The sequence below is a fragment of the Streptomyces sp. NPDC002896 genome (genome assembly GCF_040295225.1).
Taxonomy (GTDB): domain Bacteria; phylum Actinomycetota; class Actinomycetes; order Streptomycetales; family Streptomycetaceae; genus Streptomyces.
In genome coordinates, this window is the sequence record NZ_JBEOVA010000006.1 from 400,068 (window position 1) to 500,368 (window position 100,301).

The 100,301-nt window shown below is 70.7% G+C and carries 89 protein-coding genes and 1 pseudogene (1 of these 90 only partly in view); 42 read left to right on the plus strand and 48 right to left on the minus strand.

All coding sequences use genetic code 11. The features are described 5' to 3' along the window. The 4 genes from ABT009_RS13405 to pcaDC form a co-directional block, all read right to left on the minus strand. Positions 1-230, minus strand: partial view of a FecCD family ABC transporter permease gene (locus ABT009_RS13405; protein ID WP_351292807.1) — the 5' end (the start) only. 835 nt of this gene lie to the left of the window's left edge; the window shows 230 of its 1,065 coding nt (coding positions 1-230); it begins with the start codon at positions 228-230; its stop codon lies beyond the left edge, outside the window. Continuing rightward, entirely contained in the window at positions 227-1,231 is a 1,005-nt protein-coding gene (locus ABT009_RS13410; protein ID WP_351292809.1) for a FecCD family ABC transporter permease, read from the minus strand. The genes ABT009_RS13405 and ABT009_RS13410 overlap by 4 nt, the downstream gene beginning before the upstream one ends. A 121-nt stretch (positions 1,232-1,352) precedes the next feature. Next, positions 1,353-1,985, minus strand: a complete 633-nt coding sequence (locus ABT009_RS13415; RefSeq protein ID WP_351292811.1) for an MBL fold metallo-hydrolase — start codon at positions 1,983-1,985, stop codon at positions 1,353-1,355. A gap of 115 nt (positions 1,986-2,100) precedes the next feature. Next, the gene (gene pcaDC, locus ABT009_RS13420; RefSeq protein ID WP_351292813.1) at positions 2,101-3,393 is read right to left on the minus strand and encodes a bifunctional 3-oxoadipate enol-lactonase/4-carboxymuconolactone decarboxylase PcaDC; all 1,293 of its coding nucleotides are present in this window, start codon (positions 3,391-3,393) and stop codon (positions 2,101-2,103) included. A gap of 739 nt (positions 3,394-4,132) precedes the next feature. Between pcaDC and ABT009_RS13425 the strand changes: the two genes are divergently transcribed. Then, positions 4,133-5,353: a metallophosphoesterase gene (locus ABT009_RS13425; RefSeq protein ID WP_351292815.1), complete on the plus strand. Its 1,221-nt coding sequence runs from the start codon at positions 4,133-4,135 to the stop codon at positions 5,351-5,353. A 38-nt stretch (positions 5,354-5,391) separates the two neighbouring features. Continuing rightward, the gene (locus ABT009_RS47450) at positions 5,392-5,877 is read left to right on the plus strand and encodes a hypothetical protein (RefSeq protein WP_502989861.1); all 486 of its coding nucleotides are present in this window, start codon (positions 5,392-5,394) and stop codon (positions 5,875-5,877) included. Between the two features lie 235 nt (positions 5,878-6,112). On the opposite strand, the gene ABT009_RS13435 is transcribed toward ABT009_RS47450, so the two are convergent. Further along, positions 6,113-6,601: a GNAT family N-acetyltransferase gene (locus tag ABT009_RS13435; protein ID WP_351292817.1), complete on the minus strand. Its 489-nt coding sequence runs from the start codon at positions 6,599-6,601 to the stop codon at positions 6,113-6,115. A 601-nt stretch (positions 6,602-7,202) separates the two neighbouring features. Here ABT009_RS13435 and ABT009_RS13440 point away from each other — a divergent pair. After that, entirely contained in the window at positions 7,203-8,324 is a 1,122-nt protein-coding gene (locus ABT009_RS13440) for an asparaginase (protein ID WP_351292819.1), read from the plus strand. A gap of 54 nt (positions 8,325-8,378) precedes the next feature. Here the strand turns inward: ABT009_RS13440 and ABT009_RS13445 are convergent, their stop codons facing one another. From ABT009_RS13445 to ABT009_RS13510, 14 genes and pseudogenes are all read right to left on the minus strand, one after another. Beyond that, a complete protein-coding gene (locus tag ABT009_RS13445; RefSeq protein WP_351292821.1) occupies positions 8,379-9,425 on the minus strand; it encodes a serine hydrolase in 1,047 nt (348 codons plus the stop codon). Positions 9,426-9,600: 175 nt separating this feature from the next. Then, a complete protein-coding gene (locus tag ABT009_RS13450; RefSeq protein ID WP_351292823.1) occupies positions 9,601-11,481 on the minus strand; it encodes an SWIM zinc finger family protein in 1,881 nt (626 codons plus the stop codon). After that, positions 11,478-14,369 carry an SCO1167/SCO6262 family helicase gene (locus tag ABT009_RS13455; protein WP_351292825.1) on the minus strand — a complete coding sequence of 964 codons (2,892 nt, stop codon included), beginning with the start codon at positions 14,367-14,369 and terminating at the stop codon, positions 11,478-11,480. Before ABT009_RS13455 ends, ABT009_RS13450 begins: the two co-directional genes overlap by 4 nt. Positions 14,370-14,559: 190 nt before the next feature. After that, on the minus strand, positions 14,560-15,429 hold the full coding sequence (locus tag ABT009_RS13460) for a pectate lyase (protein WP_502989871.1): 870 nt from the start codon (positions 15,427-15,429) through the stop codon (positions 14,560-14,562). 57 nt (positions 15,430-15,486) lie between these two features. Further along, positions 15,487-15,849: pseudogene (locus ABT009_RS13465) on the minus strand (RICIN domain-containing protein); the annotation flags it as partial. A 267-nt stretch (positions 15,850-16,116) separates the two neighbouring features. Continuing rightward, positions 16,117-16,707 carry a sugar kinase gene (locus ABT009_RS13470; protein WP_351292827.1) on the minus strand — a complete coding sequence of 197 codons (591 nt, stop codon included), beginning with the start codon at positions 16,705-16,707 and terminating at the stop codon, positions 16,117-16,119. An 88-nt stretch (positions 16,708-16,795) separates the two neighbouring features. Continuing rightward, on the minus strand, positions 16,796-17,986 hold the full coding sequence (locus ABT009_RS13475; protein WP_351292829.1) for an ROK family glucokinase: 1,191 nt from the start codon (positions 17,984-17,986) through the stop codon (positions 16,796-16,798). A 91-nt stretch (positions 17,987-18,077) separates the two neighbouring features. Further along, positions 18,078-18,944, minus strand: coding sequence for an ATP-binding cassette domain-containing protein (locus ABT009_RS13480; protein WP_351292831.1), 867 nt, complete (start codon positions 18,942-18,944; stop codon positions 18,078-18,080). Then, on the minus strand, positions 18,941-20,035 hold the full coding sequence (locus ABT009_RS13485; protein ID WP_351292833.1) for an ABC transporter permease: 1,095 nt from the start codon (positions 20,033-20,035) through the stop codon (positions 18,941-18,943). The genes ABT009_RS13480 and ABT009_RS13485 overlap by 4 nt, the downstream gene beginning before the upstream one ends. Beyond that, positions 20,032-21,045, minus strand: coding sequence for a sugar ABC transporter substrate-binding protein (locus ABT009_RS13490; RefSeq protein ID WP_351292835.1), 1,014 nt, complete (start codon positions 21,043-21,045; stop codon positions 20,032-20,034). The genes ABT009_RS13485 and ABT009_RS13490 overlap by 4 nt, the downstream gene beginning before the upstream one ends. 193 nt (positions 21,046-21,238) lie before the next feature. Next, on the minus strand, positions 21,239-21,976 hold the full coding sequence (locus ABT009_RS13495) for a GntR family transcriptional regulator (protein ID WP_351292992.1): 738 nt from the start codon (positions 21,974-21,976) through the stop codon (positions 21,239-21,241). 136 nt (positions 21,977-22,112) lie between these two features. Beyond that, positions 22,113-22,946 (minus strand): carbohydrate ABC transporter permease, encoded by an 834-nt coding sequence (locus ABT009_RS13500; RefSeq protein ID WP_351292837.1) that lies wholly within the window; start codon positions 22,944-22,946, stop codon positions 22,113-22,115. After that, positions 22,943-23,962, minus strand: coding sequence for a carbohydrate ABC transporter permease (locus tag ABT009_RS13505; RefSeq protein ID WP_351292839.1), 1,020 nt, complete (start codon positions 23,960-23,962; stop codon positions 22,943-22,945). Before ABT009_RS13505 ends, ABT009_RS13500 begins: the two co-directional genes overlap by 4 nt. Positions 23,963-23,974: 12 nt before the next feature. Then, positions 23,975-25,351, minus strand: a complete 1,377-nt coding sequence (locus ABT009_RS13510; protein WP_351292841.1) for an extracellular solute-binding protein — start codon at positions 25,349-25,351, stop codon at positions 23,975-23,977. A gap of 291 nt (positions 25,352-25,642) precedes the next feature. Here ABT009_RS13510 and ABT009_RS13515 point away from each other — a divergent pair, with 291 nt between their 5' ends. Together ABT009_RS13515 and ABT009_RS13520 are read left to right on the plus strand one after the other, a co-directional pair. After that, a complete protein-coding gene (locus tag ABT009_RS13515) occupies positions 25,643-26,647 on the plus strand; it encodes a LacI family DNA-binding transcriptional regulator (RefSeq protein WP_351292843.1) in 1,005 nt (334 codons plus the stop codon). Positions 26,648-27,089: 442 nt separating this feature from the next. Continuing rightward, the gene (locus ABT009_RS13520) at positions 27,090-28,100 is read left to right on the plus strand and encodes a Gfo/Idh/MocA family protein (protein WP_351292845.1); all 1,011 of its coding nucleotides are present in this window, start codon (positions 27,090-27,092) and stop codon (positions 28,098-28,100) included. A 114-nt stretch (positions 28,101-28,214) separates the two neighbouring features. Here ABT009_RS13520 and ABT009_RS13525 read toward each other — a convergent pair whose 3' ends face one another. The 6 genes from ABT009_RS13525 to allB all read right to left on the minus strand — a co-directional run bounded on the left by ABT009_RS13525 (position 28,215) and on the right by allB (position 34,810). Continuing rightward, positions 28,215-29,414: a cytochrome P450 family protein gene (locus tag ABT009_RS13525; protein WP_351292846.1), complete on the minus strand. Its 1,200-nt coding sequence runs from the start codon at positions 29,412-29,414 to the stop codon at positions 28,215-28,217. A gap of 276 nt (positions 29,415-29,690) precedes the next feature. Then, positions 29,691-30,113, minus strand: coding sequence for a guanyl-specific ribonuclease (locus ABT009_RS13530; RefSeq protein ID WP_351292848.1), 423 nt, complete (start codon positions 30,111-30,113; stop codon positions 29,691-29,693). A 235-nt stretch (positions 30,114-30,348) separates the two neighbouring features. Further along, positions 30,349-30,984: a dihydrofolate reductase family protein gene (locus tag ABT009_RS13535; protein ID WP_351292850.1), complete on the minus strand. Its 636-nt coding sequence runs from the start codon at positions 30,982-30,984 to the stop codon at positions 30,349-30,351. Between the two features lie 169 nt (positions 30,985-31,153). After that, on the minus strand, positions 31,154-31,978 hold the full coding sequence (locus tag ABT009_RS13540) for an AIM24 family protein (RefSeq protein ID WP_351292852.1): 825 nt from the start codon (positions 31,976-31,978) through the stop codon (positions 31,154-31,156). Positions 31,979-32,224: 246 nt separating this feature from the next. Then, positions 32,225-33,340 (minus strand): allantoicase, encoded by a 1,116-nt coding sequence (gene alc, locus ABT009_RS13545; RefSeq protein ID WP_351292854.1) that lies wholly within the window; start codon positions 33,338-33,340, stop codon positions 32,225-32,227. 132 nt (positions 33,341-33,472) lie between these two features. Next, complete coding sequence (gene allB / locus ABT009_RS13550) at positions 33,473-34,810, minus strand: allantoinase AllB (RefSeq protein WP_351292855.1); 1,338 nt, start codon at positions 34,808-34,810, stop codon at positions 33,473-33,475. Between the two features lie 256 nt (positions 34,811-35,066). On the opposite strand from allB, the gene ABT009_RS13555 reads away from it, so the two are divergent. Continuing rightward, entirely contained in the window at positions 35,067-35,861 is a 795-nt protein-coding gene (locus ABT009_RS13555; RefSeq protein WP_351292857.1) for an IclR family transcriptional regulator, read from the plus strand. 141 nt (positions 35,862-36,002) lie between these two features. Here the strand turns inward: ABT009_RS13555 and ABT009_RS13560 are convergent, their stop codons facing one another. Then, on the minus strand, positions 36,003-36,323 hold the full coding sequence (locus ABT009_RS13560) for a DUF5955 family protein (protein WP_351292859.1): 321 nt from the start codon (positions 36,321-36,323) through the stop codon (positions 36,003-36,005). A gap of 192 nt (positions 36,324-36,515) precedes the next feature. Between ABT009_RS13560 and ABT009_RS13565 the strand changes: the two genes are divergently transcribed. Together ABT009_RS13565 and aceB are read left to right on the plus strand one after the other, a co-directional pair. Then, positions 36,516-37,166: a nucleotidyltransferase family protein gene (locus tag ABT009_RS13565; protein ID WP_351292861.1), complete on the plus strand. Its 651-nt coding sequence runs from the start codon at positions 36,516-36,518 to the stop codon at positions 37,164-37,166. A 172-nt stretch (positions 37,167-37,338) separates the two neighbouring features. After that, positions 37,339-38,964, plus strand: a complete 1,626-nt coding sequence (gene aceB, locus ABT009_RS13570) for a malate synthase A (RefSeq protein WP_351292863.1) — start codon at positions 37,339-37,341, stop codon at positions 38,962-38,964. Between the two features lie 90 nt (positions 38,965-39,054). On the opposite strand, the gene ABT009_RS13575 is transcribed toward aceB, so the two are convergent. The 4 genes from ABT009_RS13575 to ABT009_RS13590 form a co-directional block, all read right to left on the minus strand. Continuing rightward, on the minus strand, positions 39,055-39,306 hold the full coding sequence (locus ABT009_RS13575; protein ID WP_351292994.1) for an Rdx family protein: 252 nt from the start codon (positions 39,304-39,306) through the stop codon (positions 39,055-39,057). A 79-nt stretch (positions 39,307-39,385) separates the two neighbouring features. Beyond that, positions 39,386-40,315 carry a HipA family kinase gene (locus ABT009_RS13580; RefSeq protein WP_351292865.1) on the minus strand — a complete coding sequence of 310 codons (930 nt, stop codon included), beginning with the start codon at positions 40,313-40,315 and terminating at the stop codon, positions 39,386-39,388. 58 nt (positions 40,316-40,373) lie between these two features. Then, positions 40,374-41,123, minus strand: coding sequence for a Clp protease N-terminal domain-containing protein (locus ABT009_RS13585; protein WP_351292867.1), 750 nt, complete (start codon positions 41,121-41,123; stop codon positions 40,374-40,376). Between the two features lie 68 nt (positions 41,124-41,191). Next, positions 41,192-42,922 carry an IucA/IucC family protein gene (locus ABT009_RS13590; RefSeq protein ID WP_502989862.1) on the minus strand — a complete coding sequence of 577 codons (1,731 nt, stop codon included), beginning with the start codon at positions 42,920-42,922 and terminating at the stop codon, positions 41,192-41,194. Between the two features lie 124 nt (positions 42,923-43,046). Here ABT009_RS13590 and ABT009_RS13595 point away from each other — a divergent pair, with 124 nt between their 5' ends. The 6 genes from ABT009_RS13595 to ABT009_RS13620 all read left to right on the plus strand — a co-directional run bounded on the left by ABT009_RS13595 (position 43,047) and on the right by ABT009_RS13620 (position 51,781). After that, a complete protein-coding gene (locus ABT009_RS13595; RefSeq protein ID WP_351292998.1) occupies positions 43,047-44,591 on the plus strand; it encodes an IucA/IucC family protein in 1,545 nt (514 codons plus the stop codon). 738 nt (positions 44,592-45,329) lie between these two features. After that, a complete protein-coding gene (locus tag ABT009_RS13600; RefSeq protein ID WP_351292869.1) occupies positions 45,330-46,076 on the plus strand; it encodes an IPT/TIG domain-containing protein in 747 nt (248 codons plus the stop codon). Between the two features lie 472 nt (positions 46,077-46,548). Next, positions 46,549-47,739 (plus strand): ice-binding family protein, encoded by a 1,191-nt coding sequence (locus tag ABT009_RS13605; RefSeq protein WP_351292871.1) that lies wholly within the window; start codon positions 46,549-46,551, stop codon positions 47,737-47,739. A 481-nt stretch (positions 47,740-48,220) separates the two neighbouring features. Then, on the plus strand, positions 48,221-49,477 hold the full coding sequence (locus tag ABT009_RS13610; RefSeq protein WP_351292873.1) for an IPT/TIG domain-containing protein: 1,257 nt from the start codon (positions 48,221-48,223) through the stop codon (positions 49,475-49,477). A 76-nt stretch (positions 49,478-49,553) separates the two neighbouring features. After that, positions 49,554-50,840 carry a VWA domain-containing protein gene (locus ABT009_RS13615; protein ID WP_351292874.1) on the plus strand — a complete coding sequence of 429 codons (1,287 nt, stop codon included), beginning with the start codon at positions 49,554-49,556 and terminating at the stop codon, positions 50,838-50,840. Positions 50,841-50,911: 71 nt separating this feature from the next. Further along, the gene (locus ABT009_RS13620) at positions 50,912-51,781 is read left to right on the plus strand and encodes a hypothetical protein (protein WP_351293000.1); all 870 of its coding nucleotides are present in this window, start codon (positions 50,912-50,914) and stop codon (positions 51,779-51,781) included. 220 nt (positions 51,782-52,001) lie between these two features. Here the strand turns inward: ABT009_RS13620 and ABT009_RS13625 are convergent, their stop codons facing one another. Continuing rightward, positions 52,002-52,643, minus strand: coding sequence for a winged helix-turn-helix transcriptional regulator (locus ABT009_RS13625; protein WP_351292876.1), 642 nt, complete (start codon positions 52,641-52,643; stop codon positions 52,002-52,004). 86 nt (positions 52,644-52,729) lie between these two features. Here ABT009_RS13625 and ABT009_RS13630 point away from each other — a divergent pair, with 86 nt between their 5' ends. The 4 genes from ABT009_RS13630 to ABT009_RS13645 all read left to right on the plus strand — a co-directional run bounded on the left by ABT009_RS13630 (position 52,730) and on the right by ABT009_RS13645 (position 55,867). Continuing rightward, positions 52,730-53,938: a pyridoxal phosphate-dependent aminotransferase gene (locus tag ABT009_RS13630; RefSeq protein ID WP_351292878.1), complete on the plus strand. Its 1,209-nt coding sequence runs from the start codon at positions 52,730-52,732 to the stop codon at positions 53,936-53,938. 81 nt (positions 53,939-54,019) lie between these two features. Next, positions 54,020-54,619 (plus strand): histidine phosphatase family protein, encoded by a 600-nt coding sequence (locus tag ABT009_RS13635; protein WP_351292880.1) that lies wholly within the window; start codon positions 54,020-54,022, stop codon positions 54,617-54,619. 83 nt (positions 54,620-54,702) lie between these two features. Beyond that, complete coding sequence (locus ABT009_RS13640) at positions 54,703-55,341, plus strand: hypothetical protein (RefSeq protein ID WP_351292882.1); 639 nt, start codon at positions 54,703-54,705, stop codon at positions 55,339-55,341. Positions 55,342-55,444: 103 nt separating this feature from the next. Then, positions 55,445-55,867, plus strand: coding sequence for an acyl-CoA thioesterase (locus ABT009_RS13645; protein WP_351292883.1), 423 nt, complete (start codon positions 55,445-55,447; stop codon positions 55,865-55,867). 11 nt (positions 55,868-55,878) lie between these two features. Here the strand turns inward: ABT009_RS13645 and ABT009_RS13650 are convergent, their stop codons facing one another. Further along, positions 55,879-56,988, minus strand: coding sequence for a DUF4037 domain-containing protein (locus tag ABT009_RS13650; RefSeq protein ID WP_351292885.1), 1,110 nt, complete (start codon positions 56,986-56,988; stop codon positions 55,879-55,881). A gap of 204 nt (positions 56,989-57,192) precedes the next feature. Between ABT009_RS13650 and ABT009_RS13655 the strand changes: the two genes are divergently transcribed. Both ABT009_RS13655 and ABT009_RS13660 read left to right on the plus strand, forming a co-directional pair. Beyond that, positions 57,193-57,459: a DUF1876 domain-containing protein gene (locus tag ABT009_RS13655; RefSeq protein ID WP_351292887.1), complete on the plus strand. Its 267-nt coding sequence runs from the start codon at positions 57,193-57,195 to the stop codon at positions 57,457-57,459. A 132-nt stretch (positions 57,460-57,591) separates the two neighbouring features. Next, positions 57,592-58,311, plus strand: a complete 720-nt coding sequence (locus tag ABT009_RS13660) for a DUF899 domain-containing protein (protein ID WP_351292889.1) — start codon at positions 57,592-57,594, stop codon at positions 58,309-58,311. Between the two features lie 48 nt (positions 58,312-58,359). Here ABT009_RS13660 and ABT009_RS13665 read toward each other — a convergent pair whose 3' ends face one another. The 6 genes from ABT009_RS13665 to ABT009_RS13690 all read right to left on the minus strand — a co-directional run bounded on the left by ABT009_RS13665 (position 58,360) and on the right by ABT009_RS13690 (position 62,362). Continuing rightward, positions 58,360-59,721, minus strand: coding sequence for an 8-oxoguanine deaminase (locus ABT009_RS13665; protein ID WP_351293002.1), 1,362 nt, complete (start codon positions 59,719-59,721; stop codon positions 58,360-58,362). A 74-nt stretch (positions 59,722-59,795) separates the two neighbouring features. Then, positions 59,796-60,689: a factor-independent urate hydroxylase gene (gene pucL / locus ABT009_RS13670; protein WP_351292891.1), complete on the minus strand. Its 894-nt coding sequence runs from the start codon at positions 60,687-60,689 to the stop codon at positions 59,796-59,798. Positions 60,690-60,691: 2 nt separating this feature from the next. Further along, positions 60,692-61,087 carry a hydroxyisourate hydrolase gene (gene uraH / locus ABT009_RS13675; protein WP_351292893.1) on the minus strand — a complete coding sequence of 132 codons (396 nt, stop codon included), beginning with the start codon at positions 61,085-61,087 and terminating at the stop codon, positions 60,692-60,694. Continuing rightward, positions 61,084-61,653: a 2-oxo-4-hydroxy-4-carboxy-5-ureidoimidazoline decarboxylase gene (uraD, locus tag ABT009_RS13680; RefSeq protein WP_502989863.1), complete on the minus strand. Its 570-nt coding sequence runs from the start codon at positions 61,651-61,653 to the stop codon at positions 61,084-61,086. Before uraD ends, uraH begins: the two co-directional genes overlap by 4 nt. A gap of 83 nt (positions 61,654-61,736) precedes the next feature. Continuing rightward, positions 61,737-62,114, minus strand: a complete 378-nt coding sequence (locus ABT009_RS13685) for a helix-turn-helix domain-containing protein (RefSeq protein ID WP_351292897.1) — start codon at positions 62,112-62,114, stop codon at positions 61,737-61,739. After that, positions 62,111-62,362 carry a YkoF family thiamine-binding protein gene (locus ABT009_RS13690; protein ID WP_351292899.1) on the minus strand — a complete coding sequence of 84 codons (252 nt, stop codon included), beginning with the start codon at positions 62,360-62,362 and terminating at the stop codon, positions 62,111-62,113. Before ABT009_RS13690 ends, ABT009_RS13685 begins: the two co-directional genes overlap by 4 nt. Before the next feature lie 545 nt (positions 62,363-62,907). Between ABT009_RS13690 and ABT009_RS13700 the strand changes: the two genes are divergently transcribed. After that, on the plus strand, positions 62,908-64,140 hold the full coding sequence (locus tag ABT009_RS13700; protein WP_351292901.1) for a protein-tyrosine phosphatase family protein: 1,233 nt from the start codon (positions 62,908-62,910) through the stop codon (positions 64,138-64,140). A gap of 271 nt (positions 64,141-64,411) precedes the next feature. On the opposite strand, the gene ABT009_RS13705 is transcribed toward ABT009_RS13700, so the two are convergent. Both ABT009_RS13705 and ABT009_RS13710 read right to left on the minus strand, forming a co-directional pair. Beyond that, positions 64,412-64,645, minus strand: a complete 234-nt coding sequence (locus tag ABT009_RS13705; RefSeq protein ID WP_351292903.1) for a hypothetical protein — start codon at positions 64,643-64,645, stop codon at positions 64,412-64,414. Positions 64,646-65,236: 591 nt separating this feature from the next. Further along, positions 65,237-66,031, minus strand: coding sequence for an SGNH/GDSL hydrolase family protein (locus tag ABT009_RS13710; RefSeq protein WP_351292905.1), 795 nt, complete (start codon positions 66,029-66,031; stop codon positions 65,237-65,239). Positions 66,032-66,380: 349 nt separating this feature from the next. Between ABT009_RS13710 and ABT009_RS13715 the strand changes: the two genes are divergently transcribed. From ABT009_RS13715 to ABT009_RS13785, 15 genes are all read left to right on the plus strand, one after another. Then, positions 66,381-67,511: a lytic transglycosylase domain-containing protein gene (locus ABT009_RS13715; RefSeq protein WP_351292907.1), complete on the plus strand. Its 1,131-nt coding sequence runs from the start codon at positions 66,381-66,383 to the stop codon at positions 67,509-67,511. Between the two features lie 58 nt (positions 67,512-67,569). Continuing rightward, positions 67,570-68,676 carry a sigma-70 family RNA polymerase sigma factor gene (locus ABT009_RS13720; protein WP_351292909.1) on the plus strand — a complete coding sequence of 369 codons (1,107 nt, stop codon included), beginning with the start codon at positions 67,570-67,572 and terminating at the stop codon, positions 68,674-68,676. A gap of 170 nt (positions 68,677-68,846) precedes the next feature. Continuing rightward, positions 68,847-69,812: an ABC transporter ATP-binding protein gene (locus ABT009_RS13725; protein WP_351292911.1), complete on the plus strand. Its 966-nt coding sequence runs from the start codon at positions 68,847-68,849 to the stop codon at positions 69,810-69,812. Further along, positions 69,809-70,579, plus strand: a complete 771-nt coding sequence (locus ABT009_RS13730; protein ID WP_351292913.1) for an MlaE family ABC transporter permease — start codon at positions 69,809-69,811, stop codon at positions 70,577-70,579. Before ABT009_RS13725 ends, ABT009_RS13730 begins: the two co-directional genes overlap by 4 nt. Positions 70,580-70,582: 3 nt before the next feature. Further along, on the plus strand, positions 70,583-71,410 hold the full coding sequence (locus ABT009_RS13735) for an MlaE family ABC transporter permease (protein WP_351292915.1): 828 nt from the start codon (positions 70,583-70,585) through the stop codon (positions 71,408-71,410). Between the two features lie 5 nt (positions 71,411-71,415). Continuing rightward, positions 71,416-72,678, plus strand: a complete 1,263-nt coding sequence (locus ABT009_RS13740; RefSeq protein ID WP_351292917.1) for an MCE family protein — start codon at positions 71,416-71,418, stop codon at positions 72,676-72,678. A gap of 5 nt (positions 72,679-72,683) precedes the next feature. Further along, positions 72,684-73,721, plus strand: a complete 1,038-nt coding sequence (locus ABT009_RS13745; RefSeq protein WP_351293004.1) for an MCE family protein — start codon at positions 72,684-72,686, stop codon at positions 73,719-73,721. 47 nt (positions 73,722-73,768) lie between these two features. Then, positions 73,769-74,749: an MCE family protein gene (locus ABT009_RS13750; protein WP_351293006.1), complete on the plus strand. Its 981-nt coding sequence runs from the start codon at positions 73,769-73,771 to the stop codon at positions 74,747-74,749. Continuing rightward, a complete protein-coding gene (locus ABT009_RS13755) occupies positions 74,746-75,909 on the plus strand; it encodes an MCE family protein (RefSeq protein WP_351292919.1) in 1,164 nt (387 codons plus the stop codon). The genes ABT009_RS13750 and ABT009_RS13755 overlap by 4 nt, the downstream gene beginning before the upstream one ends. Before the next feature lie 80 nt (positions 75,910-75,989). Then, a complete protein-coding gene (locus tag ABT009_RS13760; RefSeq protein WP_351293008.1) occupies positions 75,990-77,288 on the plus strand; it encodes an MCE family protein in 1,299 nt (432 codons plus the stop codon). After that, a complete protein-coding gene (locus ABT009_RS13765) occupies positions 77,285-78,559 on the plus strand; it encodes an MCE family protein (RefSeq protein WP_351292921.1) in 1,275 nt (424 codons plus the stop codon). Before ABT009_RS13760 ends, ABT009_RS13765 begins: the two co-directional genes overlap by 4 nt. Next, complete coding sequence (locus tag ABT009_RS13770; RefSeq protein WP_502989864.1) at positions 78,556-79,107, plus strand: Rv1363c family protein; 552 nt, start codon at positions 78,556-78,558, stop codon at positions 79,105-79,107. The genes ABT009_RS13765 and ABT009_RS13770 overlap by 4 nt, the downstream gene beginning before the upstream one ends. A 57-nt stretch (positions 79,108-79,164) precedes the next feature. Beyond that, the gene (locus tag ABT009_RS13775; RefSeq protein WP_351292923.1) at positions 79,165-79,995 is read left to right on the plus strand and encodes an Rv1363c family protein; all 831 of its coding nucleotides are present in this window, start codon (positions 79,165-79,167) and stop codon (positions 79,993-79,995) included. A 168-nt stretch (positions 79,996-80,163) separates the two neighbouring features. Next, positions 80,164-81,021 carry a TIM barrel protein gene (locus ABT009_RS13780; protein ID WP_351292925.1) on the plus strand — a complete coding sequence of 286 codons (858 nt, stop codon included), beginning with the start codon at positions 80,164-80,166 and terminating at the stop codon, positions 81,019-81,021. Between the two features lie 65 nt (positions 81,022-81,086). After that, a complete protein-coding gene (locus ABT009_RS13785) occupies positions 81,087-81,992 on the plus strand; it encodes a 2-hydroxy-3-oxopropionate reductase (RefSeq protein WP_351292927.1) in 906 nt (301 codons plus the stop codon). Positions 81,993-82,364: 372 nt separating this feature from the next. On the opposite strand, the gene gcl is transcribed toward ABT009_RS13785, so the two are convergent. Next, on the minus strand, positions 82,365-84,134 hold the full coding sequence (gene gcl, locus ABT009_RS13790) for a glyoxylate carboligase (RefSeq protein WP_351292928.1): 1,770 nt from the start codon (positions 84,132-84,134) through the stop codon (positions 82,365-82,367). Positions 84,135-84,442: 308 nt separating this feature from the next. Between gcl and ABT009_RS13795 the strand changes: the two genes are divergently transcribed. Continuing rightward, positions 84,443-85,153: a hypothetical protein gene (locus ABT009_RS13795; RefSeq protein ID WP_351292930.1), complete on the plus strand. Its 711-nt coding sequence runs from the start codon at positions 84,443-84,445 to the stop codon at positions 85,151-85,153. Between the two features lie 122 nt (positions 85,154-85,275). Continuing rightward, entirely contained in the window at positions 85,276-85,788 is a 513-nt protein-coding gene (locus tag ABT009_RS13800; protein WP_351292932.1) for a GNAT family N-acetyltransferase, read from the plus strand. 15 nt (positions 85,789-85,803) lie between these two features. Here the strand turns inward: ABT009_RS13800 and ABT009_RS13805 are convergent, their stop codons facing one another. Both ABT009_RS13805 and ABT009_RS13810 read right to left on the minus strand, forming a co-directional pair. Next, positions 85,804-87,411, minus strand: a complete 1,608-nt coding sequence (locus ABT009_RS13805; protein WP_351292934.1) for an AMP-binding protein — start codon at positions 87,409-87,411, stop codon at positions 85,804-85,806. Further along, positions 87,408-89,111 carry an AMP-binding protein gene (locus tag ABT009_RS13810; protein ID WP_351292936.1) on the minus strand — a complete coding sequence of 568 codons (1,704 nt, stop codon included), beginning with the start codon at positions 89,109-89,111 and terminating at the stop codon, positions 87,408-87,410. Before ABT009_RS13810 ends, ABT009_RS13805 begins: the two co-directional genes overlap by 4 nt. Positions 89,112-89,218: 107 nt before the next feature. Between ABT009_RS13810 and ABT009_RS13815 the strand changes: the two genes are divergently transcribed. From ABT009_RS13815 to ABT009_RS13825, 3 genes are all read left to right on the plus strand, one after another. Beyond that, entirely contained in the window at positions 89,219-90,139 is a 921-nt protein-coding gene (locus ABT009_RS13815) for a helix-turn-helix transcriptional regulator (protein WP_502989865.1), read from the plus strand. 198 nt (positions 90,140-90,337) lie between these two features. Then, positions 90,338-93,301 carry a helix-turn-helix transcriptional regulator gene (locus tag ABT009_RS13820; RefSeq protein WP_351292938.1) on the plus strand — a complete coding sequence of 988 codons (2,964 nt, stop codon included), beginning with the start codon at positions 90,338-90,340 and terminating at the stop codon, positions 93,299-93,301. Positions 93,302-93,584: 283 nt separating this feature from the next. After that, positions 93,585-94,376, plus strand: a complete 792-nt coding sequence (locus ABT009_RS13825) for a S1 family peptidase (protein ID WP_351292940.1) — start codon at positions 93,585-93,587, stop codon at positions 94,374-94,376. 90 nt (positions 94,377-94,466) lie between these two features. Here the strand turns inward: ABT009_RS13825 and add are convergent, their stop codons facing one another. The 5 genes from add to ABT009_RS13850 form a co-directional block, all read right to left on the minus strand. Further along, on the minus strand, positions 94,467-95,567 hold the full coding sequence (gene add, locus ABT009_RS13830) for an adenosine deaminase (protein ID WP_351292942.1): 1,101 nt from the start codon (positions 95,565-95,567) through the stop codon (positions 94,467-94,469). Positions 95,568-95,632: 65 nt separating this feature from the next. After that, the gene (locus ABT009_RS13835) at positions 95,633-96,721 is read right to left on the minus strand and encodes an ABC transporter substrate-binding protein (protein ID WP_351292944.1); all 1,089 of its coding nucleotides are present in this window, start codon (positions 96,719-96,721) and stop codon (positions 95,633-95,635) included. Between the two features lie 50 nt (positions 96,722-96,771). Further along, the gene (locus ABT009_RS13840) at positions 96,772-97,566 is read right to left on the minus strand and encodes an ABC transporter permease (RefSeq protein WP_351292946.1); all 795 of its coding nucleotides are present in this window, start codon (positions 97,564-97,566) and stop codon (positions 96,772-96,774) included. Continuing rightward, the gene (locus ABT009_RS13845) at positions 97,563-98,309 is read right to left on the minus strand and encodes an ABC transporter permease (RefSeq protein ID WP_351292948.1); all 747 of its coding nucleotides are present in this window, start codon (positions 98,307-98,309) and stop codon (positions 97,563-97,565) included. Before ABT009_RS13845 ends, ABT009_RS13840 begins: the two co-directional genes overlap by 4 nt. Beyond that, complete coding sequence (locus tag ABT009_RS13850; RefSeq protein ID WP_351292950.1) at positions 98,306-99,175, minus strand: ABC transporter ATP-binding protein; 870 nt, start codon at positions 99,173-99,175, stop codon at positions 98,306-98,308. Before ABT009_RS13850 ends, ABT009_RS13845 begins: the two co-directional genes overlap by 4 nt. A gap of 187 nt (positions 99,176-99,362) precedes the next feature. Here ABT009_RS13850 and ABT009_RS13855 point away from each other — a divergent pair, with 187 nt between their 5' ends. Then, positions 99,363-99,971: a TetR/AcrR family transcriptional regulator gene (locus ABT009_RS13855; protein WP_351292952.1), complete on the plus strand. Its 609-nt coding sequence runs from the start codon at positions 99,363-99,365 to the stop codon at positions 99,969-99,971. The last annotated feature ends 330 nt before the right edge of the window (positions 99,972-100,301 follow it).

Genomic DNA, 100,301 nt, shown 5'->3' on the forward strand with positions numbered 1-100,301 from the left:
GTGCCCACGACGAGTTCGTCCGGGCTCGGTTGCCCGAGCAGCACGCGGACGACCTCCGCAGGGGAGACGAAGGACTGCCCGACGCACAGATACGCCACCACTGCCGCCGCCAGCAGCACGCCGACCGCAGCCGTGACCACGCTCCCGCGCCGGTGCAGCAGAAAGCTGGCCTGTCCGGCACGCAGCACTGCGTAACCGGCCGGACGGACCGGATCGGCGACCCGCGTCACGCCGCCACCACCGCCTTGCGCCGTACCAGGGCGACCAGGAACGGCACGCCGAGCAGTGCGGTCATGACAGCCACGGGCACCTCCGACGGCGGGAAGACGATACGGCCCAGTACGTCCGCGACCAGGATCATCACCGGTCCGAGCAGCGCGGCCAAGGGCAGCACCCAGCGGTGACCGGTGCCCACCAGCGCCCGTGCGATGTGGGGGACGGCCAGGCCCGTGAAGGCGATGGGCCCGGCGGCGGCGACCGCGACGCCGGTGAGGACCGTCGCCCCGAGGGCTCCGAGAACCCGCAGCAATCCGACATTGTGGCCGAGGCTCTTGGCCACGTCCTCCCCCAGCGCCATCGCGTCCAGGCCGCGCGCCATCGCGGCGACGAGCAGAAGTCCGGCGATGAGGAACGGCAGGACCTGGCCGACGATTTCGGCATCCCGCCCGCTGACCGACCCGACCTGCCAGAAACGGAACTCGTCCAGCGCGCGGGCGTTGGTGGTGACGATGGCCGAAACCAGCGAGGCCAGCAGGGCGTTCATCGCGGCACCGGCCAGCGCGAGCTTCACCGGGGTGGCCCCGCCGCGCCCGCTGCCGGCGATCACATAGGCGGTCACCGCCGCGATTCCGGCGCCCACGAAGGCGAACCACACGTAGCCGCTCAGGGTGTGCACGCCCGCGAAGGCGATCGCGCAGACCACGCCCAGCGACGCGCCCTGACTGACGCCCAGGATTCCGGGCTCGGCGATCGGGTTGCGTGTGATGCCCTGCATCACCGTGCCGGCCACGGCCAGCGCGACCCCGACCAGCACGCCGACAATCGTCCGCGGCACCCGCAGGGCGCGTACGACCTGGGCGCTGTCGTCAGTACCACCGCTCAGCAAGGCGCGCACCACCTCGCCCGGGGCAATGGCACGGCTCCCGACCGCAAGGCTGAGCAGCACGGCGAGGAGCAGCAGCAACGTGCCCACGACCAGCCAGCCGATGCGGCGCGAGGTCGGTCGGGACATGCGCTCGCTCTCTCGAAGTTAGTTAAGGCTCAGCTAAGAATAAGGTGCCCTCCGGGTGGCTTGTGCAGGGGGTGCATCGGGCAGGGAATGCATCGGGCAGGGGTGCATCGGACTTCGGCCGTCAGAGTTCGGCGGAGGCTCCCGGCGCCAGGCGGAGGTGCTCCGCTCCACCCAGCGCACCGATCTGGTTGTCGTAGATGGGCCGCGCAAGATCCGTGAGCAGCGCGTCATGGATGTCGTACGCCCGCTGCGGCTTTACCTCGCGGACGTAGTCGATGACCTCGGAGATCTTGTTCCAGGGGGCCATCACGGGAAGCATCAGCGTCTCGACGGGCCGGTCGGGGACGGTGAGCGCGTCGCCCGGGTGGAAGAGCGATCCGTCGACGAGGTAGCCGACGTTGGTGATGCGCGGGATGTCCGGGTGGATCACGGCGTGCAGTTCGCCGTGCACCTGGACGTCGAACCCGGCGGCCGAGAAAGTGTCGCCGTGCCCAACGGTGTGCACGCGTCCCGGGAAGGCGGCCGCGATCTTGTCCGCGACCGACTTCAGCGTCCAGATCTCGGCGGCCGGGTTGGCCTCGAGACCGGCCCGCAGCCGCTGCTCGTTGAAGTGGTCCGCGTGTTCGTGCGTGACGAGGATCGCGTCGGCGCCGACCGCGGCGTCCTCCTCGCTGAAAGCGCCGGGGTCGATGACGAGGGTCTGTCCGTCCTTCTGGAGCCTGATGCAGGCGTGGGACTTCTTCGTGAGCTTCATGCGTCCCATCCTGCAACGGGGGCACCTGCCACGTGGTGCACCCGGCGGACATCGCGTCAGCCGGTTTGCCCCGGGTGTTCTTCGCGCCGCGGCCGCCCCTCACTCCCGAGGACCCTCACTCGTGAGGAGTCGTCTCCTCCCTTATGACCGCCTGCGCCACCTTGAACGCGCTGTTGGCCGCTGGGACACCGCAGTACACCGCCGCCTGCAGCAGCACTTCCTTGATCTCGGCCGGGGTGAGCCCGTTGCGCAGCGCCGCCCGGGTGTGGAAGGCGAGCTCTTCGAGGTGCCCGCCCGCGACGAGGGCCGTGAGGGTGACGCAGCTGCGGGTGCGCCGGTCGAGCCCGGGTCTGTTCCAGATCTCGCCCCAGGCGTACCGGGTGATGAGCTCCTGGAAGTCCCCGGAGAAGTCGTCGGCCGCTGCCAGGGCCCGGTCGACGTGCGCGTCGCCGAGCACCTCCCGGCGTACCTTCAGACCGGCCTCGTACGGGTCGGGGCGGCCCCCGGCGACGGGCTGCTCCGCCATCGGCGCGATCTCCGCGACGGGCCCGGCGGGCGACGCCGCGAGCACCGGCTTGGCGGGTGCCGCCACGATCGCCATCTGTCCGGTGGTCGTGTCGACTGCGGTCTGCCAGGCGGTGGAGAAGTGACGTATCAGCAGGTCGGTGACGGCGGCGGGCTGCTCGACGGGCGCAAGGTGCGAGGCGCCGGGGACGACGGCGAGCCGGGCGTCGGGGATGCCGGCGACCAGCGTGCGCGCCTCGGCGGGCCCGGTCACCTGGTCCTCCGAGCCGACGAGTACGAGCGTGGGCACGCCGATGCGGCCGAGCTCGGCGCGGATGTCGAAGGCCGCGAGCGCCTCGCAGGAAGCGATGTAGCAGCCGGGATCGGTGGTCCGCACCATCTGCACGGCCCACTCGGTGATCGCGGGCTGGGCGGCGGCGAATCCGGGGGTGAACCAGCGCTCCGGCGAGGTGCGGGCGATCGGGTCGAGGCCGTTCGTGCGGACGATCACGCCGCGCTGCCGGAACTCGTCGGCCGTGCCGAACCGGGGCGAGGCGGCGATCAGTACGAGCGAGGCGAGCCGCTCCGGGTGGCGCAGCGCGAGGTCGGCGCCGACGGCACCGCCCAGTGCGCAGCCCGCGTAGCCGAACCGCTGCACCCCGAGCTGGTCCAGCGTGGCGAGCAGCCGGTCGGTCAGCTCGCCGACCGAAGGAGCTGGGTGGGCGGGGGCGCCGCCGTGTCCCGGCAGGTCGAACCGGAACACCCGCCACTGGCGCGTCAGCTCGGGGACCTGCCGGTCCCACATGTGCCATGTGGTACCCAGTGAGGGACCCAAGATCAGGACAGGAGCGTCTTCTGGCCCGTCAAAGCGGTATTGCAGGGTGTTCGCTGGTGTCTCACTCACCTGCCTGAGCCTCTCATCTGTCACGACAGCCCCTATGAGCGGGGTCCTGACTGTAGATATCTGACCAGGTGGAAGACCTCGCGGGCAGCCTCACGGCTCCCCACTTCCTGGCCTACTTCAGCAGATCGCGGTATCCCGCAGAGCGTCGACGACCAGTCTGCGGGGCAGGCGGCGTACTGGACATGGTCGAACTGGACATGCCCGTCCCCCTTCCGGTCCGATGGCGCGTCACGTTGCCGGTACCGGGCCGCATCGGGCGGTCAGAATCGTGAGGACGCCACAACTGATCGGCAGGCCCCTATCGGGACACGCCCCGCCAGCCCGGCACCGACAACGCACCATCCCCGGCCAACAGCCGACACCGTGAGACCAGGACACTTCGGTCAGGCGTGTCATGAGTCAGACCCCGGACCCGGGACAGCACCCACCCTTCCTCCCGCCCGTCACAGCATCCCCACCCAGAAATACTGAGCATTACAGGCACCGACATGTGGATCTCACCCGGCCCACGACGATGGGCTGTACTCTCCACTGCTTCCGGAGCTTCTACGCCTCACCGTTCGAAGCCGCCGCGGCCCCGGTCAGGAGCAGAGTCACCAACCGCGTGAGCCGGGGGCGAACTCGGAGGCCACCTCGCCACATGGGGCTGCCCACCATGAGCACCCCGTCCGTCCGACCGGCCCGGGACGGCCGGATACAGTGCGCGCGACAGCAGCCTGGTTGCTCAAGGAGGGGAAGCGTGACCGACACCAGCGAAACCCGATCCGCCGACAGTGCAGCGCACGCGACTCAGCAGAGCCGACTGCACCGCCTGATGCGCTACCTCCCCCTGATCGCCCCCGTCCTGCTGTGGACCGTGCCCTGCTGGCTGCTGCTGCACACCGGCCAGCACTGGCCGCTCCCTGTCACGCTCGCCGGCACCGCCCTGTTCGCCCTCGGCCTGATCGGTATGCCGCTCGCGATGGTGCGCGGCCACGGCCGACGCCAGCAGGACTGGGCGGCAATCGTCGGAGACACCCTGCTGGGCACCATCTGGGTCCTGTTCACCTGGTCCGTCGTGCTCGGCGTCCCGCTGCGGCTCGCCCTGACCGTGACCGGTGTCGGCGACGGCCAGGACCGGGCCCGGATCGTCACCTGGGCGGTCCTCGGCGCAGCCACCGTGCTGCTCACCTGGGGGTACGCCGAGGCCCGCCGGGTACCACGGGTACGCCGCCTGGACGTGCAACTTCCGCGCCTGGGAGCCGGGTTGGACGGCACGCGCGTCGTCCTCATCACCGACACCCACTACGGCCCGCTCGACCGCGCCCGCTGGTCGGCACGGGTCTGCGAGACGGTCAACACGCTGAAGGCCGACCTGGTCTGCCACACCGGAGACATCGCGGACGGCACGGCCGAACGCCGCCGCGCCCAGGCCGCCCCACTCGGCACCGTGCAAGCCACCCGGGCCCGGGTCTACGTCACCGGCAACCACGAGTACTACAGCGAGGCACAGGGCTGGGTCGACCTCATGGACGAGCTGGGCTGGGAGCCGCTGCGCAACCGCCATCTGCTGCTCGAACGCGGTGGCGACACCCTCGTGGTCGCCGGCGTGGACGACGTCACCGCCGAGTCCTCCGGCCTCGCCGGCCACCGCGCCCACCTCGCCGGAGCCCTGCACGGCGCCGACCCCGACCACCCCGTCCTGCTCCTGGCCCACCAGCCCAAGTTCGTCGACCGGGCCGCAGCCGGCGGCGTCGACCTCCAGCTCTCCGGCCACACCCACGGCGGCCAGATCTGGCCCTTCCACCACCTCGTCCGCATCGACCAGCCCGCCCTCGCCGGCCTCAGCCGCCACGGCACCCGCACCCTCCTCTACACCAGCCGTGGCACCGGCTTCTGGGGCCCGCCCTTCCGCGTCTTCGCCCCGAGCGAGATCACCCTGCTCGTACTCCGCTCCCCGCAACGACCCCCCACGCCGTAGCGCTGGGCGGGCCGGCGGTTCCGCCTGGAGATGCTGCAGTGCGCCGGCACCCCAAGAAGGGCTACGCATCCTGCAACGCCCTGCGCGTCACCAGCGGCACCACCGCCTTCCAGGAAGAGCAGGCGGCAAAGAAGGGCATCGCACCCCAGACCGTCCGGCCGAACGCCGCCGCGGACTCCCCCACCGCCTACGGCCCCAGCGACCTGCAGTCGGCCCACGGCCTGACCTCCGCCGCCTCCGCCAGCGGCTCCGGCAGGACCATCGCCATCGTCGACGCCTACGACGACCCGAACGCCGAGTCGGACCTGGCCAACACCCACGACGGTCAGGCTCTGATGCCCCTGTCCGGAGCCTCCCGCCGATCCGCTCCACCGCGGCCGCACCGACGCCTGTCGGCCAAGCTCCACGGGGCAAGGGCTGTGACTACTTCCACTTGCGCTGATGGCTGCACTGGCAAGGCATCACCCCCTACAGCGCTGACGGTGGACTGTGGCCACTTCGTCTCGCAGATCAGGGTTGTGTGAACTCCGTATTTACGCGTCCGACCTCGATCGTGTGTGGAGCGAGCCGAGGTGTACGCGATTTCGATGGCCCTGGGAGTGCCGGAGGCGAGGGAGTCGCCGGGAGAGGCCGCTGGCGCAGGCGATCCCCCCGCCAGGGCAGAGACGACGGCACACACGGAGCGCGCGGCGTCCAGCGGCTCCTGCATGCCAGCCACCATGCAGGCGAAGCCGGTGCCCTGCGAACCGGCACACCGCGTCATTCCGAAGGAATGCGAAACTCGAATTCGGGACGGTCCCACGGCACGGCGGGCGGGTTCGCGAGCGCGGTCCCGGTCCGCACTGCACCAACGCGGTGGTAGAAGTCCTCGGCGGGAAGATGCGACACGACCTTGACACGGTCGAGCCCGGCGGCACGGGCCTCGGACTGCATGTGCGCCACGAGCAGCCGTCCAATACCCCGTCCTTGCGCTTCGTCGGCAACGAACAGCAGGTCGAGCTCCGGTGGCGCAAGGACGAGCGAGTAGAACCCGAGGACCCGGCCTCCATGCTCGTCAGCGCCGACGGCCACAAAGGCGCGGTGGGCCTCGATGTAATCAGGACCGACCCGGTAGCCCGCGACTGCGGCTGCGTACTTACCCTCGTAGGCGCCTGAGCCACGCACGAGCCGCGTGAGCCGTTTGGCATCCCGCGCGACTGCCCTCCGTATCGTGATCGGCTGGCTGATCGGGGAAGTGCGTGAACTCATCGGGAGAGTATTTCGCACCGGGGAGTGCCTTCCTGCGGCGGGTCAGCTGCTCGGGCAGGCGTTCCTGCACCGCTCCCGGGAACCACTCGTGCGAGCGCAACCGATCTCACGCCGAAGCCGCGCCGGAGCGCTTCGGTGCGGATTCGGCGTCTCACGGCTCCGCGCGGAGGTCCCCGTCGGACCGGTTTCTGGCGGGCCTCGCCGTATCACCCGCTATCACGCAGCTATCACGAACTGGGCGGACCCTCTCGGACCAGTAGGCCCTGACCTGCGATTTCATGCCCGCGATTGACTGGTGTAGACGCCCCTGGAGGGTCCATACCACCTGTGCCAGGTGGTACCGAGCGAGGGGCCGAGGATGAGGACCGGGGCGTCTTCCGGGCCGTCGAAGCGGTACTGGAGGGCAGGGGTCGTCGTCTCACTCACTCGCTCGCTCCACGCTAGCTTCCGCTGCTGTGGGGATGGACACGGGCCCCTTGTGCCGCACCTTTTGGCTCGTTGACACGTGCACGCTCATTGACATGTGCAGGTAATGCGTTGGTAAAGACCGCTTCATAGCGTCTGGGCGAGTTGTCGCCAACGGACGAAGGATGATGGCGCCTTGAGAATCGCCCACCGGACCACTGCCCTGCTGCTCGCCCTCGCCGCCGCGGTGGGTGCGACCGTCACCGGCGCCAGCGCCGAACCCGGAGCCGGCAAGGACGTCCCCGACGTCGCCGTCATCGGAACCGGCGGCACCATCTCCGGGGTCAGCACCAACAGGGTGTCCTTCCAGGACTACCGCTCCGGCCAGCTGGCCATCTCGAAGATGGTCGACGAGCTGCGGCCGGAGGTCGACGGTCTCGCCGACGTCACCACCGAGCAGTTCGGCAACAAGGGCTCCGGCTCATACACGATCGCCGACTACCGCCGCCTGACCGCCTCCGTCGACGCGGCGCTGAAGAAGAACGACGCGGTGGTGGTCACCACCGGCACCGACACGATGGAGGAGTTCGCGTACTGGCTCGACCTGACCGTGCGCAGCGACAAGCCGGTGGTCCTCACCGGCTCGATGCGCCCGTGGACGGTCATCGGCACCGACGCGCCGGCGAACCTCTACAACGCGATCAAGCTAGCCGCGAGCCGCAAGACCACCTGCTACGGCACCGTCGTCATGCTCAACGACCAGGTCCAGGCCGCCCGCGAGGTCCGCAAGACGAACGCACTGCGGCTGGACACGTTCGAGAGCGGCCCGACGGGCGAACTCGGCGTCATCGACCAGGACAACATCCGCCTCAACCGGGCGCCCGCACGTGTCCAGAAGTGCGGCCGGAGCAGCTGGGACACGCCCTTCGACCTGGACGAGATCGCCGACGGCCCGCTACCGAAGGTCGAGATCGCGTACTCGTACCAGGACGCCGGCGGCGAGGCGGTCACCGCCTTCGCGGACGCCGGCGCGGACGGCATCGTCACCGCGGGCACGGGGGCGGGCGGTATCTCGCCCGCCATGTCGGCCGCCCGCACGGAAGCGGTCAAGAAGGGCGTGCTGTTCGCGTCGACGACCCGCACGGGGTCGGGCGCGGTGTACGGCTCGTCGACGACGACCGGCGTCATCGGCGCGGAGGACCTGACCCCGCAGAAGGCCCGGCTGCTGCTTCTGCTGTCGCTGGCGGCGACGGAGGACGAGAAGCAGATACGGGAGTGGTTCTCGACGTTGGGGACGGCGCAGTTCGTCACTCGGTGACGGGGTGACGGGGTGACGGGGTGACGTTGCGGCGCTACGGGGTCGTGGCTGGCGTCAGGACTGCGTCGGGGGCGCCGTCTCGGCGGCGGTCAGGGCCTCGGCCGCCCTGGCCGCCGCCGCTTCCACCAGCCGTATGCCTGCGGCCATGGAAGGCTGGTCGTCGCTCAGCACGGCGATGAGCAGCCGGTGACCGTCGTGCTGTACGACGCCGATGGTGTTGACCACCCACAGGCCGGTCGCGCTGCGCGGCAGCCAGCCGTTCTTGAGCGCGGCGACGGGGGTGGTGGCCGCCGCGGAGGGAGCGGCGGCGGGTGTTGTGGTGGCGGCCGGTGTGCTTGCGGTGGTGGTCGCCGGGGTCTGGGCGGCCGTGACGCCCCAGTCCTGACCTGGGTGTATGTGGGTCATCAGGTCGTACTGGTACGTCCTGGACGCGCTCGACAGTGCGGAGTCGCCGCGGGTGATCGCCTCCAGCAGGCGCAACTGGTCCGCCGCGGTGGTCTGAGTCAGGCCCCACAGTCCCCCCGGTCCGGGCGTGGTGGCGGTGAGCCCCAGCCGCTCGTTGGCCTCGGCGAGGCCGGCGCCGCCGCCGATCCGCGCCCAGAGGCGGCTGGCGGAGGCGTTGTCGCTGACGCGGATCATCGGCCCGGCGTCGTTCGTCTCCTCCTGCGTCAGGGAACGGCCCTCGCGCTGTGCGCGCAGCAGGAGCGCGGCGAGGATGTCGGCCTTGACGATGCTCGCGGTGGCGAACCGGTGCTCATCCGGGGCGTACACGGCACGGATGCCGGTGTCCGCGTCGGCGATGGCCAGCGAGAAGTGGCCCGGGGCGCCCTCGGCCACGTCCGCCAGGGCGTCGGCGAGCCGAGCGTCGGCGGCTGCATCGGCTGCCGCTTTGGCGGCCGCCACTGCGGCTGCGGAACGGCTCGAGAGAGTGCCGGCGCTCGCCGGTGCGACGATTCCGGCCGATACGGGCCCGGTGGGCGCGGTTCGGGAATGCACGGGAGGCGAGACTGCCACGGGCAGCGGGCCGAAGGCCATGGCCGCGGGCAGCGGACGGGCGGCGCGGCCGACCGTCGCCCGCGCGCCCGTGGGCGGCCCCGTCACGCACGTGTCACCCAGCACCAGAGCCGCAAGCGCGGCGCACCACAAGCCCCACCATGGCGCCCGCGTCCACCAGAACGTTCCTCCGAGTCCCGTCACGGTTCAGAGGAAAGCCCTGTCATGTTTCGCCGGGATGAGGGTTGCGGTGCGGTTCACGAAACAAGCGGGCCGGTCGGGCTCAGTCCGGCTCCGGATCGGTGCCGGCTCCGCCGGTGCCACCGGCTCCCAGGAGGCCCGTCAGGGCACCGACGGGATCCAGATCCGGGGTGCCTCTCGGCCACCAGTCGTCGCGGCCGGGCTCGGACTCGTACGCGTACCAGAGGCCGTCGCGGCCGAGGCGCAGCTGGACATGGCCTTGAGGGTGGGTGAGGTGGTTGTGCCAGGGGCGGAAGGGCGGGAAGTCGGCTGCGAGGAGGGCCGGCCGTGCGCGGTCGAAGCGGCCCGCGGGCGGGTCCCATTGCTCCTCGAGAGCTGCGAGGCCCGCTTCGCCGCCCTGGCGCCAGGCGGCGACCGCACGGGCGAGGTCGGCGGGGGTCCGGCCGGCGGCGGAGGCGAGGGAGGCGTACAGCGCCCGGCCGGTTCCGGTGAGGCCGGAGCCGGGGCGGGCCGCGGCGAGGCGGACCGCGTCCTGCCAGAGGGTCAGCTCCGCGACGGGGTCGCGGCCGGTGGCGAGCAGGGCGTGCGCGCGGGCCGCCGCATCGCTGGCCAGCTGGTCGAGGGCGAAGGGGTCCGGGCCGCCGGGGGCTGCGGGGTAGACCGGCGGATGCTCGGGGTGCGGGGGCGTGGGCAGTGGGGCCGGGAGGGGTGGGAGTGTGCGCGGGGTGAGGGCGTCGCGGGCGCGTACGCCGGGGAAGGGAGGCAGGGTCTGTGCGGGGCGTGCGGCCTGCGCGGCGTTGCGGCGCGACAACTCGTCCAGCAGCTCTCGCTCGCCTCGGCCGCGCATCAGCAGCAGTACGAAGGGGTCCTCGTCGAGCAGGCGGGCGGTCTGGTAGCAGAGGGCGGCGGCGTGTTTGCAGGGGTAGCCGAAGTCGGGGCAGGAGCAGTCGGGTTGGAGATCGCCGGGGCCCGGAAGGAGGTCGACTCCGCAGTCGGCGAGCGAGTGCGGCATGTCCTTCTCCAGCAGCGCGGCGATGCGTCCGGGACGCTCGGCGGCCGCGTCCAGGAAACGGTCCCACTCGTCGTCGGAGAGGACACGCAGTGCGATGCGAGTGCGGTACGGGCGGGCGCGGCTGCCCTGCACGTACGCCAGGACGAGGCCGGGCGTGACGGTGATCGCACCTACGTTGCCCTGCGCGGCATATCGCCGGCCACGCGCGAGCCGGCCCTGGTCCAGCGAGAGTTCCTCCAGGGCCTCGGTCCAGGCATTGCCCCACCACGTGCCGGCGAAGCGGGCGTCGGGGGAGGCAAGGCGGGGCGGAAGAGCACCGAAGGTACGGCGCAGCTCCGGCCCGGTTCCCGTTCCTGTCGCCGGGGCCGGGGCGGCGTCTGCCCGGCCGCGTTCCCCGATGCGGCCGGGGCCACCTTCCCGGTCGCGGCTGCGACGGGGAACGCGCGGCGCCGCACTGCCGCCCGCCACGCCGTCGGCGGGCTCGTCAGGCCCCGGGCCACCGGGCAGACGGGACTCCCCCGCGGACTGGGATTCCATGGGGATGGCGGGTGCTCCGGAGGCGGCGAGTCGCCGCTGCGCGGCGCGTAGCGCTTGCCGTGCGCCGTCGCCAGGACGTGGCGCGGAGGCAGTTTCCCCGACGTCTCCATGCGGTGCTGGTCCGCCCTCATCGTCCAGCCTCGCCGGGAAGGTCGCGCTGCTTCCGGCGCCCGCCTGACGACCGGGGCGATCCACGCCCTCTTCAACGCGATCCACGTCCCCTTCAACGCCGGACCCCGTGCCTCCGCGTCCGTCCCCCTCCTCTCTGCGGGCGGCGCGCAGCGCCCTGCGGACCACGTCCGCAGGGCGCGCCGCGGCCGCGGCGCGCGACCGCGAAGCCCCGCGCGACGCTGAAGCCGCGCTCGACACGTCCGAACGGTCGGGACCGGGCGGCTGCTGGGGACGGGGTGTCATGGCTGCCTCCGAAGGGAGACCAGGTCGGCCAGCTCCCGGTCCGTCAGGTCCGTGAGTGCCGTCTCGCCGGAGGCGAGGACCGCGTCGGCCAGGGCGCGCTTCGCCGCGAGCATCTCGGCGATGCGGTCCTCCACCGTGCCCTCGGTGATCAGGCGGTGGACCTGGACGGGCTGGGTCTGCCCGATGCGGTACGCGCGGTCGGTGGCTTGTTCCTCGACCGCGGGGTTCCACCAGCGGTCGAAGTGGATCACGTGGCCCGCGCGTGTGAGGTTGAGGCCGGTACCGGCGGCCTTGAGGGAGAGGACCAGGACCGGGGTCGAGCCGCTCTGGAAGCGGTCCACCATGCGCTCGCGCTCGACGACACGTGTCCCGCCGTGCAGCAGCTCGGCGGGCACGGCACGCTCGGCGAGGTGCGCCTCGAGCAGCCGCGCCATGCCGACGTACTGCGTGAAGACGAGCGCCGAGCCGTCCTCGGAGAGGATCGTGTCCAACAGCTCGTCGAGCAGGGTGAGTTTGCCGGAGCGGCCGAGGAGACGGGCAGCCGTGCCCTCCTTCAGATACTGCGCGGGGTGGTTGCAGATCTGCTTGAGCGCGGTGAGGAGCTTCAGCACGAGGCCCCGGCGCGCGATCCCCTGCGCCGCCTCGATCACCGTCATGGACTCGCGGACCACCGCCTCGTACAGCGAGGCCTGTTCGCGGGTGAGCGGCACCGGATGGTCCGTCTCGGTCTTGGGCGGCAGTTCGGGCAGGATGCCCGGGTCCGACTTCTTGCGGCGCAGCAGGAAGGGCCGGACGAGCCGGCCCAGGCGCCGGACGGCCTCCTCGTCCTCGCCGCCCTCGACGGCACGCGCGTGCCGTGCGCGGAACGACTTGAGCGGGCCGAGCAGCCCCGGTGTCGTCCAGTCGAGCAGCGCCCACAGCTCGGACAGGTTGTTCTCGACGGGCGTGCCCGTCAGAGCGACCCTTGCCGGGGCGGGGATCGTGCGCAGCGCCACCGCCGTCGCCGAGTACGGGTTCTTGACGTGCTGCGCCTCGTCGGCGACGACCATGCCCCACTTCTCCTGCGCGAGCAGGGGCGCGCTGGACCGCATCGTGCCGTACGTGGTGAGGACGAACCCGCCGCGGTCCGGCTCCTCCAGGGTGCGGTCCGGCCCGTGGTAGCGGCGCACGGGGACACCCGGCGCGAAACGGGCGATCTCCCGCTGCCAGTTGCCGAGCAGCGACGCGGGGCAGATGACGAGGGTCGGCTCGTGCCGCGCCCGGCGCAGGTGCAGCGCGATGACGGTGACGGTCTTGCCGAGGCCCATGTCGTCGGCGAGGCAGCCGCCCAGGCCGAGCGAGGTCATCATCTCCAGCCAGGCCAGACCCCGGAGTTGGTAGTCGCGCAGCCGCGCCTGCAGCGCCGGTGGCGGCTCCACAACGGCCACCCCGGCGGTGAGCCGGTCGCGCAGCGCGGCCAGCGCGCCGACCGGCACCGCCTCCACCGTCTCGCCGTCGACCTCCGCGGCGCCGGTGAGCGCGACGGAGAGCGCGTCCACCGGGTCGAGGAGGCCGAGCTCGCGCTTGCGGGCCTTGCGCACCATGGCCGGATCGGCCGTCACCCACCGGTCGCGCAGCCGTACGACGGGCCGGTGGGCCTCGGCGAGCGCGTCCATCTCGGCCTCCGTGAGCGGATCCCCGCCGAGCGCCAGTTGCCAGCGGAACTGCAGCAGTTCCTCGGCCTCGAAGAAGCCGGTGCCGTCGGTCGCGGAGCCTGGTGCGGGTCGCACCACCGCGGTAGCGGAGAGGTCCCGGGCTAGGTCGCGCGGCCAGTGCACGGCGACCCCCGCGGCGCCCAGCCGGCTGGCGGCGGGGCCGAGCAGGTCGTACAACTCGTCCTCGGACAGCACCAGTACGTCCGGGACGTCCTGGTCGGTGAGGCGGTCGAGCGGGGGCCAGACGCGGGCGGCGCGGCGCAGTGCGAGCGCCGCGTCGACACGCGCGCGTGGCCCGAACGACGCCTCCCCGTCCCCAGCCCACAGCCCCGCCGCGTCGATGACGAGTGTCGGGTCGGCGAGGCTGTGCACCTGCACGACGGCGGCCCCGGCGCTGCGGGCGCCGTCCGTGGCGTCGAAGATGTCGTACGCGGACAGGTCGAGGCGGAGCGAGATCCGTACGCCCGCGTCCATTCCGGCGGCGACCTCGGCCGCCCAGTCCCGCGCCCCGGCCAGCGCCTGCGGCTCGCGCGCGGCGAACGGCGCCCCGGCGGCGTGCGGCGCGGCCGGGGTACGCGGCAGCGTGTCGGCGACCGCGTCGAGGAAGGCCCGGACCAGCGCCTCCGGCTCGGGCAGGTGCAGGGGGCTCCGATCCGGGAGTGGGACGGCATGGCCCTCGTACGGCAGGGCGGCGGCGATGGCGCGCAGATGTGCGATGTCGTCCGCGTCGAGCGGGCCGGCGCGCCAGGCGTCGTACCCGCCGGGGCTGAGGCCGGGCAGCAGGCGGCCGCGCGCGACGAGCCGCAGGGCGTGCAGGGTGGCGGCGCCCCAGCAGGCCGTGGCCGGGTGGGCGACGGGATCGTGCCGGGCGCGTACGAGCAGCGGCAGGGCGTCCGCGAGCGGGAGCAGCAGCGCCGGGACGGGAGCCCTGCGGACGCCGGTGCCGCCGTGGCGCCGGACGACGGTGAGCTCCGTGAGCTCGCCCGGATCGGGCCGGTCACCCGACTCCGTACGGTCACCAGGCTCTGGAGGGTCACCGCCTCCCGTAACGTCACCCGCCGGCAGCGGCCCGCCGCCATCCGGGTCCCAGAAGGCCACCCGGCCCTCGCGCGGCAGCTGCGACGGCAGGAAGATCGCGGCGAGCCGCACGGACACCGCCTCGTCCGCAGTGCGCGCACCCACGCTCTCCGCCACGCTTTCCTCCCTCCGTCGCACAAGTCGGATCAGACTCGAGTCGGATCAGAGCCGGATCAGACTCGGATCAGACGTCTTCGACTCTAACGACGGGCACTGACAGCAGCGGAACGGGCGGTCACACAGGCCGGCCCGTCCTCGCCCCGGCGGAATACCGAGGGGCGAGGACGGGCCGCGCGCGTCACCTACGTCACTTGTAGGTGATGTCCGACGTGCTGTACCGGCAGTACGTGCCGTCCGGGCCGGTGCCGAGGGAGGTCGGTTCGGCGCCGGAGTTGTTGCCCTTGAAGCGCTCGCAGACGGTGATCTTCCTGCTGCCGTCGCCCACGATGGTCACGCCCGAGATGGTGGCCGTGTCCCCGTAGTTGGCGTTGACGCCGACCAGGACCTTGCCGGGGCTGGTCGCCCTGACGTTGCTGATCACGATGTGGCGCTGGTACTGGGTCTTGCAGTTGCCGCACGAACGGGCCAGCTTGCCGAAGTCCTCGACCTGGAAGTTCTTGATCGTGAGCGTTCCGGCGCCGTTGAACTGGAAGACCTTGTCGTCCGCCTTCCTCGCTCCGCCGCCGTCGATGACATACGCGGCCGACGAGGACTTGCCCTTGAAGGTGGCCGCGTCCTCGCCGACGTCCTCCCACCAGACGTTCTGCAGCGTGCAGCTGCCCAGGCAGTGCACGCCGTCGGCGGCCGGGGAGCCGATGACGACGTTCTTCAGGGTGGCTCCGTCGGCGAGCTCGAAGATCGGGCCCTGGTCCTCGTCCTGGCTGCCGCTGCCGAGGGCACCGGAGCCGTAGAAGCGCTTCAGGCCGCCGTCGTAGGTGCCGGACACCTCGATGGTGGCGGTCACCGCCTTACCGGCGGTCGGGGTGGGCCATGCGCCGAGCGTCGTGCCGGAGGTCGTCGTGGCCGTCGGCGTCTTGGACGCCGTGGCCGATGCGGACGCAGAAGCGGTGCGACTCGCCGAGGCCGAGGCGGACGCAGAGGCGGATGCCGAGGAGGAAGGAGACGAGGAAGCCGAAGCCGAGGCGGAGGGCGAGGCCGACGGGGCGCTCCCCTTCACCGCCACCAGCGTCCAGCTCTTACTGGTCGCGCTGGAGCAGGAGTTCTGCTTCGCAAGCCCGTCCGCCACGTTCAGGCACTTGTCGCTGCCCGCGTTGACCAGGTGGTAAGCGTCGCCGGCCTGGGTCAGCTTCCAGACCTGCGAGGCGCTGCCGTCGCAGGTCTGCTGCTGGACCGCCTTGCCCGCGGACGTCGACGCGCCCTTCACTCCGGCGCACAGCCCGCTGTCTGCGGCCCTCACCGTGAACCCGTCCCCGGAAGTGGTCAGCTTCCAGGTCTGCTCGACGGCGCCGTCGCACGCCGCGGTACCCAGCTGGGTGCCGCTCGCCGTGGCGGCGGACGGCACCTCGAGGCACCCGTGGTCGGCGGCGTTCACCAGCTTGTACGTGCCCGCACCCGGCCCGGTGGCCGATGCCGACATCAGTACGCCGCCGGCTATCGCGCCCCCGGTCAGGGCGGTCGCCAGCGCGCCGATCAGCACGGTCCGGCGGCGGTTGGTCTTTCTGCGCCGAGCAGTGCGCAGGGCTGCTCTTGTACTCAAGGGGGTGACTTTCGTTAAGAGGGTCGGGAAGTCATCTCGGCCCTCTGTCGTCACGACCCGGGTGAAGGTTGCCGCTCCCCCGAAAATTTTTCGGCGCGCAGCCTCATGCGTCCAGCCTCACGCGCGAAGCCTCACGTCAGAGCGCCGTCACGGCGTCGCCCTGGAGACCACGTAGACCATCGGGTGCTCCGGGTCCGACCGGTCGACCACGACGTCCAGGGTCGGCTGCGGGCCCTTCTGCTCATGGGTGAGCCCCGACCAGGAGCCCGGCAGGGAGAAGTCCCAGCCGACGATCCTGCGGTCCCGTGGGCTGATGGCGATGTCCTCGTTCACGAGGGTGTCGCCGCTGGTGCCGATCTTGTCGAGGAACTTGTCCAGGCCCTTGTTGCTCGTGACGAACTGGACGTAGAGACGGCTGGTCTTCCAGTTGTTCGTCTCGTAGTAGGCGACGTCCTCCGAGTACGCCGGTATCGGCACGTCGTAGAGGCGGCGCTGCACCTTGGAGGGCCAGCCCGCCGTGAGGCCGGTGGCGGAGTACTTCGCCTCTTTGTCTTTGCCGCTGTCGCGGCTCTGGTTGGCCGAGATCACGAGGTAGCCGGCGGGGATGCCGATGAGCAGCACGATGATGAGCGCCGTGAGGAAGCGGCGGCGGACCACGTGCGGGCGGTCCTCGGGGCGGCGTCCCGGCACTCGGCTCTCGTCCGGCGGCGGCGACTGGCGGGGCACGACGGGCGTCACTGGGTTCCCTGGGTGGTGCGGGTGCGGGCTGGGTACGGTTCTGGCCGGCCGCGGTCGGTACGGACCGCGGTCGGGAGGGCGTGCGTCACTACTGCTCCTCCGCCGTGCCCGCACCGCCTCGCGCCTGCGCGTACCGCTCGTACCGTTCGTAGCGCTCGACGCGCCGCCGCTTCGCGCGCCGGAAGCGGCGGGCGACCAGGCGGGCCAGGTCGGCGGCGCCGACCATGCCGGCCTCCGGGCCGAGCTGGGCGCGCACGATGCGGGCCTCGGGACGGTAGCCCCGGCCTGTCAAGGTCCTCCGGAACGCGTCGCGGGCCGGGCCGATCAACAGGTCGTCGGCCGCGCTGACGCCGCCGCCGATGACGAAGCAGGACGGGTCGAGGGCGGCGGCGAGGTTGGCGATGCCGACGCCGAGCCACTGGCCGATGTCCTGGAGGAGCTCGACGCACATGGCGTCGCCCTCGCGGGCCAGCTCGGTGATGAGCGGTCCCGTGATGTCCGGGATGTTGCCCTTGACGTGCTCGATGATGTTGAACGCCACCGGGGAGTCGGCGGCGGCGAGCTCGCGGGCCTCGCGGACGAGCGCGTTGCCCGAGCTGTACTGCTCCCAGCAGCCGCGGTTGCCGCACGGGCAGCGGTGTCCGCCGGGCACGACCTGCATATGGCCGAACTCGCCGGCGACGCCGTACTTGCCGCGCTTGACCTGCCCGTCCTCGAGGATCGCGCCGCCGATGCCGGTGCCGAGCGTGATCATGACGAGGTGGTCCTCGCCGCGTCCTGCGCCGAAGCGCCACTCGGCCCAGGCGGCGGTGTTCGCGTCGTTGTCGACGAGTACGGGCACGGAGAGCCGCTCGGAGAGGCGGTCCCGGAGGGGCTCGTTGCGCCAGGACAGGTGGGGGGCGAACAGGACGCGGGCGCGGTCGGCGTCGACCCAGCCGGCCGCGCCGATGCCGACGGCGTGCACGTCGTGCCGGTCGGAGAGGTCCAGGACCAGCTCGACGATGGTGTCCTCGACGACCCTGGGGCTCTTGGACTTGTCCGGGGTCTCCGTGCGGAGCTTCTCCAGGATGTTGCCGTCCGCGTCGACGACGCCCGCCATCACCTTCGTACCGCCGATGTCGATGCCGACGGTGGGTACGCGGGGCGCCGTGAGGTGGGAACGGCGCTCGCGCGTTCCCACGGTCCGCAGGACGGTTGCGCGGCGGGAGCCTATCGGGGCGCCCGCTGCTCGGGAGGAGCTGAGAGCCCGGGGCAGTGCGAGGTCGCGGTAGGTGCTCATCGCGCCGATTCTGCCTCACGCCCGCATGGGGCTGCATGACGACGCCCGGCCTCCGGGGAGGCGAAGGCCGTTCCGGTCAAGAACATTTCGGTCATTTCACCCGATTCGATGCCGCTTCTTTCGAGTACCCAGTCGCGTCGGCGGACACCGTTGCCCGCTCCAGTTCATGGCGGAGGGCCTCCAGCTCCGAACCGCCCGCCATCTGCCGGGTGAGCTCGTCGAGGGTGATGCCGTCCTTGACGTGGCTGCCCGCCATGGTGCCGCGCTTCAGAAGGACGAAACGGTCGCCCACGAGGTAGGCGTGGTGCGGGTTGTGTGTGATGAGGACGACACCGAGCCCCGCGTCCCGGGCGGCGGCCACGTATTTGAGGACCACACCGGACTGCTTGACGCCCAGGGCCGCCGTCGGCTCGTCGAGTACGAGGACCTTGGCCCCGAAGTGGACGGCGCGGGCGATCGCCACGCACTGCCGCTCGCCGCCCGACAGCGTGCCGATCGGCTGGTCGACGTTGCGCAGGTCGATGCCCATGCGCAGCAGTGCGGAGCGGGTGGTCTCACGCATGTACGCAGTGTCGAGGCGCTTGAAGGGACCGGTTCCCTTCCTGGGTTCGGAGCCCAGGAAGAAGTTCCGCCAGACCGGCATCAGCGGGACGACGGCGAGGTCCTGGTAGACCGTGGCGATGCCGCGGTCCAGGGCTTCACGCGGGTTGCCGAGGCGGACATCGCCGCCATCGATACGGAAGGTCCCCGCATCGTGCTGGTGCAGCCCCGCGATGATCTTGATGAGAGTGGACTTGCCTGCGCCGTTGTCGCCGAGTACGCAGGTGATCTCCCCCGCGTGGACCTCCAGCGAGACGCCCTCCAGGGCACGGACCGTGCCGTAGTGCTTGCTGACGTCGTCGAGCTCGACGAGTGCGGGACGTGCCTCGGCGTCCACTGTCGTGGTTCCGGTGGTCATGAGGTGGCCTCCGCGCGCTTGCGGACCCAGGCGTTGAGCAGGGTCGCGAGGAGCAGCATCGCTCCGAGGAAGAACTTGAACCAGTCGGGGTTCCATTCGGCGAAGACGATGCCCTTGCTCGTCATGCCGAAGATCAGCGCGCCGACCGCGGACCCCACCGCGGAGCCGTACCCACCGGTGATCAGACAGCCGCCGATGACGGCCGCGATGATGTAGATCAGCTCGTTGCCGACACCCTCGCCGGACTGCACGACGTCGTACGAGAGGAGCAGGTGCTGGCCGGAGACCCAGGCGGCGAAGGCGACGCCCATGTACAGGCCGATCTTGGTCTTGGCGACCGGGACGCCGACCGCGCGGGCCGCGTCCTCGCTGCCGCCGACGGCGAAGATCCAGTTGCCCGCGCGCGTCCGCAGCAGGATCCAGGTGGCGACGGCGACCAGCGCCAGCCACCACAGGATGGTCACCTTGACGGTGACGCCGCCGAGGGTGAACTGGGAGGCGAACAGGGCGCGGGCGGAGGGGAATCCCTCCATGTCGGAGATCGACTTCGTGGAGACCGTGCCGCTGATCAGCTTGGTGAAGCCGAGGTTCATGCCGGTCAGCATCAGGAAGGTGCCGAGCGTGATGATGAAGCTCGGCAGCTTGGTGCGGGTCAGCAGTACGCCGTTGAAGAGCCCGAAGGCGAGCGTCACCAGCAGCGAGACGCCGACGCCGACCCAGACGTTCGCGGTCATCTGGTAGCTGAACATCGAGGAGATCAGCGCCGAGCTGGTCACCATGACGCCCGCGGACAGGTCGAACTCGCCGCCGATCATGAGCAGTGCGACCGGTACGGCCATGATGCCGATCGTCGACGCCGCGTACAGAACGGTGCTGAGGCTGGAGGCGCGCAGGAAACTGTCCGCGACGACGGCGAAGAAGAGGAAGACCGCGACGGCGCCGACGACCGAGCCGAGTTCGGGGCGGCCGAGCAGCCGGCGCAACGGCGAGGTTCTGAGCAGCCGTTCGTCCGGGCCGGTGCGGTCCGGCGCCGGGCCGGGCTTCCGGTCAGGCTCCGCGTCGGGGGCCTGGGCGGGGGTGGTGCCGGTCATCGGGTCCCCCGCTCCGTGTACTCGGCGAGCGCGGCGGCCTCGTTCTTCGTGATGATCTGCGGTCCGGTGAGGACCGGCTTGCCGCCGCCCAGCACGTCGGAGTTGTACTTGTACAGCCACAGCAGGTCGACGGCCTGGTAGCCCTGGAGGTACGGCTGCTGGTCGACGGCGAAGCCGAGCGTGCCGGCCTTGAGCGCCGAGGCGACCTTGGCGTTGAGGTCGAAGGTGTCGACCTCGGCCTTGCTGCCCGCGGTCTGCTTGGCCTTGACGGCTGCGTCCGCGTAGGGCGCGCCGAGCGTGACGACGGAGTCGATGGACGGGTCGGCCTGCAGCTTGGCCTCGATGGAGGACTGGACGTCGGGCATGCTCGTGCCGTCGACGTAGAGGTTCTGCATCTCGCCGTCGAATGTGTCGTCGGCGCCGGCGCAGCGCTGTTCGTGGCCGACGTTGCCCTGCTCGTGCAGGACGCAGAGCGCCTTCTTCTTGCCGCGCTTGTTCAGCTCCTCGCCCACGGCCTCGCCCGCGACGGTCTCGTCCTGGCCGATGTGGGTGAGCGCGCCGAACTCCTTGGACTCGGCGGAGCCGGAGTTGACGGTCACCACCGGGATCCCGGCCTTGACGGCGCGGGCCACGGCCGCCTTCATGGCGTCGGGCTTGGCCAGCGTCACGATGATGCCGTCGACCTTCTTGTCGATGGCGGCGTCGACGAGCTGGGCCTGCTGCTGGGCCTCGTCGCTGTGCGAGTACAGGAATTTGATGTTGTCCTTCACGGCGGCCTGCTTGGCACCGTTCTGGACGATGTCCCAGAAGGTGTCGCCGTCGCCGGAGTGGGTGACCATCGCGATGGTCCAGCGGGGGGTGTTCACCGCGGCCTTCCCCTCGGCGGCCGCGGCCTTGCGGGCGTCCTCCGCGCGCTTGCCGCCGGTGCTGCTGCATCCCGCCAGGGACAGCCCGAGCGCCGCCACCAGCACGGCGCCCACCGCACGTACCCCTGTCCGAACCCTTGCCACGACGCCGCGCCCTTCCTGAACTCTGCTCGATCGTCGGGGCCGGATGTTCTCCGGCCCCGAACGACTCATTATCGAGGACAGAAATCCGCTATACGGACACCGGGTGCTGTGCACAAGGTCACGTACGGGCGGCTCCCCGGGCCTTGGGAAGGCGTGCGAACAGCAGGAATCAGGGCCGTACGAGCAGCTGGAATCAGGGCCGTACGAGCAGCTGGAACTCGAAGGAGTAGCGCGAGGCCCGATAGGTGTGCGAGCCGAACTCGACGGCGCGGCCCGTGTCGTCGAAGGTCGTGCGCTGCATCGTGAGCAGCGGGGCACCCTCGGGCTCGGTCAGCCGCTCGCCCTCCTCGGCGGTGGCGGAGCGGGCGCCGATGGTCTGGCGGGCGCTGTGCAGCGTGATTCCGGCGGCGCGCATCAGCCGGTAGAGGCCGGTGGCCTCCAGTTGTGCGGTGTCCAGGGCGAGCAGGCCGCGGGGCAGCCAGTTGCAGAGGTACGCCATGGGCTCGCCGTGGGCCAGCCGCAGCCGCTCCACGCGGTGCACGTCACTGCCCTCCGCCACCCCGAGGGCGGCGGCGACCTCGGCGGACGCGGGCTCGAGGACGTTGCCCAGGACACGGGTGGCCGGGCGCTGCCCGGCCGACTCGAGGTCGTCGTAGAGGCTGCTGAGCTCCAGCGGCCGCTTGACCTGGCTGTGCACCACCTGGGTGCCGACGCCACGGCGGCGTACGAGCAGGCCCTTGTCGACGAGCGACTGGATGGCCTGGCGGACGGTCGGCCGGGACAGGCCGAGCCGCGCGGCGAGTTCGATCTCGTTGCCGAGGAGGCTGCCCGGGGTGAGCGTCCCGTGCTCGATCGCCGCTTCCAGCTGCTGGGACAGCTGGAAGTACAGCGGGACCGGGCTGTTGCGGTCGACGCTCAGTTGGAGCGACACGGTGGCATCGACTTCTGGTTTGGGCACGGAGCGAGCGTAGTCGTAGGTAAATGATGACGGGAAGTTGAGAGGTTCTGTTGTCCGGACAACCGCACGATGCGCGCGTGACATCCCTCACAGCCCACGGCGGCCTGGGTCATCGCGTCGCCCCTCTGGTGAACCCGTTGTAGATGTACCGCTGCAGGAAGAGGAAGGCGATCAACGTGGGAAGGATCACCAGCACCGCGCCCGCAGAGATGGTCTCCCAGTGCGCCCCGAAGGGCCCCTTGAAGCGGAAGAGCGAGGTCGAGATCGTGCCCAGTTCCTCCGACGGCATATAGAGGAACGGGATGTAGAAGTCGTTGTAGACCGTGATGCCCTTGATGATCACGACGGTCGCGATGGCCGGCTTGAGCAGCGGGAAGATGATCTTCCGGTAGACGGTGAAGGCGTTCGCGCCGTCCAGTCGCGCCGACTCGTCCAGCGAGACCGGGATGCCTCGGATGAACTGCAGGAAGATGTAGATCGACACGATGTCCGTGCCCATGTAGAGCAGGATCGGTGCCCACCGGCTGTCGAAGAGGCCGAAGCTGTCGACGATCTGGAAGGTCGCCACCTGGGTGGTCACGCCGGGCACCAGCGTCGCGATCAGGAACAGCGCCACCACGAGCTTCTTGAGGCGGAAGTCGAACCGGTCGATGGCGTACGCGGTCATGGACCCGATCACGACTGTTCCGGTGATCGCGAACACCAGGATGAAGGCGGTGTTCCCGAACGCCGCCAGCATGTGACCGTCCTGGAACGCCGTCGCGTAGTTCGACAGGTTCAGCCAGTCGTCCGGCACTGCGAGCGCGCCGCTGCCGTCCGCCATCTCGTTCGATGACTTGAGCGAGGTCAGGAAGACGACACCGAGCGGCAGCAGCACGATGACGGCGGCCAGGACCAGCGAGGCGTACTTCAGTGTGGCGGCCGTGGCCGCGCGGGGCGTCATACGAGATCCACCTTGTCGTCCGGGACGAGACGGCGCTGCACCCAGGTCACCAGCAGGATGATCAGCAGCAGGACGACGGCCGCCGCTGAGGCGAGGCCCGTCTTGTTGAACTGGAAGGCGAGCTTCACGGTCTGGATCACAAAGGTCTCGGTGCCGGTCGCACCCCCGGTCATGATGTACGGGACTTCGAACGCCGACAGCGAGCCCGAGATGGCCAGGATGGCGCTCAGGGTGATGATGGGCCGGATCCCGGGCGCGATGATGTGCCGGAACTGCTGCCAGCGGTTTGCGCCGTCGAGTTCCGCGGCTTCGTACAGCTCACTCGGGATGGACTGGATCGCGCCGAGGAACAGCACGAAGTTCAGGCCCATGTAGCGCCAGACGGACACCCCGGCCAGCGAGACGTTGGCCGATGTCGAAGTGCCCAGCCAGGCGCGGTCGGGGTCGGCGCCGAAGAGGGCGAGCACCGAGTCGAGCGTGCCGCCGTCCTGGAAGAAGTACAGGAACACGAATCCGATCGCGACCCCGTTGATCAGGTACGGGAAGAACAGCACGCCTTTGAAGAAGTTCCGGCAGCGGGTGTTGAAGCTGAGGATCGTGGCGAAGTAGAGCGCGGCTGCGATCTGCGCGACCGAGCCGGCCAGGTAGAAGAGGCTGACGAAGAACACCTGGAACAGCTCGGGCCGCGTGAAGATGTCCACGTAGTTCCCGACACCGGTGTACGCCAGGTCGGGACTCACGCCGTCCCAGTCGGTGAAGCTGTACGCGACCATGTTGGCGACGGGGGCGTAGGTGAACGTCACCAGCAAGGCCAGTGCGGCGGCCATGAACAGCCAGGGCGTCGCCCCCCGCAGCAGGCGCGCGCGCCAGGGGCGGGGGGCGGGACCGGGCAGGGCCACCGGAGCCGCCGCCCTGCCCGGCCGGTCCCTCCTCCCCCAGGCTCGCGACTTCGCCCGAGCAGGGGGTTCCCCCACGGAGGCCGCTTTGGATGTGGCCTCGGATGCGGTGTCGGTCATCGGGTGCGCCCCTTAGGAGCCGGCCGTCTTCGCGGCGTCCGTCCAGCGCTTCGACAGGTCCGCGAAGAAGTCGTCCACGCTGCCCTTGCGGGCGCCGCGGGCGAGGTCGACGAGGTCCTGGCGGTAGTCGGGCTGGTAGATGCCGACCTCCGACGCCTTGTCGATCTCCTTGACGACCCCGCCCTTGGTGTCGTCGATCTCGAGGAACTTCACGCCCGCGTCCTCGTACGGCTTCAGCACCTCGGGCAGGGGCGCGCCCTTGACCGGGGACAGGGTCAGGTTGTCGGCCGGGAACCCGGACTTCTCGGTGAACCAGTCGATCCAGGCGCGGGCCGCCTCCTTGTGCTTGGAGTGGATGCTGACGGCCTGGTTGTAGTCGGGCGAGAGCGTCGCGCAGAACTTGCCGTCCACCTGGGCGGGGAACGGCATGAAGCTGATGTCGTCCGGGTCGGTGCCAGCCTGCTCGGCCGCGGCCCGCATCTGGGTGATCGCCCAGGAGCCCAGCCACATGGTGGCGATCTCGCCCTTCGCCAACTTGGGCTTGGAGCCCTCCCAGTTGGTGGTGGTCGGGTCCTTCTCGATCAGCTTGTCGTGGACGATGTTGTAGAGCAGCGTGTCGCCGGTGCGCAGGTCGGCGCCCTCGGCCCAGGGGTCGGAGTCCGTGAGCCGGGCGGTCGCCTGGACGTCGCAGCTGACCGAGCCGTTGACGTTCGTCCACTGGGTCAGCGGCCACATGTCCTTGAAGTTCGTGTAGTACGGGACCGAGTCCGTCTTGGCCTTGATGGCCTTCAGATCGGCCAGGAACTCGTCCGGCGTGGTGGGCCAGTCGGTGACACCGGCCTTCTCCCACACCCTCTTGTTGTAGACGAACCCGGGGACCACACCGTTCGGGCTCTGCCCGTAGACCTTGCCGTCGACCGTGGTGAAGTCGGTGAAGTGGTACTTCTTGCTCCGCTCGGCCTGACTGCCCAGCGAGGCGAAGAACTTGGGGTAGTCGTTCTTCTTGATCACGGCCGGGATCATTAGCACGTCGCCGTAGTTGTCCGTGTTCATACGGATCTTGACCTCGCCCTCGTAGTCCGTGAGGGCCTCGAACTCGACCTTGACGTTCGGGTAGGTCTTGTTGAACTCGGCGGCGTACTTCTTCATCGTGCCGTCCTGCACCAGGTCCGTGCGGTGGGTCAGGACCTTGATGCTCCCGGAGACCTTCTTCGGGTCGTCGGGCGCCTTCGCCTCCTCGCCCTTCGACGAGGCGCCGCTCCCGGTACAGCCCGCAGCCAGCAGTGCGGCGGCAAGGAGAGCCCCGGTGAGCGCGGTCCTGGCGCCGGCGGACCTTCTTGCGGTACGGAGTCTGCCGGCGTCGGCGAACCTGTTCCTGGCGGTGGTCATGGCGGCCCTTCGCTCGGCGGGGGAACCTCCCAGGCCCTCAGGGCACTGCGGGAGGCACGGATGACGGCACGGCAGCGGTCCGCACACTGCCGGTGCCCGTGAAATTAAGGGTGTGCAAAATGAAGTGTCAATCCCGTTGCAGGGATTGGGTGTTGAACGCCCGAGCGTGATTACGGAATCCCGCGAGGGATCTTCGCTGAACCGGTTCAGTCGAATATCGTCGAATCCCCCAGGTCCCCGGGCAACCGACGCCCCCGTCGCATTGCGAGGCAGTACGTGAAAAGACCCACCATGGCGGACATCGCCCGGCGCGCCGGCGTCACCAAGGCCGCGGTCTCCTTCGCCCTGAACAACCGGCCGGGCGTCTCCGAGCCGACGCGGCGCCGCATCCTTGCGATCGCCGAGGAGCTCGGCTGGCAGCCCAACAGCGCGGCGAGAGCGCTCTCGGACGGCAGGGCGGGCGCGTTCGGGCTGGTCATCGACCGTCCGGCGAGAACGCTCGGCATCGAGCCGTTCTTCATGCAGCTGATCTCCGGCATCCAGGGGGAGTTGATCCGCGACGCCACTCCCCTGGTCCTGACGATGGCCGAGGACCAGGCCGCGGAGATCGCTCTCTACCGGTCGTGGTGGGCCCAGCGACGGGTGGACGGCGTCTTCCTGGTCGACCTTCAGGCGGACGACGCGCGCGTGCCCGTCCTCGAGGAACTGGGGATGCCCGCGGTCGTCATCGGGGCACCGGTCGGCACGGGCCGGCTGCCCGCCGTGTGGAGCGACGAAGCCGCGGCCGTCCGGGCGGTCCTTGAGCATCTCGCCGGGCTCGGACACCGCCGCGTCGCCCGGGTCGGCGGCCCCGGGCGCCTGCGCCACACCGTGATCCGCACGGCCGCCTTCGAGGCGTGCGCACGGGAGTTGGGGCTCACGGGCCGGATCGTGGAGGCCGACTACAGCGGCGAGGAGGGCGCGGCGGCGACCCGGGCGCTTCTTGCGGACCCGGAGCCGCCGACGGCGATCGTGTACGACAACGACGTGATGGCCGTCTCCGGACTGACGGCCGCGCAGGCGCTCGGGCTACGCGTGCCGGCGGACGTGTCGGTGGTGGCTTGGGACGACTCGGCGCTATGCGAGCTGGTGCATCCGTCGCTCACCGCGCTGAGCAGGGACATTGCGGCCTACGGGGCCCGGGCCGCACGGCGGTTGCGGGAGGCCGCGGGCGGGCTTGGCCTGGGGGACGTACAGGACGCGGCGCCGACGCTCACGGTGCGCGGCAGCGTCGGCCCGCCGGGGGCCGTGAAGTAAACCGGTTTAAGTCATGCGGGGTCTCTTGACACTAAACCGGTTCAGCGCTTCACTGGCGAACCAGCACGGCACGCCCGTCCACAACGGGCCGCACTCACCATGTCACCCGTTCTCAGGGAGAGTTCGCCGACGCCGCGTCCTGCTGCCCGGATTTCCGGGGCCGCGAGAACTCCGCCTCGTACTACCGGCAGGCCCCGCGCACCTCGGCGGTGCGGAGTCCTCGGCGATGCGGAGTGAGGTGTCGCGGAGCCCCTGTCCGACGACTGAGCAAAACCTGGCCGTGAAACGTATGTGACTGACGTGATTGGTGTGAGCGCCGCAACGGACGTGCCTTGTGTGGCCTACGCGACACAAAACGACTATGGGTGTGTACCTGGAGAAGTGCCACGCATTTATCAGGACAAATATTGACAGCCTCGGACCCGGACGCCACGTTTGGGTCATGCGCATCGGACTCATCGGCGCCGGCCGCATCGGCACCTTCCACGCGGCCTCGCTCAGTCGGCACCGCGAAGTGGGCTCGCTGGTCATCACCGACGCCGACAGGCAGCGGGCGACCGGACTCGCGGACCGGCTCGGCGCGACGGCGGCACCCGGCATCGACGAGGTCTTCACCTGGGGCGTCGACGCTGTGGTGATCACCGCCGCGACGTCGGCGCACGCCGAGCTGATCGGCCGGGCGGCGCGCGCGGGGCTCCCGGTGTTCTGCGAAAAGCCCATCGCGCTGGACCTCGCCGGGACACTGGCCGCGCTCACCGAGGTGGACGCCGCCGGGACGGTGCTCCAACTGGGCTTTCAGCGGCGCTTCGACGCCGGGTACACGGCCGCGCGCGAAGCCGTACGCGGCGGACGGCTCGGGCGCCTGCACACGGTCCGTGCGATGACCTCCGACCCGGCACCGCCCCCGCCCGAGTACGTGCCGCTGTCGGGCGGCCTCTACCGGGACTGCCTCATCCACGACTTCGACATCCTGCGCTGGGTGACGGGCCACGAGGTCACCGAGGTGTACGCGACGGGGTCCGACGCGGGTCCACCCGTGTTCCGCGAGTGGGGTGACGTGGACACGGCCGCCGCGGTCCTCACCCTGGACGACGGCACGCTCGCCACCGCGACCGCCACACGCTGCAACGGCGCCGGATACGACGTACGCATGGAGCTCGCCGGCGAGCTCGACCAGATCGCGGTCGGCCTCGACGACCGCACACCGATCGCCTCCACGGAACCCATGGGCCCCCCGGCCGCGGACAAACCGTGGACGGGTTTCCTGGACCGCTTCGCCCCCGCGTACGAGGCCGAGCTCTCGGCCTTCGTCGACGTGGTACTCGACGAACGCCCCAACCCGTGCGACGGCCGCGAGGCCCTGCACGCGCTCCGCATCGCGGAGGCGTGCGAACTCTCGCGTCGCGAGCGGCGGTTGGTGTACCTGGAGGAGATCCCGGGCGCCGGGGCCTGAGCGGTCGTCACGGGCGCCGGGGGTATGAGGCCGTCCCCCGGCGCCGGTCCCACGACCGCTACCAGCGCATGACGTACAACCGGCTGCTACCAGCACACGACGTACGACCGACCACTACCAGCGCACCGGAAGCCTGCGCATGCCGCGGATCAGCATGCCCGGTATCCAGGGGCCGGGCGGCTCGCGGTCCACGTCCAGGACCAGGTCCGGGCAGCGGTCCAGCAGCGAGCGCAGCGCGACACGCGCCTCGATACGGGCGAGCGGGGCGCCCAGGCAGAAGTGGATCCCGTGGCCGAAGGCCAGGTGCCCCTGCGGGGCCCGGCGGATGTCGAACCGATCGGGCTCGGGGAACCGCTTCCCGTCACGGTCGGCGGCGGAGAGGCCGACCAGGACCGCCTCACCCGGCGCGATGGACGAACCCGCGATGTCGAGGGGTTCGGCCGCGAACCGGAACGTCGCGTTCTCCACTGGCCCCTCGTAGCGCAGCATCTCCTCCACGGCGCCGTCGAGAAGGCCCATGTCGGCACGCAGGGCGGCGAGTTGATCCGGGTGGGTGAGCAGGGCGTGCACACCGTTCGCGATGAGGTTGACCGTCGTCTCATGGCCCGCGACCAGCAGGAGATAGCCCATGCCGCGCAGCTCCTCGCGGGACAGCCGGTCGCCGTCATCCGCGGTCGTGCGGATGAGCGCGCTCAGCAGGTCGTCGCTTGGCGCGGTACAGCGCTTGTCCTCGATCAGATCGTCCAGATACGCGGCGAGCTCCACGATCGCCGCGTACTCGGCCTCGCCGCTGGTGGGCGCCACCACCTCGTTCGACATACGGCGGAACGCATCCCGGTCTATGTCGGGCACGCCGAGAAGCTCGCAGATGACGGTCATCGGCAGCGGGAACGCCAGCGACTCCACAAGGTCGGCGTTACCCAGCGGCACCATCCGGTCGAGCAGCTCATCGGTGATCTGCTGGACCCGCGGCCGCAGCCCCTCGACCCGGCGGGCGGTGAACTCCCGGGCCACCAGCCGGCGCAGCCGGGTGTGCTGGGGCGGGTCCGACATCAGCATGTGCGGCCCGATGTGCTCCACATCGAGCCCGATGTATCCGAGCTTGCTCAGGTCCTTCGTCAGGCGTGGATCGGCAAGGGCGGCGCGCGCCTCCTCGTACCCGACGACGAGCCATGCTTCCTGGCCCTCTGACGGCGACGGTGGCCCCAGCCTCACGCGGTGCACGGGCCCGAGCTCCCGCAGCTCCGCGTACACCGCATGCGGGTCGGCTGTGAACGCCTCGCCGTACTCGCTGAGATCGATCGGACCTGCCATGAGCTTCCCCCTCCAGCTCTTGCGACGTCGTCCCGCTCCTTCGACGGACTGAGATCGAATGTAGCCCGCAGTACTGACAACGCCCCGCAGGGCGACATCGTGCCCACGCCGCCGGCCCGGCCGCTTGGGCCGGTCGCCGTCCGCCTGCCTGGCCACTCGGTTAGGCAGGCGGCCGACAGCCCCGGCGGCCTCGGCCGGTGCATACCTCGCCCCGCGGCCGTTGGCGTGGGGGGTACCGCGGGGCGAGGATCCTGTGCGTCTCGGAAGGCCCGAGGGCTAGCAGCCGTAGTCGATCAGGTCGAAGGACGCGTAGTGGTCGGCGGTGTAGTAGTCCTCCTGGTACTCCTCACCGGTCACGATGCGACGGGCGCCGCGGGTGCTCGAGCCCGGGGTGATGACGGTGTACTCGTGGTAGTAGCCGGTGGTCTGCGAGGGCAGGATGCCTTCCCTGTTCTGGAAGACGCTGCCGTCCTGCGAGTACGGGAACGGGCCGCCCTGCTCGATGAGTTCGAGCGTGTCGTAGGCCTGGGACGGCAGGTCGGAGTAGCAGATGTCGCCGACCGCGGCGGCCGAGAACCCCGCCGAGACGGAGGCCGTCGACGGGGCGGGCGCCGCGGTGGCGGAGACGGTGGCCGGGCCGCCGATGAGCAGTGCGGCGGCGAGCGCGGTGACGCTGAGGATTCGTGGGGGGATTCGCATGGCAACAGTGTGACGCGCGTAGAGGATGACGTGTCAACGTCAAGTCGCGGGATTTTCCCGGGAGTTAACCCGGCGCGAGGGCCCAGCAATGCAGTTTCGGCCAACATCGTCAACCGGCGGAGCGCCGCCCCCGCGACGGCCCCGCGAGCACCGGAGCCGCCCCCGCCAGCCCTGCCGCGACCGGGCGTTCAGGGCCTTCGGGAGCGGCGACATCTCCGGTGCGGCTGTGTGGCGGCTACGCATTGCCTTCCAGCTCATAGGTGCCGTAGGTCGGCCGGCCCGCGAGATCGTACGAGTGGATGGCCACGCCCTTGCCCGTGGTGCGGGACTCGGTGAGGCGGAAAGCCGTCGGCACCGCTCCGTCCGCGAAGAGGCGGCGGCCCGTGCCCAGGACGACGGGGAAGGTGAGCAGGTGGACGGTGTCGATCAGTTCGTGGGCCATGAGCGACTGGGCGAGGGTGGCGCTGCCGTGAATCTGCAGCTCGCGGCCAGGTTGTTGCTTCAGCGCGGTGACCTGCTTGACGAGGTCGTCGCCGATGACGGTGGTGCCCTGCCAGTCCGCCTTGTCGAGGGTCGTGGAGGCGACGTACTTGGGCAGGGTGTTCAGCCGGGAGGCGATCGGATCGGCGGGGTCGGTGACCTTGGGCCAGTAGGCGGCGAAGATGTCGTACGTACGGCGCCCCAGGAGGAAGGCGTCCACCCGTTCGAAGACTTCGTCGATGAACGCGCCGGAGTCCTCGTCCCAGTACGGGACGGTCCATCCGCCGTGCTCGAAGCCGCCGCTGCGGTCCTCGTCGGGGCCGCCCGGGGCCTGGACGACGCCGTCGAGCGTGAGGAACTGGGTGAGGGTGATCTTCATGTCGGGTGCCATGCCTCTCTGGTCCGCGGGGCGCTTCTGGGGGCGCCACGCGCGCGTGCACTGTCACCTTTTCTGACTCCACGCTCACGCAGAACTCATCGGCGCGCGCGGCGGGCCCGGCGCCCCGGGTGGGCGGCCGAGGTTCGGCGGCCGTCGGGAGCCTTGGGGAGGCGTCGGCGGCCTATCCCACGTTCGTGGAGAAGAGCCCGCCCGTCGGCCCCTGCTTGTCGCCGCCCTGTGCCTTCTTCAGGGCGTTGGCGAGGCCCTCGATCGAGAGGGACTGCAGGATCACGCGGCCGTTGCCCTCCAGGGTGGCCAGGGAGAGGCCCTCACCGCCGAAGACGGCGTTCATCAGGCCCTGGCGGTTGAGGCCGCCGACGCGCTGGACGCCGTACTGGATGCCCTCCTCGAAGGCCACGACGCAGCCCGTGTCGACCTCGATGCGGCCACCGAAGTCGGCGGGGTTGAGGTCGATGAAGTTGCCCGCGCCGCAGATGATGACCGTGCCGCGGCCGGTGAACTTCTCGAGGATGAACCCCTCGCCGCCGCTGCGGCCCGTCTTTCCGCCCTGGAAGGCGATGCCGAAGTCGACGGTGGACTCGGCGGCGACGAAGGCGTCCTTCTCGGCGAACCACGCGCGCGTGCCGTCCAGTTCGAGGGCGCGCATCTCGCCCGGCAGCACGCCCGCGAAGCCGACCGTGCCTTCGCCGCCGGTCGACGTGAAGTACTGGAAGGCGATCGACTCACCGGCGAGCACGCGCTGGCCGACCTGCATTGCGGTGCCCATGGCCTGGCGGAGCATGCCGCCCATGCCGCCTCCGCCCGCGCCGGCGCCGCCGCCCTGGCCGCCGCCGTTGCCCGAAGGGCCCGACAGGCGGGTCTCCATCGTGACGTTCGTCGTCTTGAAGAGGAACTTGCCTGCCTCGCAGTAGACGGTCTGGCCGGGCTGAAGGCTGACGACCGCCATCTGCATGGCGTTGCCGACGATCTCTTGCTGCAGGGTCACGGTGGGTCTCCTGGACGGACGTGCTGGGTTCTGCTTCCGGCTGGTCAACGAATGTGGCGGACGGAACGGTTCCGCTTGCAGGAAGCGGTTTTGTCCCCACCCCGCCCCTCCCCGTAACCAGGGGCCAGCCCCTGGTTACGGGGGGCTTCGCCCCCAGACCCCCTGTCGCCCTGACGGGCTCGTCCTCAAGCGCCGGACGGGCTGAAATTCAGCCTGTCCGGCGCTTGAGGACGAGGCGGCGCAGCCTCAGCCCCCGAGCTCCCGATGCCGGGCCCCCAGCCACGCCGCCCCCTCCTCCGTCGGCGCCCCGAACAACCGCAGTCGCGAGATCCCGCCGTCCGGAAAGATGTCCACGCGCGCGTGCGTGCCCACGGCCGGTGCGTCCAGGACGAAGCGGTGGTTCGTGTCGGGCTGGAGGCGAGTACGCGGCAGGACCTCCGTCCAGTCGCCCTCCTCGCCGTCGCGGACCGACACCGAGGCCCAGCCCGCCGCGTTCCCCTTGAGATACGCCGTGTCGATCTCGATGGCGCGGATCTCCGACTGGGCGGCCAGCCGGTAGCGGATCCAGTCGTGCCCCTGGTCGCGGCGGCGACGGGTCTCCCAGCACTCGTGCATCGCCCGCGAGCGGCCGGGCTGGATGGTGTTGGTGGCGGGCGAGTAGAAGAGGTTGGAGGCGTCCTCGACCTGGCCGCCGTTCTCCAGCGCGACGACGTCGAACGTGCCGAGGGCCGCCAGCCACCGCGGGTCGGGCACGACCTCGCCGTACACGCGCAGGCGGGCGATGCCGCCGTCGGGGTGCTGGTTGATTCGCAGATGCGTGAAGACCTGCTCCACGTCCACGGCGAAACCGTTCGCCGCATGGCCGCCGACGGCCGTACGCGGCACGAGCGGCGTCCACTTCACATCGCCGGAGAGGAGGTCCTCGGGCGACGGGGAGCCGGGCACGGAGGTGGCCTCCACCGAGACGGCCGCCGGGTAGTTGCCGCGGAAATGCGCGGTGTCGACGACGATGCCGCGGATGACGCCGGGCGCTCCCAGGCGCACCAGGGCCCAGTCGTGGTCGTCGGCGGTCGGCCAGGGGTGCTCGGCGGAGGCGCCGCGGCGGCGGCGGGTCTCCCAGCCGTCCATGATCTTGCCCTTGTGGCCGAAGTGCTCGGGGTCGAACTCGGCACGCTCGGGCACCAGCAGGTTCTCGCGCTGGGCGAAGAACTCGTCGTTGGCGGCGATGACTCCGGCGCCGAGCCGGCGGTCCGCGAGATCGGCGTACCGCGCGAACGGGAACTCGGCGGTGCGGTAGTCGGCATACGGGTCGCCGCCGCCGTAGGGGCTGGCGTCGCCGGTGAAGCGAGGATTCGCCGTCACGGTAATCAGTTGTCCTTTCCAGGTGGCGGCCGGTGGGAGAGCCGTACCGTCGGCTGCGGGTGCTGGCGGCCGATCCGGCCTGAGGCGCGAATCACCGGGCTCGGGCCCGAGCGCGTGTCGGCGGCCGGCGGGTTACGGGTGCCGGGTCAGGAGCTGTCCTCTCGGCTCGGTGAACTCGCCGCCTGCCAGGATCCGTTCGCCCCGCAGCCAGGTCGACTTGACGACACCGTGCAGGGTCCTGCCCGCGTACGCCGTGACCTGGTTGCGATGGTGGAGCTCGGCGGGGTCGACGGTGAAGGTCTCGTCAGGTGCGATGACCGCGAAGTCCGCGTCGCGGCCCGCTTCGATGGCGCCCTTCTGGGAGAGCCCGGCCAGCTCCGCCGGACCCGCGGCCATCCAGCGGACGACGTCCTCGAGCGTGTGCCCGCGCCGGCGCGCCTCCGTCCAGATCGCCGGCAGGCCCAGCTGGAGCGAGGAGATGCCGCCCCAGGCGGTGGAGAAGTCGTCCGTCTTGAGGTCCTTGGTGGACGGGGAGTGGTCGGAGACGATGCAGTCGATGGTGCCGTCGGCGAGGCCCGCCCAGAGAGCGTCCTGGTTGGACGCCTCGCGTATGGGAGGGCAGCACTTGAACTCGGTGGCGCCGTCCGGGACTTCCTCTGCGGTGAGGGTGAGGAAGTGCGGACAGGACTCTACGGTGACGCGTACGCCCTCACGCCTGGCGGCGGCGATCAGCGGCAGGGCGTCGCCGGACGACAGGTGCAGGACGTGCACGCGCGCGTGCAGCCGTTTCGCCTGTGCGATGAGGTTGTCGATCGCGGTGTTCTCGGCGTCCTTCGGCCGGGAGGCGAGGAAGTCGGCGTACTTGCCGCCGCCCTGTTGCGGGGCGGCGGCGAGCCGGTGCGGGTCCTCGGCGTGCACGATCAGCAAGCCGCCGAACCCCGCGATCTCGGCGAGCGACCGGCCGAGTTGCTCCTGGTCGAGCTCGGGGAACTCGTCGACGCCGGAGGGTGAGAGGAAGGCCTTGAAGCCGAAGACACCGGCGTCGTGCAGCGACCGCAGGTCCTTGACGTTGTCGGGCAGCGCACCGCCCCAGAAACCGACGTCGATGTGCGCCTTGGTCCGGGCGACCTCCTGCTTCGTACGGAGGTTCTCGGCCGTCGTGGTCGGCGGCAGGGAGTTGAGGGGCATGTCGACGATCGTGGTGATGCCGCCGGCGGCCGCGGCGCGGGTGGCGGTCCAGAAGCCCTCCCACTCGGTGCGGCCGGGGTCGTTGACGTGGACGTGGGTGTCGACGAGGCCGGGGAGCAGCACGTCGTCCCCGAGGTCCTCGAGCCGGGCGCCGGGCGGCACATCGGCGTCGTGCGCCAGGACCGCCGTGATCCGCCCGCCGCCGACGGCGACCGAGGCGGCGCGCGTCCCTTCGGGAGTGATGACGCGCGTCGAGCGCAACACCAGTTCGACGTCGGACACCCGAAGCCCCTCTCACCCACCCACCCGATTCAACATTCCGTTGAAGTGGGAGTCTTCACTTTCGGTACCAGCACGTCAAGACCGCATTGTCCGACTCCGGGCTTCCATGATCCGGCGCCGGACTTCATGAAACCACCCTCGACGTTTCCACCAAGTGAAATTAGACTTCCATCTATCAAAAAATGGACGAGTTCCAGGCGGACCATCGAGGCCCTTCGGGCCGCCCCTCTCGATTCTGACCCGAAAGGACCGCGCCGTGCCGACGTCCAGCACCAATGACGCCTCCAAAGCCCAAGCCTCCGGCGGCGTCCAGTCCCTCGAGCGCGCCTTCGACCTGCTCGAGCGGATGGCGGACGCGGGCGGCGAGGTCGGGTTGAGCGAGCTGTCCGCCAGCAGCGGGCTGCCGCTCCCGACCATCCACCGTCTCGTGCGCACGCTGGTCGCCTGCGGGTACGTGCGCCAGCAGGCCAACCGCCGCTATGCGCTCGGCCCGCGGCTGATCCGCCTCGGCGAGTCCGCGTCTCGCCTGCTCGGCACCTGGGCCCGCCCCTATCTTGCGCGCCTGGTCGAGGCGACCGGCGAGACGGCGAACATGGCGCTGCTCGACGGCGACGAGATCGTGTACGTGGCCCAGGTGCCGTCGAAGCACTCGATGCGGATGTTCACCGAGGTCGGCCGGCGGGTGCTGCCGCACTCTACGGGTGTCGGCAAGGCCCTGCTCGCCGACATCCCGGCGGACGAGGTGCGTGCGCTGCTCGGCCGCACCGGCATGCCTGCCGCGACCGAGAAGACGATCACCACGCCGGAGGAGTTCCTCGACGCGCTCGAAGAGGTGCGCCGCCTCGGCTACGCCGTCGACGACAACGAACAGGAGATCGGCGTCCGTTGCCTCGCGGTCTCCGTACCCGACTCGCCCACGGCGGCGGCCATCTCCATCTCGGGCCCGGCGGGGCGGGTCACGGACGCGGCGACGGAGAAGATCGTGCCGGTCCTTCAGCAGGTGGCGGCGGAACTGTCCGCTGCGCTGGCGACTTCGGGGCCGACGAGCTGAGGGGTGGGCCCATTGGTGGCCCACCCCCTTGCACAGGCGGTACGCGAGGGCACCCGCCGTCGTGGGTTGTGCCCACCCTCCCCCAGTGCCTCAAGGGCCTGGGGGAGGAACGATTGCCCACAACAGTAGGGGGACGCGCAGTCACCCCCGCGATCCCCGCGGCTCGCCGAACACATCCACCGCGCTGCGGACGTCCGCAAGGCCCGCCGCCAGTGCGCTCACCGAGCCGATCGCGCCCGCGATCAGCAGCAACGAGCGGCGCAGCCGCGGGGTTTCCGGGACTCCGCTCACGGCCATCGCCGCCAGGGCTGCCAGCTCCTCCTCGGCGATCCCGCGGTCCGGGAACTCGGCCGGATGAGCGGCGAGTTCGCGCCGCAGCCGCGACACGGCCGTACGCAACTCCGTCACCCTCGGGTCCTCGTCGCTGCCGGTCAATGGCCTCTGCCCCACGCTCCTCAACACGGCTCTCCCCCCTCGCACATCCTTGTGCGCGCGTCTGCGTCGTCACCCCTGGGCGATGGTCGGGCGCCGGGGGACGCGGGCCAGTAAACGCCACCGGAGCGGCGGGCGCCACCGCATAGACGGAATCCGAAGGGACCTACGGATGGGACCTACGGAAGGCCTACGGGTCCATGGCTGCGATATGCAGGTGACATGGCGCAAGTACCCCAGCGGACCCAAGGGACCGACACGGAGTCCCCCGACCCTCCACGCCTCCAGAGCGATGTCGCCGGCCTCCTGCTGGCAGCCGGCGGCGGCCGACGCCTGGGCGGACGACCCAAGGCGCTGCTCGAACACCGCGGCCGCCCGCTGATCGAGCACGCGGTACGCGTGCTCCGCGAAGGAGGCTGCACGCGCGTGCACGTCGTACTGGGCGCAGGGGCCGACGCGGTGCGGGAGCGCGCAGAGCTGCCCGGCTGCGCACTGGTCGACAATCCGCAGTGGGAGGAGGGCATGGGCTCCTCACTCCGTGCAGGACTCGCTTCCCTCGCCAGGACGGGCGCCGCGGCGGCACTCGTCTCGCTCGTCGACCAGCCCGGCATCGGTCCGGAGGCGGTGGCCAGGGTGCTGGCCGCGTACGAGACGCCCGCCACTCTGGCGGCCGCCGCATACGGCGGTGAACGGGGCCACCCGGTGCTCTTCGGTTCCGACCACTGGGCCGGAGTCGCGGCGAGCGCGGTGGGAGACCGTGGGGCGCGCGCCTATCTGCAGGCGCACGACGAGGTGGTCACGCTGGTCGAGTGCGAGGACGTCGCGGAGCCTTACGACATCGACACGGAGGCCGACTTGGCCCGCCTGGAGTGACGGCGTCGAGTCGCGGAATAACGACCTTGAGAGCCGGCACCCCCGTTATGTCGACGAGGAGACTGTCGACATCAACAAACGATTGAACTTCCACGATGAGAAAACTAGTATCCACAACACAGAAGCGCCCCGTGAACCCGTGACCGTGTTCGCTCGAAGGAAGTGACGACTCATGTCCGCACCAGCGCTGTCCCCGCTGGCCATCGTCGACGCCGAGCCCCTGCCCCGGCAGGAGGAGGTCCTCACCGACGCTGCGCTCGCCTTCGTGGCGGAGCTGCACCGGCGGTTCACGCCCCGGCGTGACGAGCTCCTCGCCCGCCGCGCCGAGCGCCGCGCCGAGATCGCCCGCACCTCCACGCTCGACTTCCTGCCGGAGACGGCCGCGATCCGCGAGGACGAGTCCTGGAAGGTCGCCCCGGCTCCGGCGGCGCTCGACGACCGCCGCGTGGAGATCACGGGCCCCACCGACCACAAGATGACCATCAACGCGCTGAACTCGGGCGCGAAGATCTGGCTCGCGGACTTCGAGGACGCCTCGGCGCCGACCTGGGAGAACGTGGTCCTCGGCCAGCTCAACCTCACCGACGCCTACGAGCGTCGCATCGACTTCACGGACGCGGGCACCGGCAAGTCGTACGCCCTGAAGTCCAACGAGGAGCTGGCGACCGTCGTCATGCGTCCGCGCGGCTGGCACCTCGACGAGCGCCACCTGCAGGACGAGAGCGGACGCGCCGTGCCGGGCGCGCTGGTCGACTTCGGCCTCTACTTCTTCCACAACGCGCAGCGCCTGCTCGACCTCGGCAAGGGCCCATACTTCTACCTCCCCAAGACGGAGTCGCACCTGGAGGCCCGCCTCTGGAACGACGTCTTCGTCTTCGCTCAGGACTACGTCGGCATCCCGCAGGGCACCGTCCGCGCGACCGTCCTGATCGAGACGATCACGGCGGCGTACGAGATGGAGGAGATCCTCTACGAGCTGCGCGACCACGCGTCCGGGCTGAACGCGGGCCGCTGGGACTACCTCTTCTCGATCGTCAAGAACTTCCGTGACGGCGGTGCGAAGTTCGTCCTTCCGGACCGCAACGCGGTGACGATGACGGCGCCGTTCATGCGCGCGTACACCGAACTGCTCGTCCGCACCTGCCACAAGCGCGGCGCGCACGCCATCGGCGGCATGGCGGCCTTCATCCCGTCCCGCAGGGACGAGGAGGTCAACAAGGTCGCGTTCGAGAAGGTCAAGGCCGACAAGGACCGCGAGGCGAACGACGGTTTCGACGGCTCGTGGGTCGCGCACCCGGACCTGGTCCCGATCGCGATGGCCTCGTTCGACGCGGTCCTGGGCGACCGGCCGAACCAGAAGGACCGCCTTCGCGAGGACGTCGACGTCAAGGCGGCCGACCTGATCGCCATCGACTCGCTCGACGCGAAGCCGACGTACGCCGGTCTCGTCAACGCCGTCCAGGTCGGCATCCGCTACATCGAGGCCTGGCTGCGCGGCCTCGGCGCGGTCGCCATCTTCAACCTCATGGAGGACGCGGCCACCGCCGAGATCTCCCGCTCCCAGATCTGGCAGTGGATCAACGCTGGCGTGGTCTTCGAGAACGGCGAGCGGGCCACGCCTGAGCTGGCGCGCAAGGTCGCCGCGGAGGAGCTCGCCGCGATCCGCGCGGAGCTCGGCGAGGAGGCCTACGCGTCCGGCAACTGGCAGCAGGCCCACGACCTCCTCCTGAAGGTCGCGCTGGACGAGGACTACGCGGACTTCCTCACCCTGCCCGCGTACGAGCAGCTGCGCGGCTGAGCCCCGCTGTCCCCCCGCTCTGGCCTCGGGCCTAGGACGGGGCGGGGGAGGGGCGGAGGAAGGCTGCGGGGCTCCGGGAGGGGCGCCCCCTCAGCGCTCCGAGTGCCCCAGGCTCTTGTCCGGGGCCACCCGGTCGCGTACGAGGCGCTTCACAGCGGTCGGCTCGGGGAAGCCCTGCTCGCGGCGGTCCCAGACCACCTCGTCGTCGACGCGGACCACGAAGACGCCGCCGGTGCCGGGCTTGAGGGCGAGTTCAGCGAGCTCCGTCTCGAAGGTGGTCAGCAGCTCCTGGGCCAGCCAGGCCGCTCGCGGGAGCCAGCGGCACTGGGTGCAGTACTCGATCTGGACGCGGTGGCCGGTGGCCGCGGGTGATCCGGTCTCGGCGGTCGATCCGGCGTCCGGGGATGGCGAGGTCAACGGTTCAGCTCTTCCTTTCGAGGTGCACGGACCAGTCCTGTTCGGCGGCCGGTTTGCCGTGCAGGTCCGGTACCCGCTTCAGCCAGGCGGGGCGGCCCGCCTCGGTGGCCGCGGCGCGGGCGGCGTCCTCGGCGGCGAGCTGCTCGCGGGTGGGGAAGTCCGTCGGGAGCCAGGCGTGGGAGGTCTTGGCGCGGGCGGCGAGGAACGAGACGTAGGCCTCGCGCTTCTCGTCGGGACCGGCAAAGCCCGGCTCCGCCTCCAGCCACTCGTCGGGCACCAGGTCGGCGACCTCGCGCAGCAGGTCACGGGTCACGCGCGGTGCGAGTTCCGCGTCGGCGGCGGACGTGTCAGGGCCGTACGCGCCGAGGGCGTGCTGACGGAAGTCGTACGCCTTGTCGACGGAGGTCGCCGCGGAGTCCCAGCGGTGGTGGAAGACGAGGGCGGCGCCGTGGTCGATCAGCCACAGCTTCGGTTCGCGCATCCCGAACGTCGGCCAGACCATCAGGTTGGAGCTGTGCACGGTGCGGTCGACGTTGACGGTCAGGGCGTCCAGCCAGACCACCTTGCCGGCCTCCAGCGGGTCGACCGCCAGAGACCGGGCCACCTCGGGTGTGAAGTCCTTCGCGCCCGGCAGGAGGTCCATGCCGAGGTTGAGCCCGGCGCTGGCGCGCAGCAGGTCCTGCACCTCCTGGTGCGGCTCGTCCTGCGCCACCGACGGATCGAAGTGGGCGAGCACCAGCTCCGGGACGCGCAGCCCGAGCCGCCGGGCCAGCTCGCCGACGATCACCTCGGCGACGAGCGCCTTACGGCCCTGGGCGGAGCCGGTGAACTTGACGACGTAGGTGCCGAGGTCGTCCGCCTCCACGATGCCCGGCACTGACCCCCCTGACCTCAGGGGGGTCACATATCGGACGGCAGTCACCTCGCGCAGCACACCGGCAACTGTAAATCAGCGGCTCGCGCTCCTGATGCTTGCCGACTGAAGGCCCAGGTCAGGACTCCTTCTGCTCGGAGGCCGGGCCGACGAACTTCGCCAGGAGGTCGGCGATGCGGGTCTCGGTGGTCGCCTTGTCGATGCCGAGACCGCTGAGCACACCCGAGCCGTCCTCGAACTCCAGCAGCGCGAGCAGGATGTGCTCGGTGCCGATGTAGTTGTGACCCATCCGCAGGGCCTCGCGGAAGGTCAGTTCCAGTACCTTCTTCGCCCCCGCGTCGTACGGGATGAGCTCCGGCACCTCCTCGACCGCCGGGGGCAGCGCCGCGGTGGCGGCCTCCCGGACGGCGTCCAGCTGTACGCCCTGGGCCCGGAGCACGACCCCCGCGAGCCCCTCCGATTCGCTCAGGAGGCCCAGGACCAGATGCTCGGGGCGCATCACGTCGTTGCGTGCCGCCTTGGCTTCGTTGTGTGCGGCCACCACCACGTTCTTCGCCCGCGGTGTGTACCGGCTGAACCCCTGACTGGGGTCGAGGTCCGACAGTTCGCCGGGTTCCTTCGGGACGAAGCGCTTCTGGGCGGCCTGCCTGGTGACGCCCATGCTGCGGCCGATCTCCGTCCAGGAGGCACCCGAGCGCCGTGCCTGGTCCACGAAGTGGCCGATCAGGTGGTCGGCCACTTCACCGAGGTGGTCCGCGGCGATGACCGCGTCGGAGAGCTGGTCGAGCGCGTCGGCGTGGACCTTCTTGATGGCCTCGATCAGGTCGTCGAGGCGGATGGTGGTCGTGACGGGGCGTGGATTCGTCATGTGTCAACCATAAGTTGACAGTCACCGGGTGGCAACCCGAAGTTGACAAGAAAGCCCCCGCGGTCGGATCAGGGCGAGCCCGAGCCCTCCAGTAAGGGGTTGGGCACCGGGCGGTAGCGCGCGTCCGCCCCGTCCGCGCCCGTCCAGCGCAGCAGCAGGTTCGTCTTCCCCGGGAGCGTGGGCGCTGCGAGCAGACCGGCGATCTCGGGCAGTCCGCGCTGCGCGTCGTACCGCGCGAGCTCCCGACGTACGGCGGGCCACAGCCCCGGCCCGGCCCACGGGTAGCGGTCCGCGAGAGCGCCCGCGATCTCGGCGATGTGGTTGACGAACAGGCAGTACACGAGTCGCTCCCACCCCGCCGCGCGCCCCGCCTCCGGCACCCTCTTCACGCCCTCGGCGTCCCGGAACAGCGCCTGCACCGGCATACCGTCCCGGTCCACGGCCACCAGCGAGTTCTGCAGATGCGCCTCGAGGACGAGACCGTGCCGCCCGAACACCTCGAGCACGGGCGGCACGACGTGCCGCAGGTACGCCGTCCACCACGCCACCGGATCGGCGAGCCGGTCGAGCGGGCTCCCCTCGAAGCCCTCCGCCAGCGCCGCCGCGAGCAGCGGCGTCGCGCCGGGCCGCACGTGCCGTCCCAGCCCGTCCCGCACCAGCACGGCGAGTTCCTCGAACGCGAAGTCCGCCGTGCGGTAGCTGCGGTCGCTCAACCAGGCGGCCGCCTTATACGACCCCCGGTATGCGCCGCCGGATTGCTGCAGCGCGGCGAAGGCCGCCGCGACCGCGGCATCCGTGGCACGCATCTTCAGCAGGTCGTGCCGCCACAACCGCCGTACGTCGTTGGTGATGCGGACGTCGAGGCTGAACTTCACGAACAGGTCGGCCGCGCGGGCGTGCCCGGAGAGGTCCGGAACGTACAGCGTGCGCACGGCTGCCGTGGGCCAGACGGGCCACTCGGTGCGCCCCAGCCGTACGAGGCGCCCGTCCGCGAAGGCGTCCCCCAACTCCGGGCGTCCACCGGCCAGTTCGAGCTGCCATGGGTGGGCGGGCAGCAGACGGTAGTCGGGAGGCGCGGCGGGCCCGCCTCCCAGGGCTTCCGCGAGGGAGTCCAGCGCCTGCGTATCGCCCTCCTCGACGACCATGTCCTCGCGCACACCGAGCAGCACCAGCGGGAAGTGGGCGTGCGCCTCCGGGGCGTACGGCAGCCAGCCGGCGACCGGTCCGCCGCCGCGCGCCTTGGGGGCGGGGTGGTACGGATGCCCCATGATCAGGGACTGTTCGGAGCGCACATAGAGGTCGTCGGGCGGGGTCGCCCGGGCCCGGGCGGTGAGCAGTGCCGCCACCGCGTCCCGGCTGTCGATCATCTCGGCGGTCAGCTCGTCGTTGGACTCCCCCGTGTACCGCCGCAGCTCGTCGGCCGCCAGTTTGACCAGCTCGGTGTGGCCGAGCCGGTGCCAGGCGCCCGCCACGAGCAGCTCCGGCTCGGCGGGCCGGCGCCCGTCGCGTACGCGCAGCTGCCGCCCCACGGCCGGCAGCCGGTACACGCGCCGCCCGCCCTTGGAGGCGTCACCCTTGGACACGTCGCCCTCGGACGCGTCGGACTCGGATGACGGGTCCGCCCCGGCCGACGCGCCGGAGTCGGCGGAGTCGGCGGGCCCGGCCAGCTCCCGCAGCAGACAATTGAGCAGAGGCGCCGCCGCGTACGCGTCAGCTGCCTCGGCGACGTCGTCCATGGGATGCATCGGCGGTGTGGAGTGGTCGCGGTACGTGGGGTAAGTGGGGTCCACGGGATCCATTCGGTCCATACGGTGCACTGGTGATGATCAGTATGTCCTGTCGTAGGCCGCCGCAATGCGGTCTCTGCACCAGAGGAGTCCGAACGTGCATCCGCCCCGAACCAAGCCCGTCCCCGCACCCCCCGTGCCGGAGTCCGCACTCGCCGAGCCGGAGCCGGAGTCCGCACTAGCCGACGAACTGCGCGCCGTACGCCCAGGCCTCCTCACGCCGTACGCGGCCGGGCTGCCCGGCGCCCGCGCGGCCGTCCTGACCCGTCTGTGGCGCGGTCTGGTGTGCGAGCCGCTGCCGTGGATCACGCGCCGCGAGGCGGGACGTGACGGCCTGACGCTCCATCTGGCCGACGGCCGCCGTCTGCACGGCCCGCACGCTGACCCGTACGCCACCACCGCGTACGTCACCGAAGTCGACCTCGACGGCACGGCGTACGACAGCGCGGCCCGCCTGATCACGGCGCTCGCCGTCCCGGGCGCCCCGGCCTTCGCCGCCGAACTCCGCCACAGCACCGCGTCCTTGGCCCTGTCCCGCGCCAACCAGCCGCCGGACGACGGCACCTGGCCCACCGCCGCGTGGCAGTGGGAGCAGCGGATCGTCGACGGCCACCCGTACCACCCGAACTGCCGTTCACGGCCCGGCTTCTCGGTGGCCGAGCAACTCGCGTACGCGCCGGAGCACCGGCCTGTGGTGGCGCTGGGCCTGGCAGCGCTGCGCGGGGACGACTGCCTGGTGACGGGCGAGTGGCCGGACCGGCTGCGGGACGGGGACCGGGTGCTGATCCCGGTCCATCCGTGGCAGACGGCGCACGTGCTCGGGACCCTGCCCACCGCGCACGAGAAGATCGCGGCCCACCCCCTGATGTCCCTGCGCACACTGGCCCCCGCCTCGGCCGCCCCCGGCGGCACCGCGCACATCAAGACGGCCCTCAGCGCCCGTCTGACCTCCTCCGTCCGCGACATCTCGGTCTACTCGATCGCGACGTCCGAGACCGTCTCGGCCTTCGTGGACGCCCTGTCCGCGCGCCTCGACGGCCTGCTGCACATCACGCGCACCCTGGGCGCCGTGACGGCCGACTCTGCCGATCTGGCGGCGGTGCTGCGCGAGCCCCCGGAGACATACGCGGCCCCGGAGTCCGGCGAGCGCGTCATCCCCGTGGCCGCCCTCGCCACCACGTCACTGCCCCGATCGCCCGCCTGGCTGGCCGACTTCACGCGCCTGGCCCTCAGGGCCTGCCTGCGCCTGCTCGACCTCGGCGTGGCCCTGGAAGCGCACGGCCAGAACCTCCTCGTGGTCCTGTCCCCCGCGAACGCCCCGGTCCGCCTGGTCTACCGGGACCTGGCCGACATCCGCATCAGCCCGGCCCGCCTGGCCCGCCACGGCATCCCGGCCCCGCCCCTCACCGGCCGCCTGATCACCGACGACGACACGGCCCTGCGCCGCAAGCTCTTCGGCTCGCTCGTCACGGGCACGCTTGGCGCGACGGCGGGCTCGGCCGGCGCGCTGCGCGAGGCCCTCTCCACCGCCGTAGGAGACCTTCCACGGACCGACGACCTGACGGCCCTGCTCACCGAACCGCTCCCCACCAAAGCCCTGACTCTGATGCGGCTGTCACCGGAGGCACCCGGCGACCATTGGACATCTTTGCCCAACCCGCTCACCCGGTCCGCAAGCTGAGTCTGCTCCAGCCGTCGGCGAGAGCCGGTACGAGAGCGCGTCAGCCGGTGCCCAAAAGCACGGCACCGGCTGACCGATCCAGAACCTCTACCGAGGGCGCCCATCGCAGCGCATCAGCGCTACACCGCTGTTCCAGGCGGGAACACCGAGCAGGCTGACTGCCACTCCCCCGGAGAGGATGGGCGGCCCACCGGCTGGATCGATTCGATTAACGCACTCGCCCAAGATCATCGGCAAGTGACCGCAGCATAAGACACACGATTAGGTGACCGTGGCAACTTTTCCGCAGACAGTGCCCGGCGCGGTCTTTTGGCCACTCCCTCGCTCCAGGACGGATACGAACGCCATAACTCAGCGATCCGGTACCGGAATTGAAACCCCAAGCGAGATAAATCGTTTCTCCAAATGGCTGGTTCACGGCACCCTTCACGCCCGGGAGCAGGACATCACGCCATCACCCGTTCGGGTGACATCGAGTGCAACTACTTGTCACTTGAACGACGTCATGAGTGACTGATTATGCGAAACCGGCGGGCTGCCCATCCCGCGCCGGGGGAATCAAACAGGCAGCCCATTGCCGGTTTTTTTCTTGCCCGTTCAAGGCAATCGCCGCCTGCGGTCCGGTCGTTCGCACCGTTCTTTCCACGAGGGCCAATTTCTCGTTGTCGCGCTTCCTCTTGCCACAGGCGTCCGCAGTGAGTCGTGTCCCGTTCCCGCCTTCAATCAGGAGGTTTCGACATGCCTATCTCTCCGAACCAGGGGTCGACCGGCGGTGGCACTCTGGTCACCATCACCGGCACCAATCTCAGCAACACCAGCAGGGTGCTGTTCGGCAGCAAGCCGGCCACCAGCGTCACCAACGTGTCCCCGACGCAGGTGACCGCCGTCTCACCGTCGGGGACCGGATCCGTCGGGGTCACCGTGACCACGCCCGGCGGGACGAGCAACCCGGTGTCGTTCTTCTACGTCGGCGCCCCGTTCAAGTCCTCGCTGGGCACCAACTCCGGCCCGATGGCCGGGGGCAACACCATCACCATCAACGGCACGGGCCTGTCGACGGCCACCAGTGTCTCCTTCGGCGGTGTGACCGCCACACCCACGGTCACGTCGGACAGTCTGCTCAGCGTCACGGTCCCCGCCGGAGCCGCGGCCGGCCCCGTCGCCGTGAGCGTGACGACCGCCGGCGGCACGAACAACGGCCTGACCTACACCTACGTCGACGTTCCCACCGTCGACACGATCACCCCGACATCCGGACCCACCTCCGGCGGAACCGCGGTGACCATCACCGGCACCAACCTCGACACCACCGACTCCGTGACGTTCGGCGGCGTCCCCGGTCCCTTCTCCGTCATCAACGCCACGACCCTGTCGGCCGTCACGCCGTCCGGCACCGCCGGCGCCGTCGACGTGGTCGTCACCAACCCGGCCGGATCCGACACCGCCGTGGGTGCCTTCACCTACGTCGCCGGCCCCGGCATCTGACCCACCCGCTCACGGATTCCCCCGCGCACTCGGCGTAGGACGCACGGGGATACCCGTAGGCACCAGCACACGGCACGCGGCCGAAGCCGGCAGTACGGCTCCGGCCGCGTGGCCTGGCATCAGTGTGAGCGGCCATTCCGCGCAGTGCGAATACGAGCAACAAAGCATGAAATCGGCAGAAGCCGGAAAGTCGTGGATTCAAAGATCACTCAGATGGTTACCGGGCCTCGGCGCTCATCGGTGATCTCATGTAATCGGCAGTTGCCTTCGGCAATCGCCCTCCGGCTTCCGCCCAAGCCACGCACGTCTCCCGTGCATTGCTGCCGCTGTTCGCCCTGCCGTTATAGCGAATTCCGAAATCCGGAAGGTCACACGGATGCCACCTGTTAGCCGTTCCGCTCTATTCAGCAGATCCAAATGGCGACGATTCAGAATTTTCATCGCACTGGTCACCGGAGTTTCCCTGACCTGCTTGGCGCAATTCACGCTGATGACGGGCCGCGCCCTCGCGGTCGCCACTCCGGTGAACCTGGGCAGCGCCACCAGCTACGCGATGTTGGCCGCCACGGGTGTCGCCAACACCGGCAACAGCATCGTCCAGGGCGATCTCGGGGTGAGCCCCGGAAGCAGCGTGACCGGCTTTCCGCCGGGGGTCCTGTACGGCGCGACCCATACGGCCAACGGCGCCGCGCTCCAGGCGCAGTCGGACCTCACGACCGCGTACAACGCCGCGGCGGGCCAGGCTCCGGACGCCAATATCGCGGTCGACATCGGCGGGCTCACCCTTCCTCCAGGCGTCTACCACGCCGCCGACGCCATCACCTATACCGGGACGCTCACCCTGGACGCCGAGGGCGATCCGAACGCGGTCTTCGTGTTCCAGCTCGACTCCGACCTGACAACGGGCACGGACAGCTACCTCCAACTCGCCAACGGAGCCCAGGCGTCCAACGTCTTCTGGCAGGTCGCCGGCACCGCCACACTCAGCACCCAGTCGTTCTTCCAAGGCACGATCATGGCGCTGGACTCGATCTCCGTGGAGTCCGGCAGCTGGATCCACGGCCGTGCGCTCTCCCGCAACGGCGAGGTCACGCTGGACGGTTCCGTGGTGACGCTCGACGGCCTCGTCGGCCCTCCCGGACAGACGGGTCCAGCAGGCCCCACGGGGCCGGAAGGGCCGGCCGGCCAGACAGGACCGAGCGGAGCCGCAGGACCCGAAGGACCAGCAGGAGCCGCAGGACCCGCAGGAGCCGCAGGACCCGAAGGACCCGAAGGGCCGACCGGGGATGCCGGTCCACCAGGGGCCACGGGTCCGAGCGGCCCGTCGGGGCCCAAGGGGCCCCAGGGGTCGACGGGACTGCAAGGCCCGAAGGGAGAGCCCGGTCCCCCCGGACCGGCCGGTCCTCCCGGTCCGCCCCAGCCGAGCGGTTCATCGGCCGGTCCTGAGCATTCTCATCGCGCCCCTTCGCACCCCCGCCGGCCGAACGACCCAGGGCACCAGCACGCGCCCAAGGAGACAGACCACTTGGCAGAGACCGGCTTGGACGAGTACGGCCCTCCCATCGCGATGTCCGCGGCCACCCTCTTGTTGGGCGGCCTGGCCGTTCACACGGTCCGCCGGAGGCGGGCAGCGGCGGCAGAGCGCGACCGGCTCAGCCCGTAAACCCGTACGGCACACCCATCGACGTCCGCCCTGTCAGGCCGAAGTACTTCTGCCTGACAGGGCGGACACGCTTCTTCAGCGGCGAGTGCGGCGCACTGCGCCATCGCGCATCCAACGCGCCGCGCGCATGCATCACTCACCACATATGCGCCCCCTCGTGCGAGTGACAGCCGGTCGCCCTTGTTGTCGGATCCGCAGCTTCTGTGAGTCACTGAACTATCCGAACCGGCGGGCCGCCCATCCCTCTCCGGGGGACGGGGCAGTTGGCCGTTCTTCGCTGTCCTACCGGCTCATGACGAGACGACAGCGCCGAACGCCCGCTGTCATGATGGGCGCCCCCAGAGTTGACTGGTCCGCCAGCTGGTGCCGTCCTGCACCGCCTGGTCTGGCCCCCGGAACGTGTCTCACGGCGGGAAATAGACCCTCGACTCCGGAGGCGAAGACCATGCGGATCAGTTCCCACAGTGCACACCCTTCAGCAGTGGCGGCGGCCCCCGTCATCAGTCTGAGCAGCCCCGTGTCCGGATTGGCCGGCACCACCGTCACGCTGACGGGCAGCGGATTCACCGGGGTCACCGCGGTCACCTTCGGGAGTGCCCCCGCGGCTTCGTACTCCGTGGTGTCCGCCACCAGGATCACCGCGGTGGCCCCGGCCGGCTCGGGGACCGTGCAGATCACGGTGACCACAACGGGCGGCACCAGCAACGGGATTGCTTTCACCTACACAGCCCCGACGCCCGTGATCAACGATGTGGAGCCCGACGAGGGGCCGACCGCCGGGGGCAACACGGTCACTCTGACGGGGACCGCTTTCAGCGGTGCCTCACAGGTCCGTTTCGGGACCACCACGGCCCCGTTCACCGTGGTCTCGGCCACCCAGCTCACCACGACGGGCCCTGCCGGCGCCGCAGGCACCGTCACCATCACCGTGGTGACGCCCGGCGGCACGAGCAACGGCATGGCCTACAGCTACGTGCCGGCCCCCACGCTCGCTGCGGCGTCCCCCGACCAGGGGCCCCTGGCAGGCGGAAACACGGTCACGCTGACCGGAAGCGGTCTCGACCACACCACACAGGTCCGTTTCGGGACCACCGCGGCGGCATTCACCGTGCTGACATCCACCCAGCTCACCGCCACGGTGCCTGCGGCTGCCGCGGGAGAGGTCCCCGTCACGGTGGTGACCCCGGGCGGCACCACGTCGGGTGACGTCTACTACCACTACCTGCCTCTTCCCGTCGTCTCCGCACTGACTCCCTCGGCCGGGCCCGCCACCGGCGGCAACACGGTCACCGTGACCGGCTCCGGGTTTCTCGCGGCCACCGCGGTCCGCTTCGACTCGACACCAGCCGCGTCCATCACAGTCGTATCCGACACCAGGATCGATGCCAACGCCCCCGCCGGAGCCGCCGGGACAGTCGCAGTCACCGTCACCACACCGGGCGGCACGAGCAACGCCGCCCCCTACACCCGCCTCACCCAGCCGGCACTGACCGCCGCGACACCGGACCAGGGGCCGGCCACGGGCGGCAACACCGTGACGCTCACGGGGTCCGGCCTCACCGCGACCACTCAAGTCCGGTACGGAACCACCCCGGCCGCGTTCACCGTCGTCTCCGACACCCTCCTGACCACCACCGCACCGCCCGGACCGGCTGGTGCCCTCGCCATCACCGTCAGCACGCCGGCCGGGACCAGCATGAGCGTCCCCTACACGCTCGTTCCCCCACCCGCCCTCTAGTACGGCAACGGCGGTCGAGGCTCACGTGCACGCCCCTGTTTTGGAGCGCGCCCCCATTGATCAATAAGATCCGCCGATGATCACAAGACAACGGCTGACGGCAGGACTTGGTGTCCTGCTCGTCGCCCTGGCGGTCGGGCTCCAGCCCACCGGAGCCGCCGCGGACGAGACCGCGGACGACCAGGACGCGCCCAAGGTCGAACTCGTGCTGGACGTGAGCGGTTCGATGCGGGCTCGCGACATCGACGGCGGGTCGCGGATGGCCGCGGCGAAGCAGGCGTTCAACGAGGTGCTGGACGCAACGCCGGAGGAGGTGGAACTCGGCATCCGGACGCTGGGAGCCAACTACCGCGGGGACGACCGGAAGACCGGCTGCAAGGACACCGAGCAGCTGTACCCGGTCGGCCCGCTCGACCGCACCGACGCCAAGGCGGCCGTCGCGACGCTCACGCCCACCGGCTGGACCCCGATCGGGCCCGCCCTGCTGAAGGCCGCCGAAGACCTCGAGGGCGGTGACGGGACGCGCCGGATCGTGCTGATCAGCGACGGCGAGGACACCTGCGCCCCGCTCGACCCCTGCGAGGTGGCGCGCGACATCGCGGCCAAGGGCATACATCTCACCATCGACACGCTCGGGCTCGTGCCCAATGCCAAGATCCGCGCCCAGCTCAGCTGCATCGCCGAGGCCACCGGCGGAACGTACACCTCGGTACAGCACACCGACGAACTTGCCGACCGTGTCGGGCAGTTGGTCGACCGGGCGGCCGATCCCGTGGTGACCCCGGTCGCGGTGGAGGGTGCGGCGCGGTGCGCGGACGCGCCGCAGGTGCAGTCCGGTCTCTACACGGACCGGGAGAAGTTCGGCGAGCACCGCTGGTACCGCGTCGACGTGCTGCCCGGCCAGGAGCTGCGCGCCTCCGTGAGCGTCGCCGCCGACCGCGCCGTCAACCGGGACTACGGCGTGCTGCTGCGGGCCGTAACGGTGCACGGCCGGGAGATCGTCCGCGGGTCCGAGGCGGGCGACGGGCGTACGGACGTGATCTCCACAGGTCTGCGCTATCCGAAGTCCGAGCGCGACGGCGACGACGACACGGACGGCGACGGCAAGCCCGCCGCCGAGACCGTCTGCCTCGAGGTCAGCAACTCCTACTCGGCTGCGCCCTCCGTCAAGACGACGCCGGGTCTGCCCGTCGAGCTGACGGTCGACGTCGTGGATGCCCCTGACAAGGCGTCGGACGTCGCCTCCTTCGGCCTGGGCAGGGGCTGGTGGCTGCTCGGCGCCCTGGTGGTCACGGGCTTCCTGGCGGGTGTGGTGTGGGGCTGGCTCTCGCGCTGGCGGGTCGCGGTCTGGAGGACCAACTGATGCGTACGAACCAACTGATGCGTACGGACCGACTGATGCCTACGAACCAACTGACGCGTACGGACGATCTGATGCGTCGGGACCAACTGGCCTCTGCGGGCAGCCTGAAGGGTGTGACGCGTGTGCTGGCGGCCGGTCTGCTCGGCGCGGCCGCTCTCTTCGGTACGGCCGTTCCGGCTCTCGCCGACGCGTCGCCGTCGGCGACCGCAAGCACGGACGACGGCGACGCGGCACCCACCCAGGCGGGAACCTCGTTCCGTACGGCGACGGAGATCCGGCAGGGGCAGCGGGCGACGGCCGACGGCTCCACGGGCGACTACCTGTACTGGTCGGTCCCGGCGGACGCCGGACAGCGCCCGACCGTCAAGGCCACGGTCAAGCTGCCGGAGTCCGCGACCCGGCAAGGCGCCTCCACCTGGCAGCTCGACGTGTACGACGGACTGAGGCGCCGCCAGGCGTGCCAGTACGGCGCGCAGACGCGTACGGCGAGCCAGGACGCGGGCTCCGTCGATCTGTCCTGCACGCTACGGACCGTCCGCGCCTGGTCGGAGCCGTGGGCCAATGACCCGCTGCCGGGCACGTACTACGTACGGCTGACGGTCGTCGGGCTCCAGGCCTCGGATCTGGGTCTGCCGGTCGAGGCGGCCGTCGAGGTGACGTCCAAGGACGTCGGCGGGTCGGCGGCGGTGGACGGGGCGCTGGCGAAGCCCCTGGTTCCGGGGATCGCCACGGCCTCCGAGGACGGCGACGACGCGAAGTCCGGTACGTCGGATGTCGAACTGGCCGTCGGCGAACCCGAGGACGGCTGGGCCTCCGGCTGGTGGTCCGACCGCTGGCTGTGGACCGCGGCCGGGGGTGTGCTGGCCGCGCTCGCGGGTGTGGGCGGGTACTCGCTGACGCGGGGGTCGGGCCGGCCCGCCCGAGTACCTCCGGGCGTCTGAGCCTCCACCGCTTCCGCCTCGCGGAGGCCCGTCGCGCTGCCCGGGTGGCAGGGCGGCGGGCCTTGGCCTTTCCCCCACCCCGCCCCTTCCCGTAACCAAGGGCCAGCCCCTGGACCCCGCTGGAGGCTTCGCCCCCAGACCCCCCTATCGCCCTAACGGGCTCGTCCTCAAGCGCCGGACGGGCTGGAATTGGCTCGTCCTCGAACGCCGGACGCGCTGATCAGCCCCGCAACGCCTTCGCGAGCGTCCCCTCACCCGTCACATCGATACGCCCATCCCGCACCGCGTCCCGCAGTCGCAACGCCCCCCTGCTCAGCGCCGTGCACGTCTCCGCATCCAGCGAGATGCGGGCATCGGACCCCTCCGGCGCGGGACCGTCGCCGTAGACCGCACGACCTTCGGCCGCGTCCCCCACGCGTACGTGGAACTCCCCCTCGTCCAGCCGCACTTGGATGACACCCTCGCCCACGGCGGCCTCCTCCAGGCACCGCAGCAGAGGCAGCGCGAACCAGTGGGCCCGCACCGCGTCGGTGGGCCGGCGTTCCTCCAGCGCGGGCGCGCCCCACTCGCCGAGAGCCTGCAGGACGGGGAGCAAATCGCTCCCGCGCTCGGTGAGTTCGTACACATACGCCGCGCCGGGCGGAGGCAGTCGGCGGCGCGTCGTCAGTCCGTCGCGCTCCATGTCCCGCAGGCGGGACGCCAGTACGTCGGTGCTGACTCCGGGCAGGTCCGCGTGCAGGTCGGTGTAGCGGCGCGGACCGGCCAGGAGTTCCCGGACGATCAGAAGGGTCCACCGGTCGCCGAGGGCGTCGAGGGCCCGGGCGGCGGGACAGTACTGGTCGTAGCTTCGGCGCGGTGACATGCGACGCAGTCTAGACATGTTGTTGGACTTTCCAAGCACCCACTTGGTAAAACCAAGCAGTACACGAACCAGAGGGGCGGCAGCGCATGGAGTTCCGGCAGTCGAGCAAGCTCAGCGAGGTCTGTTACGAGATCCGGGGCCCGGTGATCGAGCACGCCAACGCGCTGGAGGAGGCCGGGCACAGCGTGCTGCGCCTCAACACCGGCAACCCCGCGGTCTTCGGCTTCGAGGCGCCGGAGGAGATCGTCCAGGACATGATCCGGATGCTGCCCCAGGCGCACGGCTACACCGACTCGCGCGGCATCCTCTCCGCCCGGCGCGCCGTGGCCCAGCGCTACCAGGCGCTCGGCCTCGAGGTCGGCGTCGACGACGTGTTCCTGGGCAACGGCGTGTCCGAGCTGGTGTCGATGGCCGTCCAGGCGCTCCTCGAGGACGGCGACGAGGTCCTCATCCCGGCCCCCGACTTCCCGCTCTGGACGGCGGTCACCACGCTCGCGGGCGGCAAGGCGGTCCACTACATCTGCGACGAGTCCGCCGACTGGTACCCGGACCTCGACGACATGGCCTCGAAGATCACCGACCGCACCAAGGCCGTCGTGATCATCAACCCCAACAACCCGACCGGCGCGGTCTACCCGAAGGAGATCATCGAGGGCATCCTCGACCTCGCCCGCCGCCACGGCCTCATGGTCTTCGCGGACGAGATCTACGACCAGATCGTCTACGACGACGCCGTGCACCACTCGGCCGCCGCCCTCGCCCCCGACCTGGTGGTCCTCACCTTCAGCGGCCTGTCGAAGACGTACCGCGTGGCGGGTTTCCGCTCGGGCTGGCTCGTCGTATCGGGCCCGCGGCAGCACGCCCGGGACTATCTCGAGGGCCTCACCATGCTCGCGTCGATGCGGCTGTGTCCCAACGCCCCGGCCCAGTACGCCATCCAGGCCGCGCTCGGCGGCCGCCAGTCCATCCACGAGCTGACCGCGCCCGGCGGCCGGCTCCACGAACAGCGCAACCGCGCCTGGGAGAAGCTCAACGAGATCCCCGGCGTCTCCTGCGTCAAACCGAAGGGCGCGCTCTACGCCTTCCCCCGCCTGGACCCGAAGGTCCATCCCATCCACGACGACGAGAAGTTCGTCCTGGACCTGCTGCTGCGCGAGAAGATCCAGGTCGTCCAGGGCACGGGCTTCAACTGGCCGCGCCCGGACCACTTCCGCATCCTGACCCTGCCGTACGCCGACGACCTGGACGCGGCGATCAGCCGCATCGGACGCTTCCTGAGCGGATACCGGCAGTAGCCTCGGTGATGATCGGCCGGGCGCCGCACGCTGCACGTCGAGCGCCGCCCCGGCTCGTACCGACAGAACAGGATCGCGAACATGGGTGACCTGCTCCTTGTCCGCCATGGGGAGACCGAGTGGTCGCGCTCGGGGCAGCACACCAGCTGGACGGACATCCCCCTCACCGAGAACGGCAGGGAGCAGGCCCGCCGGCTGGGGCCGCTGCTGGCCTCGTACCGGATCGAGACCGTGTTCGTGAGCCCGATGAAACGGGCCCGGGAGACGGCTGAGCTCGCGGGGCTGGACGAGACGCACATCGATCCGGATCTGTGCGAGTGGGACTACGGCGGCTACGAGGGCATGACGACCCACGAGATCCACGGCAGCCGTCCCGACTGGTTTCTCTTCACCGACGGGGTCGTGCCCGGCCCGGACGAGCATCCGGGCGAGAGTCCCGAGCAGATCGGTGCGCGGGCCGACCGGATGCTCGCCAAGGTGGACGCGGCCCTCGCCCAGTGCGAGGGCAATGTCGCCCTGGTGGCCCACTCCCACTATCTGCGGGTGCTGACCGCCCGGCGGCTCGGGCTGCCGCCGTCCGGTGGCGCCCTGTTCCAGATCGCGACGGGCGCGCTGTGCCGGCTGAGCACGGAGCATGGGCGCCCTGTCGTGGCCGCCTGGAATGTCAGACCTCAGTCGTAGGCTGCAGAAGCCGAGGGGGAGCACCTGGCAGCCGGAGTCCCGGGGCCGGGGTGGGCCCCGGGGATGTGAGGGAGGTGGTGGCCGTGGCCCGACCGCCGACCGCCGTGCAGCGGCGCATCATTCAGGCCGCCGATCCCGTGACCGGCCGTGTCCAGGGGACGGAGGCGCAGCTTGCGGGCCTGGTGCGGCTGCGGCTCGCGTTCCGGCACCCGCGGCCGCCCCACGACCACTTCCTGACGCCCGCCGGCCACCGGCTGCGCGAGCCGGCGGAGGCACCGGACCGGACGGAACAGCCGGAGCCGGCTCCGGAGCGGGCGCCGGGCGTGTTCGCCGCCCGTGTCGGTGACGAGGAGGCGCCCAAGGACAGCGGGCCGACCCGGGTCCACGAGGTCCGCAGCGCCTGGCAGGGGCTGATCGAGATGCGCCGGATCACCAATCCGGACGGCGCGACCGACCGCCCCTGCGCCTGGGAGCGCGCACATCTGGTGCAGGCCGCCGCGCTGGCCCTGGAGGCGGCGAGCTGCCCGCCCGCGACTCCGGACGGCGAGGGCTATCGCGTGAGCAGCACCCCGCAGCCCGATGCGGTCGCCGTACGCCATCCCGACCCGGACGGCCGCCGGGCCTGCGCGGCGGCGCTGGAGCAGGCCGGATGGCAGGTCGGCGAGTACACGGAACCGCGCACGGGCGCCCGGTATCTGCTGGCGTCACCGCGGCGGGTGTAAGGGCCGGACAGCCGGCCCCCGCTACGGGAACGGCTCACATTCAGGGCGGCTGTACGGTACAAAAAGATTGGTAAGCAAGCGCTCAGCCGCCGAAAGGGAAGCCGTGACAGACCCGTTCTCCGTGCGCGTCGTCGTGCGCGGATACGAAACCGACGCCCAGGGCCACCTGAACCAGAGCGTGTACCTGCAGTACGCGGAGCACGCCCGCTGGTCGCTGCTGCAGCACGCGGGCATCCGGCAGAGCGACATGCTGGAGAAGGGCATGGGGGCGGTCACGCTGGAGACGACCATCCGCTACCTGCGCGAGCTGCGCGCGGGTGATGAGGTCGACGTGAGCTGCTCGTTCCTCTGGGGCGAGGGCAAGACCCTCCGCGTCGAGCAGACGATCCGGACGACGGACGGCACGACGGCCGCCGAAGTGGTGTCGGTCGGCGGGCTGCTGGACCTCAGGGAGCGCCGCCTGGTGCGGGATCCGCGCGAGTACTTCAGGGCGCTGGCCGCCCGCCCCGAGGAGCTGGGTCTCTGACGGCGGCCGCGTCACGCAAGGGCGTTCGCCGCCGCACGGATCGGGCCCTGCCGGCCGATGAAGTCCGTGTTGTCGGCCCACTGGTCCACTCCGCCGGTCAGCGGCAGGGACCGCAGGTCCGGGTCGGTGACGGTGTCCGCGAGTGCCTGGGCGAACCGTTCGGCGTGCAGGACGAGAAAGGGCCGCGAATGGTAGCGGCGGCGCTCCGGAGCCACCGGCCGTGCGAGCCCGGTCGCGTTCTGCAGCGCGGCGACCGTCTCGTACGCGTCGCACAGATGGCGTTCCCGCTCCGGGTAGTCCGTCGCCGCCAGGGCGCCGCGCAGAGAGGGGGCAAGGGCGTCGACAACGGGCAGCTGCGCGAACGCGCTGCCCAGCCACTTGCTGTACGGCGCGTATCTGCGCTCCAGCAGCAGGCACAGCCGCATCAGGTCGCGTACGAGCCGGGCGGCGACCACCGCCGAGCCGAGCTCGTCCCCGACCTCCGCGCAGCGCCCGACGAACGCCTCCTCCTGCGAGAGCCTCTGCCACTGGCAGGCCAGCAGATACCGCCACACCTGGTCCGGGTACCACTCCAGACGCTTCCGCGCGGCCGTGAGCGTGCCGAGCCCGTCGTGGTACACCGCGCCGAACGTAACCTCGGCGAGCTTCTGCTGCGGCATCACCAGCCAGTCGCGGGCGGTCGGTTCGCCGGCCAGCGGGTCGACGCCGAGCTGCGCGGTCAGCCAGCCGCGGGTGTCGTCCACCTCGACCCGGTGGTCGACCGGGCCGTCCGTGGGTGCCATGTGGCCCGACACGGGGTCCAGCTGATCGTCGTCCCGGCGGCGGAAGTGCGTGGGCCAGCCGCGTACGTGCTTCGGGAGCCGCTCCGCGAGAAGGCGGTGGACGGCGGCGGCGCCTGCCGCGGCGTCCTCGGGTGCCAGGAACAGCTGCAGCCGCGGGCCCCACTCGTGGTCCGCCGACCGTGCCGTGTCGAAGCCGAGTACCTCCGAGCCGGTACCGATCCGGGCAGCGGCGTACCGCAGGCCGGGACACGCCTCGGCCAGGATGGGCCGCACCGCCTCCTCGTACAGGATCCGCGACAGCTCGAGGCCGGGCAGGAACGTGGCGTCGGACGTCGTCATGCGGTCACTGTGCCGGGGTCCGGCGGGTGAGGCCAGCGAATTTCGGCGGGTCCGCGGGGGCGCCTTCCGGCGCGACGGCCAGGAGGTCCGGCGGCCGACCCCGTCATCTCTGGCCCGGTCGCGCCGTCCGGCGCACGCTGGGAGTACGAGGCCGCAGAGGCGAGGACACGCCCGGGGCCCCGCCCCCGTACAGAGGTGATCACGATGGAATCCAAGCAGTGGAACGTAAAGCTCTACATCACCGAGGAGGGCGACAACACGCGCGCTCGCGCCGTGCTCGACACCCCCGAGACACACGAGGTCACCGGTACCGGCATGGCCAGGCGGAATCCCATCGACCGGCCGATGGCGGAGATCGGCGACGAGCTGGCCGCCAGCCGCGCCCTGGAGGATCTCGCCGTCCGGCTGCACGACGTGGCGTCCGACGACATCGTGCAGTTCAGCGGGCCTGCGGAGGCGCAGGGGCGGTGACCTTCGGCAAGCCGGAGAGGACGCCCGGAGAGCGCCCGGGCGTGTACGGGGAGCGCACGCGTCCGTGTGCGCTCCCCGTACACGGACGCGGCCGTGGACCCCACCAGGCCGAACCAGAAAGTGAACGTCACCATGAAGACACCCTCGATCGTTTCGCTGCAGGAGTGGGAGGCTGCGCGCCAGCAGCTGCTCGCGGAAGAGAAGCAGCTGACCCACGCCCGTGACGCACTGGCCGCCAAGCGTCGGCTGATGCCGTGGCTGGCAGTGGAGAAGGAGTACGAGTTCGACGGACCCGAGGGCAAGGCGAGTCTCCTTGACCTGTTCGAGGGGCGCCGTCAGCTGATCGTCTACCGCGCCTTCTTCGAGCCCGGCGTCTACGGCTGGCCCGACCACGCCTGCCGTGGCTGCTCCATGGTGGCTGACCACATTGGCCACCTCGCCCATTTGAACGCCCGCGACACCACTCTCGTCTTCGCCTCACGCGCGCCACAGCCGGACATCGAGCGTGTGAAGGCGCGGATGGGCTGGACGATGCCCTGGTACACGATCACCGACGATTTCGACACCGACTTCGGTGTGGACGAGTGGCACGGCACGAACGCGTTCATCCGCGATGGCGAAAGCGTGTTCCGCACCTACTTCATCAACGCCCGCGGTGACGAGGCATTGGGGAGCACCTGGAGCTACCTCGACATGACAGCGCTCGGGCGGCAGGAGACATGGGAGGACTCGCCCGAGGGCTATCCCCAGACCGCGCCGTACGAATGGTGGAACTGGCACGACGAATACGGCGACGCCGAGCCGGCGTCGGAATGGCTGGCCCAAACCCGCCGAGGCACCCAGCCCGACTGAGCCCGTCATCTTGCGGGTGAGCGCCAGGGCGCTCGGCAGGCCGCCGGATCACCCCTCCGCTGATATCCGCGCGAGGCGCTGTGCCTCGGCCCGCGTGGAGCGGGCGATGGCGTCCTCGTCGACGTGGAGAAGGCGGCCGTTCTCGGCGACCGGACGGCCGCCGACGAGGGAGAGTGTGACCGGGGCCGCGGCGCCGAAGACGAGGGCTGTCACCGGGTCGGCGATCGACGCGTGGGCGAGCGTGTCGAGCTTCCAGAGCACCAGGTCGGCGAGCTTGCCCGGCTCCAGGGAGCCGATCTCGGCCGCCCGGCCCAGGACCTGGGCGCCTCCGTACGTCCCGAGGCGCAGCGCCTGGCGCGCGTTCAGGGCGGCTTCCCTATGCGGACCGAGGCGGTTGATCAGCAAGGCGTTGCGCAGTTCGGTGTGGAGCTCGCCGGACTCGTTGGACGCGGTGCCGTCCACGCCCAGACCGACCGGGACGCCGGCCGCCAGCATGTCGGGCACACGGGCGATGCCTGCGCCGAGGCGGGCGTTGGACGACGGGCAGTGGGCGACCCCCGTCCGCGTGTGGGCGAAGGCGGCGATGTCCGAGTCGTTCATGTGGACGCAGTGCGCCATCCACACGTCCTCGCCGAGCCAGCCGGTCGACTCGAAGTAGTCGGTGGGGCCCATGCCGAACAGCTCGTGGCAGAACTTCTCCTCCTCCACCGTCTCGCTGCCGTGGGTGTGCAGGCGTACGCCCTTGCGGCGGGCCAACTCGGCGCCTTGGCCGAGGAGTTCGGTGGTGACGGAGAAGGGCGAGCACGGGGCGATGGCGATCTGCGTCATCGCGCCGAACGACGCGTCGTGGTACCGGTCGACTGTCTCCTCGGTCGCGGCCAGCGCGCCCTCGAGCGTCTCGACCGCGAAGTCCGGCGGCAGTCCGCCGTCCGACTCGCCGCGGTCCATGGAGCCGCGCGCCAGCGTGAAGCGGACGCCCGTCTCGGAGGCGGCCCGGATGATCGCGCCGGAGAGGTCGCCCGCGCCGCGCGGGTAGACGTAGTGGTGGTCCACGGCGGTGGTGACGCCGCCGCGGGCCATGATGGCCAGGGACCCCTGCGCGGCGGCGTACACCATCTGCTCGTCGATGCGCGCCCAGGTCGGGTAGAGCGCGACGAGCCAGTTGAAGAGGTTGTGGTCGGTGGCCAGGCCGCGGGTGATCCACTGGTAGAAGTGGTGGTGCGTGTTGACCAGGCCCGGGGTGACCAGGTGGCCGGTGCCGTCGATGCGGCGGACCACGTTCTGCAGGTCCTCCGGGGCCTTGCCCGGGCCCACCGACTCGATCGTGTCGCCGGCCACGACGACGTGGCCGGAGGCGTACTCGGTGTCGTCCGCGTCGACGGTCGCGACGGCGCAGTTCTCGATGACCATGCGCTCGACGGGTGCGACGCGTTCGGCGTGGTGCGAAGCTGCCACGGCAGGGCTCCTGGGGCCTAGAGGTTGGTCTAGAGGTTGGTGAGGTCCACCGGGATGTGCGCCTCGCACCCGTCCCGCAGGATGGTCGCCTCGATGAGGCCGTAGGGGCGGTCGGCGGCGAAGTACACCTCGTTGTCGTTCTTCAGGCCGAACGGCTTGAGATCGACGAGGAAGTGGTGCTTGTTCGGGAGGGAGAAGCGGACCTCGTCGATCTCGCCGCGGTTGTCGATGATCCGCGCGCCCATCTGGTAGAGGGTCTGCTGCAGCGACAGCGAGTACGTCTCCGCGAACGCCTCCAGCATGTGCTTCTTGACCTGCCCGTACGACGTGTCCCAGTCAGGTGCCGTCTCCTCGTCGCCGGTCCAGTTGAACCGCCAGCGGGCGGAGACCTCGGTGGCGAGGATGCGGTCGTACGCCTCCGGGAGCGTCGTGTACTTGTCCTTGACGTAGCCCCAGAACTCGGAGTCCGTCGAGTTCATCACGGTCAGATCCTTCAGGCCGGAGACGACCTCCCACCGCTCGCCGTCGAAGGTGATCTGGGCGAGACGGGTCTCCTGGCCCTTGCGGACGAAGGAGTGCGCGCCCTCCCCGGCATGCTCGATCCGCTCCCAGGCGTACTCCTCGATGCGGATCCGGGCCTGGTGGATCGGCTCCTGACTCGTCACGAAGTGACGGGCGAGGTGGATGCCGAACTGCTCGGCGGACTCGATGCCGTACTCCTTGGCGAACGCGTACACCGTGTTCTTGGTGGTGTCCGTCGGCAGGACGTTGGCGTTCGAACCGGAGTAGTGGACCTCGTCCATGTCACCACTCAGCGACACCGAGACGTTGAGGTCCTTGATGTGGTGGGTGGCGCCGTCCCGCGTGATGCGTACGACACGGCTCTCTGCCTTGCCGTACTGGTTCTGTCCCAGGATGGGCATCGCTAGCTCCCTCGGTATACGGAGTAGCCGTACGGGTTGAGCAGCAGCGGTACGTGGTAGTGCTCACCCGGCACGACGGCGAACGTGATCGCCACCTCCGGGAAGAACACCCCAGGTCCGCTGTCCCGATTCGCGGGGGCGTCCTGCTGCGCCTCGGCTTGCTTCTTCTCGAAGTACGGTTCGACAGCGAAGTCGAGCCGTACGTGGGTCGTGCCCTCGGGCGGCGCCGGGAGGTCCCTGCATCGCCCGTCCGCGTCGGTCGCGGAGCCGCCGAGCGCCCGCCAGTCCGCGTCCCGGCCGACGCGGGCCGCGAGGTGGACGGCGACGCCTGCTGCGGGGCGGCCGATGCTGGTGTCCAGGATGTGCGTGGACACCGAGGCGGTGGTGTCGGTGCTCATGCCGTGCCCTCTTCGAGGAGTCGGTTCAGCCGGATGCGGTTGATCTTGCCCAGTTCGGTGCGGACGATGTCGCGCTCCTGCTGGGGCGCGTTGCCGATCCGGGTCTTCACCGCGTCCCGCATCTGCTCGCCGGTCAGGCCCGTGGCGCAGATCAGGAAGACGTGGCCGAACCTCTCCTGGTACGCCAGGTTCAGTTCGAGCATCTCCGCCTTGAGGTCGTCGGAGGCTCCGGCCACGCCCCGCTGTTCGCGCGAGGAGGCCGGATCGCCCGGCTTGGGGCGGCCGATGGGCGGGTGGCCCGCCATCGCCTCCTCCAGGTCCGCGGTCGTGAGCCCGGCCATGGCCGCGTCGCTCGCGGCGAGGAGATCGTCCGCGGTGGCGAAGGGGCGCCGCGCGAGCAGCGCGATGCCCCATGCCGAGGAGGCGCACATCTCGTGGAGGACGGCGGCGGCCTCAGCCTCCGGCAGGGCGTTGAACCGGGCCAGGCCGTCCGTCTCCGGACCAGGTGTCGTCGGACTCGACGTCACGGGTTGCCTCCGTGGCCTTGATGAGGGACGGGCTGGCATAACCCAATACCCTCACCGGAACCCTGTCAACAGTTTGTTGAATTCAGTGAGGCCCGGCGTCGGCCGAGGCTGATCAAGGCCGCTTACTGGCGCTGGGCGGCGTTCTCTCGATTCAGGTAGTTGTAGACGGTGAAGCGGCTCACCCCGAGCGCGCTCGCCACCGTCTCGACGCCGTGCCGCACGGAGAACGCGCCCCGGCCCTCCAGCGCCTTCACGACCTGCTGCTTCTCCTTGCGGTCGAGCTCGGCGAGCGGTTTGCCGTGCTTGCGTTCAAGGGCGGCAAGGATGTGGTCGAGCGAATCGGCGAGCTGCGGCAGCCGTACGGCGACGATGTCGCGGCCCTCCCAGGTGAGGACGACGTCGTCGTCGCCCGCCTGGTCCGGCGGGAGCATCTCGCCGCCCATCGCGTCCACGAGCGGCTTGACCGCCGCGATGAAGGGGTCGTCTCCGATACCGGTCACCGATCGCCCTCCCCGATCACATTGATCTGCAGGGAGACCCGGGTGGCGCCCGCGTCCAGGGTCTTGCGCAGCAGGGCGTCGACCGCGGTCAGGACGACGTCCACGCCGCCCTCCGCCGTGTTGCCGAACGGTCCGACGTCCACGGCATCCAGTTCGGCCGCCTCGACGACCTCGCGCGCCACCAGGGCGTGCTGCGGCGTCTCGTCCAGATCGAAGGGCTCGGTCGTGAACTCCACTTTCAATCGCACTGTGCCCCCATGGCATCCGCTGTGACCTGCGCGTTCTCTCAACCCTCCGGCCGAGAGGGCACATCCAGGGCACATTCTCCGCTCAGCGCGGCGAACGCCCGGTCCACAGCCACCCTCGTGCGCTCATCCGACTCAGGGAGAGGTGGCTGTAGACGTTCAGCGTCATCGCAGCGTTGGTATGCCCCAGCCGCTCCGAGACGACCTTAGCCGACTCTCCCCGGCGATCAGCAGGGATGCGCAGGCATGCCGCAGGGCATGCGGTCCGGTGCCGTTGGGCACCCCGGCCGCCTCGACGGCGGGGCGCCAGACCTGCTCATAGAAGGGTGTTGAAGCGGGGTGTCGCTTCGCGCACCGTGATGAACTGGCGGTTGGCCCACGGGGAAGACGGGCTCGCGCTCCCCCCAGTCAGCGGCGCCCGCACCGGTTGACCCGCGGGTCAACCGGCACATCACCTCTCCCTCGCATTCCTCCGACATGCCCCTGATGGCAGACTTCCGCCCTGCCGCACCGGCGCGAGGGACGGCCGGGGCAGGGAGGTGGGGCTTGTGCGCGGGCGGGTGCATGACGTGGTGTGGGGAGCGGTGCGGGTTGTGCTGGCCGTCGTGCTGCTCGGAACGGCGTGGCAGCTGGCGCAGAGCGCGGAGCGCGAACGCGCCGACGACCGGGACTTCCCGCGCTTGGAGATACACGACGCCGATGGGCGAGACACAGGCAGTCTGAAGGTGTGCGGGGACCGGTACCAGGAGCCCTTCTGCCTGCGGGCGGAGCGAGTGGCGGTGGACGACGTCCTACGGAAGCGCATCACCAAGAGCGGGCCCCGCTACCTGTTCGAGTTCGGCCGGTCCGACGGGCGCACGCTGGCCCTCACGCTGCACGTCGACTATGCAGACGAGGAGGTCATCGAAGCCGCCGACGGGCGCGGAGAGGCGACCCTGTACTGGTGGCGCGATTCGGTGCGGCTGCTGGAGGTGTCGGCGGGCGGTGAAGAGCGGACAATCCGCACAGCGCACTACCCGGGCCGGGAGTTCACGCCGCCCGCCGCATTCGGGGCGGCCGTCGCCGGACTGGGCGCGGCGGCCCTGTGGGCGGGGCTGTGGCGGATCGTGCGCGGGGGTGCATCTCGGTTGAACTGGCAGTGGCAGACGACGGCGCCGGGGGTGACCTTCACCATGGCAGGGCTGGGCGGGGCCCTGGGTGCGCTGTTCGCGGAACACTCGCCCCGCACGATGGTGTGGACCGCGGGTGTCGTGGGCGCGGTGAGCGCGGTGGGCATGGCCTGCTGGGCGCACGGGTGGGTACGGCGCAGGCTGTCGGCGCTGGACCGGGTGGAGCCCTTCGCGCCGGTGACTGAGCGCCGCTTCCCGGGTGCCGTGTGGGGGCCGGGCCCGTGGGAGGCGCTGTCGATGGGGTGGCTGCGGACGGGCCCGCAGGGACTCGCTGCCGTGCCCGGACCGGCCACGGGTACCGGCACCTTCGGGGTGCAGCCCTTCCCCGGGGCGCTGCGGCTGGTCCGGGTACGGCCGCCGCACCGGGACGACCCGCTGCAGCTGCGGTTCAGCCACTATCGGCGTACCGGCGGGGCGCAGGAGGCGCAGTTCCCGCTTGTTGCCGAGTGCGAGGCCGTGGGCGGACCGGTGCCCGGAGCGCGAGTACTGATCGGCGCCGGCGGCGAGGACCTGCCGTACGTGCTCGGCGTACTGTCTGGCGCCGCGCCGTCCGCACCTTCCGCTTGGCACCCACCCGCCACGGTGGCTGACCGACTGATAACCGCTACCTGACACCCCGTCACCGGCAACCACCCCACTGCCACCCCTTCACATAGCAAGTAGGCCCATCGGCCTGAGGAGTGCCCTCAGGCCGATGGGCGTGTCGACTTGCCGCGGTGACGGCATTCTGGTCTCAAACCGACGGCCGGCACAGGCCCGGCTTGTGATGGCGTGGCCAGACAGCCGAATCGGAATCGAGTCCGTGATGGCGCTCGTTCACGTCCGCGGAGTCTCGCCACTGGCCCGGACCGGCCCAGTGAGGCGCGCCTCACGGCGCGACCGCTTAACGCCAGTTGCGGTAGCCCCAGAACCATCCACGGTCCTGGCCGTGGTGGCGGTGGCCGTAACCGTAGTGGTGACCGAACTGATGGCGGTAGTGGTGGCCGTACTGCTGGCCATAGTGGCGGCCGCGGTCTCGGTCGTGGTCACGGTCGGTGGCGGAGGCGGGAAGTGCGCCGGCGCCGAGGATCGCGCCGGCCACAAGCACCGCAGCGGCGATGCGCTTGCTGTGCGACATGAGTGGTTCCCTTCCTTACAGGATGCGGCGAGATCCTCGCCGATCACGATGCGGAACTGTCGGCCATTCACCGACAAAGGGAATCTTCTCTGCTAACCGCCGTAAACATCTGCGCACACACTGCGGATTACCAAATACGGACAATTACCAGCTTTCTTCTCAATGCGGTCCAGGTGTGCGTGTCGACGTGACACCGACCAGCCGTCGATGCGTGACCTGCTGGAGAAGATCGAGGCCCATGTCCGCGGGCACACCGAGGGCACACGCCCCCGGAAAACGCTGCGAAGCAACGCGAAAGAGCGCGGGCTGATTCGCAGGTCAGCCCAGGTCAGAGTGCGTTTAGCCGGGTCACAACCGTGCGGCAGGGATTCACTTTCAATCGCGCTGTGCCCCAATGGCATCCGCTGCGACCTGCTCCGTGCGCCCCGGCCGCTCCGAGACCGACCTCAGCGGACTGCTCCGACGGAACCCTCCGAGGTCGGACGCTCCCGAGGCGATCAGCCGCCGGAGGGCGGTACGCGACCCACGGCACGTACCGCCCGGCTGGAGAGGCCAGGTGCGGCTCTCAGCGGTGGTGCAGGAGCCGCCGGGTCACACCTTGCCCTTGAAGACCGGCAGATAGCCGAGGGCCTGGCCGTTCTTGTTGGGGTGGTACGAGTTGCCGACAGGGACGGTCAGGCTGTGGAGCCATTCGTCGCCCGAGCAGATCTCGTGCCCGGTGAAGGTGGTCCGGACGTCACCGAAGGTGAAGCCGTATGCTGCGGCGCGGGCCGAGATCACGGAGTTCAGCTGGTCCGACGCGGCGTTGAGGGCCGCGCGCTCACTTTCCCGCAGCCCGACGATGCAGGTGCCGTTGAGCATGTAGAGACGCGGATAACCCATGACGACGACACGGGCGTTCGGCGCCCTGGTCTTGATGGTCGAGTACAGGGTGTTGAGCCTGCCGGGCAGCAGGCTGGACATCTGGGACCGGGCGGTCGCGACGGCCGACAGGCAGCTGTCCTCACCCTCGAGGATGCAGGTGGTCATGACGTCGGCGAAGCCCACGTCGTTGCCGCCGGCGCTGACGCTGATCAGTCCCGTACCGGTACTCAGCGGCGAGAGCTGTCCGCTGATCACGGTCGTGGTGGTGGCTCCGGAACACGCGGTGAACGAGAAGGACGAGGGGCTGTTGGCGGCGGCCCACAGCGAGGGATACGAGTTGGCGCTGCGCTTGCAGTCACCACTGTCGCCGTAGTCGCCGGCTCCGGTTCCTGACGAGTAGCTGTCGCCCAGCGCGACATACGCGGGGGCTGCGGCCGCGGCCTGCTGAGCGCCCATCAGAACACTGATGAACGCGACGAGCAGGGCCGCGAGGACCGACGCCGGTCTGCGGAACAGCTTCATGAAAGCTCCTGGAGTGAGGTAAAGCGCCCTGTTGTGCCCTGGTTCTGAGTCCCTTTTCTGATGTCAGGTACATGACAGAGCGCGATACAAGAAAAATTGCATCGCGCTGTGCCGTGCTGGACCGTACTGCAGCAGATCAGGCCGCGTCTACGCGCATGGACAAAGTCAGTTGCACATGTTGTGGCCGACGCAAGTCGCCTAGCGATCGCGAACGTGCGCCGTGCGCAAGGCCGTTGTCGTGACAACTCGAACGACGGACCTGCCCCTCGTCTCCGTAGAGCAGATGAGGAAGCCGTGCCGTCTCTCATCTGCGGTGCGGCGAACGCGCGACAGGGAGGGCTGCTGCGCCATGGCAGGACGCACACGAAGAGGGACCGGAAGAGGGGCGAGGGGAACGGCGATCGCGGCGGCCGCCATGGCCGTGCTGACCGCGTCCCAGGCACCAGGGGCGGTGGCACGGGCTTCGGCGGCCGCCCCAAAGAGCACGGCGGAACACGGTCCGAGCGTCTCCGGGGACACGCCGTTCCGCGCCGAACTCCCGCCGCTGCGGGCGCGATCGGGCACGTCTTCGGCGGAGGGGCCGTCGGCCGACAGCTCCTCCGCGGGGGACTCCGCCGCGGTCGGCGGCGCGCTGCCGGCGACTGTTTTCGCCGCGTACCGGCATGCGGAGTCGGAGCTCGCGCGCACCGCGCCCGGTTGCAGTCTGCGATGGCAACTACTCGCCGCCGTCGGCCAGGTGGAGTCCGGGCAGGCACGCGGCGGCCGCGTGACCGAGGACGGTACGACGCGGGCACCGATCCTCGGGCCGCGTCTCGACGGCGACGGCTTCGCCCTCATCCGGGACAGCGACGGCGGCGCGTACGACGGGGACACGGCCTACGACCGGGCGGTCGGCCCGATGCAGTTCATCCCGTCGACCTGGGCGGCCTGGGGTGCGGACGGCAACGGTGACGGACGCGCCGACCCGCACAACATCTATGACGCCGCACTCGCCGCGGGCCGTTATCTGTGCGCGGGCGGACGCGACCTCTCCGAACCGGGCGACCTGGACCGGGCGATCCTGGGCTACAACCACTCCGGGGCCTATCTCCGTACGGTCAAGGCGTGGTTCGCGTACTTCCTCGAAGGGCATCGGGTGGTGCCGGACGACCCCGCTGCGTCCGACGCGAGCCCGAAGAAGAAGGCGTCGGAGAAGGAGCGCCCCAAGGGCTCGCACACGTCCTCGCGGCCGGAGCCCGGCACCGGCGGTGCATCCGGCACGCCGTCCTCCCCCGCGCCCGCACCCTCGTCGCCCTCCCCCACGCCCTCGCCCTCGAAGACCCGCCCGGCACAGGAGACGGAGGAGCCTGCGCTGCCCCTTCCGGAGCCCACCCTCACGCTGCCCGGAGGCGGGGTGCTGACGGACGCCGAGCCGCTGGCCAGCAACGGTAAGGACTCGATGAACGCCTCCCCCTCCACAACCGCCGATACCGGGCGGTAATGTCGCCACCCGCCGGGCAAGCACAGAACGACCGGCGGGTGAGCGCGAAGGGGCCCTCATGGCGACGGACACGCATCCAGCTGCGGACGGGGCGGGTGAAGGGCCCGAAGAGCCGGCCGGTGAGTGGGACCGCTGGCAGCGCATGTGGAGCCACCGCGAGCAGCTGCTCAAGGTGGCCCGCCGCCGTTCGCTCAGCCCGGAGGACGCCGAGGACGCCGTGCACGAGGCCATGCTGCGTGCCGCGGAGCGGCCGGATCTCGACGACGAGCGGCTCGGGGCCTGGCTGACGACCGTGACGATGCGGCTGTGCATCGACCGCCACCGGCAGGTCAACCGCGAGGCCGAGGTGCGCACCAGCCCCACGCTGGTCACGCCCGGTCCTGTGCCCGTCGAGGAGGCGGTGTGCGATCGGGCCGAGGCGAGGTGGCTGGCCGTCCGCAGCAATGAGCTGCCCGCGCGCCAGGCGGAGGCGATCTGGCTGAAGTCCGAGGACCTGGACGTCGGGCAGGTCGCCGTCAAGATGGGGCTGAGCTACCGGACGGTCGAGTCGCTGCTCGCCCGGGCCCGGCGGACGCTGCGCGCCTCGCTGGCGGGCACGCTGGGTGTCGTCCTGTTCCTGGTCGGACGCGGCCGGCCGCGGACCGGCGGCCATGTGCAGGTGGTTGCGGCGGCCTCGACGGCGGCGACCCTGGTGGTGGCCGGGTTCGTGCTCCCGTACGCGCACGACTGGGGCGGGGGCGGCACGGCGCCGCGGCCGTCCGTCTCGGACACCGCGCAGATCACCGAGGTGAGGGGGACGGACGCGAGCGGCCGGACGCCGGGGCCAGATGCGCGCGATCTCACAGGGACGCCGACGGCCGGCGGCGCGGAGAGGACGGCATCGCCGGGCGACGGGGCATTGGTGCGGCTGTCCGTTCCGCCCGTGCCGGGGGTCTCCGTGGATCCGCTGCCGACGCTGTCGGCCCCCGGGGTGCCGGATGTGCCGGGGGTCCCGGGGGTCCCGGAGGTGCCCCAGGTCCCGTCCGTGCCCGGGGCGGTGGAGGTGCCGGACCTTCCGGACGTGCCCGAAGCGTCTTCCGTGCCGGGGGTCCCGGACGTCACGGCGACGCCGAATGCGTCCGCGCTGGTGGACGCACCCAGTGCGCAGGACGCGCTGACGCGCTGACGTGCCGCCACCGTCCTGACCGGGCGCGGGCCCGTCGGCCCCACCGATCCCCCACCGACTCCCACCCGAATCCCACCCGGAAAAAAATTCGGTCACCGGAGCGACGGACGCCCTTCCCCTCCCCGTAGAGCAGATGTCGGAGCTGCTCCACGGGCTGAAGGGTGGACCGGATGGGTGTCGAGATCTGTGTGGAAGGGCTGACCAAGTCCTTCGGACACCAGGTCATCTGGCAGGACGTCTCGCTGACGCTGCCTGCCGGGGAGGTATCGGTGATGCTCGGCCCCTCGGGTACGGGCAAGTCGGTGTTCCTCAAGACGCTCGTCGGGCTGCTCAAGCCGGACCGGGGCTCGATCCATATCGCGGGCCGGGACATCACGAAGCTCCGCGAGCACGACCTGTACGAGGTGCGGAAGCTGTTCGGCGTGCTGTTCCAGGACGGCGCGCTGTTCGGCTCGATGAACCTCTACGACAACATCGCCTTTCCGCTGCGCGAGCACACCCGCAAGTCCGAGAGCGAGATCCGGCGGATCGTCCTCGAGAAGATGGACATGGTCGGGCTGATCGGCTCCGAGGACAAGCTGCCGGGGGAGATATCCGGTGGTATGCGGAAAAGAGCCGGCCTGGCGCGGGCTCTGGTGCTCGATCCGGAGATCATCCTCTTCGACGAGCCGGACTCCGGCCTCGACCCGGTGCGCGTCGCCTATCTCAACCAGCTCATCGTCGATCTCAACGCCCAGATCGACGCGACCTTCCTGATCGTCACGCACGACATCGCCTCTGCCCGCCAGGTGCCGGACAACATCGGACTGTTGTTCCGGCGCGAGCTGGTGATGTTCGGACCCCGCGAGAAGCTGCTGACCAGCGACGAACCGGTCGTACGGCAGTTCCTGAACGGCCGGATGCAGGGGCCGATCGGCATGGCGGAGGAGAAGGACGCCGCTCTGGTCGAGCAGGAGCTGGCCCAGCTCGGCGAAAGCTCAGACACCCGTGGCAAGGGCGGGAGCGCACGGACACCCGGCCCTCAGGAGATGACTCCCCGCCTGCTGCCGGGCCCGGGCATCACCCGACCGCCCCGCTGGGAGGCGATCGCAAGGCGCGAGGCCGCGCTGCAAGGGAAGGCGGTGGCGGGCGCATGAGTCTGTCGCCCACCGGAGCGCTCCGGCAGTCCGGCAACCTGTTCGCGATGGCGCTGGACGTCGTCCGGACGATTCCCCGGCGGCCGTTCCAGGTACGGGAATTCATCCAGCAGGCGTGGTTCATCGCGAGCGTAACGATCCTGCCGACGGCCCTGGTCTCCATCCCCTTCGGCGCGGTCATCGCGCTGCAGATCGGCAGCCTGACGCGGCAGCTGGGGGCACAGTCGTTCTCGGGCGCCGCCTCCGTGCTCGCCGTACTGCGGGAGGCATCGCCGATCGTCACGGCGCTGCTGATCGCGGGCGCGGGCGGCACAGCGATCTGCGCGGACCTGGGGGCGCGGAAGATCCGCGAGGAGATCGACGCGATGCAGGTGCTGGGCATCGACCCGATCCACCGGCTCGTGGTGCCGCGGGTGCTTGCGTCGATGGTGGTGGCCGTGCTGCTGAACGGCCTGGTGTCGGTCGTGGGCGTCGCGGGCGGCTACTTCTTCAACGTGATCCTGCAGAACGGCACGCCCGGCGCGTATCTGGCGTCCTTCACCACCCTCGCCCAGCTCTCCGACCTCTGGGCGGCCGAGCTCAAGGCACTGGTGTTCGGCGCGATCGCCGCGATCGTCGCCTCGTACAAGGGGCTGACCGCGAAGGGCGGCCCGAAGGGCGTGGGCGACGCCGTGAACCAGTCGGTGGTGATCACCTTCATGTTGCTGTTCGTGACGAACTTCGTGATGACCGCCGTGTACTTCCAGATCGTTCCGCAGAGGGGCTGAGGCATGGCGCTGCTCAACCGTTTCGTCGGGCGCCCGCTCCGCTCCCTGGAGGAGCTGGGCACCCAACTGTCGTTCTATGGGCGCTCGCTGGCCTGGACCGGCCGCACCCTGCGCCGCTACAAGAAGGAGATCCTGCGTCTGCTGGCCGAGGTGAGCTTCGGCCGTGGCGCGCTCGCCGTGGTCGGCGGGACGGTCGGTGTCATCGCCTTCCTGTCCTTCTTCACCGGCACCGAGGTTGGCCTGCAGGGCTACGCGGCGCTCAACCAGCTCGGCACCTCGAACTTCGTGGCGTTCCTGTCGGCGTACTTCAACACCCGTGAGATCGCCCCGCTGGTGGCCGGGCTCGCGCTGTCCGCGACCGTCGGTGCCGGATTCACGGCCCAGCTCGGCGCGATGCGGATCAGCGAGGAGACCGACGCGCTCGAGGTGATGGGCGTCCCCTCGCTGCCGTTCCTGGTGACGACGCGGATGATCGCCGGTTTCGTCGCGGTCATCCCGCTGTACGTGATCGGGCTGCTCTCCTCGTACTTCGCCGCCCGGACCATCACCACCGGCTACTACGGGCAGTCGGCGGGCACCTACGACCACTACTTCCAGCAGTACCTGCCGCCCGTCGACGTGCTCTGGTCCTTCGGCAAGGTGATCGTTTTCGCCGTCGTGATCATCCTGGTGCACTGCTACTACGGCTACTACGCGAGCGGCGGCCCGGCAGGCGTCGGCGTCGCGGTGGGCCGTGCGGTGCGGACCTCCATCGTCGCGATCAACGTCCTGGACTTCTTCCTCTCGCTGGCGATCTGGGGCGCCAACACGACCGTACGGATTGCGGGGTAGGGCCGATGCGGATCGTCACTCATAGGGCGAGACTGCGCCTGTACGGGATCGTCTTCATCGCCGTCATCGCGCTGCTCCTCGGCTTGTCCGTGGCCACCTACCAGCAGGTGTTCACCCCGGCCGTTCGGATCACACTGGAGGCCGACACGCTCGGCAACCAGCTGGACCCGCGCGCCGACGTCAAGCTGCGCGGGCTGCTGGTCGGCGAGGTGCGCTCGGTGCGGGCCGACGGCGAGAAGGCGACGCTCGACATCGCACTCAAGCCGGAGCAGATCGCGCAGATCCCGGCCGACGTGCAGGCGCGACTGCTTCCGAAGACGCTGTTCGGCGAGAAGTACGTCGACCTGGTGGTGCCGCGCGGCTCCTCGGGCCGGGCAATCCGTGCCGGGGACGTCATCACCCAGGACCGCACCAGGGTCGGCATGGAAGTGCAGCAGCTGCTGAACGATCTGCTGCCGCTGCTGCGCGCCGTGCAGCCCGGCAAGCTCAACGCCACGCTGTCCGCGTTCGCCGACGCCCTCGAGGGCCGCGGCGACCGGATCGGCGACAACCTCACCCGCGTCGAGCGCTATCTGCACCGCCTCAACCCGCACATGCCGTCGATACGGGAGGACATCTCCCGGTTCGCGGATGTCGCCGAGGTGTACGCCGACGCGGCGCCCGACCTGATGAGGATCCTCCGCAACACCGTCACCACCAGCCGCACCGTCGTCGAGAAGCAGGACCAGCTGGCGGCCGCGCTCGCCACGACCGCCACGGTCGCGGGCACCGCGGACGACTTCCTCGGCGAGAACGGCGACCGGCTGATCACCCTCGGCCGGGTCTCCCGCCCCACGCTTGAGCTCTTCGCCCGGTACTCACCCGAGTACCCCTGCCTCCTCGAGGGCCTGGTGCGGCAGGACAAGGCAGCGGACGAGACGTACAGGGGCGGCGAGATGCACATCACGCTCGAAGTCGTCCGCCAGCAGTCTCCGTACGAACCCGGCGAGGAACCACGCTATGCAGAGCGATCGGGCCCGAACTGCAGGGGCCTGCCCCACCCGCAGGTGCCCGCGGGGAAACCGAAACTCAACGACGGTACGAAGTCCGGGAGTTCGGACAGCGGGGCGCTGCCCGGAGGGCTCAACGTGTCCAGCACCGAGGCGGAACAGCGGGCCATCGGCTCGCTCGTCGCGCCCGTCATGGGTGTGCCGGCCGACGAGGTGCCGCCGGTCGCCACGCTGCTGTTCGGGCCGATGGCCCGCGGAACGGCGGTGAGCGTCGCATGAGTCGTATGAGGGGCAGGGGAGCCAGGGACACCGCGGCGCCGCTGGTCAAGTTCAGCCTGTTCGCGGTGGTGACGCTGCTGGCGACGGCACTGCTCGCCGCCACCATCGTCCATGTCTCGTTCACGCCCGAGGACACGTACCGGGCGGTGTTCAGCGACGTCACCAGCCTGGAGAAGGGCGACGACATACGCGTGGCCGGGGTGCGGGTCGGCGAGGTCGAGGACATCCGGATCAAGGACCGGACGCTGGCCGAGGTCACGTTCACGGTCAGCGCGGACCGACCGCTGTTCGCCAGCACCGGTGCGGTCATCCGCTACCGCAACCTCGTCGGGCAGCGCTACATCGCGCTGACCGAGGGCGCGGGCGACGGCACGCGGCTTCGGCACGGCGGCACCATCCCCTTGTCGCGGACGCAGCCCGCGCTGGACCTCAACGCGCTGCTCAACGGCTTCAAGCCGCTGTTCGCCGCGCTCAGTCCGAACGACGTCAACCAACTCGCCACAGAGATCATCAAGACGCTGCAGGGCGAGGGCGGCACGGTCAACAGCCTGCTCGCCCACACAGCCTCGCTCACCACGACGCTCGCCGACCGCGACGAGCTGATCGGGTCCGTGATCGACAACCTCAACACCGTACTGGCGACGCTCGACAAGCGCGGCGCCCGCTTCTCGGGGCTGCTCAAGCAGCTGCGGCGGGTGATCTCCGGGCTGTCCGCCGACCGCAAGCCCATCGGGGACTCGCTGGTCAGCATCGGCGATCTGACGGGCGCCACATCGGGCCTGCTCGAGGACGCCCGGCCGCCGCTGAAGGACGACATCGCCGGGCTCACCGAGCTCACCGGAACGCTGAACAAGAACGAGAAGACCGTGGAGGGCGTCCTGAAGCGGCTGCCGAACAAGCTCAACAAGCTGACCGGGACGGCGTCCTACGGCTCCTGGTTCAACTTCTACCTCTGCGACTTCGACGGCCGGATCGTGCTGCCGAAGACCAAAGAGGTGCTGTCCCCCGAGTTCCACGTGGCACGGGCGAGGTGCGGCGGATGAGGATACGTCTCCTTCCCCGGGCCCTGCGTATGCCGAGACGGCTCCGCATGACGCCGTTCCGCGAGAGGAACCCAGTGGTGATCGGCGCCGTCGGCCTCACCGCGCTCGCCCTGCTGACCGTCGCCGCGTTCAACGCCGACAGCCTGCCGCTGATCGGCGGCGGCGACACGTACAGCGCGGCCTTCTCGGAGGCCGGCGGCCTCAAGCCGGGCGACGAGGTGCGGATCGCCGGCGTCAAGGTCGGCAAGGTCGAAGACGTCGACCTGGACGGCGACCACGTGAAGGTGGTCTTCAAGGTCAAGGGCGACCCGGAGTTCGGGACCAGGACCGGCGCGTCGATCCGGGTCAAGACGATCCTCGGCGCGAAGTACCTGGCGCTGCACCCGAAGGGCACCGGGCAGCTGAAGCCCGGCAGCGAGATCCCGCTGAACCGGACCGTCCCGGCGTACGACGTCGTGCAGGCGTTCAGCGATCTGACGACCACGAGCGAGAAGGTCGACACCGATCAGCTCGCGACCGCCCTGGACACCATCTCGACCACGTTCCAGGACTCTCCTGCCGAGGTACGGGCGTCCATCAAGGGCCTGTCGAAGATCTCCCGGACGGTGGCCTCGCGGGACAAGGCGCTGGGCGACCTCCTCGACCACGCCAACGGGGTCACCGGTGTGCTGGCCGCGCGCTCGAAGGACTTCTCGGCGCTGGTCAAGGACGGCGACCAGCTGTTCAAGGAGATCAGCAAGCGGCGGACGGCCATCCACAACCTGCTCAAGAGCGCGGCCGCCCTCGGCATCGAGCTCTCCGGCCTGGTCGAGGACAACCGCAAGCAGATCGGCCCCGCGCTCAAGAGCCTGAACACCGTGGTCACCATGCTCGAACGCAACCAGGCCAGCCTCGACCGGAGCGTCAAGCTCCTCGCGCCCTATGTGCGGGTCTTCACCAACACCCTCGGCAACGGCCGCTGGTTCGACGGCTACATCCAGAACCTGGTCGCCGCTCCGGTGACCCCGCGGACGGGAGGGTCGCGATGAAGGGACGCACCTTGATCACGCTGAAGGGCCGTCCGGTCCGCATCCTGGCGCTGGTCACCGCGCTGGCCGTCGTCGTCACGCTCGCCGTCGTCCTGTGGCCGCGGCCCGAACCCGTCCGCGTCACCGCGTACTTCCCGCGCACCGTCGGCATCTACCCCGGCTCGGACGTACGCGTCCTCGGTGTCCGCATCGGCGAGGTCAAGAAGATCACGCCGGAGGGCACGCGGGTGCGGGTGGAGCTCCAGTACGACGAGGGGCGCAAGGTCCCAGCCGACGCCAAGGCCGCCATCATCAACTCCTCGGTGGTCAGCGACCGTTACGTGCAGCTGCTGCCGGTGTACCAGGGCGGACCCGCGATGCGGGACGGCGCCGTCATCCCCGAGTCGCGCACGGCCGTACCGGTCGAGCTGGACCGGATCTTCGCCAGCCTGCACACCACGGCCGACGCGCTGGGCCCGAAGGGCGCCAACAAGGACGGCTCCCTGTCACGGCTGCTCGGTGTCAGCGCCGACAACCTCGAGGGGCAGGGCAAGAACCTGAACCAGACCGTCGAGGATCTCTCGCAGGCGGTGACCACGCTGTCCGACGGCCGCCAGGACCTGTTCGGCACGGTGCAGAACCTGCAGGTGTTCACCGCCACCCTGGCGGCTGACGACCAGAGCGTGCGGTCCTTCAACACCAGCCTCGCCAACGTGGCCGAGCAGCTCTCCGGGGAACGCAAGGACCTGGCTGCCGCGCTGAAGCACCTCGGGACGGCCCTCGGCGACGTGGCGGAGTTCGTGAAGAAGAACAAGAAGTCGCTCACGTCCGATGTGAAGGGCCTCAGCAAGGTCACCAAGGTGCTGGTCCGGCAGCGAGCCGCGCTGGACGAGCTGCTGAAGGTCGCCCCCACGGGCCTGTCCAACCTGCAGAACGCCTACAACCCGGCCGCAGGCACCCTCGACACCCGCAACAACGCCGACCAGCCGCAGGACCCGGCCTCGCTGCTGTGTTCCGTGCTGAAGACGACCGGGGACGAGGGCGGCAAGAACCCCGACTGCCAGGAGCTGAAGAAGCTCTTCGACTCGCTGCCGGAACTGCCGACGGCAGGGAGCTCGGCGGTCTCGGGAACGGGCATGGTCGACAAGACCCTTGGCGGAATCCTGGAGGCCGGCGCGTGAGCGAGCTGCACAACGGCGCCCGGCGCGAGGACGAGCCGCACGTGAGCGAACCGCGCACGAGCGGGCGGCGCAAGGGCGTGCTGCGCAAGGGCGGGGCACTAGGCGCGGTCGCATGGGCGGCGGTCGGTTCGCTGCTGCTGTGCGGCTGCGAGTTCAACGGCCTGTCCGACGTCGATCTGCCCGGAGGTGCGGCCGCTGACGGCCACGCCTACCACGTCACCGTCGAGTTCAGGGACGTCCTCGATCTGGTGCCGCAGTCGGCCGTGAAGGTCAACAACGTCACCGTCGGCGCCGTCGAGAAGGTGGAGCTGGTGGGCTGGCACGCGCGCGTGCGGCTTCGAGTCGCCGACTCCGTGAAGCTGCCCGCCAACGCGGTCGCCGAGCTGCGGCAGACCAGCATGCTCGGCGAGAAGTACGTGGCCCTGTCCGCGCCCACCGACGCCAAGCCCGTGGGCCGGCTCGGCGACGGCGACCGTATCCCGCTGTCCCGCAGCGGCCGCAACCCGGAGATCGAGGAGGTGCTGTCGGCCCTTTCCGCGCTCCTCAACGGCGGCGGAGTGGCCCAGCTCAAGACGATCACCGTGGAGCTGAACAAGGCCCTGGAGGGCCGCGAGAACCGGGTCAAGTCCCTGCTCAAGGAGCTGGACACGTTCATCGGCGGCCTCGACTCGCAGCGCAAGGACATCGTCCGCGCCCTCAAGGGCATCGACCGGCTCGCCAAGCGGCTGAAGAGCGAGAAGAAGACGATCGCCACGGCCGTCGACACCCTGCCGCCCGCGCTCAAGGTCCTCGCCGACCAGCGGCGCAGCCTGACGAAGATGCTCACCGCCCTGTCGAAGCTCGGCAGGACGGGCACCAAGGTCGTCAACGCGTCCCGAGACGACGTGGTCGCCAACCTGAAGGCGCTGCGCCCGATCCTGGAGCAGCTCAACAAGGCGGGTGACGATCTGCCGAACTCCCTCGAGCTGCTGACGACGTATCCGTTCCCGCGCAGCGCGACGGATGCGATCAAGGGCGACTACGTCAACCTGAAGATCACCGCCGATCTCGATCTGGCGGGCATCTACGGCAATCTCACGGGCGGCTCCGGCAAGGGCGACGGCGGCTCGGGCACACCCGGCACCCCGGACCTGCCGGACGTCCCCGATGTGCCGACCGTCCCCGGCCTCCCCACACCCACCTCGCTGCCCGACACCCCCGACGTGCCGGACACACCCGCCACTCCCTCGTCCCCCTCGGGAGGCGGCGACCTGCTGTGCCCGCCGGTGTGCACCAGCAGCTATGCCGCGTACGGGAACGGCGGCCAGGACGGTGACGGCCTGCCCGCGGGGATCGATCTCGCCCTCGCGGAGCTCATGCTGAAGGGGATACAACCGTGATCACACGTACGGTCAAGGCCCAGCTGATCGCCTTCGCCACTGTCACCGCCGTGGGCGTGTCGTACGTCGGCTCCCAGTACACGGGTCTTGGGGACAGCCTCCTCGGCAGCGGGTACACCGTGCGGGCCGACTTCGCCGACTCCGGGGGCATCTTCCCCGGCGCGGAGGTCACGTACCGCGGGGTGCCGGTGGGCCGCGTCGGCGAGCTGCGGCTGAGCGGTGACGACGGGGTTTCGGTGGCGCTGAAGCTCGACGACGGGACGCGCATCCCCGCCAACACGCTCGCCGTGGTGGCGAACCGTTCGGCGGTCGGCGAGCAGTACGTCGACCTGCAGCCGCGCGGCAGCGGAGGCCCGTACCTGCTCGACGGCAGCACGATTCACCGCTCCGACACGCGGGTGCCGCTGCCCACCACGGATCTCATCCTCAGCCTGGACCGGCTGGTCAACTCCGTGGGCAGGGACGACCTGCGGGTCACCGTCGACGAGCTGGGTGAGGCCTTCGCCGGTACGGGACCGAATCTGAGCCGGCTCGTGGACTCCGGGAACAAGCTCGTCGAGTCGGCCTCCGACTCGCTCCCCGAGACGATCTCCCTGATCGAGGACTCCCGGAAGGTCCTCAAGACGCAGGCCGACCAGGGGTCGTCCATCAAGTCGTTCTCGCGTGATCTCGCCGACCTCACGGGGGAGTTGAAGAAGAGCGACGGCGACCTGCGCAAGCTGATCGGCAACACGCCGCCCGCCGCGGAGGAGGTCAACTCGCTGCTGAAGTCCACGCGGCCGGATCTGCCGGTCCTGCTGGCCAATCTGATCAGCGGCGGCCAGGTCACGCTGGCGCGGCTGCCCGGCGTGGAGCAGGCGCTGGTCACGTTCCCGGTGGTGGTCGCGGGCAGCTACACCGTCATCCCGGGCGACGGCACCACGCACTTCGGGCTGGTGCTCAATGCCGACGACCCGCCCGCGTGCACCCAGGGATACGGGACGCAGCGGCGCGACCCCTCGGACACGAGCACCCGCGAAGCCAACACGAACGCGCGGTGCACGGCCCCGCGCGGCAGCAAGACGTCGGTACGCGGCGCGCAGAACGCGCCCGGCGCGTCCGCCGGTTCGTCCGGCGTGAACCAGTCGGCGTACGTGACGCCGTACGACCCGGAGACCGGCACCGCGCTCGGCCCGGACGGAACGGCCGTCGAGATCGGCTCGACGGGCGGCGAACAGAGCGTGTTCGGAAAGGAGTCGTGGCAATGGCTGCTCGTCGGACCGATGGCATGACAGACAGCTTCTTCGTACGAGTGATTCGCCCGCTGCGGCGGCTCGCGACCGGACCCGTGGACGGCTCGGGCCGCGGCCGGGCGTGGCCCGCGGTACTCGCCGCGGCGACCGTCGTGACGATGGCACTGACCGGCTGGCTGAGCGTCCAGCTGTACGCGCAGCACGAGGCGGAGCAGCGGCGCCAGGACATCCTGGCCGCCGCCCGCCAGTCGGCGCTGAACTTCACCTCGATCGACTACCGGCACTACGACCGGGACAGCCGGAACGTGCTGAAGGGCGCGACCGGTGACTTCAAGGAGCAGTTCGCGGCGCAGACCGAGGAGCTGACCAAGCTGGTCGCCCAGAACAAGTCGGTCTCCGAGGGCCAGGTCCTCGAAGCCGGCATCACCCGCTCCACCGAGCGCTCGGCCCGCGTCCTGGTGGTCGCCGACAGCAAGGTGACCAACGCGTCGGTGCCCAAGGGGGAGGCCCGCACCTACCGGCTGCAGCTCGACCTCGTGCTGGTGGACGGCCGCTGGCTGACGTCCGGCGTCGAGTTCGTCGGCTGAGAGCGCTCCCGACGACCCGGCCCGCCTGCCCCCGTACGACCTGTGAGGAGAACGACCATGGCGAACCCGACCACCCGAAGCCGCACCGGCTCCCCCGCCCGCCGGAGCCTGACCGCGGCCGCCCGCGCGGCCGCCAAGCGCGCGGAGCGCATCGGCCACGATCCCGTGGACGAGGCGCTGGTTCCCATGGGCCGGGACCTGGTGGCGGACGCCTCCGACGCACCCCCGCGGCGGCCGGAGGGACAGCAGGCCGGCCGCACCCTGCTCATCGAGCCTCCGGACGGCTGGGACGATCCGCCGGAGCCGCGGCTGGAGTCCGAGGACTCCGAAGACTCCGAGGACAACGAGCGAGCGGAGCCCGCCGCCGAGCGCACGGCGCGCCGGCGCCGGCGGGGACTGCTCACCGCGGTGCTCGCCGTCGTGCTCGTGGCGGGCCTGGTCGCGGTGGCCGTGCTCGGCTGGCAGTACCGCGAGGGGCGGCAGACCGAGCAGGCGCGCGGGCAGGCGCTCGCGGCCGCGCGGACGGCGGCGCCCGTCGTGCTGTCGTACGACTACCGGCATCTGGACCGGGACTTCGCCGCGGCGCGGAAGTACCTGACCGGGGCCTTCCGCGACCAGTACGCGAAGACCACCAGGGCGGTGGTGGGGCCGACCGCCGAGAAGTACAAGGGCGTGGTGAAGGCGACGGTGGTGAAGCCCGCGGGCGGTGGTGACCCGGCGGCCTCCGTGGTGTCCGCCTCGCCGGACAAGTCCGTGGTCCTGCTCTTCGTCAACCAGGTCACGCAGAGCACGCAGGTCTCCGGGTCCCGCGTGGATCTGAACCGGGTGCGGATGACGCTCACCCGTACGTCCGACGGCTGGAAGGTGAGCGCCGTCGACGCGCTCTGACCGTCAAGGTCTCCTCGGCCCTCCTTCACACGCCCCCGCGCATCGGCCCAGCGCGGGGGCGTCTCTGTCGCGCGCCTTGACACCACTGCTGAACCACAGGCAGTCTTCCATTAAGCAGAATTGAACTTCCACAATTCGGAATTCATGGGAAGGGACGGCTTACCGGTCATGCCTGGTTCTGAGACAGCCGCCGCCACCGACCAGCGCTTCGACGTCAACCTGTCGATCCTCTTCACCGAACTCCGGCTCCTGGAGCGCCCGGCGGCCGCCGCGGCGGCGGGCTTCACGGCGGCCGAGCTGTGGTGGCCCTGGACCGACGCCCCCGTACCCGATCAGTCCGATGTCGACGCCCTGAAGAAGGCGATCGAGGGAGCGGGTGTGCAACTGGTGGGCCTGAACTTCTACGCCGGGCAGCTGCCGGGCCCCGACCGCGGCGCCCTGTCGATCCCCGGCGAGGAGTCGGAGAGGTTCCGGGCCAACATCGACGTGGCCGCCGGCTTCGCCGAGTCCCTGGGCTGCAAGGCCCTCAACGCCCTCTACGGCAACCGCGTCGAGGGAGTGGACCCGGCGGTCCAGGACGAACTCGCCCTCGAGAACCTGGTACTCGCGGCCCGGGCCGCCGACCGGATCGGCGCGATTCTGCTGGTCGAGACCCTCAACAAGCCGGAGTCGTCGCTCTATCCGCTGGTGAGCGCGCCCGCCGGCGTCGAGGTCGTCGACAGGGTCAACGAGGCGACCGGCCTCGGCAACACCCGCTTCCTCATGGACCTGTACCACCTGTCCATGAACGGCGAGGACCTGCCTGCGGTCATCGAGCAGTACACGGCGAAGACCGGCCACGTGCAGATCGCCGACAACCCGGGCCGCGGCGCCCCCGGCACCGGCTCCCTGCCGCTGGAGGAGCTCATCGGCAGGCTCCGCAAGGCGGGTTACGACGGCTGGATCGGCCTGGAGTACAAGCCGGGCGACCGCCCGAGCGCCGAGGCGTTCGGCTGGCTGCCCGCCGAGGCCCGCGCCGCGGGCTGACGCCTTTACGCGGCGCCCCTTCGGCAACTCATCGACGTAGCACGGCTTTCAGAGGAGGCACCCTCATGAGCGACAACCTCCCCGGCAAGCTGCCCAACGTGGCATGGATCGGCCTCGGCATCATGGGCTCCCCCATGGCCGAGAACCTGATCAAGGCCGGATACCCGGTCACCGGCTACACGCTGGAGCAGGACAAGCTCGACCGGCTCGCCGCCGCGGGCGGCACGGCGGCCGGCTCGATCGCCGAGGCAGTCCGGGACGCCGACGTCGTGATCACGATGGTGCCCGCCTCGCCGCAGGTCGAAGCCGTCGCCTACGGCCCCGACGGCATCCTGGAGAACGCACGGCCCGGCACCCTCCTGATCGACATGTCCTCGATCACCCCCGGGACGTCCATCGACCTCGCCAAGGCCGCGGCGGACAAGGGCATCCGCGTACTGGACGCCCCTGTCTCCGGCGGCGAGGCGGGCGCGGTAGAGGCCGTGCTGTCCATCATGGTCGGTGGTGAGCAGGCCGACTTCGACGAGGCCAGGCCCATCTTCGAGGCCCTCGGAAAGACGATCGTGCTGTGCGGCCCGCACGGTTCCGGCCAGACGGTGAAGGCCGCCAACCAGCTGATCGTCGCCGTCAACATCCAGGCCTGCGCCGAGGCCGTGGTTTTCCTGGAGAAGTCCGGCGTGGACCTCGAGGCGGCTCTCGAGGTCCTGAACGGCGGTCTGGCCGGCTCCACGGTCCTGACCCGCAAGAAGGACAACTTCCTGAACCGGGACTTCAGGCCCGGCTTCCGCATCGACCTGCACCACAAGGACATGGGCATCGTCACCGACGCGGCCCGTGCGGTCGGCGCCGCGCTGCCCGCAGCCGCCCTGGTCGCCCAGCTCGTCGCCGCGCTGCGCGCGCAGGGCGACGGCGGCCTCGACCACTCGGCGCTGCTGCGCGGCGTCGAGCGCCTCTCCGGTGCCGAGGTCTGAGCCACCCCCGAGTTTCCGGGCCGCGCCGGCGCCGACACTGTCCTGTCGCGCCCAGGCGCCGCCGCGGCCCGGATTCCATCGCTCCACAACCTCAACTTCGTGCTTGAAGCGCCGAGTTCGGACGAACCGGACTCGGCGCCCGCGCGCGTACACCGTCACGCGTAGGTGGCCGACGTACTCGGTCTACGGAAACCTCAAGTCTTCCTCTGAAACGACGCCCGGGGGCTTCGCATCCGGCCACCGTTGGGCAGAACCTGAGCACACGAGGCCCGCCGGCACGGGGGCGGCGGGCCTCGACTCCCACTCTTGGCCTATCGACTCTTGGCCTGTCGACTCTCGGCCTCGACACTCAGCGTCGGCGCTCAGCCTCGTTCAGACCGATGTGGGCGCATGCCACGGCTCCGTGGCGACCTCCTCGAACTCGACCACATTGCCGATGTCCGCCGTCGTGGACATCGAGATGTTGGTGACACGCTCCAGGATCGCCTCGACGACGACCGGCACCCGGTGCTCGGCGGCAAGCTTCCTGGCCTCCTCGAAGGCGGCGCCCAGCTCGTTCGGGTCGGTGACCCGGATCGCCTTGCAGCCGAGACCCTCGGCGACCTTGACGTGGTCGACGCCGTAGACACCGAGCTCGGGAGAGTTGAGGTTCTCGAACTCCAGGTTCACCTGGAAGTCGATGCCGAGGCCGAGCTGCGCCTGGCGGATCAGCCCGAGGTAGGAGTTGTTCACCAGGACGTGGACGTACGGGATCCTGTGCTGCGCGCCGACCGCCAGCTCCTCGATCATGAACTGGAAGTCGTAGTCCCCTGAGAGCGCGACCACCTGGGCGTCCGGGTCGGCGGTGGCCACACCGAGCGCCGCCGGGACCGTCCAGCCGAGCGGGCCCGCCTGGCCGCAGTTGATCCAGTGCCGCGGCCGGTAGACGTGCAGCATCTGGGCGCCCGCGATCTGCGAGAGGCCGATGGTGGTGACGTACCGGGTCTCGGGCCCGAACGCCCTGTTCATCTCCTCGTAGACGCGCTGCGGCTTGATCGGGATGTCGTCGAAGTGCGTACGGCGCCGGAGAGTGGCCTTCCGCTCCTGGGCGGAGGCGGCCCAGCCCGAGCGGTCCGGCAGAAGGCCATCGCCCTTGAGTTCCTTCGCCACCTCGACGAACAGCTCGAGTGCGGCCCCGGCATCGGAGGCGATGCCGTAGTCCGGCGCGAAGATCTTGCCGATCTGGGTGGGCTCGATGTCGACGTGGACGAACTTGCGGCCCCGCGTGTAGACGTCGAGCCTGCCGGTGTGGCGGTTGGCCCAGCGGTTGCCGATGCCGAGGACGAAGTCGGACTCCAGGAAGGTCGCGTTGCCGTAGCGGTGCGAGGTCTGCAGGCCGACCATGCCGGCGTTCAGCTCGTGGTCGTCGGGGATGGCGCCCCAGCCCATGAGCGTGGGTATCACCGGCACCCCCGTCAACTCGGCGAATTCCACAAGGCGTTCGCATGCGTCGGCGTTGATGACGCCCCCACCCGCGATGATGAGCGGGCGCTCGGCGGCGTTCAGCAGCGCGAACGCCTTCTCGATCTGGGCGCGGGTCGCGTACGGCTTGTAGACCGGCAGCGGCTCGTACGTGTCCGGGTCGAACTCGATCTCCGTCAGCTGGACGTCGATGGGCAGGTCGATGAGGACCGGACCCGGACGGCCGGAGCGCATCAGATGGAACGCCTGCTGGAAGACCCCGGGCACCTGCGCGGCCTCGAGGACGGTGACGGCCATCTTGGTGACCGGCGTGGCGATCGCGGCGATGTCGACGGCCTGGAAGTCCTCCTTGTGGATCACGGCCGTCGGTGCCTGGCCGGTGATGCACAGGATCGGGATCGAGTCGCCCGTGGCCGAGTAGAGCCCGGTGATCATGTCTGTGCCGGCCGGACCGGACGTACCGATGCACACGCCGATGTTGCCGGGGTGGGTACGGGTGTACCCCTCCGCCATGTGCGAGGCGCCCTCGACATGGCGGGCGAGGGCGTGGCCGATGCCGCCGGCCTCCTTCAGCGCCTTGTAGAAGGGGTTGATGGCGGCACCCGGCACACCGAACGCATGGGTCACGCTCTCGCGCTTGAGGATCTCAACTGCCGCGCGGGCAGCGGTCATTCGAGCCATTGAGTACTCCTGATCCGGCTGTCGGATTCGGACTCCCGTCGCGCCCAGCGGAGAGTGCTTTCTTCCGCGGCCATGCATTCGCGATCGACTTCCGATCGGAATTCCACATCACGGAAAACATGTTCTGCTATATGGAAGCAATGTAGGCAGCGGCGTCGGGAGCGTCAATAGACAGCCCCAGGGCGGCGTCCAATGGGGCGCCGCATGGCGCGATCTCGTCCGACCGGCTGTCACGGCTGGGGTAGTTGGAGGACGATGGGAGGGCCTTCTGACGTTCGATCACGAGTCTTGAGTTCTGGAGTGGGTTCATGGCCGAGAGCGTGCCGGTGCGGTGCCCCGTCTGCCGCCGCGAGCAGCTCTACGCACCGCCGTCCTATCCGTGCACGTGCGGCGCGCCCGTCCAGCCGCCCGTGGCGCGCTCGACCCCCCAGCCCGTCACCCACCGGACGTGGGCGGACGAGTGGGTGAGCGTCCAGTGCGAGGCGTGCGGGCGCGAGGACGAGTGGCCGCAGCCGGAGCTGGGATGCGCCTGCGGGACGGTGCTCAGGATCCCCGTCTCGGAAGGGGCCGCGACGCGCAGCCGGCAGGCGCCGTCGCTCCCCGTCCACATCCCGCTGCCGCGGACCGCCGCATCGCCCCGCCCGGCGTTCCATCCGGTCACGATCCGCACCGCACGCGACGCCGTCACCGCCGTAGCGCTGTATCTGCGCTGGCTCGGCTACCGCGACATCCGCAGCGCCGAGCACCGCACCTCGTCCGGGATCGGGCTCGTGGCCACAGGACTCGTCGCCCAGGTGGAGCCGTCTCTGCGGCCTGCGACCCTGCGCGATGTGGAGTGCCTCTGGCTCACGGGTACGGCCGAGTCCGCTCTGTCCGTCTACTTCTCACTGTCCGGCTATGCGGCCGATGCCCGGGTCCGCGCCGACGAACTGGGCGTCCCGCTGTTCGTCGTCGACCTCACGGGCACCCCGCAGCCGGTCAACAGCCGGGCGGACGAGCTGTACGCGGCGGGGGCGTAGGCCCTTGCGGGTGCGCAGCCCCATCCGGTGCACGCGCTCCTATCCCGTGCGCGCAAGTCCCGTGCCGCGCGCGTAGTCGTATCCCCCGGGCGCGCAGTTCCCGGCACCCGCATACTCGTCCCATGCGCATCCGCCTCGCCGCACCCGCCGAGCTGCCCGCCCTCCAGGACATCGAGCGCGCCGCCGGCGAGCCCTTCCGGGCGCTCGGCATGGCGGTGGTCGCCGACGACGAACCGCCCGCCGTGGAGATGCTGGAACGTTTCCGGCGAGCCGGCCGCGCCTGGGTGGCCGTCGACGGGCAGGGCGAAGGCGACCCCGTCGCGTATCTGCTCAGCGCGACCGTCGACGGCGCCGAGTACATCGAGCAGGTCTCCGTGCACCCCCGCGCTGCACGCCGCGGCGTCGGCCGGCTGCTCATCGAGCACACCGCCGAACGGGCCCGCGCCGAGGGCCTCGCGACCCTCACGCTCAGCACCTTCGCCGACGTCCCCTGGAACGCGCCGTACTACGCACGCCTCGGCTTCCGGATCATGGACGAGGCCGAACTCACCCCGGGCTTACGGAAGATCCGCGCCGCGGAGGCCGAGTACGGCCTCGACCGCTGGCCGCGCGTCTGCATGCGCAGGCCCGTCTGACGGCAGGTCGCGCGGCTACGCGCCGTAACCCTCCCTCAGTTCGATCTTCCGCACCTTCCCGCTCACCGTCATGGGAAAGGACTCGAGGATGCGCAGGCGGCTCGGGATCTTGTAGTGGGCGAGTTGCTCGTGGCAGTACGCGCGCAGTTCGTCGAGCGTGAGCGGGTCGGCGGGCTCGCGGAGGATGACGCAGGCCAGGACCTCCTCGCCGTACCGCTCGTCGGGGACGCCCACCACCTGGACGTCGGCGATCTTGGGGTGGCCGTAGAGGAACTCCTCGATCTCGCGCGGGTAGATGTTCTCGCCACCGCGGATGATCATGTCTTTGATGCGGCCGACGATCTGGACATAGCCGTCGTCGCGCATCACCGCGAGGTCCCCGGTGTGCATCCACCGGCCGGAGTCGACGGCTTCTGTCGTCCGCTCGGGCTCGTTCCAGTAGCCGAGCATCACGCTGTAGCCGCGGGTGCACAGCTCGCCCGGCTCGCCGCGCGGCAGCGTCACACCGCTCACCGGGTCGATGACCTTCACCTCGATGTGCGGGAGCGGTCGGCCGACCGTGCCGGTTCGGCGCTCCAGGTCGTCGTCGCGGCGGGTCTGGGTGGACACCGGTGAGGTCTCCGTCATGCCGTAGCAGATGGAGACCTCCTCCATGTGCATTTCGGCCACGACCCGTTTCATCACCTCGACGGGACAGGGCGAGCCCGCCATGATCCCGGTCCGCAGCGAACTCAGGTCGTACGTCGCGAAGTCGGCGAGGTTGAGCTCGGCGATGAACATCGTCGGGACGCCGTACAGCGAGGTGCAGCGCTCCTGCTCGACCGCCTGGAGCGTCGCCACCGGGTCGAAGGACGGCGCCGGGATGACGATGCAGGCGCCGTGGGACGTGGCCGCCAGGTTCCCCATGACCATGCCGAAGCAGTGGTAGAAGGGCACGGGCAGGCACACGCGGTCCTGCTCGGAGTAGCCGATGGTGCGGCCCACCCAGTAGCCGTTGTTGAGGATGTTGTGGTGGGAGAGCGTGGCGCCCTTCGGGAAGCCGGTGGTGCCGGAGGTGTACTGGATGTTGATTGGGTCGTCGCAGCTCGACTCGGCCTGCACTTGGGCGAGTTGATGAAGCGATACTGAGGCGGCGCCCGCCGTGAGCGCGTCCCAGCTCGGGTCGCTGATGTAGACCGTCTCGTGCAGGTCGGGGCAACTCTTCCGGACCTGGTCGACGAGGGCGCGGTAGTCGCTCGTCTTGTGGCCGGTCGAGGCGATGAGTAGGGAGATCCCGGCCTGCTTGAGCACGTACTCCAGCTCGTGGGCGCGGTAGGCCGGGTTGATGTTGACCATGATCGCGCCGATACGGGCGGTGGCGTACTGGACGAGCACCCATTCCGGGCAGTTGACCGCCCAGATGCCCACCCGGTCGCCCTTCGCCACGCCCTTCGCGAGCAGACCTCGGGCCACCTCGTCGACCGCGGCGCCGAACTCGGCGTAAGTCCAGCGGCGTCCCGAGGGGACGTCCACGAGCGCGTCCCGGTCGGGGTACGCGGCTATCGCGCGGTCGAGGTTGGCGCCGATCGTGTCGCCGAGGAGCGGTGTCGTGCTCGTCCCGTGCGCATACGACAGTTCTGTCACCGGAAGTCCTCCTCGCGGTACTCGTCGGCCGAGCCCGCGGCAGTGCGCTCGCGCAGGTCGACGCGGCGGATCTTGCCGGACACGGTCTTGGGGAGGTCGGCGAACTCCAGGCGGCGGATGCGCTTGTAGGGCGCGAGGACGGTGCGCGAGTGCTCGAAGATCAGTTTCGCGGTGTCCGGTCCCGGCGCGTATCCCTCCGCGAGGACGACGTACGCCTTCGGTACGGCCAGCCGCAGCGGGTCCGGCGCGGGCACGACGGCCGCCTCGACGACCGCCTCGTGCTCCAGGAGAGCGCTCTCCAGCTCGAACGGGGAGATCTTGTAGTCGGACGCCTTGAAGACGTCGTCGGCCCGTCCGACGTAGGTGATGTAGCCGTCGGCGTCGCGGGAGCCGATGTCGCCGGTGCGGTAGTGGCCGCCGCCCATGGCCTCGGCGGTGCGCTCCGGGTCGCCGTGGTAGCCGGTCATGAGGCCCACCGGGCGGGCCGACAGGTCGAGCGCGATCTCGCCCTCGTCCGCGCCGGGCGCGCCGGTCACGGGGTCGAGCAGCTCGACCTTGAAGCCGGGGCTCGGCCGCCCCATGGAGCCGGTCTTCAGCGGCTGCCCGGGGCTGTTGGACACCTGCACGGCCGTCTCGGTCTGCCCGAAGCCGTCGCGGATGGTGACGCCCCAGTCGCGCCGTACCTGCTCGATGACCTCGGGGTTGAGCGGCTCCCCGGCGGCTACGGCCTCGCGCGGCGGTGTACGCAGCTGGCCGAGGTCCGCCTGGATGAGCATGCGCCACACGGTGGGCGGCGCGCAGAAGCTGGTGATCCCGGCCTCGTCCATCTCGGCCATCAGGCGTCCCGCGTCGAAGCGCGTGTAGTTGTGGATGAAGACGGTGGCCTCGGCGTTCCACGGGGCGAAGAGGTTCGACCAGGCGTGCTTGGCCCAGCCGGGCGAGGAGATGTTGAGGTGGACGTCGCCCGGCTTCAGCCCGATCCAGTACATCGTGGCCAGGTGGCCGATCGGGTACGACACGTGGGTGTGCTCGACGAGTTTGGGGCGGGCGGTCGTGCCGGAGGTGAAGTACAGCATGAGGGTGTCGTCGGCGCGGGTGACGCCCTCGGGCTCGAAGGAGGCGGACGCTTCGTAGGCCTCCTCGTACGCGGCCCAGCCGGAGCTGCTCGTGGGCTCAACCGACGAGGCGCCACCAACGACGGCGATCCGGGTGTAGTCCCCCGGCACGTCGTCGAACTTCGCCGTGTCCTCGGCCCGCACGATCACGTGCCGCACGCGGCCGCGCTCGACGCGGTCTTGCAGGTCGGCGGGGCCCAGCAGGGGGGTGGCGGGGATGACGACGGCCCGCAGCTTCATCGCGGCGAGGGCCGTCTCCCACAGCTCCAGCTGGTTGCCGAGCATGACGAGGATGCGGTCGCCGGGGCCCACGCCCTGGGCGCGCAGCCAGTTGGCGGCCTGGTTGGAGCGGGCGGACAGCTCCGCGAACGTGAGGCGGGTGCGCTGCCCGTCCTCCTCGACGATGTGCAACGCGATCCTGTCGTTGCCGCGCGCGATGACGTCGAACCAGTCGAGCGCCCAGTTGAAGAACTCCGGCCGGGGCCACTCGAAGCCCTCGTACGCGGTGGCGTAGTCCTCCCGGTGCGTGAGCAGGAAGTCCCGGGCGGTGCGGAACTGCTCCGTGGCGCTCGTCGTCGCCGTCATGCGTCCTCCTCGTTGCGGACCATTGCCGGACAGCTGCCTGCCATCGTCTAATCCGTGACGTGGGTCTCACCACCCCCGAACGGGGGTGGGATGGTGAAGGGGCGAGCGTGGCGGCTGACGGAGTCGGGGTCGTGGAGATGCGCGCCGCGCTGCTGCGGCTGCGGCGCGCGACGGGCCTGCCCGTCGCGTTCGGCGGGCTGGTCGAGTCCGGTGGGCGGCACGTGCGGATCAGTGAGCTGAGCGGTACGGCCACCGGTGCGCTGCGCGCGCTCGCGGTCTCGACGGGCAACGGCCTGGGCGGCAAGACGCTGGCTCTGTCCCGCCCGTGCGCGGTCACGGACTACAGCGTCTCGCGGCAGATCAGCCATGAGTACGACGTGGCGGTGGAGACGGAGGGCCTGCGCTCGGTCCTGGCGGTGCCCGTCGTCGTACGCCGCCGGGTGCGGGGCGTTCTGTACGGGGCCCTGCGATCGGCCCAGCCACTCGGGGACCGGACGCTGGGCGCGGCGGTCTCGGCGGCGCGGGACGTGGAGCAGGCGCTGGTCGTCCGCGAGGAGGCGCACGCGCTGCTCGCTGCGGCGGGGACGGCCGACATGGGGCACGGGTCAGGGGCCGCCGCATGGGAACAGGTACGCGAGGCCCACGCCGAGCTGCGGGCCCTCGCCCCGCGCGTCGCCGACCCGGCGCTGAGGGAGGAACTCCTCGCGGCCTGCGCCCGCCTGGCGACGGCGGCCGTGGGCCTGGGGGAGCGTGACAGGGAGCGCGACGCCTCGCCCCGGGCCTCACTCGGGGCCGGCCATCGCGGCGTCCCGCTGTCGTCGCGTAAGACCCCGGTCTCCCTGGCGCCGCGGGAGATCGACGTCCTGGCATGCGTGGCGACGGGCGCGACGAACGCCACCGCGGCGGACCACCTCGGCCTCCGCCCGGAGACGGTGAAGGGCTACCTGCGCTCGGCCATGCGGAAACTCGGCGCGCACACGCGCCTGGAGGCGGTGGTGGCGGCTCGACGGGCGGGGTTGCTGCCGTAGGGCGCCGCAGCCCCGGTCGGGGGAGATCCGCTATACCGCGGCGAACGGCTCCCGCCGCAAATACTGTTCTTCACACGGCAACATCGTGAAAACCCTTATGCCGAATGGTTGTTATTCCGCTCACACCTGCAACAGCCCGAGTTCTCAGTCCTCTTTACCTAATATTGTCCCGGACACGACTTGAGGGGAGCGGTGGCCATGCGACGGGACCTCGAGGAGCCTGCCAGATCCCGTCCCGAGCAGGTCACCGGCCAGTTCAGCGGCCCGGCCACCGGCCAGTTCGGCGACCGGGTCACCGGCCGGGACGACCTGCTCGCCCGGGCACGCGGACAGCTCTCCCGCGGCGGCAGTGTGCTGTTGCACGGCCCCGCCGGAATTGGAAAATCGACCGTACTGCGGACGCTGGCCGCGGAATACGCCGAATCGGCACGGACCGTGCTGCGGTGTGCGGCCACCGAGTCCGAATCCCATCTGCCGTTCCTCACGCTGGTCGACCTCCTGGGCCTCGTCGCGGACGAGGTTTCCGAGCAGCTGCCCGCGCCGCAGCGAGCCGCGCTCGAGGCGGCGCTCACGGGCCGGGGCGACTCGTCGCTGCACCACGACGGTCTCGCGCTGCGGCTCGCGGTGCTGTCGGTGCTGCGGGCACTGGCGGCCAGAGGCCCGGTGCTGCTCGTCGCCGACGACCTGCAGTGGCTGGACGCGGCGAGCGCCGAGCTGCTGGGCTTCGCGGCCCGCCGTCTGGGTGGCATGCCGGTACGCATGCTCTGCGCGGCACGGACGGGTACGGAACCGCAGAGGCACTCGTACGACCCGTATCTACGCGCGTCCCTCCCGGAAACGCTGGCCATCCGCGTGCCTCCGCTCTCCCGCACCGGGATATCCGAACTCCTCACCCGCCGCGGCTACACCGGGCTGCCCCGCTCGACCGTCCGGGACATCCACGGCACCAGCGGCGGCAACCCGCTGTTCGCGCTCGAACTGGGCCGGGCCCTGGCCGAGAGCCCGACCCCGCCGCGACCCGGCGAGCCCCTGCCCGTACCGACCTCGCTGCGCGCCCTCGTCCTCAGCCGGCTGGGCATGCTGTCCACCGAGGCCCGCAGGACGCTCCTCGTCGCGAGCGCGGGGGCGCGCCCCACGCTGCAACTGCTGCACGCCGCGGGCCGGAAGGACGCCGAGGCGGAGACGGCGCGCGCGGCCCGGCTCGGGCTGCTGGCGACGGAGCGGGATCCGTCCGGCGGGCAGGAGGGCGCCATACGGTTCGCGCATCCGCTCGTCTCGGCGGCGCTGTACGCACAGGCGTCCGCACAGGAGCGGCGCGCCGCCCACGCGGCGCTGTCCACGGCGGCCTCCGATCCGATCGAGCGGGCCCGTCATCTCGCCCTGGCCACGACTGGCACCGACCAGCGGGTGGCCGACCGGCTCTCCGAGGCGGCGGCCCTGGCCCGGGACCGCGGCGCCCCCTCGGTCGCCGCGCAGCTCGGGCTGCTCGCCGCCCGGCACACCCCGCCGGACGCCGTGCAGGACGCGGACGAACGGCGGCTGCGGGCCGCCGAGGACGCGCTCACCTCGGGTGAGCAGGATCTTGCCCGCGAGGTCGCGCGCGAGGTCCTCGACCGCGCGACCGACCCGGCGGTCCGGGTCCGCGCCTGGATGGTCGTGATCGACACGGCGGGACAGGCCATGGCCGGCATCGACGCCGTCTTTCCGCAGGCGCTGGCAGACGCGGGCGACGATCCCCGGCTGCTGGCCCTGGTGCACTACCAACTGGCGTGGCGCGCGCCGCTCGTGGAGGGCGCCATGGAGAAGGGCCGTGCGGAGGCCGCCCGCGCCGCCCGGCTCGCCGCGAAGGCCGGGGACCGGCGCACGGAACTCATGGCGCTCGCCTTCCAGGCACAGATGGAGACCCTGATGGGGCACCCCGGTGCTCCGGCGACCCTTGAACGCGCTCTCAGCGAACCACAGGACCCCACCGTGGCCTGCGACCACAACGGCGCGGGCGCCGCCCGGTTCCGCTGGCAGATCATGAGCGACCGGCTCACCGAGGCCCGCACCACCATCACGGGGCTGCTCCGCGAGGTGCGCCGCCGCGGCATGGCCGAGAGCGAGGTGCACTTCCTGCGCGGTCTCGCCGAGACCGAACTGCGCTCCGGGCACTGCGGCCGGGCCCTTGAACTCGCCCACGAGAGCCTGCGGCTGGCGCGGGACACGGGGATCGGCGAGGGGGCGGCCGCCATGTTCGCGTCCCTCGCCGAGGCCGCGGGCGGCGATGCGGAACGGGCGCTGGCCCTGGCCGGGGAGGCGGTGCGGCGAGCGGAGGAGGACGGCGACCTGATGTACCAGTCGCGGGCCCTCGCCGCCCTCGGCCACGCCCACCTCGTGGCCGGGGACGACACTGCGGCGGCCCAGGCGCTGCGTCGGGTACGGGAGTTGGAGCACCGCCTCGGCGTGTCGGATCCCGCCCGCGGCCGCTGGCACGGCGACCTGGCGGAGGCGCTGGCACGGTCGGGCGGGCTGGCCGAGGCCCGGGACGTCATCGAAGCCACGCGCCTCCACGCGGCCCGCCTCGGGCGTGAGAGCGTTCTCGCCGTCCTGGACCGGGCCGAGGCGCTCGTCGTGGCCGCACACGGCGAACAGGACGCCGCGGCCCTGCTGCTGGCCGCTGCGGGGGACCGCCTCGGGAGGCTGGGATACGGGCTTGAGGAGGCCCGCGCGGCCCTCGAGCTCGCTCGTCTGCGGGCGGCCGCGCCGGACACGGTGCCGGCGCGGAGCGCGTACGACGAGGCGGCGCGGCTGCTGAGGCGGTGCAAGGCGCGGCCCTGGCTGCGGCAGCTGGAGGCGTTGCGGGCGGCATCCTCCCTGGCCACTTCTCCGGCCGTCCAGCCGGCCGCCGCGGTCCCCACCCTGGTGAGCCCGGCCGGAACGGGCAGCCGGGCCCGACCGGGGCTCGCCGGGTCCGCTCCCCCGGCGCTCGACACCCTCGCGGCGACGGAGCGTCAGGTCGCCGCGCTCGTACTGGAAGGCGCCACGAACCGGGAGATCGCCGCGCGTCTTTTCATCAGCGTCAAGACGGTCGAGGCCACGCTCACGCGGGTCTACCGGAAGCTGGGCATCCGCTCTCGGGTGGACATCGTGCGGCTGGCGGCGGGCCGGCGCACGGGGTGACGGCTGGGGGCGCGGGGCGGCTGCGGGGACCGGGACGGCCGCCGGGCCGAACAGTCCCGAGGCACCCGCCGTCGTGGACACAACCGGACAGCACGGCCGATCCGCGATCGAGGGTTTTCCCTGCTCAACTTCCGCAGGGTGAACCCCTATTGGGCCGTCCCTGGAGCCACCCCTAGCGTGAAGCCGTTGCCGCACGCTCGGGCACTGGCGTCCGCCTCCCGCAGGCCCGGTGCACCACCCCCCACCCGTGCATCACCCCCCACCGGCATCCTCGAGGAGATCCATGTTCGGGCTCACCCGTGTCAAGAAGGCCGCCGCCGTGTGCGCGGCGACCGCTGCCGCCGCCGCGACCGTCGCCTTGGGCGCTCCCACCGCCGTCGCCGCACCCCAGCCCATCGTCGGCGGCACGACCACCACGGCATCCGCCTACCCGTACGTCATGCAGATCACCAACGCCTCGCAGAGCCAGTTCTGCGGCGGCACCCTGGTGTCGGCGAGAAAGGTGGTCACCGCCGCCCACTGTGTGGACGGCCGGACCACCAGCAACACCAAGGTCGTCGGCGGCCGCACCTACCGCAACGGCACCAACGGCACCGTCAGCTCGGTCAGCAAGATATGGATCCACCCGGACTACACGGACGCCGAGCAGGGCGACGACGTCGCCGTCCTGACCCTGTCGACCTCGATGCCGTACACGCCCATCGGCTACGTCTCCTCATCGGACACCGGTGTGTACGCGGCCGGCACCACCGCCCGCATCCTCGGCTGGGGGACCACCTCCTCCGGCGGCTCGTCCTCCAACCAGCTGCGCACGGCGACCGTCCCGACCGTCTCCAACGCCACCTGCTCGTCCGCGTACGGCTCGTCGTACATCGCCTCCGACATGGTCTGCGCGGGCTACACGGACGGCGGCGTGGACACCTGCCAGGGCGACAGCGGCGGCCCGTTCGTCATCGGCGGCAAGCTCGCGGGCATCACGTCCTGGGGCTACGGCTGCGCGGACGCGGAGTACCCCGGCGTCTACACGCGGCTGACCACCTTCTCGTCCCTGGTGACGGCGCAGATCAACTCCTGATCGCCTCCTGAGAACCCTCAGGTGCGCTGGAGGGGGCGCCGCGAACCGTCACAAGCGGTCCGCGGCGCCCTCGTATCTCGTTCTCCGCTCTCAGGTCAGCCATGCCTCCACGCCCTTCCGGGCTTCGGCCACCGTCTCCTGCGGGGCGCCGGAGGCCTTCAGCGAGTCGACGGCCAGATCGGCTAGTTGACGGTCCGTCAAGGAGAGGACACCACGGGCGGTCTCGTACTCGTCCAGCAGGCCGGAGCCGAAGAGCAGGGAGTCGTCGGCGGCGAGCGTGCAGCGGACTCCGGAGGCGAGCAGGTCCGGCAGGGGATGAGCGGTGAGCGAGTCGACCACGCCCAGCCGGGTGTTGGAGGTCGGGCACACGTCCAGCACGACGCCCTCGGCCGCGAGGCGCGTGAGCAGTCCCGGGTCTTCGACCGCGCGTACGCCGTGCTGGATGCGCTGCGCGCCGAGCGCGTCGAGAGCACCCAGCACGCTGGCGGGCCCGGCGAGTTCACCGGCGTGCGGGGCCGCGATCAGCCCGCCGGCGCGGGCGAGCGCGAAGGCGTCGGCGAACGGCTCGGGCGCATACCGGGACTCGTCCGCGGCCAGCCCGAACGCGACCACCCCGGAACCCGCCGACCCCACGGCGAGCCGCGCCAGATCCACGGCATCGCGCGGATCGAGGTGGCGCAGGGCCGTGACGAGGAGCCCACAGCCGATGCCGAGCCGGTCCGCCGTGCCCAGCGCCTCATCGAGCATGAGGTCGAGTACGTACGCGGAACTGCGGCCGAACCGCTCTCCGTACCGGACCGGGTTGACCGCAGGTTCGACCCACAGCGCGCCGTCCGCAGCCGCGTCCTCCACCACTTCGCGGACGATGCGGCGCAGGTCGTCCTCGTCCCGGACGAGCGACACGGCCTCGTCGTAACGGAGCCCGAAATCGGTGAACGTGGTGTACGCGGACATGTCGGGGACGGGCACCCCCTGTCGACGGGCGAGGTCGGCGAGAGTGGCGGGCCGCATGGAGCCCTCCAGGTGCAGATGGAGATGGGCCTTGGGCAGCCGCCGCAGATCCCGCACGGAGGTCACGTCCGGTGTGACCGCGGTGGCGGCGGTCGCATCCGTCGTCACCGCCATGTCGGCGATCACCTCGTTCGTTCCGTCCGCCGTGACGGCCGTCAGCTCCGCCTTCACATCCGCCATGACGGCCCCGGCATCCGACGCCGCATCTCCCGTCGCGGCCCCCGCATCCGCCGTCATATCCACCCTCACACCGTCGCCTTGCCGCCGAACACGGCGTCGAGCACAGACTGGTCGACGATCTTCGACGCGTCGGGCAGCTCCTTGACCCCGGCCGCCTTCAGACCGCCGTACATGTCACCGGCGAGCAGCTTCTCGTCGAGGCGCAACAGTCCCTTTCGCTTCGTCAACGCGCTCTGGGTGAAGGGAATTTGCAGCTCGTTCTCCCTGACCTGCTGCTTGAGGTCGAGGCCGAGGTCGACGCCGTACTTCGTGACGGCGAGCTTGGCGGCCGCCTCCGGGTCCTTCGCGTTGTCCTGCCAGCCGCGCACGGTGGCGCGCAGGAACCGCTCGAGGACGTCGGCCTGTTTCCTCAGCATGGACCGCTTGCAGAACACGATCGAGGAGTACGCGGGCAGGCCCAGGTCGGCGTACGTGACGACGTCGTAGTCCTTGCCCTTCTTCATGCCGTACTTGGTCTCCAGCGTGATCGGCTGGTTGGTGAGGAAGCACGTGTACGCCTTGCCCTGCTTCTGCACCAGCGGGCTGACGTCGTACCCAACGGGCGTGAAGCTGTAGTCCTTCTTCAGACCCGCCCGGGTGAGGACCGCGTCGATCAGGGGCTGGGTGCCCTGCTGGCCCAGCACCTTGGCGCCCAGCAGGTCCTTCGGCTCGGTCACCGGGTCCGCGGCGAGCGAGAGGAGTCCGCCGGGGCTGGTCTGGAAGACAGCGCCGAGGAGGGAGAAGTCGTTGCCCTTGGGGATCGACTGCAGCAGCGTCTGCATGTTGGCGTGCACGCCGAGGTCCGCGGAGCCCGCCGACACCGACTGCGTGGGGTCGGGTGTGTTGGGGCCGCCCGCCTGAAACTGGACGGTGAGGTTCTCCTCGGCGTAGTAGCCCTTGTAATCGGCGAGCCAGAAGCCCGCGAACTCGACGTTCTTGATCCAGCCGAGGGCGACCTTGACGGTGGCGGACTTGGCGCCGGCGGCCCCGGACTCGGAACCGGAGGAGTCGGACGAACCGCAGGCGCTGAGCAGTCCGCCGGCGCCGAGGGCGAGTCCGGAGGCGCCCGCGGCTCGCAGGAGGGATCGGCGGGAGAGATCGGGGCGTGACGACACGGGGGGTCCTTCCACGAACAAGTAGAGGGGTGACGGGGTGGCCGGGGAGGTCAGCTGAAGCGGGCGGTCCCGTGGCGCTCGGCGGCCCGGGCCCCGATGAAGCACAGGACGGACACGACGGTGGCGACCAGGGCGGTGCCCCAGGCACGGGCCGGGTCCATGAACGTGACGGACTGGGCGAAGAGCTGCCCCAGGCCGTGCGTGCCGAGCAGGTACTCGGCGAGCATCGCGGACAGGACGGCCGTCGACGCCGTCAGTCTGAGGGCGACCAGCAGGGACGGCACGGCGTGCGGCAGCAGGAGCAGCCGCAACCGCGTGAGGCGCGAAGCGGCGAGGACGGTGAAGACGTCGCGGGTGGCGGCGGGCGCGGCGCGCAGTCCCGAGCCGGCCATGACGAAGGCGGGGAAGAACGACACCACGGTGGTGATCGTCAGGACGGCGCCGGTGCCGAACCCGACGACACGGGCGATCACCGGAATCATCGCGACGACCGGGACCGAGCGCATGATCAGCGCCATGGGCGTCATCAACCCGGACAGCAGGGGCGAGGCCCACACCAGCAGGGCGCCTGCCAATCCGAGAAGCATGCCCAGGGCCAAGCCCACGGTGGCGTTGACCAGTGTCCAGCCCAGGTCGGCGGCGTACGCGCCGGGGTTGCCGAGCACATCGCCGAAGACGGCGGCGGGGGTGGGCGCGACGATCTGGTTGAGCTGCTGCGTACGCACCCACAGCGCCCAGGCGAGGACGAGCGCGAGCACGGTCCAGTAGCGGGACAGCAGCCGCCCGATGGTCCCCAGGGACCACATGCCGTGCGCCACGCCAGTCGTCTGAGCACGTCCCTTCATGCGAACCTCCGGGCGGCCGCCACGCGCAGGCCGGCCAGCGCGGCGTACGCAGTGAGGGAGATGACCGCAGCGGACAGAGCCGCGGCCCACATCAGGTCGGTCTGGAAGTTCTGCATCGAACTGACCAGCAGGACGCCCAGGCCGCGCGGCGCCCCGAACCAGTCGCCCACCACGGCGCCGAGCACCGCCGCAGGCGCCGCGAGCGCCAGTCCGTCCAGCAGCAGGGGTACGGCGGCCGGCAGTTGGAGGCGTACCAGCGTGGTGCGCCGAGTGGCGCCGAGGGCCAGGAACACGTCGTGGTGCGCCTCGCTCGCGGCGCCCAGTCCGGAGGTGACGGCGACGAACACCGCGAAGCCGGAGGCGAGCGCGGCGATCACCATGGGGGTGCCCTCGCGGCCGACGGTGGTGATCAGCAGCGGGCCGAGCGCAATGAGCGGGACGGCGTGAACGACGGCGGCCAACCGGTCGAGCCCGGGCTGCAGCACCGGCGCCAGCGTGCCTGCCAGCGCGACGGCGACGGCGGCGAGCGCTCCGGCGGCGAAGCCCGTGCCCGCGGCCGTCGCGGTGGCGGCGAGGGCGCGGCCCAGTAGGTCACGGGTGATCGGATCGCCGAGGGCGGCGACGACCTGGGTGAGCGGCGGCCAGCTCTCGCCGAGGACACCGAGCCGCCCCGCGGCCTCCATGGCGGCGAGCAGCAGCAACGTGCCGACGACGGTCAGGACGACGGTGCGGGCGCGGTTCACGCGGACCTGCCTTCTGCGACCCTGCCGTCTTGTGGGCGCCCCGGCAGGTCGGCAGACCCCTCGTCGAGGAGCGCCGTCAGCCGGTCGACGATGTCGTGGAACTCGGCGTTCCGCGTCAGCTCCCTGTCGCGGGGACGCGGCAGGGTGATCTCCTCGACGTGGCGTACGGTGCCCGGACGGCCGGTGAGGACGACGACCCGGTCGGCGAGCAGCACGGCCTCGTCGACGTCGTGCGTGACCAGGAGTGTGGTGATGCGCTGGTCGGCCCAGATCCGGGCGAGTTCGAAGTTCATACGCCGCCGGGTGACCGCGTCCAGGGCACCGAACGGCTCGTCGAGCAGCAGGACTTCGGGGTGCAGCACGAGGGCCCGTGCGATGGCGACCCGCTGCCGCATGCCGCCGGACAGCTGCCGCGGCCGCGCATCGGCAAACCCCTCGAGGCCGACGAGCTTCAGCAGTTCGTCGACCCGCCCCGTGTCGACGGGCCGCCCGGCAACCCGGAACGGCAGTGCCACGTTGTCGTACGCGCTCGCCCAGGGCAGCAGCGCATGCTCCTGAAAGGCGATGCCCAGGCGGTGGGCACGCACCAGCTCCTCGGGCGCGCCGCCCTCGACGAGCACCTCGCCGGATGTGGGCTCCTCGAGACCCGCAACCATGCGCAGCACGGTTGACTTGCCGCAGCCCGACGGCCCGAGGAGGGCGACGAACTCGCCGTGGCCCACCGTAAGGTCGACGGCCTCGAGCGCGGTGACGGTACGCGAGCGACGGAGCCGGAACTCCTTGGCCACCCCGCGCAGCTCGAGCGCTGCGGGGGCGGGCGGTGCCGGTGCGGTGGGTGGTGACTCACTGATCCCGGTGGTGGCCATGAAGGCCCTCCTCGCTCGTGAACCATTCGGTTCAAGGACGGTAGGACCGGCCGGTTTCACCGGCATTGCGGTGGCTGAGCCGGGCCGTTACGCCCCGGACGGCCGCCTCCCCCGGTGCGCGACAGGGCGTACGCCATCCCTGCTCCATCTCAGGGCCCCGCCCCGCCGCCCCGATAAAGTGCGAGGCATGCCCGATTTCCCCGACGAGAGCGAGCGCGCCCGGCTGCTGCGGCTGAGCGCCGACCACATCCTGGCCCATGGTGTCGCAGGCCTGTCCCTGCGCGGCATCGGCCAGGCGGTCGGCAGCAACAACCGCATGCTGCTGTACTACTTCGGCTCCAAGGAAGGGCTGATCACCGCCGCGCTCACCGAGGCGGGCCGACGCTTCCCGTTGCTCGAGCTGGTGTTCGAGTTGCTCGAGGACCGCAGACACCCTCTGCGCACCCGTCTCGAGACAGCCTGGGAAACGCTGTCGGCGGACGAGAACCTCCCTTACCACCGCATCTTCTTCGAGGTACTCGGCCTCGCGGGCTACCAGCGCGAACGCTTCGACGCGTTCCTCGGCGCGGTCGGCAAGGACTGGCGCGAGCGGGCGGCAGCCGCGCTGCGCGCCGACGGCGTACCGGCGGACTCGGCCGACGATCTGGCGCGCGAGCTGATCTCACTCTGGCGCGGCCTGCAACTGGACCTGCTCACCGCCGGAGACAGAGCAGCAACGCTCCGCGTGAACGCAGCGGCGGCAGCATCCTTGACCGAAAGGGCAACCGCTGTGGGCGGCCGTTCCCACCCCGGCTAACTCCTCAAGCCAACGCTGGGAGCACCCCCAGGAGGTGCCCCCCACGCGATTGGGATCCACCCCATTGGGCAGCGGCGCCGTCCGTCTGCGGGCAGTCGCTCCGCCAGGGGCGGAAGGGGTGGGCACAGGCGGCCCCCGGCGGCGCCCCTTCAGGCCATGGGGGAGAACGGCCGCGGCCCGGGAGTGCCGGACACCCCGGGTAATGATCAGCCCCGGCACCGGGCACTCCGCAGAGCTAGTGTGCTGCGCCGGAAATCCTGAGGGTTAGTCGGTTCCGGTTTGACTGTTGGGTGGGGCGATCCTGGCGAGGTAGTCGGCGAGGGACTTGAG

Excerpts from the sequence above, each read along its gene's own strand:
- ABT009_RS13745 (WP_351293004.1), top strand. The coding sequence starts at position 72,684 with ATGAGGGGCAGGGGAGCCAGGGACACCGCGGCGCCGCTGGTCAAGTTC.
- ABT009_RS13840 (WP_351292946.1), bottom strand. The coding sequence starts at position 97,566 with ATGAAGGGACGTGCTCAGACGACTGGCGTGGCGCACGGCATGTGGTCC.
- ABT009_RS13730 (WP_351292913.1), top strand. The coding sequence starts at position 69,809 with ATGAGTCTGTCGCCCACCGGAGCGCTCCGGCAGTCCGGCAACCTGTTC.
- ABT009_RS13475 (WP_351292829.1), bottom strand. The coding sequence starts at position 17,986 with ATGAGCACCTACCGCGACCTCGCACTGCCCCGGGCTCTCAGCTCCTCC.
- ABT009_RS13770 (WP_502989864.1), top strand. The coding sequence starts at position 78,556 with ATGACAGACAGCTTCTTCGTACGAGTGATTCGCCCGCTGCGGCGGCTC.
- ABT009_RS13720 (WP_351292909.1), top strand. The coding sequence starts at position 67,570 with ATGGCGACGGACACGCATCCAGCTGCGGACGGGGCGGGTGAAGGGCCC.
- ABT009_RS13435 (WP_351292817.1), bottom strand. The coding sequence starts at position 6,601 with ATGAGTTCACGCACTTCCCCGATCAGCCAGCCGATCACGATACGGAGG.
- ABT009_RS13825 (WP_351292940.1), top strand. The coding sequence starts at position 93,585 with ATGTTCGGGCTCACCCGTGTCAAGAAGGCCGCCGCCGTGTGCGCGGCG.
- ABT009_RS13660 (WP_351292889.1), top strand. The coding sequence starts at position 57,592 with ATGAAGACACCCTCGATCGTTTCGCTGCAGGAGTGGGAGGCTGCGCGC.
- ABT009_RS13510 (WP_351292841.1), bottom strand. The coding sequence starts at position 25,351 with ATGACCACCGCCAGGAACAGGTTCGCCGACGCCGGCAGACTCCGTACC.
- uraH (WP_351292893.1), bottom strand. The coding sequence starts at position 61,087 with ATGAGCACCGACACCACCGCCTCGGTGTCCACGCACATCCTGGACACC.
- ABT009_RS13625 (WP_351292876.1), bottom strand. The coding sequence starts at position 52,643 with ATGTCACCGCGCCGAAGCTACGACCAGTACTGTCCCGCCGCCCGGGCC.
- ABT009_RS13515 (WP_351292843.1), top strand. The coding sequence starts at position 25,643 with ATGGCGGACATCGCCCGGCGCGCCGGCGTCACCAAGGCCGCGGTCTCC.
- ABT009_RS13415 (WP_351292811.1), bottom strand. The coding sequence starts at position 1,985 with ATGAAGCTCACGAAGAAGTCCCACGCCTGCATCAGGCTCCAGAAGGAC.
- ABT009_RS13735 (WP_351292915.1), top strand. The coding sequence starts at position 70,583 with ATGGCGCTGCTCAACCGTTTCGTCGGGCGCCCGCTCCGCTCCCTGGAG.
- ABT009_RS13450 (WP_351292823.1), bottom strand. The coding sequence starts at position 11,481 with ATGACACCCCGTCCCCAGCAGCCGCCCGGTCCCGACCGTTCGGACGTG.
- ABT009_RS13820 (WP_351292938.1), top strand. The coding sequence starts at position 90,338 with ATGCGACGGGACCTCGAGGAGCCTGCCAGATCCCGTCCCGAGCAGGTC.
- ABT009_RS13800 (WP_351292932.1), top strand. The coding sequence starts at position 85,276 with ATGCGCATCCGCCTCGCCGCACCCGCCGAGCTGCCCGCCCTCCAGGAC.
- ABT009_RS13635 (WP_351292880.1), top strand. The coding sequence starts at position 54,020 with ATGGGTGACCTGCTCCTTGTCCGCCATGGGGAGACCGAGTGGTCGCGC.
- ABT009_RS13650 (WP_351292885.1), bottom strand. The coding sequence starts at position 56,988 with ATGACGACGTCCGACGCCACGTTCCTGCCCGGCCTCGAGCTGTCGCGG.
- ABT009_RS13520 (WP_351292845.1), top strand. The coding sequence starts at position 27,090 with ATGCGCATCGGACTCATCGGCGCCGGCCGCATCGGCACCTTCCACGCG.
- ABT009_RS13620 (WP_351293000.1), top strand. The coding sequence starts at position 50,912 with ATGCGTCGGGACCAACTGGCCTCTGCGGGCAGCCTGAAGGGTGTGACG.
- gcl (WP_351292928.1), bottom strand. The coding sequence starts at position 84,134 with ATGGCTCGAATGACCGCTGCCCGCGCGGCAGTTGAGATCCTCAAGCGC.
- ABT009_RS13755 (WP_351292919.1), top strand. The coding sequence starts at position 74,746 with ATGAAGGGACGCACCTTGATCACGCTGAAGGGCCGTCCGGTCCGCATC.
- ABT009_RS13740 (WP_351292917.1), top strand. The coding sequence starts at position 71,416 with ATGCGGATCGTCACTCATAGGGCGAGACTGCGCCTGTACGGGATCGTC.
- ABT009_RS13535 (WP_351292850.1), bottom strand. The coding sequence starts at position 30,984 with ATGGCACCCGACATGAAGATCACCCTCACCCAGTTCCTCACGCTCGAC.
- ABT009_RS13480 (WP_351292831.1), bottom strand. The coding sequence starts at position 18,944 with ATGACCACCGGAACCACGACAGTGGACGCCGAGGCACGTCCCGCACTC.
- ABT009_RS13590 (WP_502989862.1), bottom strand. The coding sequence starts at position 42,922 with ATGGATCCCGTGGACCCCACTTACCCCACGTACCGCGACCACTCCACA.
- ABT009_RS13615 (WP_351292874.1), top strand. The coding sequence starts at position 49,554 with ATGATCACAAGACAACGGCTGACGGCAGGACTTGGTGTCCTGCTCGTC.
- ABT009_RS13725 (WP_351292911.1), top strand. The coding sequence starts at position 68,847 with ATGGGTGTCGAGATCTGTGTGGAAGGGCTGACCAAGTCCTTCGGACAC.
- ABT009_RS13410 (WP_351292809.1), bottom strand. The coding sequence starts at position 1,231 with ATGTCCCGACCGACCTCGCGCCGCATCGGCTGGCTGGTCGTGGGCACG.
- ABT009_RS13585 (WP_351292867.1), bottom strand. The coding sequence starts at position 41,123 with ATGACGAATCCACGCCCCGTCACGACCACCATCCGCCTCGACGACCTG.
- ABT009_RS13855 (WP_351292952.1), top strand. The coding sequence starts at position 99,363 with ATGCCCGATTTCCCCGACGAGAGCGAGCGCGCCCGGCTGCTGCGGCTG.
- ABT009_RS13775 (WP_351292923.1), top strand. The coding sequence starts at position 79,165 with ATGGCGAACCCGACCACCCGAAGCCGCACCGGCTCCCCCGCCCGCCGG.
- ABT009_RS13655 (WP_351292887.1), top strand. The coding sequence starts at position 57,193 with ATGGAATCCAAGCAGTGGAACGTAAAGCTCTACATCACCGAGGAGGGC.
- ABT009_RS13530 (WP_351292848.1), bottom strand. The coding sequence starts at position 30,113 with ATGCGAATCCCCCCACGAATCCTCAGCGTCACCGCGCTCGCCGCCGCA.
- ABT009_RS13500 (WP_351292837.1), bottom strand. The coding sequence starts at position 22,946 with ATGACGCCCCGCGCGGCCACGGCCGCCACACTGAAGTACGCCTCGCTG.
- ABT009_RS13850 (WP_351292950.1), bottom strand. The coding sequence starts at position 99,175 with ATGGCCACCACCGGGATCAGTGAGTCACCACCCACCGCACCGGCACCG.
- ABT009_RS13795 (WP_351292930.1), top strand. The coding sequence starts at position 84,443 with ATGGCCGAGAGCGTGCCGGTGCGGTGCCCCGTCTGCCGCCGCGAGCAG.
- ABT009_RS13600 (WP_351292869.1), top strand. The coding sequence starts at position 45,330 with ATGCCTATCTCTCCGAACCAGGGGTCGACCGGCGGTGGCACTCTGGTC.
- ABT009_RS13630 (WP_351292878.1), top strand. The coding sequence starts at position 52,730 with ATGGAGTTCCGGCAGTCGAGCAAGCTCAGCGAGGTCTGTTACGAGATC.
- ABT009_RS13810 (WP_351292936.1), bottom strand. The coding sequence starts at position 89,111 with ATGACGGCGACGACGAGCGCCACGGAGCAGTTCCGCACCGCCCGGGAC.
- ABT009_RS13665 (WP_351293002.1), bottom strand. The coding sequence starts at position 59,721 with ATGGTCATCGAGAACTGCGCCGTCGCGACCGTCGACGCGGACGACACC.
- uraD (WP_502989863.1), bottom strand. The coding sequence starts at position 61,653 with ATGCCAGCCCGTCCCTCATCAAGGCCACGGAGGCAACCCGTGACGTCG.
- ABT009_RS13505 (WP_351292839.1), bottom strand. The coding sequence starts at position 23,962 with ATGACCGACACCGCATCCGAGGCCACATCCAAAGCGGCCTCCGTGGGG.
- pucL (WP_351292891.1), bottom strand. The coding sequence starts at position 60,689 with ATGCCCATCCTGGGACAGAACCAGTACGGCAAGGCAGAGAGCCGTGTC.
- ABT009_RS13705 (WP_351292903.1), bottom strand. The coding sequence starts at position 64,645 with ATGTCGCACAGCAAGCGCATCGCCGCTGCGGTGCTTGTGGCCGGCGCG.
- ABT009_RS13710 (WP_351292905.1), bottom strand. The coding sequence starts at position 66,031 with ATGAAGCTGTTCCGCAGACCGGCGTCGGTCCTCGCGGCCCTGCTCGTC.
- ABT009_RS13750 (WP_351293006.1), top strand. The coding sequence starts at position 73,769 with ATGACGCCGTTCCGCGAGAGGAACCCAGTGGTGATCGGCGCCGTCGGC.
- ABT009_RS13565 (WP_351292861.1), top strand. The coding sequence starts at position 36,516 with ATGGCGCAAGTACCCCAGCGGACCCAAGGGACCGACACGGAGTCCCCC.
- ABT009_RS13785 (WP_351292927.1), top strand. The coding sequence starts at position 81,087 with ATGAGCGACAACCTCCCCGGCAAGCTGCCCAACGTGGCATGGATCGGC.
- ABT009_RS13715 (WP_351292907.1), top strand. The coding sequence starts at position 66,381 with ATGGCAGGACGCACACGAAGAGGGACCGGAAGAGGGGCGAGGGGAACG.
- ABT009_RS13485 (WP_351292833.1), bottom strand. The coding sequence starts at position 20,035 with ATGACCGGCACCACCCCCGCCCAGGCCCCCGACGCGGAGCCTGACCGG.
- ABT009_RS13780 (WP_351292925.1), top strand. The coding sequence starts at position 80,164 with ATGCCTGGTTCTGAGACAGCCGCCGCCACCGACCAGCGCTTCGACGTC.
- add (WP_351292942.1), bottom strand. The coding sequence starts at position 95,567 with ATGGCGGATGTGAAGGCGGAGCTGACGGCCGTCACGGCGGACGGAACG.
- aceB (WP_351292863.1), top strand. The coding sequence starts at position 37,339 with ATGTCCGCACCAGCGCTGTCCCCGCTGGCCATCGTCGACGCCGAGCCC.
- ABT009_RS13525 (WP_351292846.1), bottom strand. The coding sequence starts at position 29,414 with ATGGCAGGTCCGATCGATCTCAGCGAGTACGGCGAGGCGTTCACAGCC.